Raw genomic sequence first — 115,343 nt, 5'->3', positions numbered from 1 at the left:
GGCCGCTATCTCCCTGAATATCTCAAGGTTCGCCAGCAGGCGGGCAGCTTCATGGATCTGTGCCGTAATCGGGACATGGCCTGTGACGTGACCCTGCAGCCGCTGGAGCGCTTTGATCTCGATGCGGCCATCCTGTTCTCCGACATCCTCACCATCCCCGATGCGATGGATCTGGGGCTTTACTTCGAACCGGGCGAAGGGCCGATGTTCAAGCGCCCGGTACGCGATGCGGCGGCCATCAATGCGCTCAAGGCCCCCGATGCCGATCGTGATCTCGACTATGTCATGAACGCGGTGTCCACGATTCGCCGCGAGCTCAACGGCCGCGTGCCGCTGATCGGCTTTTCGGGCAGCCCCTGGACGCTGGCCACCTACATGGTGGAAGGCGGTCCCAGCAAGGACTTCCGCCACGTCAAGGGCCTGCTTTATGGCGATCCCGCCGCGCTGCACCAGCTGCTGGATACGCTGGCCACGGCCGTGACCGACTATCTCAACGCCCAGATTCGCGCCGGCGCCCAGGCGGTTCAAATCTTTGACACCTGGGGCGGGGCGCTGTCGACACCGGCCTACAAGGCCTTCTCGCTGGCCTACATGGAGAAGATCGTGCGCGGGCTGATCCGGGAGCATGACGGTCGCCGCGTGCCGGTGATCGTTTTCACCAAAAATGGCGGTCAGTGGCTTGAAAGCATTGCCGACATCGGCGCCGATGGCGTGGGGCTGGACTGGACCACCGAGATGAGCGATGCCCGCGCCCGCGTGGGAGACAAGGTCGCACTGCAGGGCAATCTCGACCCGTCGGCGCTGTTCGGCTCGCCGCAGGTCATTCGCGACGAGGTCGCGCGCATCCTGGAAAGCTACGGCCCGGGCAACGGTCACGTGTTCAATCTGGGCCACGGCATCTCCCAGTTCACGCCGATCGAGAACGTCCAGACCTTCATCGAGGCACTCCATGAACTCAGCCCCCAGTACCACCACGGATAGCACCACCGCTAAAGGCCACGATACGCCCCCCGCTGACCCGAACTGGCCGGGTCAGCTGGTGGTCTTTGACGGCGACTGCCCGCTGTGTCGGCGGGCGGTGCACGCCATTCTGGCCCATGAGGCGCAGCCGATCACGGGGCTGGTGACCCTGCAGTCTTCGCTGGGTCATCAGCTGGGGGCGCACTTCGGTGAGGATGCCGATGATCTGGACAGCATGTGGCTGATTCGTGACGGCGCGCTTCACCGCGACAGCGACGGGCTCTGGCGTACGGCGCAGTCACTGAAGGCGCCCTGGTCGGCCGCAGCCGGCCTGCGCTGGCTGCCCGTGCCGCTGCGTGACGGCGCCTACCAGCTGGTCGGGCGCTACCGTAAACAGCTGGCCACCGACCCGGGCATGAAGGGTGATGTGCAATCACGACTGCTCACGTCACTGACCCGCGCGCAGTGTGAACGTCTTTCGCTGCCAGCCACGCTGGCCGACACCTGATATTGCCACCCGGCCTCATTATGGTGCACCGCTTTGGGCACCGGCGCCATATTGGGGCCATTCGGGCGGCTGTCAGGGCGCAGTCCGGGTATCAAGTGTCCCGAAGGCTTCTCCTTTCTCCTTGAAAAACAGCGCCGTGGCGCTGTTTTTTTACATTCTGGAACACTCCTTGCAATACCGTCATGGACGTCGCAGGCCTACGCCATCGCGGCGCATCATTCAACAACCCGGAGTGTTGCAATGAACATGACAACAAAAAAGCCATGGATTTGGTCGAGTGCAGCAGGGTTGGCGCTGCTGGCCACACTGGGGCCGTCGACCTCTTTTGCGGCCACGCTTGATGATGTGAAAAGCCGCGGTCAGCTGCGCTGCGGGGTCAGCGATGGTCTGGCCGGATTCTCCTCTCCCAATGCTCAGGGGCAGTGGCAGGGCATCGATGTAGACTTCTGTCGCGCCGTGGCCGCGGCCGTGTTCGGCGACCCCGACAAGGTGAGCTTTGCCGCGCTGACAGCCAAGGAGCGCTTTACCGCGCTGCAGTCCGGTGAAGTCGATCTGCTGTCGCGCAACACCACCTGGACGGCCTCGCGCGACAATTCAATGGGCCTGACCTTTGCCGGCGTCACCTTCTATGACGGTCAGGGCATGATGGTGCGCAAGGATCTGGGCGTCTCGAGTGCGAAGGAGCTCGATGGTGCTTCGGTCTGTGTCATCTCGGGGACCACTACCGAGCTCAATCTGGCGGACTATTTCCGCGCCAATGACATGACCTATAACGCGGTCAGCTTTGATGAAACCGATCAGTCGGCAGCCGGCTTTGACAGCGGGCGCTGCGATGTCCTGACCTCGGACTCTTCCCAGCTGGCCGCCCTGCGGCTACAGCTGTCTGATCCGGAAAGCGCCGTGATTCTCCCCGAGCGCATTTCCAAGGAGCCGCTGGGGCCTGCGGTGCGCCAGGGCGACGAGCAGTGGATGAAGGTAGTGCGCTGGACGCTCTACGCCATGCTCAATGCCGAAGAATCCGGCATCAACAGCGACAACATCGACGAAATGCGCGACAGCCCCAAAACGCCGGATGATGCGCGCCTGCTGGGCAAGGACGGCAACTTTGGCGAGCAGATGGGACTGTCCAATGACTGGGCCTATAACATCATCAAGGGCGTGGGCAACTACGGCGAAATCTTTGAGCGCAATGTCGGCATGGATTCGCCGCTGACCCTTGAGCGGGGCGAAAACGCGCTGTGGAACGACGGCGGACTGCAATACGGGATGCCGGTGCGATAAGGCACCAGTGACGCGCGCCATTCGGCGCGCGCTGTCCCTGATGCGGGGTCGGTCGCAGGGGCCGGCCATCATGCCACTGGAGAATTCTGCTCATGTTGCGTCCCTCCGTTTCCATTCCGCGCCGCGGTCGCGGGCCGCTTTGGCGTGACCCGGCGGTGCGGGCCCTTTTCTTTCAGGTGCTATTGCTGGCGATGGTGCTGGGCGCCATTGGTTTTCTAATCCATAACACCATGGCGAACCTGGACGCCCGTGGCATTCGCACCGGGTTTGAGTTTCTTGATCGTCGGGCCGGTTTTCCTGTTTCCCAGACCCTGATCGACTATTCCAGCAACACCAGTACCTATGGGCGCACCTTTCTGGTCGGACTGGCCAATACGCTGCTGGTCTCCGCACTTGGGATTGTCGCCGCCACGATCATCGGATTTCTGGTCGGCCTGGCAAGGCTCTCGCCCAACTGGCTGCTGGCGCGGCTGGCCGGGGCCTACGTCGAGATCTTTCGCAATATTCCGCTGCTGTTACAGATCCTGTTCTGGTACTTCGCGGTGCTGCGCACCCTGCCCTCGCCGCGTCAAAGCCTCTCGCTGCTGGACAGTTTTTATCTCAACGTGCGCGGACTGATCATGCCGGCCCCCGAGGCGCAGGCCGGCTTCATGGCAACACCGCTGGCTCTGGCCGCAGCGGTGGTGGGTGTGATCGCGCTGGTGATCATCGCGCGTCGGCGCCAGGCAGCGACCGGACAGCAGTGGCCGGTACTGCCCCTGAGTCTTTTGCTGTTGATCGGTCTGCCGCTGGCAACGTTCTGGATGACCGGTGCGCCGCTTGAGTGGTCGACCCCTGAGCTTTCCGGCTTCAATTTTCGCGGCGGCATGCAGGTGTTGCCGGAGCTGGTGGCGCTGTGGCTGGCGCTTTCCATCTATACCGCAGCCTTTATTGCCGAGACCGTGCGCTCGGGCATTCAGTCGGTGCCGCACGGTCAGACCGAGGCGGCGCGCTCGCTGTCGCTGCCCGGCAGACTGACCATGCGCCGGATCGTCATTCCCCAGGCCATGCGGGTGATGGTGCCGCAGGTGACCAATCAGTATCTCAATTTGATCAAGAACTCATCATTGGCCACGGCCATTGGCTATCCCGATCTGGTGGCGGTCTTTGCCGGCACCACGCTCAACCAGACCGGGCAGGCCATCGAGGTCATGACCATGACGATGCTGGTTTATCTGAGCATCTCGCTGATCGTGTCAGCGCTCATGAATCTCTACAACGCGCGCATGTCGCTCAAGGAGCGTTGAGATGTCTGCCATTGCTCGTGATACCGACGAGTCGCTCATCGCGTCACGCCCGCCGCCCACGCCGCAGGGCGGGGTAATGTACTGGCTGCGCACGCGGCTCTTTTCAGGGCCGGTCAACAGCGTGGTGTCGATCGTGACGCTTTTGCTGATTGTGCGGCTGGTCTGGCCGGTGATCGACTGGGCGCTGATTCAGGCCGACTGGGTGGGCAGTTCGCGCGCAGACTGCACCAGTGAGGGCGCCTGCTGGGTGTTTATCTCCACGCGCTGGAGCCAGATCGTCTATGGCTTCTACCCGCTGGCCGAGCGCTGGCGAGTGGATATTGTGCTGGGGCTTTTCTTCGCATTGATCGCCTGGCTTGTAATACCGCGCCTGCCGGGCAAGAAATCGGTGGCGCTGATGGGGCTGGTGGGTCTGCCAATCATCGCCTGGGTGCTGCTGCTGGGTGGCATGTTCGGCCTGCCTCATGTGCCGACCCGCGCCTGGGGCGGTTTGATGCTGACGCTGACCATTGCCGCGGTCGGTATCGTGGGTTCGCTGCCGCTGGGCGTCGTGCTGGCGCTGGGGCGACGCTCGAAGATGCCGCTGGTACGTGCGGTCTGCGTGATCTTTATCGAGTTCTGGCGCGGGGTGCCGCTGATTACGGTGCTGTTCATGTCCTCGGTGATGCTGCCGCTGTTTGTGCCGGCCAACGTGGAGTTCGACAAGCTGTTGCGGGCGCTGATCGGCATCATGCTGTTCTGGAGCGCCTACATGGCGGAAGTGGTGCGCAGCGGGCTGCAGGCCATCGACAAGGGGCAGGGCGAGGCGGGTGCGGCACTGGGACTGGGCTACTGGCTGCGAATGCGCCTGATCATTCTGCCCCAGGCGCTCAAGCTGGTAATCCCGGGCATCGTCAATACGTTCATTGCGCTGTTCAAGGACACCTCACTGGTGCTGATCATCGGCCTTTTTGACGTGCTGTCGATCATTCAGGCGGGGCTGACCGACAGTGACTGGCTGGGTTTTGCCATCGAGGGCTATGTCTTCGCCGCACTGGTGTTCTGGGTATTCTGCTTTGGCATGTCGCGCTATAGCCAGAGCCTCGAGCGGCGTCTCCATACCGGCCATTAACGCTAACAACAATCACCATCAGCACGACATGGGCGTGTCGTGTCTCAGGAGTGTCTGTCATGAACGATACCCAGCAAGGGGCGGCCACCGCGAGGGAAGCTACCCCCATGGTGTCGATATCGCGTCTGAACAAGTGGTATGGCGATTTTCACGTCCTGCGTGATATCGACCTGACCGTGGCCCGCGGCGAGCGCATCGTCATCTGTGGGCCGTCGGGGTCAGGCAAGTCGACCCTGATTCGCTGCATCAACCATCTGGAGGCGCACCAGCAGGGCGAGATCGTGGTCAACGGCATTCCCATGACCAACGACGTCAAACGCATCGAACAGATCCGGCGCAATGTCGGCATGGTCTTTCAGCACTTCAATCTCTTCCCACATCTGACGGTACTGGAAAACTGTTGTCTCTCACCCATCTGGGTGCAGAAAAAGCCGCGCCGCGAGGCCGAAAAAAGCGCGATGGAGTATCTGGAGCGGGTGCGCATTGCCAACCAGGCCCACAAGTACCCGGGCCAGCTCTCCGGCGGTCAGCAGCAGCGCGTCGCGATTGCGCGGGCGCTGTGTATGCATCCGGAAGTGATGCTCTTTGATGAGCCCACCTCGGCGCTGGACCCGGAGATGATCAAGGAGGTGCTCGATGTCATGATCGAGCTGGCCCATGAAGGCATGACCATGCTGTGCGTGACCCACGAGATGGGCTTCGCCCGCACCGTGGCCGACCGGGTGATCTTCATGGATGAGGGACAGATCGTGGAATCGGCTGCGCCCGAGACCTTTTTCAACGAGCCGCGCTCATCGCGCACGCAGGAATTTCTGGGTCAGATTCTGGGGCACTAGACCGGTTTTCTACGCAGGCTCTGGCGCGTTCTCTGTCGGTCCAGACGCCTGCCTGACCGGTTTTTTAAATTCGTTTACTCCTTGAGGCTCCAATCTTCTCAAGCCCGGGTCCTTGCGCGTCGTTAATCAGGAATCCTTCCGATTCATGACGTCATCAAGAGGCCTTGTGCATGCGACGCTCCATCGGTACTCGTATTCAGTTGATCTGTATTGCTCTGGTTATCACGGCACTGGCCGGCACCGGTGCCACCATCTATTTCGCCAGCCGTACCGCACAGCTACAGGAATTGCGTCACAACATGGCAGTGCTGGGCAATAGCGGCGCCGATGCCATCGGACAATGGTTTGAAATCCGGCGCGGGATCGTGGAATCCATCGCCCATCATCTGGATGAAGGCGATGTGATGGCCGGTCTGGTCAAGGGCAACGAAGCCGGTGGGCTCCTGGCCACCTATGTGGCCTGGCAGGATGGCCGCACGCTCTTTTCCGATCAGTGGGAGGCGCCCTCCGACTATGTCGCCAGCGAGCGCGAGTGGTATCAAAAGGCCGTGGCCGCCGGTCATACCATCATGACCGAGCCCTACATTGATGCCACCTCCGGTGGGCTGGTGCTCTCCTTTGCCACGCCTGTCATGGACGGGGGCCGCACCACCGGGGTGGTGGCCGCCGACGCTGTCATCACCCAGGTCAGCGCCCAGACGCTGAAAATTCACCCGACGCCTTCAAGCTTTGTCTTTATCACCGATGGTAATGGCCGGATCGTCGTGCATGCAGACGCCAAACGCATTCTCAAACCCGCCACCGAGCTGTCGCCGGCACTGAGTGCTGCGGCATTGATCGACATGGGGCGTCGCGACGTGCTGACCGATGTCAGCATCAATGATCACGACTACCTGATCTCGGCCACGCCCATTCCGGGGGTGGACTGGCAGCTCAATATCGCCACTGACCGCAGCGAGGCGCTGGCAGGACTTGTCTCGATTCGTAATACCACGCTGGCGGCGCTGGTGATCAGTACGCTGGTAGCAGCACTTGTGCTGTGGATGGCGCTCAAGCCGGTGCTGGCCCGCCTGCGTCGGGCGCGCGAGGCGATGGAGAATGTGGCCAGCGGTGAAGGGGATCTGACCCGGCGTCTGCCGGTCGAGGGCAGCGACGAGATCTCCGCCATCGCAACCGCCTTTAACGCCTTTGCCGATCGCATGAATGACACCCTGGTCGAGATTCGCGATGCCTCAAGCCAGGTTCAGAGCGCGGCCGGTGAAATCTCCTCGGGCGGGCACGACCTTTCAAGGCGTACCGAAACCACCGCAGCCAGTCTGGAAGAGTCGGCCGCTGCCATGGAGGAGCTGACCAGCACCGTCGAGCATTCGGCGACCTCAACGAAGGAAGCCAACGGTCTGGCCCACGAAACCGCCAGCATGGCCCGCAGTGGCGGTGAGCAGATGAGCAGCGTGGTGGCGACCATGTCGCGCATTCGCGAGACGTCGGGAAAGATCGAATCGATTGTCGATGTCATCGATGGCATCGCCTTTCAGACCAATTTGCTGGCACTCAACGCCTCGGTCGAGGCGGCGCGGGCCGGCGAGCAGGGTCGCGGGTTTGCGGTCGTGGCCCAGGAGGTGCGCAACCTGGCCAACCGCAGCGCACAGGCGGCCACGGACATCAAGACGTTGATCACTACCTCAAGCCGTGAAACCACCAGCGGTGCCGAGCTGGTCGATGCCGCCAGTCAGGCGATGGGAGAAATTGTTGAGCGGGTCGGGCGGGTCAGTACGTTCATTGATGAGCTCAGCCGCGCCACCAGTGAGCAGTCCACCGGCATCGGCCAGGTCAATCAGGCGATCACCCAGCTTGATGACATGACCCAGCAAAACGCCGCGCTGGTCGAACAGTCCGCGGCGGCGGCCGAGTCGCTCAGCCAGCAGGCCCAGCGACTGGCGACCACGGTGGGCGCGTTCAAACTGCGCGAGCGCGGTATTCGCTGAGCGCGATGGCAGTTTCTTCGCAGCCCCGTCACGGTGAACCCGTGCCGGGGCGTTTCCGTGTTGGTCTGTCATGTCGGGCGCTATCGCCTTAATAACTGAAGAGGGAGCCACCAGGGGTCAAGTCGGGCGTCGCTGGCGCCGTTATGACGGGATAGCCGGCCTGTGCCGCTTTTCTGTCAACAAGAGAGACAACCCAGTGCTGACATCCATTCGTACCCGCATTCTGGTGTTCTGTCTGGCGATCGTGCTGCTGGCACTGACGCTGACCGGCATCGCGACCTACCAGGTCACCAGCCGTTATAACACCGAGGCCATCAGCCGTTCCCAGGCCGAAGTGGCTGAAGGCTATACCATGGCGATCAGCGACTGGAGCAACGCCAAAAAGGCCGTGGTGGAAGCCACCGGACGCCAGGCGCTGACCGAGGATGCCCTGTCGCGCTTTATTCTGGCCGCTGATGCCGGCGACATGATCACGGTCTATGCCGGCTTCAATGATAATCGCTATATCACCAGCGATGTGGACTGGGATATTCCGCCGACCTATCAGCCGACCCAGCGACCCTGGTATCAGCAGGCCCTGGCGGCCGGACACACCATTGCCACGCTGCCCTACATGGATGCCTCTTCCGGCAAGCTGGTGGTGTCGTTTGCCTCGCCCATCGTGCGTGATGGCCAAACGCTTGGCGTGATCAGCTCCGATGTGGCCATGGACAGGGTCATCGAGACCGTTAACGCCATTGATCCCACGCCCCACAGCCACGCCTTCATGGTCAATAGCGACGGCATCATGATTGCCCACGCTGACAAGTCATTGATCCTCAAGCCGGCCACCGAACTGGATGCCAGCCTGACCCCTGCGGCACTGGCGCAGATGAGCGGCACTGAAGCGCTGCGTGATGTCACTCTGCGCGGACAGGACATGCTGGTGTCGGCGGTGCCGATCGAAGACACCAACTGGACGCTGGTCATGGCGCTGGATCGCAAGGAAGCCATGGCCGGGATGGTGAGCCTGGTCAAGACCACCGTCATTGCGCTGGTGGTGGTGGGCATCATCGCGGCCCTGCTGATATGGGCACTGCTGACGCCGATCTTCCGGCGCATGCACGAGGTGCGTGATGCGATGCGCGATGTCAGCGAAGGGGAGGGTGATCTGACCCAGCGACTGCCGCTGTCGACACGCGATGATGAGGTCAACCAGATTGCCCGCTCGTTCAACCGTTTCGTGGAACGCATCGATCACGTCATGCGCGACGTGCGCGACAGCAGCGAGAACGTGCGCATGGCGTCTTCCGAGATTTCGACCGGCAGCATGGATCTGTCACGCCGCACCGAGACCACGGCAGCAAGCCTTGAGCAGTCGGCCGCGGCCATGGAGCAGTTGACCAGCACGGTGGCCAACTCGACCGAATCCTCGCGGCATGCCGCACAGCTTACCGCGCAGGCCACGCAGTCGGCCGAGGAGGGTGGGCAGGTGATGACCGAGGTGGTGGGCACCATGCGCGACATCAGTACCTCGTCGAGTGAAATGGCCAATATTATCGGGGTCATCGACTCGATCGCCTTCCAGACCAATCTGCTGGCGCTTAATGCCTCCGTGGAGGCCGCCCGTGCCGGCGAGCAGGGCCGTGGCTTTGCGGTCGTGGCTGCCGAGGTACGAACGCTGGCCAACCGCAGCACCCAGGCCGCTCAGGATATCAAAAAGCTCATCGATGACTCGGTGGCAAAAACTGCCAACGGTCAGACGCTGGTGCAAAGGGCCGGCGAACGCATGGAGGACATCGTGAGCCAGATCAAACGGGTCAACGGCCTGATCAGCGAGGTCACGACGGCGGCCAATGAGCAGAGCACCGGCATCTCTCAGGTCAACCAGGCGGTCACGCAGCTTGATCAGATGACCCAGGAAAACGCCGCACTGGTGGAGGAATCGGCCGCTGCCTCGGATTCGCTCTCTCAGGAGGCGCAGCGCCTGACGCAGATCATTGGTGTCTTCCGACTCAGTGAACGTGCGCCCTCGTAAAGACACTGCCCGACAGGTGAATAACGGTCCTTCGGGGCCGTTATTGCCCTTAATCTCATGCGTGGCGTCGGCCCGCTCTTGCAATCCATGGTGATGCATCATGATGCAGTTCAAGTCCATTCGTACCTTTGTCACCATCACGGCAGGCGCCTGTCTGCTGGCGGTGGTCATCGTGCTGGTGCTGTATTCACTGGTCGCCATGACCCGCGCCCAGCAGCAAACGGCCAGCCGTACTCAGGCGCAGCTCGAGCAGTCCATTGAGGCGCGCCTGCAGGCGCTGGGGAAGGCACAGGCCGGCGAGATCAGCGTGCAGCTTGACCGGGCAATGCAGCTGGCCGAGGAACTGGCCCAGACCAACGCCATGATGGCCCGTGGCAGTGATGGTGCCGCTACGCTCTCCATCGATCGCCGCGATATGTCGCGCATCGTGCGCCAGCGGGTGATCGACAATCCCGAGCTGCTGGATGCCTTTGTTGGCTGGGAGCCCAACGCCTTTGACAATGACGCCGACTACCAGGGCCAGACGATGCTGGGCTACGGTGACAACGGGCGCTTCATGCCCTGGTGGTATCGCACCGAAAGCGGCGGTGTCGACGTGCTGGCGCTGGGCGACACCATGGAGAGCACGGCGGCCCAGCCCAACGGCATCCGGGAAGGCGAGTACTATCTGTGCCCGCGCGAAACAGGGCGCTCCTGCGTGATCGACCCGGCGCCCTATGACTACAACGGGCAAAGCATTCTGGTGACCTCGTTCAATGCCCCCATCATGGTCAATGGCCGGTTCATGGGCAGCGCGGGTGTGGATCTGTCGCTGGCCTTCATTCAGGGCATGCTCGTGGATGCCAACCAGGCCCTCTATGACGGGGCGGGCAGCATCGCGCTGGTGTCGGCCAACGGCACTATCGTGGGCTATTCCGGTAACGCACAGAGCCCGGGCCGGCCGGCCGGAGCGCTGTTCGATGACGCCACGGCCCGGCAGCTGACCGGCGGGTTGGACCACGCCGTCATGACGTCAAACGGCGATGATCTGAGCCTGCAGCTGCCGGTGACGATCGGTGACCAGGCCCGCTGGCAGCTGCTGCTGCGCGTGCCCAAAAGCGCCGTCTACGCCGAATTCAACGCGCTGCAAAACGAGCTGGCGGATCAGCAGCGCAGTGCTTTGATCACCATGGCGCTGGTGGGCATTTTGATCAGCGCACTGGGGCTGGGTGCCATCTGGCTGGTTGGGCGTCGCATTGCCCGGCCGCTGAAAACCCTGGCCGAGCGCATGCGCCAGATTGCCAACGGCGACGGTGACCTGACCCAGCGCCTGCCGGTGATGGGCCGCGATGAGCCGGCGCAGCTGGCCGAAGCCTTCAACAGCTTTGTCGAGCGCATGGAGACCGTTTTGATCGATATTCGCGACTCGAGCCATTCGGTGCAGCTGGCGGCCGCCGAAATCTCTTCAGGCAGTCATGATCTGTCCCGCCGTACCGAGCATACGGCGGCCAATCTGGAAGAGTCCGCCGCTGCCATGGAGGAGCTGACCAGCACCGTCGAGCATTCGGCGCACTCCTCGAAAGAGGCCAACGGTCTGGCCCATGAGGCGGCCGATGTGGCCCGCCACGGCGGTGATCAGATGCAAAGCGTGGTCGCGACGATGTCGCGCATTCGCGAGACCTCGGGGAAAATCGAATCGATCGTCGATGTCATCGATGGCATCGCCTTCCAGACCAATCTGCTGGCGCTCAATGCGTCGGTCGAGGCCGCCCGTGCCGGCGAGCACGGCCGTGGCTTTGCGGTCGTGGCCGAAGAGGTCCGGGGCCTTGCCAACCGCAGCGCCCAGGCCGCGCGGGACATCAAGGCCTTGATCACGACCTCAAGTACCGAGACGGTCAACGGCGCCGAGCTGGTGGATGCTGCCAGCCAGGCGATGAATGATATCGTCGAGCGGGTCGGGCGGGTCAGCACGGTGATTGACGAACTCAGTCGCGCCACCGGGGAGCAGTCCACCGGCATCGGCCAGGTCAACCAGGCGATTACCCAGCTCGATGACATGACCCAGCAAAACGCCGCGCTGGTCGAACAGTCGGCAGCGGCGGCCGAATCGCTGAGTCAGCAGGCGCAGCGGCTGGCCACCACGGTCGGTGCCTTCCGGCTGTGCGAACGCGCTCCGTCCTGATGGATGAGTGCATTGTTTTGAAGCCCCCCGACGGGTCGACCGTTCGGGGGGCTTTTCATAGGCTGGCTGTCACGGCGCTGAAAACGGCTGCGACCTTGGTCGATTTTGATCAAGGTTAATCTTTCCGGGCCGTTATCAAGTTTACAGGCACGAATGGTGGCGCTGATCTTCACCTGCCGGGCCGGTATACCCAGAAGGTCTTTATCAGCCTTTGACAGCCATGGTGAGCCATCATGTTGCAGTTCAGATCCATTCGTCATTTTGTCACCGTCACCGCTGGCGCCTGCCTGCTGGCGGTGGTGGTCGTGCTGGTGCTGTATTCGTTGATGACCATGACACGCACCCAGCAGCAAGCGGCCAGTCGTACCGAAACGCAGCTCAGCGAGTCCATTCAGGCCCGCCTGCAGGCGCTGGGCGAGGCTCAGGCCAGCGATATCAGCGCGCGTCTTGACCGTGCCCTGCAAACCGCCACCGAGCTTGCCAATACCAATGCCATGATGGCGCAGCCGGCCACGGGGCAGGCGCTGCTGCCGATCGACCGGCAGGTGATGTCCAATATCGTGCGTCAGCGGGTCATCGATAATCCTGACTTTCTCGATGCGTTTATCGGCTGGGAGCCCAACGCCTTCGATAATGACGCCGACTATCAGGGTCAGAACATACCGGGATATGGCGAGGATGGTCGCTTCATGCCCTGGTGGTATCGCACCGAAAACGGCAGCATCGAGGTGCTGGCGCTGGGCGAGGGGATGGAAAGCGAAACCGTGATGGATAGCGGCATCCGCGAAGGCGAGTATTATCTGTGCACCCGCGAGACCGGGCGCCCCTGTGTGACTGACCCGCACCCCTATGACTACAACGGCCAGACCCTGCTGGTCACCTCGTTTAACGTGCCGATCATGGTGAACGGCGTGTTCCGCGGCAGTGCCGGCGTGGACCTGTCGCTGGATTTCATCCAGAGCGTGCTCAATGATGCCAACCAGGGGCTTTATCAGGGCGTGGGCAGCATCGCGCTGGTATCGGACGCCGGCACCATCGTGGGGTACACGGGGGATGCGGCCAGTCCGAGCCGGCCGGCCAGTCAGTTCTTTGATGCCGACACTGCCCGGCAGCTGGTCAGTGGCGGCGATCGCTCGATCATGACCACGACCGGTGAGAACCTGACACTGCAGCTGCCGGTGGCTATCGGCGATGCCACCCGCTGGCAGCTGATGCTGCGGGTGCCCAAAAGCGCGGTCTATGCCGACTTCAACGCGTTGCAAAACGAGCTGGCGGACCAGCAGCGTCAGGCGCTTGTTACCATGGCACTGGTCGGGCTTCTGGTCAGCGCCCTGGGATTGGCGGCCATCTGGATGGTCGGCCGTCGGATCGCCCGACCGCTTAAACTGCTGGCCGAGCGCATGCGCCAGATTGCCAACGGCGACGGTGACCTGACCCAGCGCCTGCCGGTGATGGGCCGGGACGAGCCGGCACAGCTGGCCGAGGCTTTCAACAGCTTTGTCGATCGCATGGAAACGGTACTGATCGACATACGGGATTCGAGCCATTCGGTACAGCTGGCGGCGGCCGAGATTTCGGCCGGCGGTCATGATCTCTCCCGGCGCACCGAAAATACCGCGGCCAACCTGGAAGAGTCCGCCGCGGCCATGGAGGAGCTGACCAGCACCGTCGAGCATTCGGCGACCTCCACGAAGGAGGCCAATGGTCTGGCCCATGAGGCGGCCGACGTGGCCCGTCGCGGTGGGGAGCAGATGCACGATGTGGTCGCGACCATGGCGCGCATTCGCGAGACCTCAGGGAAAATCGGCTCGATCGTGGATGTCATCGACGGCATCGCTTTTCAGACCAATCTGCTGGCGCTCAATGCCTCGGTCGAGGCCGCCCGCGCGGGCGAGCACGGTCGCGGCTTTGCGGTGGTGGCCGAAGAAGTGCGGGGGCTTGCCAATCGCAGCGCCCAGGCCGCGCGGGATATCAAGGCGCTGATCACGACCTCCAGTCATGAGACGGTCAATGGCGCGGAGCTGGTGAATGCCACCAGCCAGGCGATGGGGGAGATTGTCGAGCGGGTCGGGCGGGTCAGCACGGTGATCGAGGAGTTAAGCCGCGCCACCAACGAGCAGTCCACCGGGATCGGTCAGGTCAACCAGGCGATCACTCAGCTTGATGACATGACGCAGCAGAACGCCGCACTGGTCGAGGAGTCGGCCGCGGCGGCCGAATCCCTCAACCAGCAGGCCCAGCACCTGGCGACCACGGTGGGGGCGTTCCGGCTGAGCCATTAAGCACTGCACGTTACGGATCAAGGGGCCACACGTCGGTGTGGCCCCTTTTTATTGGCCTCGATTCATCAGGCGCAATGAAGGCGCGTCCGTGCCGTGACGCCTGCGGGCGCAGTGTCTAGAATAGGCCCCCTTACCCACTGCAAATGCGACCCATTGTCAGGGAGTTCTCCAACGTGTCCAGCAAGTTTGCTACCACCGAAGTCCTGAGCGTTCATCACTGGAACGATTCGCTGTTCAGCTTTCGCACCACCCGCGAGGACAGCCTGCGCTTTAAAAACGGCCAGTTCGTGATGATCGGGCTTGAGGTCGACGGCAAGCCGCTGACGCGTGCCTACTCGATCGCCAGCCCCAACTGGGAAGAGCATCTGGAGTTTTTCTCGATCAAGGTGCAGGACGGTCCGCTGACCTCAAGGCTTCAGCACCTTCAGGTCGGCGACTCGCTGCTGGTCAGCCGCAAGCCGACCGGCACGCTGGTGCTCGATGACCTCAAGGAAGGGCGCCATCTCTACATGCTCTCCACCGGCACGGGTCTGGCGCCGTTTTTGAGTCTGATTCAGGACCCGGAAGCCTACGAGCGCTTTGACAAGGTGATCCTGATCCACGGCGTGCGCACTGTCAGCGAGCTGGCCTATCAGGAGTTCATCACGCGGGATCTGCCCGAGCACGAGCTGCTCGGTGAGGAGATCAGCGAGAAACTGATCTACTATCCGACCGTGACGCGCGAGGACTTCCATACCATGGGGCGTCTGACCGACCACATCCGCTCCGGCAAGCTGGCCGCCGATATCGGCCTGCCGCAGCTCGACCCCGAGCACGACCGCGCCATGATCTGCGGCAGCCCGGCGATGCTCGAGGAGAGCAGCCAGGTGCTTAACGAGCTCGGCTTTACCATCTCGCCGCGCATGGGCGAGCCGGGCGACTACGTGATCGAGCGCGCCTTTGTCGAAAAATAGTACCGGGGTCGAGAAGTAATACCGGGATCACGAAGCAGCCCGGAAACGTCATGCCAAAGGCGCCGGCATCGTGTCCGGCGCCTTTTTGTGGTCTGAAGAAGAAGCATTGCCGGCAGCATTCGGTAAAAACGAATGAGAAAAGGTAATTATTGCGCTTCACAATCGATTTGATGGGCCTGTAGAGTCACGCCATTCGCTGCTTCAGCGTCATTTTCTCAGGACCACGTCATGTCAAAAGCACTGATTCTCAAATCCAGCATTCTTGGTGAACACTCCCAGTCCAGCCAGCTGGCGGACTATCTGGGGGATCGGTTTGAAAGCCGCCACGGCGCCGGCAGCGTTACCGTTCGCGACCTGGCCGCCACGCCGGTTGAGGTACTGGACGCCGAGCTGATGGCGGCCCTGCGCGGCAGCGTGGCCGAGCCGACCCCGGCCCAGCAGGACGCGCTGGCGCTGTCGGACACGCTGGTCGAGGAGCTCAAGGACCACGACACCATCGTGATCACCGCGCCGATGTATAACTTCAACATCCCGACCCAGCTCAAGACCTGGTGTGATTTCGTGGCCCGTGCCGGTGTCACCTTTCGCTACACCGCGCAGGGTCCGGAAGGCTTTATCACCGGCAAGCGGGTGATCGTGCTGACCACGCGTGGCGGGCTGCACCGTGATACGGATCACGATCTGGTTACTCCGTACCTGCGCACCTTCCTGGGCTTTCTGGGCATGACCGACATCGACTTTGTCTATGCCGAGGGCCTGGGGATGGGTGAAGAGGCCATCAGCACTGCACAGACCTCTGCCCGCGCCGAGATCGACGCGCTGTCGCTGTAAAAGGCGCTGTCAGTCAAAAGAAAAAACCCGCCGATCGGCGGGTTTTTTCATGTCCGTACCCCGGGGGTTAGACAGCGTCCTGACCGGTTTCGCCGGTACGGATACGGATGACCTGCTCAAGCGGGGCCACGAAGATCTTGCCGTCACCGATCTTGCCGGTGTTGGCCACCGAGGTGATGGCCTCGATGATCTGATCGACCATGGCATCGTCTACCGCCACCTCGATCTTGACCTTGGGGAGGAAGTCGACCACGTACTCGGCGCCGCGGTACAGCTCGGTATGGCCTTTCTGACGACCGAATCCCTTGACCTCGGTCACGGTGATCCCCTGAACGCCAACCTCGGAGAGTGACTCGCGTACGTCGTCGAGCTTGAAGGGTTTGATGATGGCAGATACCAGTTTCATCTTTCGTGTCCTCACCTGATCGTCATGGAATGGGTAGGGTCGCTGCCCTGTGGTTAAAGCATACAGTGCCGCCTACCGGTTGAAAAAACATGATTGCCACCCGGCTTAAGGTGTCGCGGCATGTCGGCATGAATGCTTGAGTCATATGTCCTGTCCGGTGCATGAAAAGGGCACCCTCGCGGGGTGCCCGAAACGGTGCGAATCGGACGGGCGAGCGCCTAGCGCTTGCCGCCGGTGAATTCAGGATAGGCTTCCAGTCCGCATTCAGCGACATCCACGCCTTCATACTCTTCTTCTTCGCTGACGCGCACGCCCATGACGGCCTTGATGGCCAGCCATACGACAAGGCTTGCTCCGAAAGTCCAGATGAAGATGGTCGCCATGCCCAGAAGCTGGGCACCAAAGCCGGCATCGCCGTCGGTCAGCGGCACGGCCAGAAGGCCCCAAATGCCGACGACACCGTGCACTGAAATGGCGCCTACCGGGTCATCGATGCGCAGCTTGTCCAGCGCCACGATGGCAAACACCACCAGTACACCGCCCACGGCGCCGACCAGGGTGGCGGCCAGAATGCTCGGGGCAGAGGGGCCGGCGGTAATGGCCACAAGACCTGCCAGCGCGCCGTTGAGGCCCATGGTGAGGTCGGCCTTGCGAAACCACAGGCGGGCCAGAATCAGTGCCGCGATCACACCGCCGCTGGCGGCAGCATTGGTGTTGGCAAAGACCTGAGCCACGGCGTTGGCACTGCTGATGTCAGAGAGCTTGAGCTCCGAGCCGCCGTTAAAACCCAGCCAGCCCAGCCACAGGATAAACGTGCCCAGCGTGGCCAGCGGCATGTTGGCACCGGGGATGGCGTTAATGGCACCGTTTTTGCCGTATTTGCCCTTGCGGGGGCCCAGCACCAGCACGCCGGCAAATGCGGCGGCAGCGCCACACAGGTGCACGATGCCGGAGCCGGCGTAATCGCTGAAGCCGGCCTCATCCAGAAAGCCGCCGCCCCAGGACCAGTAGGCCTGAACCGGATAAATCAGCCCGGTCATGAACACTGCAAACAGCAGAAAGGACCAGAGCTTCATGCGCTCGGCCACGGCCCCGGAGACGATCGACATGGCGGTGGCCACGAACACGACCTGAAAGAAGAAGTCCGAGCGCGCGGCGTAATAGGTGTCGCCACCGCTTGCCAGCACGCCATCGGCGCTGTTTTCGGCACCGATCAGAAAGCCGAAATCGGGCAGGATGCTGCCGCCATCGCCGAGATAGACAATGTGATAGCCGATGAGCATGTACATGGTGCAGGCAATGGCAAACAGCGCCATGTTCTTGGTCAGAATCTCGGTGGTGTTCTTGGCCCGGACCAGACCGGCCTCCAGCATCGAGAAGCCGGCGGCCATCCACAGCACCAGCGCACCGCAGATCAAAAAATAAAAGGTATCCAGTGCATACTGCACTTCTACAAGTTCGTTCATGTGTTTATATCCTTGCAGCCGGGGTCTGGAGGGCGTCAGTGCCACACGCGCCGGTATGAATACGAATGACATCAGGTGATGTCATGGAAGGATTCCCCTCACCGATCCGGTAGCGGTTCCCCTGAACGCCGTGATCGGTCAGGGCGTCGCGCACGTCATCAGGCTGATTGACGCTTGTCATTACATGGCAGGCAATGTGCCATCGTCATTGGAATGCTTTAAAAACAGATAGTTATTATGGATTTCCTGCTTGGGTAAGTTCCTGTAAGCACCACAATTGCGCAGAAAAGGGGCCGGTATGCACTAAAATGGCATGGCTGTCGTTCAGATATGCCCGCTTTTGGTGCGCTGCTGTTTTTAGGCGTTTCGGCGCCATGTTGCGTATCCTGTAGGCAGGTATTGTCGGCATGCATACTCGGGTGCGGTGCGGCCGACCCTCTCATTTCGGGAACGCAGACAATTAGAGGAAGGGCAGACATGGCAAAGCACGATATTTTTGGACGACTGGCGCAACAGGTTGGCGAGCGGCTGCAGGACGTCTCCCGCGGCCCTGAAGAGATCCAGCGCACGGTACAAAGTGCCATGCGCAGCGCCTTTGACCGCATGGAGCTGGTCTCGCGCGAGGACTTCGATGTCATGATGGAGGTGCTGCAGCGCACCCGTTCACGTGTCGAAGATCTCGAAAAGCAGGTCACCCGACTCGAAGCCGCGCTCGATGAACGTGATGGCAAATCAAACGCTGCGGTCACACCTTCAGAGATGAGCGCCGCGGCCGCCCCCGGTGGCGCAGACACGGCCGCCGAAGCCGAGCGTCTGGCCGGTGAGCATGACGCGCCGGCAGCGGCGGTCGATTCAACCGCTGAGGCCACCGACACGCCGGCGACCGGCACTGGCAAGGCCACCTCCGGCGCGGCGGCCTCAAAGCCTGCCGGCAAGTCCACCCGGGGCAGCGGCAAGCGCGCCTCCGGTGCCGATGACCAGAGCGGTCAGGGCACGGCGGACTGATTTCTCCCGGCCAGCACGATTTTCCAGCACCGCCATCCGGCGGTGCTGTTGTATCCGGGTGACGCTGTCTCGATCAGGGCAAAAGGTAGCCTGCGCTGGCGTCGCATGACCGCCAGGGGCTCGACGCGCCGCCCGCAAATGAAGTAAAACCCTCCCCACGACACATCTTAAGGTCCGTGACAGCTTCGCGGGCATTGTCATGGTGCGTGCCAGTAGTCGTGAAGGTGATCCGTAGGGGCGCCCAGCGGCGGGGCGCGTACGCATCAGGAGTGGTTTTTATGTCTCACCCTCACGGGCAGGCCCTGCCCGAACTGACCCTGCGCGGCATCGTGCTGGGCGCACTGATTACCGTTGTCTTCACCGCCTCCAATGTTTATCTCGGGCTCAAGGTTGGGCTGACCTTTGCCTCCTCGATTCCGGCGGCCGTCATCTCCATGGCGGTGCTGCGCTACTGCCGCAACGCCAATATTCTCGAAAACAACATGGTGCAGACCCAGGCCTCGGCAGCCGGCACGCTCTCGGCGATTATCTTCGTGCTGCCAGGGCTTTTAATGATCGGCTTCTGGGCCGGCTTCCCGTTCTGGCAGGCGTTTTCGATCTGCGCCATCGGCGGCATTCTGGGCGTGCTCTACACCATTCCGCTGCGCCGGGTCATGGTGGTGCAAAGCACGCTGCCCTATCCGGAAGGCGTGGCGGCGGCCGAGATCCTGAAAGTCGGCGAGGGCCCTTCTGAAGCGGGCCGGGGGACCGGCGCCGGGGACATCGCTCTGGGCGGCGTGGTCGCCGCACTCTTTACGCTGCTGGCCAGCGGTTTTCGCCTGCTCGCCGACAGCATCAGTCTGTGGTTCAGCGCCGGGCGCGCCGCCTTTCAGCTCTCGACCGGCTTTTCGCTGGCGCTGGTCGGGGCGGGCTATCTGGTCGGGATCGTCGGTGGCATGGCGCTTTTGACCGGGCTGGTGATCGCCTGGGGCGTGGCGGTGCCGTGGCTGACCCTGACCACCGCCCAGGCGCCGGGGCAGTCACTGAGCGAGCTGGGCATGGCGCTGTGGTCCAGTGAGGTGCGCTTCATGGGGGCCGGCACCATCGCCATTGCCGCGCTCTGGACGCTGGCGACGCTGTCGAAGTCGCTGGTTCAGGGGCTCAAGCACGCGCTGGCCTCGTCTGCCCGGCCGGATAAAAGCGACATCGATCGTACCGACCGGGACCTGCCGGGCGTGTGGATTCTGAGCCTGGCCGGGGTATTACTGGTCGCGCTGGTGGCCGTCTTTGCCGTGTTCATTCAGGACAACGCGCCGGGGCTCTCCTCAATGGCCTTCTGGTCGCTGATTATCGGCTGCGTGCTCTTTGCCTTTGTCTTCGGCTTTTTGATCGCGGCGGCGTGTGGCTACATGGCCGGTCTGGTGGGCTCTTCCAGCAGCCCCATTTCAGGCATCGGCATTATCGCGGTGATTCTGGTCTCGCTTCTGATCCTGGCGCTTTCCGGCATCAGCACCGACATTGCCGGCGCCGCCGGCGGTCAGCTCGCCGTGGGCTTGGCGCTGTTTACCACCTCGGTGATTCTGGCCATCGCCGCCATCTCCAATGACAACCTGCAGGATCTGAAAACCGGTTACCTGGTCGGCGCCACGCCCTGGCGTCAGCAGCTGGTGCTGATCATCGGCTGTGTGGTGGGCGCGCTGATCATTCCGCCGGTGCTGACGCTTTTATACAACGCCTACGGCTTTACCGGCGCCCTGCCGCGCGAAGGCATGGACCCCGCCCAGGCGCTCGCCGCGCCGCAGGCCACGCTGATGTCGCAGATCGCCAGCGGCATCTTCAATCGTGACCTTAATACCCACATGCTGCTGATCGGCGTGGCGCTGGGGGCGGTACTGATCTTGGTGGACGAGCTGCTGCGCCGCCGCGGCGGCGTGGCCCGTCTGCCGGTGCTGGCGGTGGGGCTCGGTATCTATCTGCCGCCGAGCGTGAACATGCCGCTGGTGGTCGGCGCGGTGCTGTCATGGGTCGTGGCCCGTCGCCTGAGCCGGACAGATGCCTCAACGCGCGAGCGCGTGCAGCAGCGCGGCGTGCTGCTCTCCTCGGGATTGATCGTGGGGGAAAGCCTGATGGGCGTGTTGATGGCCGGCGTGATCGGCTTTACCGGCAGCGAGGCGCCGCTGGCGCTGGTCGGCAGCGACTTTGCATCCACCGCGCAGTGGCTGGGGCTGGGCGTCTTTACCGCGGTCTGTGTGGCCTTTTATCGGCGCATCATGGCGGCGCGGTCGTAATCGCCGACGGCGGTCATGGCAGCGCTGCGTCGTGTAACGCGCGGCGCTGTCATGTGACCGGGCCCCTGCTGGCGGTTTGCTTATCGCAGCCTTATTGCGTCAGGACAGTGTCATGAGACTTCTGGATCATGCGCCGTTCGCTCGTCCGCTATCCTGTGTGGGCCGTGTCCGATCACAAGAGTTCTGAAACATGTTTCATCTGATGGCTGCCCTGCCCTGGTGCGTTGTTGTTCTTCGCTATCTTTTGCCGCTGACGGCGCCGCTGTGGATCAAGCTGGCGCTGGCACTGGTGCTGCTGGTCGTGGCCGAGCAGCACCTGATCAGCCGCTGGGTCACGGGCTCGATCTTCTCGCCCGAGATTCCCAGGCCCCTGTCGATGGTGGCCAACGCCCTGTTCGGGGCGCTGATTCTGCTGGCCGTTTTTCAGCTGCTGATGGATCTGGTGATGCTCATGACCATGCTGATCAAACAGCAGCGCCTGGCCGCGCCGGACACGGTGCGCTACGTCATCGCGGTGGTGGCCCTGGGGCTTGGCATTGTGGGCGTGCAGCAGGCCGCGCGCGTACCGCCGGTCAAGGACATCGAGATCGCAATTCCCGGGCTGGCCCCGCAGTTCGAGGGCTACCGGATCGTCCATCTCACCGATCTGCACATCAGCGGGCTGTTCCCCGAGGCCTGGACACGCGCCGTGGTCGAGCGCACCAATACGCTGGATGCCGACGCCATTTTGATCACGGGTGATCTGATGGACGGCACGCTGGACAACCGCCGTGACGATGTCGCCCCGCTGGCCAATCTCCGCGCGCGCGATGGGGTGTTCGTCAGCCCCGGCAACCACGAATACTATTTCGGCTATGAGCAGTGGATGCAGCACTACGTGAGCCTGGGCATGACCCGGCTGTCCAATGCTCATGCCCTGATCGAGCGTGACGGTGCGCGTCTGGCCGTGGCCGGCGTCAACGACCCGGCCGGCACCAGCCGTGGCCTGCCCGGCCCCGACGTGGCGGCCGCCATCGAAGGCATCCCTTCCGACGTGCCGATCATCCTGCTGGATCACCAGCCCAAAAATGCCCGGGAGGCGGCGAGCGAAGGCGTGGCGCTGCAGCTCTCCGGCCACACCCATGGCGGCATGATTATCGGCATGGACCGGATCGTGGCACGCGCCAACAACGGTTTCGTCTCCGGGCGCTACGACGTCGATGGCATGACGCTCTATGTCAGCAACGGCACGGCGCTGTGGATGGGCTTTGCCCTGCGCCTGGGCAAGCCCTCGGAGCTGACCCGCATTACCCTGCACGCGCAATAAACCCGCATCGGCCCGCCACGCCTCGATCCGGTGGCGGGGCATGTGATTGGCATAACGCCGCTCAGCGCTGGCAATGGGGCGGTATCGATTTCACAATGATCGTCTGATGTAGCGCCGACACCCGCATGACAGGCCCGCCCGCCCGGTTGGCCGATATTCCCGCCGCTTTTCAAGGCATCGATGCCCGGCTCATGGCGTGCGGTTGCCGACCTGCCGGAAACACGTTGATGATTCAGCCCCGCGGGGCGGCCGGTGGCCGCCTCGACGGGGCGATGTTGCGGAGAGTGATTGTCATGACGACCTGGTACCAGACCCTTGAAATGCAGCCCGCCGACAGCCCCGAGCGAGAAGGCTTTATCGCCCGTCTTGAAGGCATCGTGGGCCGGGAATTTGTGCTCAGTGACGAAGTCGGCACCCGACGCTATCGCACCGGCTTTCGCTTTGGTACCGGCCGGGCACTGGCCGTGGTGCGCCCGGGCACGCTGCAGGAGCAGTGGCAGGTGTTTAAGGCGTGCATGGCCACCGATCGCATCGTGATCACCCAGGCGGCCAATACCGGCCTGACCGGCGGTTCGACCCCGGACGGCGATGACTACGACCGCGAGATCGTGATCGTCAGCACGCTGCGCATGAACATCATTCAGCCCATCGACGAAGGACGTCAGGTCATCTGCTTACCCGGCGCCACGCTGGATCAGCTGGAAAAGACGCTGGCCCCCATGGGGCGCGAACCGCACTCGGTGATCGGCTCGTCCTGCATCGGCGCCTCGGTGTTTGGCGGCGTGTGTAACAACTCAGGCGGCTCGCTGATCAAGCGCGGGCCGGCCTACACCGAAATGGCGCTTTATGCGCGCATGAACGAGGCCGGTGAGCTCGAGCTGGTCAATCATCTGGGCGTGCGACTCGGCGATGACCCAGACACCGTGCTTGAGCGCCTGCAGCGCGGCGACTACCGCGAATCCGATATCGACAAGAGCGACGCGGTGGCGTCTGATCCGGACTACAAGCAGCACGTGCGCGATATCGACGCCGACACCCCGGCGCGCTTCAATGCCGACCCGCGTCGGCTGCATGAGGCCGCGGGCTCGGCCGGCCGGCTGATGGTGTTCGCCCTGCGGCTGGATACCTTCGAGCAGGAGAAAAACCCGAAGGTGTTCTATATCGGCACCAACGCGCCTGCCGAGCTGACCGACCTGCGCCGGCAGATTCTCGCCGACTTTGAGACGCTGCCGATTGCCGGCGAGTACATGCATCGCGACGCCTACGACATTGCCAAACACTACGGCAAGGACACCTTTCTCACCATCCAGTACTTTGGCACCCACCGCCTGCCGGCGCTGTGGGATCGCAAGAACCGCATCGACGATTTTTGTAATCGGCTGCGCTTTCTACCCGACTACGTCACTGACCGCGTGCTGCAAAAAATCGGCCGCCTCTTCCCTGATCACCTGCCAAAGCGCATGAACGACTACCGCGACCGCTTCGAGCACCATCTGCTGCTCAAGGTCGGCGAGGAGAACGTCGCGCGTACTCGGGCGCTGCTGGATGAGCACTTCGCCACGCGCGAAGGCGAGTATTTCGAATGCAGCGATGAAGAAGGCAAAAAGGCCTTTCTGCACCGCTTTGCCGCGGCCGGCGCCGCCGGGCGCTATCGCATCATTCACGATGACGAGGTCGAGGACATCGTCGCCCTCGATGTGGCGTTAAAGCGCAACGAGCGCGACTGGCTGGAAGTCCTGCCGGATGACGTGGATGCGTCGATGATCCACAAGCTCTATTACGGCCACTTCTTCTGTCACGTGATGCATCAGGACTACATCGTTAGAAAGGGCACCGACTGCCTGGCACTCGAACACCGCATGTGGGCACTGCTGGACGCTCGCGGCGCCGAATACCCGGCCGAACACAACGTGGGCCACCTGTATAAAGCCAAGCCGGCCCTGCGGAAGTTTTATCAAACGCTCGACCCTTGCAACTGCTTCAACCCCGGCATCGGCCAGACCAGCAAGCAGCGCCACTGGGGCGAGCACGAGGCGAAAGCGCCCGCATCCTCCTGATTAAAGATCATCGCCGGCATGGCCGATACTCAAGGAATGTCTAATGCATGCCGCGAGAGGCGGTGTGCTGATTCCCTGCCCGGAGCCCTGCATGCTTGCGATCATCCCCACCCGTGCCAGCGTCGGGCTGTCGGCCCCGGAAGTGGTGGTCGAGGTTCATCTCTCCAACGGCCTGCCGGGCCTGGCCATCGTGGGGCTGCCGGAAGCCGCAGTGAAGGAAAGCCGCGAGCGGGTGCGCAGCGCGCTGATCAACGCCGGCTTCGAGTTTCCCGCCAAGCGCATCACGCTCAATCTGGCCCCGGCGGATCTGCCCAAGGAGGGCGGGCGCTTTGATCTGCCGATCGCGCTGGGCATCCTGGTGGCTTCCGGGCAGATTCCGCAGGAGGCGGTCGGCAAGCTGGAGTGCGTGGGCGAGCTGGCGCTTGACGGTCAGCTGCGCGCCGTCACCGGCGTTCTGCCGGCGGCGCTGGCGGTGGCCGAGGCCGGGCGTCAGCTGCTGCTGCCGGCGGCCAATGCCGATGAGGCGGCGCTGGCAGGGGATCTGGAAGTACTGCCGGTGTCGAACATTCTGGAGGTGGTGGCGCATCTGACCGGCGAGCGCCGCATCACGCCGCATCAGCTGGAGGCGCCGCCGGCCGCGACGCTGGCCGCGGCGGATCTGTGTGACGTGCGCGGCCAGCATCAGGCGCGCCGGGCGCTGGAAGTCGCCGCGGCCGGTGGCCACAACCTCTTGTTCGCCGGCCCGCCCGGCACCGGCAAGACCATGCTCGCCAGTCGGCTGGCGGGTATTCTGCCGCCGCTGACCGAAAGCGAATGCCTGGAGGTTGCGGCGATTCGCTCGGTCTGCGGGCTCGATATCCTCGAGCGCTGGGGCCAGCGCCCGTTTCGCGCTCCGCATCACGGCGCCAGCCCCGCCGCACTGGTCGGCGGTGGCTCAAGACCTCGCCCCGGCGAAATCTCGCTGGCCCACCAGGGCGTGCTGTTTCTCGACGAGCTGCCGGAGTTCGACCGCAAGGTGCTGGAGGCCATGCGCGAACCGCTCGAATCCGGGCGCGTGCACATCGCCCGCGCCAGCCACCAGCGTGAATACCCGGCCCGCTTTCAACTCGTGGCCGCCATGAATCCGTGCCCCTGCGGCCATCTGGGTGATCCGCGCCAGCAGTGCAGCTGCACCCCCAATCAGATTCAGCGCTATCAGGCTCGCCTGTCCGGTCCATTGCTCGATCGCATTGATTTACAGATCGAAGTGCCGGCACTGCCTGCCGAGCAGCTCACCGCCAACACCCAGGGCGAAAACTCTGCGACCGTGCGCGAGCGGGTGATGGCGGCGCGAAGGATTCAATACGCCCGCGGTGGCCTCAACGCCCATCTCTCCACCAGCGAGCTGGAAACCGCCTGCGCACTGGGCGATGACGAGCGCGCGTGGCTCTCCGGCGTGCTGGCGCGGCTCAATCTCTCGGCGCGGGCGTATCACCGCGTGCTCAAGGTCGCGCGGACCATTGCGGATTTAAACGGTGAAGAGAAGGTCGAGAAGGGCGCGCTGATGGAAGCGATCGGCTATCGCCAGCTGGATCGGATGATGGGGCGGGGCGTGTAGTGTAGAGGCGATACGGCCTGATACCCGAGGGTATCAGGCGTTGATGGCGCGTTCCATGCGGTCAAACACCAGCGCGCACTGGCCGTGCCAGTAGCTGTCGAAATCAAAGCGACCCTGCTCACTCTCATACCAGCGATAGGCATCTGCCTTCAGGTTCTCCGCCTGGCGGCTCTTCATGTTGGCGCCCTGCTGGCTGAAGGCCGATCGCAGGATGTCGAACGCTTCGGGTTCAAATCCCTTTTCGGCGCCGGTCACCGCGCAGGTATAGATCGCGACCGCCTGGCTGCCGGGGGTGTTGAACTCATCGCTGATATAGCCCTGTGCCATGACGTTAAGCGATGTCGTGAGCAGAAGGGCGCCGGCCCATAGGGTTTTCATGGTCAGTCTCATGGTGTCTGGTCTGTGTGGTAAAGCGCGGTGATCTCTGACGCAAGCTCTGCCATGGCTGGGGCGTCTGTGCGTTCATCGACCACGTCATGCGTGCGACCCCGCCGATAGCGCTGGCGTCCCTGTCCTTATCGGCGGCATTGATACATAGCTTTACGTAGATTTACATTGGTTCGACAGTAGCCGGGTCTTTTAGTAGGTATGAGCGTCTTTTGTGCTGCCCGGGGGAGGCCCGAACACTTCGCCCAATGGCGAGTCGCGCTTTGATAGGCGTGCGCTAATATGAAAGCCGGCGCTGCAACGGCGGTGTTAAACAAAAAGGCGACAGGGACGGGAGAGTCATCATGCAGGGAATGGCATCAAGGGGCGCGATGGGTCGCCTGCTGACAGGACTGGCGCTGGCCTGGGCACTGGCAGGCTGTGCCAGTAGTGGCGCCATGAGCAGCGATCCAAAGACCGCTGCACAGTCGCCGGAGCGCGCCTGGGGGTCGGTCATGGTGGCCATCGCCGAGGCCGAGCTGTATGAGGACGAAAAATCGGTGGTGGATCTGATCCCGCGTCGTGATCCGGCCGCCATCGTGTCGGACTATCAGGCGCGCACGAGTGACGGACCGCTCTCCCGAGAAGTGCTTGAAACCTTTGTGCGTAAGAACTTCGACGAGCCGCCCGAGAATGAATCGCGCCTGTCCGAGGCGGCCGGCACGCCGATCGATCAGCACATCATCAATCTCTGGCCCTACCTGACCCGCGACCCGGCGGCCACCGATGAAGGCCAGTGGAGCAGTCTGGTGGTGCTGCCGCATCGCTACGTGGTGCCGGGCGGGCGCTTTAACGAAATGTTCTACTGGGACAGCTACTTCACCATGCTGGGGCTGGCCCACAGCGACCGCTACGATCTGGTCCGTGACATGGTCGACAACTTCGCCTGGCTGATCGATCAGTACGGCTTTATTCCCAATGGTACCCGCACCTATTTCCTGACCCGCAGCCAGCCGCCGTTTTTTGCTTCGATGGTGGAGCTGCTGGCCGAACATGACGGCGATGAGGTCTATCAGCGCTATCTGCCCCAGCTTTCGCGCGAATATGACTACTGGATGCGCGGAGGTGAGTCTCTGGCACCGGGACAGGCCAGCGAGCATGTGGTCAGACTCGAGGACGGCACGCTGCTCAACCGCTATCACGGCAGCGAAAACACGCCGCGGCCGGAGTCTTATGCCGGCGAGATTGCGCTGTCGCAGAAGGCGCCCGAGCGGCCCGCGTCAGAAGTCTACGGGGACCTGCGCGCCGCGGCCGAGAGCGGCTGGGACTTCAGTTCGCGCTGGATGGCGGATGGCAGTCAGCAGACCACCATTGCCACCCGCGATTTCGTTCCGGTAGATCTCAATGCGCTGCTGTTTCATCTGGAGGAGACGCTGGCATATGCCTGGCAGCTTGAGGGGAATCGCGATCGCGCCGAGCAGTTCGAGCAGCGCGCCGAAACCCGTCGTGAAGCAATTAATCGGGTCTTCTGGGATGCCGACCGGGGCCTTTATACCGATTACGACTGGCGTGAAAAGCGCCTGAGTCAGGTGGTCTCCGCGGCCATGGTCTATCCGCTTGCCTTTGACGTGGCCGACCGGCCGCGTGCCGAGGCGACTGCGGCGGCCGTCGAGCGCGAGCTGTTGAGGCCGGGCGGCATGGTGACCACCAACCGCCACACCGGCGAGCAGTGGGATGCCCCCAACGGCTGGGCGCCGCTGCAGTGGCTGGCGGTGGATGGCCTGACCCGTTACGGCCAGACGCAGCTGGCCGAGACCATTGCCCGGCGCTGGATCAATACCAATCAACGGGTGTATGACGAGACCGGCAAGCTGGTCGAGAAGTACAACGTGGAAAGCCCCGGTGTGGGCGGCGGCGGCGAGTATGAGGTGGTCGACGGCTTCGGCTGGACCAACGGCGTGCTGCTGGATCTGATGGCACGCTACCCCGGGACTGCGCGCACGCCCTGAGTCTGACGCACTGCGTTATCCACACCCTCTCACCCATCGGCGCCTGTGGACAGACAGGTGCCGATGGGTTCGGGACAGCACCGCGCGCGCAGGTGGGCTATCCTGAGCGGTCCGTTGATATGGTGCAAAGGCGTTTCGATGCAGCTGATTCCTCTTCAGGGCGCGCAGATCCGTCAGTGGCTTGATGCGCTGGCGGCGCTGCGCATCCGGGTCTTTCGTGAATTCCCCTACCTCTACGACGGCTCGCGCGACTACGAGCGCGACTATCTGGAGACCTACGCGCAAAGCGACGACAGCCTCTGTGTGCTGGTACTCGATGACGATCAGGTCGTGGGCATGAGCACGGCATTGCCGCTGGCCCATGAGGATGAGGCGTTCAAGCGCCCTTTCGTTGAGCAGGGGATCGAGGTCGATAGCGTCTGCTATTTCGGCGAGTCGATCTTGTTACCCGAGTATCGCGGTCAGGGGCTGGGCGTGCGCTTTTTCGAGGCGCGCGAGGCCCATGCCCGCACGCTTGCCGGCGTGCAGCATACGGCGTTTTGCGCCGTGGAACGCTCCGCGGACCATCCACTGCGCCCGGCCGGCTACCAGCCGCTGGATAATTTCTGGCGCAAGCGCGGCTATACCTGCCGCCCCGAGCTTTACGCCCGCTACGAGTGGCAGGATATCGACGCCTCAACACCGGATCACAAGACCCTGCGCTTCTGGCTCAAGACGCTCGACTGACGCAATGCCCGGCGCTTCGGCGCCGGTTTCTGACTTTCCCTTTCATTAGGAGTGCCCATGCATCTGGCCCTGTGTCAGTACGCCATCGAGCTGTTTGAACACCCACGCGATTATCAGGCGCATCTGGAGTCGCTCATCGAGCAGGCCGCCCGCCGCGGCGCCGAGCTGCTGGTGATGCCGGAGTATTCAAGTCTGGTCATGACCGGGCAGATGCCCCCTGAGGTGCGCGGTGACCTGCATGAATCCATCGCCGCGCTGCAGGAGATGCTGCCGGACTGGCTGGCGCAGTGCGAAGCACTGGCGAAGCGTTTCGGCATCTATCTGGTACCGGGCAGCGCGTCGGTGCGCGATGACGACGGCGTCTATCGCAATCGTGCCTGGCTTTATGGCCCCAACGGGCTGATCGGCACCCAGGACAAGCTGATCATGACGCGCTTTGAGCGCGAGCACTGGGGCATCGAGGGTGGCAGCGGCCTGCGGGTATTTGAGACCACGCTGGGCAAAATCGGCATTCTGATCTGCTACGACAACGAGTTCCCCATGGCCGCGCGACTGCTGGCCGAGCAGGGCGTGGATCTGATCGTCTCACCAAGCTGTACCGATACCGAATCCGGCTACTACCGGGTGCGTACCGGGGCCCGGGCCCGCGCGCTGGAAAACCAGATTGCCGTGGCGGTCTCGCCCACGGTGGGCGAGGCGGCCTGGTCGCAGGCGCTGGACTACAACTACGGCCGCGCCGGGCTCTATGTGCCGGCCGATATCGGCATGCCGGCCAGCGGTGTGGTAGCGCAGAGCGAGAACATCACCATCGACCGCAGTTCATGGCTGCACGTCGAGCTGGATCTCTCCGCCATTGCCGCGCTGCGCGATGACGGTCAGGTACTCTTGCGCCGCGACTGGCCGGAGCAGTTTGACGCCGAGCGCATGTATGTCATTGATGATGAAAGCCAGAAAAGCTGACGCGCGTCTGTCTTTGCAAGACCGGCGTGAACGGGTTGGTCAGGGCGAAAAAGAGCCACTAGCCTTGGGGTTTTGACGATACGGTCGTCCTCGGTCCGGGAGTCTTGTGTGTTCGCCTTTTTCGAATCGCTGTCGTTGACGGCAGCGCTGGGAGTGTTTGCACTCTGTGCGCTGATTATCGGCACCATCGGTACCTGGCTGACCGGCATTGTCGATCAGCTGGCAGATCGCACCGGGCTGGGCGAGGCGATCGCCGGCTCGGTCATGCTGGGGGCCGCGACGTCCCTTTCGGGCATTATGGTCTCGGTGGCGGCGGCGGCGCGCGGCCAGCCGGAGCTGGCGATGAGCAACGCTCTGGGCGGCATCGCCGTACAGACGGCCTTTCTGGCGTTGGCCGATATCACCTACCGCCGTGCCAATCTGGAGCATGCGGCGCCTTCGATCGGCAACCTGATGCAGTCGACGCTTTTGATCTGTCTGCTGTCGCTGCTGCTGCTCGGTGGCTGGACACCACCCTTCACGATTCTTGGCATCCACCCGGTGACCGTGCTGATGTTTGCCGGCTACGGTTACGGGCTCTTGAAAGTGCGCGATGCCCAGAACAATCCCATGTGGCGGCCCCGGCGTACCCGCGAGACATTTGAGGACTCGCCCGAGGAGAGCAGTGATAAGCGCACGCTGATGATGCTGTGGGTTCAGTTTCTGGCCCTGGCCGCCCTGCTGGGGCTGACCGGTCTGGTGCTGGAGCGTGTGGCTTCGGTCATTACACAGGCGACCGGGCTTTCCGCGACCTCGGTCGGGGCGCTGCTGACGGCAGTCGCCACATCGCTGCCGGAGCTGGTGACCTCGATTGCTGCCGTACGCCGGGGGGCGCTGACCCTGGCAGTGGGAGGCATCATCGGTGGCAACGCCTTTGATACGCTGTTTGCCGCGGCCTCCGATGTGGCCTACCGCGACGGCTCGATCTATCACGTCATGTCGGATGAGGTGATGCTGTGGGTGGCCATTACGCTGCTGATGACCGGGGTGATGCTGATGGGGCTGATTCGCCGTGAACGTCAGAACTGGGGTGGCATCGGCTTTGAAAGCGTGTCGATACTGGTACTTTACGGTCTTGGTGCGGTGCTGACCCTGGTGGGGTGAGCAGGGCAGGAACGACCTTATGACAGGAGAACGCATGACGTCGAAATCTTCAGATACCAATACTCCCAAGGAACTCGGGTTGTGCGATGCCCGTACGCTGCGTGCACTTTATGCGTCGGGACAGGTCTCGCCGGTCGAGGCAACCCGGGCCGCACTTGAGCGCATCGAGCGCTTCAATGGTGATGTGAACGCCTTTTGTCATGTGGATCATGACGGGGCACTGGCGGCAGCCCGCGACAGTGAGGCGCGCTGGCAGCGCGGCGAGCCATTGGGGCCGATCGACGGCATCCCCGCATCGATGAAGGATCTTTCCGAGGTGGCGGGTATGCCGGTACGCGATGGCTCGCTGACCACCGGTGACGACATCTGTGATCACGATGGCCCGCCGGCACAGTTTCTGCGCGAGGCCGGCGCCGTGCTGCTGGGCAAGACCACCACACCCGAATTCGGCTGGAAGGCCACCACCGACAGCCGCGTGACCGGCATTACCCGCAACCCCTGGAACACCGACCTGACGCCCGGTGGCTCCTCCGGCGGGGCGGCCGTGGCCGCGGCGCTCAACATGGGCGTGCTGCACCAGGGCGGCGACAGCGGCGGCTCGATTCGCATCCCGGCCGCCTTTACCGGCGTGTTCGGCTTCAAGTCGACCTATGGCTGGGTCCCGCAGTGGCCGCCGAGCACCATGGCCTCGCTGTCCCACATCGGCCCGATCACCCGCACGGTGGATGACGCCATTGCCATGCTCAACGTCATCGGGCGTTTTCACGGCCATGACTACTTCGCAGTGCCCGGCCAGCCCGCGTGGGGTGAGCAGTGCGACGACGAGGGGCGGCTGGATGGCCTGAAGGTGGCCTTCTGCCCGGCGCTGGGCACCGCCGTCCGCGATGACGAGATCTCCCACTGCGTGGGCCACGCCGCCCATCGTCTGGAGGAGCTCGGCGCGCAGGTCGATCGCATCGAACCGGAAGTGGAAAGCTCGCTGGAGACCTATCGTATTCTCTGGGCCGCGGCCTCGGCCACCCAGGTGGCCGACATGACGCCGCAGCAAAAGGCGCTACTCGACCCGGGGCTTGCCGAGATCGCCGAATGGGGTCGCGCCTTTTCGGCCGTGGACCTGCTGCGTGCCCAGACCATGCGCACCCGGCTCAACCGCCATATGGATCATTTCTTTGGCAGTTACGACCTGATTCTCACGCCCAGCGTGCCCATCGCAGCGTTTGAAGCCGGCCATGAGGTGCCGCCGGGCAGCGGCATGCGTGACTGGATGGAGTGGACCCCCTTCACCTACCCGTTCAATCTGACCCAGCAGCCCGCAGCCTCCGTGCCCTGCGGCTTTACGGCCGCCGGACTGCCGGTCGGTCTGCAGATCGTCGGCGCCCGCTTCGATGATACCCGGGTGCTGCGCGCCTGCCGGGCCTATATGAATGCTTTTCCGCCGCGTTTTCCCGAAGGGATCAATGAAAGCCGAGCGTCTCGACCTTCATGATTTCCGCTCTCAGCCAGTCGATGAAGCGCCTGACCTTTGGTATTCTCAGGTTCTGGTAGGGGCAGACAATCCAGTGTGTGTGGCGTCGGATCAGGGGCGGCTGGTCAACCGGGCATACCAGCCGGCCCTGATCGATATGCTTTTGTGCAACGCGCCGGCCTTCCAGAGCGATGCCACCGCCGCCTGCGGCAAAGTCGAGCGCCATATGGCCCCGGTCAAACAGAATACGCCGCCAGCGCCCGGGCGGTTGAATCTCCGCCAGACTGAACCAGTGATCCCAGTGGATCATGTTCTTGATCGAATGCGTTAAACGAAACTCGAACAGATCATCGGGCGTCAGGCTGGCGGACGCCGCCACGTGGGGCGCGCACAGCGGCATTATGTCGTCTTCCAGCAGTGGCTCGATGTAAAGCCCGCTCCAGATCCCCGACCCATAGCGAATATCGATATCGACCCGCTCGTCCAGGAAGTGGGGCGGTTCGCTGTTGCCGTCGATATGCACCTCGATATCGTCGTTTGCCTTTAAAAAGGTATCGATGCGTCCATTGAGCCAGCAGGCAGCAAAGGTCGGCGCCGCACGAATGCTCAGGGTCTTGATGTCCCGGTAGCCCTTGAGTTTTATCGTGCTGTTCTCGATGTGCATGATCTCCGCTGAAATATCAGCGTAATACTGCTCTCCCACCTCGGTCAGGGTGATTTTCCTGCCGCTGCGATTAAAAAGCTTGACCCCCAGATGACTCTCCAGATGGTGCACCTGTTGATGCACGGCGGACGGCGTGATGCTCAGCTCCACGCCGGCCGCCGTCAGGCTGCCGTTGCGTGCGACGGCATGAAAAACAGCAATGGCCCGGTAGGGAATGGTCATTTTTAGTTTTCCTTAAAAACCGACCTGAAAAAGTCGATTGTCCTTCAAAGTGCCGACGCTGAGTATGGAGAGAAGCAAAAAGACAGCTAAAACATCAGCTTATAGACGTAGGTGCAATAGACCAAAGCACAATACGTTCGAACATGCAGGTGATCAAACCAACGGAGGTAGCGTCATGCTGAGTCAAAAACTGGCCGTCGGCACGCTGGTAATCCTGTTCGCGCAATCTGCGGCAATAGAGGCCAGAACACTGCGCCTAGGCCACGGTGCCACTGAATCCAACCCCCGCCATCAGGCCGCGCTTCTTTTCTCCAAGCGCGTGAACGAGCTTTCAAACGGTGATCTGCAAGTCAACGTCAGCAGCAACGCACAGCTGGGGGATGATCATCAGATGCTGTCGCAGATCCGGCTGGGCTCGCTGGCGCTGTCGATTGGCAGTCAGGGGGCGCTGGGCACCATCGTGCCCGAGGCCAACATGATCGGCCTGCCGTTTCTCTTTGGTGATGTTGAAACGGCTTGGCGCGTCGTGGATGGTGAGGCGGGGCAGATGCTATCGGACAAGGCGCTGAAAAACGGCATCGTGATGCTGGGCTACTGGGACAACGGGCTGCGCCAGATCACCAACAACGTGCGTGCCATCGAGCATCCGCAGGACATGAAGGGACTGAAAATTCGTGTGCCGCCGGATGAGATGGGTAACGACATCGTGGCGGCACTGGCGGCAACGCCCACCCCCATCGATTTCTCCGAAACCTATCTCGCACTACAGCAGAGCGTCGTCGACGGTCAGGAAAACCCCATTGCCAACATCTATTCGCAAAAGTTTTATGAAGTGCAGGACTACCTGTCACTGACCAACCACAAATACGAAGTTTTGCCCTTCATGGCCAGTGCTGCTGTCTGGAACACGCTTTCCGACCAGGAGCAGGCGTGGATGCGACAGGCAGCCGAAGAAGCGCTTACGGCACAGCGCGACATGATGCAGGCACAGCAGGCCGATCAGTTGGCCGACATTCGCGACAGCGGCACAAGGGTGACCGAGGTCAATGCCGACGAGTTTCGTGAAGCTACCCGCAGCGTTTATGGCAAATGGGAGAAAGCCTATCCCGAATTCAGCCAGCTGATCGAATCCGCCGCCGGCAGGGAGCAGGAGTAATGGCGGCCGGGACGCCGGGCGCGGTGGCCGGCCGCTCGCCCGTGCGGGTGGTCGAGACCCTGCGGCTCGCGCTGTATGGCGTTGCGGTCACTGTCGGGGCGATCGCCTTTCTTGCCCTGTTCGTGGTCATCATGGGGGCCGTATTGGCGCGCTACTTCGATTTCGCCTCGGGCAGCGTAATGCAGGCGCTACCACGAATGCTTTTTCCGTGGCTGGTATGTGCCGGATTTGGTGTTGCTGGCCTGAGCGGCCAGCACATCGCCATGGAGGCATTGACGCAGAGAGTCCCGGTACCACTGCAGCGTTGGCTGGCCGTCATTTCCAGCGCGCTGCTGCTGACGCTTTACCTCTTTTTGCTCTGGCAGGTCTTGCGGGTACTGCAGGTTGTAGGCGGCATGAACTATCCGCTGCTGGGCATCTCGCAGGGGTGGGGGTACGGCGCGCTGCTGATGGGGCTGGGACTGATGTTGCTGGGCGCCACCCTTGAGGGGATCAGGGTTTTTTGCACTCCGCCGACTTCTGCTGAAAAGGGCAGCGTTGTTCCCTTCGTTCATCAAGAGGAGAGCACGTCATGACCGCTCTGATGACGGTTCTTTTTGTGGTAGTCATGCTGCTCGGAGTGCCTATCGGGGCCGCGCTGCTGCTGGGCGCCACGGGCGCCATCGTGGCTCTGGGCGACATGCCGGCCAACATTGCCATCATGAATCTGTTTCGACCGATGCAGAATTTCACCTTGGTGGCGATTCCCTTTTTCATCATGTCCGGCGCGCTGATGATGAGCGGCGTCATGGGACAGAAGATCATCGGTCTGGCATCGCTTCTGGTGGGCCGCTTTCGCGGTGGCCTAGGCCAGGTCAACGTGCTGGGCTCGGCACTTTTTGGCGGCGTGTCCGGTTCGGCGGTGGCCGATGCCTCGGCCATGGGGGCGGTGATGATTCCGTGGATGAGTAGAGAAGGATATCCTCCAGCTCTGTCAGGGGCGATTACAGCCTCGTCGTCGATCATCTCGGTACTGATTCCGCCCTCCATTCCACTGCTGATTTTCGCCACCATCTCCAACAGCTCGGTCGCTGATCTGTTCATGGCCGGCGTCATTCCCGGACTGATGCTGACCGTCATGATGATGGGGATCTGCTATCTGCTGGGGTATTTTCGTCACTTTCCGATCTCACGCTTTCTGGGCACACCGCGCGAAATGGGACTGATGGTGCTCTCGGCGCTACCGGCCATTGCGCTGCCGATCATGATTCTGGCCCTGCTGCGACTGGGTATTGCCACGCCAACCGAGGTGAGTGTCACCGCCGTCGCCTATGCGCTGCTGGTGCGTGTATTGATCTATCGCGATCTTGATCTTTCTTCGCTGCTGGCCAGCACTATCGGAACCGTTGCCACAACAGGGGTGGTGATGCTGGTAATTGCCGCCTCCAGCGTCGTCAGCTATGTGCTGGCGGCAGAAAATATCCCTGCGATGATTTCCGACTGGGCGCTTACCACGCTGGGTGAGCCTTGGAAAATCATCGCCATGATGATTGTCATCATGCTCGTGGTGGGCATGTTCATCGATCTGTCGGCCGCCATTTTGCTACTGGGCCCGCTGTTTGTGGTGCTGGCCGACGCCATCGATCTAAGCCTGGTCCAGCTGGGCGTGATGATGACGCTCAATCTGGCCATCGGGCTGTTTACACCCCCCGTGGGCACAACGCTTTTTATCGCCGCAGCGCTGGCGAAAAAAAGCGTCGGCAGCGTGGCTCGTGAGCTGTGGCCCTTCTATCTGGCGGCGGCCCTGGTATTGCTGCTGGTCTCCTATGTCCCTCTTTTCACCCTACAATAAGGATCAACCACGATGAATCTCTATACCCGTCTTGTCGAGCGTGAAGACAACCAGAATCCCATTCGTGTCGGGCTGATCGGCGCCGGCAAGTTTGGCTCCATGTTCCTGACCCAGGTGCGCCATATCCGCGGCATGCAATTGCTGGGGATTGCCGACCTGTCGCTGGATCGCGCCAGAAAGGCGCTGGACGACACAGGCTGGGACAGCGATCGGGTCATTACCGACGATTTTTCCAGGGCGCTTGACCAGGGATTGACCTGTTTGACCGAGGATGCCGAAACGCTGATATCGGCTTCTGGACTGGATGTGGTCATCGATGCCACCGGCCACCCGGCAGCAGGCATTCGACACGCGCTATTGGCAGCAGAGCATGGCCGCCATATGGTCATGGTTAATGTGGAAGCTGATGTGCTGGCCGGGCGCTATCTGGCGAATGTTTTTCAACAAGCAGGGCTGGTATACACCATGGCATATGGTGACCAGCCGGCGCTTGTATGTGAGATGGTTGACTGGGCACGAGCCTGTGGTTTTTCAGTGGTGGCAGCAGGCAAGGGAACCAAGTTTCTGCCTCATTATCGACAGTCGACACCGGATACCATCTGGGACTATTACGGCCTGACTCCCGAGCAGGCCAGCGCCGGTGGCATGAATCCCCAGATGTTCAACTCCTTTCTCGATGGCACCAAGTCTGCCATTGAGATGGCGGCTATCTCTAACGCGACAGGACTGAAGGCGCCCGCTGAAGGGCTACTGTTTCCGCCTTGTGGCTGCCACGATCTTCCGCGAATTCTCAAGCCTTCAGAACATGGAGGAATGCTGGAACAGGCCGGCATGGTCGAGGTCATTTCCAGCGAAGAGCGCGACGGGCGCCATGTTTTCAACGATCTTCGCTGGGGGGTGTATATCACCTTTGAAGCGATGGATAGTGATCGGCGCGGAGACTATGCGCGGCGCTGCTTCCGTGAATATCATGTCAATACTGATGACAGCGGCCGCTATGCGTCACTGTTTCGCCCATCTCACCTGATTGGTCAGGAGCTTGGCATCAGCGTTGCAAGCGCCGTGATTCGAGGCGAAGCAACGGGGGCATCAAACGCCTTCCATTCCGATGTAGTGGCAGTGGCCAAAAAACGGCTTGTGGCCGGAGAACAACTGGACGGCGAAGGAGGATTCACGGTCTGGGGTCGGCTGATGCGTGCCAATGATTCCCTGTCCATGGGCGCGCTCCCGATCGGACTGGCAAGCCGTGTGGCGCTAAAGCGTGATGTACCGGTAGGAGACGTTGTGCGCTGGGAGGATGTCGACATACCCGAAAGCCAAGCAGTAAGCATACGTCGTGCCATGGAAGCGATGTAAGCTTTTAGGAAAAGCAGATGCCGAACGGGATTGTCCGGCATCTGCTTTTTTTCGGGCAACGAAGCCGCCGATCATTGAGGCGCTTTGACTACTCGGCGGCTTCGATATTCACTCGCGTCACGGCGTTATAACAACAGCCGTGATCGTTCCACACCATGCGCTCAGGCTGTTCGTGGCCGCGGTCATCGCGTGCGCGGACATACAGAACATGCCGCCCGGGGTCGAGCTGACAGGTCAGCGACCAGCAGACCCAGGCGCCGGCGATGTTGGGCGTGTGAAGGATGGCCGCCTGCCAGTCGCCGTCGTCAAGGCGGCACTCGACATCGGTGATCTGCCCCTCGCCCGACAGCGCCCGCCCGCGCAGCATCGTCTTCCCAGCAGGCAGTCGGGCGTCGTCGTCCAGATCCACCAGACTCATGACCGGCATGGTGGTGATAGGGATGCCATCTGCCTCGCCTTCGGCCGGATAGTCGGGGCCGGCCAGGGTGTAGTCCTTCGTGTTCCAGTAGGTGTTGCGCGCCTCGCGCGAGACCTCGATGCGCCCCAGCCACTTGACGCTGGCCGCGCCCAGCCACCCGGACACCACCAGGCGTGCGGGGAACCCGTGGTCGATCGGCAGCGGTTCGCCGTTCATGGCAAGCGCAATGGTGGTGTCATCGGCCAGTGCCTTGTCAATCGGCAGCGGCCGGGCGAAGCGGCCGCTGTCGAGCCCTTCGGGCAGGACATGAAAGGCGTCTTCTGCCACGCCTGCCAGTGCCAGCACATCGCGCAGGCGCACGCCGCTCCATTCGGCCACGCCCACGGCGCCCAGCCTCCACTGGGCGCCTTCGGCCGCCTTGCCGAAGTCACGGGCAAAGAAGGCGCGTGCGTTGCCGGCACACTCGATGGCGCGAATGACGCTGATGCGCGGCAGTTGTTCGAGATCGGCAAGGCTCAGTGACTGTTCGCGCGACAGGGCGTCCCCGGTGAGCGTCAGCTGCCAGTCGGCAGCGGCCAGTTCGGGAATATCAAAATGGCTGCGCACAAAAAACTGACGGTTGGGGGTGAGATAGCCCGGCAGTCGCGACAGGCGTGTCTCGACGTTGGTGGCGCCCCCCTCTTCAGGGTGGCGGAAGTATTTGGCAGGCAGGGGTTTGAAAATGCCGGGGTGATAGCTCATGACGAAACGCTCCAGACAGACCGTGAAAGACGACTCTCTTGAGCGTAGCGGCTTTTATCGACAGGTCATGCCGGGCAGGCTTTGTCAGCGGTTGGAGTAGACCGTGTCTTCCTCGGCGAGGGCCGGATGGTCGTGGTTCCAGACAATGGCGGGCACGTCCGCATTCTTGTGAGAGGCGCGTACGCTCTGCTCCAGAGAGGGCCCGTCAATATTGACGAAAGAGGCAGTGACCAGCTTGCGGCGAGACAGGTTCTTGCTCAGGCGATAGCGCAGCGACAGGGCCAGCAGGGTGTCGGTGGCCTCATTGACGCCTTCCTTATCAGCGATGCGATGCTGCATGGCGCGCGCCTGGGCGTAGCGTGTGGCGAAGTCCGCTTCATCGCGACCATAAAGCTCACGCAGCATCTTGCCGATCTGCAGGGCGGTGGATACCGCCGGCTGGGTCACGCCAGTCGTCATCCGGGCGCAGTCGATCGCGCGCAGCGGCGCCTGTGGGTCCTGCGTGGAGACCATCAGATTGCCGGTATTGATATCCAGATGGCAGATGCGGGCGTGATGAAAGGCGCGCAGCAGATCTTCAAGGCCCTGTAGCAGCACTCGGCGCTGATGGCTGTCGGCGGCGGAGAAGGCTTCCCCCAGATTGATCCAGCCCTCGAGCCAGGGCTGAATCAAAAGCTGGTGGTCGGGTATGCCGCCGCGCAGGAGTTCGCCCAGACACAGGACGTCAAGGCCCTGACCGGTGCGCTCGTTGAGCGTCAGGGTGTTGTCGACTTCGGCGCTGCCGTGGTCATGGCCGAAGAGCCGGTTTTGCACCCCCAGCAGGGCACCGAAACGCTTTCGCAGTGACGGCAGGGCAATCTCCTTGGCAAAGAAATCGCCCGGGGTTGCCTGAATGCGAAAGATGCTGCGCCCCTTGCGCTCGCGCAGGGTCGTGACGCTGTCGTCTTCGCTGCCGCAAAGGTGCTGATCCATGCGTCGTGCCGCCTCATACGCACGGTCATTATCGGCCAGCCACCACTGCCAGGGAGAACCGGGAAAGTGGACGGGACCATGAAAATGACGCTGCAGGACGTCGGGACGTCCACGGCGGCGCTGGCGATCGGAGATGTTCATGATTGGAAGTACCGGTACAGATCCTGGGCGGGCGATGGGATCAAGCACTGTGTTGCGGTTTGCCACCAGGACTTCGTTAACAGGCTAAAGCTTTCCTGCAATATAAGAACACTGTTCGCTTATGTCCAGAGTCTTTTAACACGATCTTAACAATTTGATGGTACAGAGCGGGTCGGACGCATCAGGACCTGCCGTCAGGAAAGCGTCATACCGGAACAATGGCGGAGGCTCTGCCCTCGAAAAAGGGCAGAGTGTGGCGAAGGGAGTGGCTGTTTCAGCCCTGCAGGACGTTTTTGAGCGCGGCCAGGCGATCGGGGGTCAGGGCGTTTTCGACGGCTGAAATGCGCAGTACATGGCCCAGGGCCGGATGGGGGGGGCGGTGCACGATGATGTCCTCTGCCAGCAGGGTCTGCTGTACCTCGAAGGCCCGGTCGGCATCCGGCAGGCGCACGGCCAGGAAGTTGGTGGCCGAGGGTAAAACGTCGCTACCCCATTCAAGCAGCTGCGCTGTCAGCTGCTCGCGTCTGTCGATCACGTCCTGAACGTGCTGCTCGACCTCGTCATAATGGGCCAGCACGACCCCGGCGGCGGCCAGTGACACCGAGGAAACGGCATTGTGGATTCGAACCTTGTACATGACCTCGAGCAGCTCGGGGGCGGCAATGGCGTAGCCGATACGCAGGCCGGCCAGACCGTGCGCCTTGGAGAAGGTGCGAAGGCGTACCACGCCTTGCATGGGCGTGCTGTCGCCCTGATCCGAACGAAATTCGTGATAGGCCTCATCCAGCAGAAGATGGCACGTCGGCGGCAGGTTATCGACGAGATACGCGATGTCGGCCTCCGTCAGGCAGTGGCCGCTGGGGTTGTCCGGATTGACCAGATACAAAAGCCTGGCGTTGTGCAGCCAGGCCGCCTGCAGCAGGGCCTCAACATCGGGCGCCAGAACGCCGGGCGCTTCCTGATAGGCCACTTCGACCAGACGGCAGCCGTGTCCTTCGGCGAAGTAGCGAAAGGTCGGGTAGGTGCCGGCACTGGTGACCACGGTGGCGCCGGTATCGCACAGGGTGCGCAGGGTCAGCGCAATCAGGCTGTCGGCGCCGGCATCCACCAGCAGGGCCTCAAAGGGCGTGTTCAGCCGCTCGGCCAGCTGCTGGCGCAGGTCAAAGGCCTGCGTATCGCCATAGGTGCGCGCCAGCTCGGCCACCGGGGCGCCCAGCGCCTCGGACAGTGCCCGATGCGGCATGTCCAGACTTTCATTGGAGCCCAGCTGATGGGGTAGTGCCCGGCCCAGGCGGCGTTCCAGGGCCTTGTGCCCCGGGAAGGGGTTGTCCGGTCCTTCGCGATCAAGATGCGATGCACGCATGGAATGTACTCCGGTTCATGAATAAAGGGTGATCAGGCGGAGGCACGGTGATCACGGCGCCGGGGTCGTGGCTGCCCTTGACAGGGGGAGTCCCAGCTCATCGAAGGCGCCGTCGATCTCCTTTTGCCACCAGATGTCGTCACTGTCGCCGCGTCTGAGCGTCAATGTCAGCGTATAGGGATAGAGCTTTCGATCCGACAGCGTGATGGCGCCCAATGGCGCTTCCAGCATGGATGACAGGCGCCACTGGTTGGCGGGCGTGCCGGCCTGCGCGGGGGCCTCTGTCACGGAGAGCACCTGCGGCCCGTGGCGGGCGCTGAGCAACCGCCGGGTCAGGGCATCGTTGAAGCGGGCATCGGCCTGCTCGCCGAAGTCGGTATCGGTCTGCACGGGGGTGACAAGAATGACGCGGTTGCTCGGGTCATCCGGCCAGGCGGGCTCTTTGAGCACGTCGGTGGCGGCGGTCTGCCCCAGATTTTCCAGCGGTGTGCGATGGCGCGAGAGGTCGTTTTCCACTCCGGCGCAGCCCGCCATGACAAGCGTCAGCAGCACAGGCAATGCCCATCGCATCATGAGGGGGCCTCGGGCGTGTCGGCAGTGGTGATGCATGAATTCTGGGTCTGTGTGATCAGAAAGCGATGCAGATCCCTGAAAAGGGTCTGGCGGATATCCGGTGATTCGTTGACCAGATGGTGTCGGGCGTCCTGATGATAGACGATTTGAGCCGCGGGCAGCAGCCGGCGCAGCACCTCGAGGTTCCACCGCCAGTCCACGGTGGCGTCCTGCCGCCCCTGCAGGATCAATGCCGGCAGCGCGCTGGGCGGCAGCCTTCGAACATGGGCCATCCAGTCACGCATGGCACCGACCCAGACCAGCGGCAGAGTCTCGGCCTGCAGCGGATCTTCATGGCGCAGAAAGGCGGTAAAGGCCAGATGGGTCGTGTTGGGACGGTAGTGGCGCGGGATGCTGCGAATAAAGGGTGTGGCCAGCCGGTGCATCAGATGAGAGCGGTGCCACTTGCAGGGGCGCACCAGCGGGGCCAGCAAAGCCAGTGACTGCCAGGGGTGTTGATCGGCGCGCTCCAGCACATCGGTGGCGAGGATGGCCGCGCCGGTGCTCTGTCCGATGCCGATCAGCGGTGCCTGCACGAGGCCTTTTGCGTTGAGGTGTGCGAGCAGGGCCCGCAGACACTGGGTATAGGTGGCAAAGTCATCGATGGCGGCGCGCTCGCCGCTGGACAGCCCGTGCCCCGGCAGGTCCCAGAGCACCACGCGAAAGCCGTCATTCAGCAGCAGGCGCAGCAGATGGCCATAAAGGCCCAGATGATCGAAATAGCCGTGTACGACCACGATCGTGCCACGAAGTGTGGTTTGCGGCGGTGTCCAGACCTGGGTCCAGAGGCGAAACTCACCGACCTGTACATGGCCCGACTCGATCTCGCGGGCCTGAGGGATCAGATCCTCCAGGGCGTAATGGCGAAAATACTGCGCCATGACGCCTGTCGGTGGCAGGACCAGAGGCGCCAGCGGGCCGGCATTCAGCAGATCGGAAAAATCGGGTAAGGGCATTGTCATGAACGCTCATGCTCGCGCCACGCCGGTCGCGCAGTCAGAAATGATTATGAAGACTCGGGGCGTCGGCGCAAGGCAGTCACGCCCAGCATCACCCAGCCGGCCATCATCACAAGGCCGCCCAGGGGGGTGATCGGCCCCAGTAGCGGTGGCCCGCCCAGCGCCAGCAGATACAGCGAGCCGGAAAAGAGCAGCATGCCAACGCCCCAGAGTGCCAGCACCAGGCGCTGGCCCTTGAGGGGCACGCTTTCTCGCCAGATGAGAATCATCATGAAGGCCAGCGTATGCCAGGCCTGATAGCGTACGCCGGTATGCCAGGCGTTGAGGGCGCCGGCGTCCAGCCGGTCGGCCAGGCCGTGGGCACCCCAGGCACCCAGAACAACCACACCCAGTCCGGAGAGGGCAGCAACGAGCCAGAGAAGGCGCGATGGCATGGGGACATACTCCTATTGAATCGGGCATTTGGCCTTGAATCCGTGTATGGTCGCACGCACGCGCCCGAGCCACCAGGTAGCGCGTTCGGATCGGTGGCTCTGATCAATAACACACCATAAGAGTAATGCCTCCGTGACAGTGAGGCATGGCGGGGATTTCCCATGGAATTTATCACTACCGTTGAAAATGCCATCTATGCCGTGATGAATCCGATCAGCGGTTTTATCTGGTCGTTCATCCTGGTCTATCTGCTGCTGGGGGCGGGTATCATCTTTACCATTGCGACCCGGTTCATGCAGTTTCGTCTGCTGGGTCACATGGCCCGCGTGACCTTTACCAGCCGGGGCAGCGGTGAAGGCGTGAGTGCCTTTCAGGCCTTTGCCACCTCACTGGCCGCGCGCGTGGGCACCGGCAACCTGGCCGGCGTCGCGCTGGCACTGTGGGTCGGCGGCCCCGGTGCCATCTTCTGGATGTGGATGACCGCCATCATCGGTCTGGCCACGGCCTTTATCGAGTCCACCCTGGGGCAGGTCTACAAGATCGAGCACAAGGACGGTGTCTTTCGCGGCGGCCCGGCCTATTACATCGAGCGCGGGCTGGGTCAGCGCTGGATGGGCTGTCTGTTCGCGATCTTTTTGATTATCGCCTTTGGTCTGGCCTTTTGCGGTGCGCAGTCCAACACCATCGCCCAGGCCGTTGACGGCGCCTTTGCCGTGCCGACCTGGATCACCGGGGTTGTGCTGGTCGCCCTGACCGCACTGGTGATCTATGGCGGCATCCGTTCGGTGGCGCGCGCTGCCGAAAAGATCGTGCCGATCATGGCGATCGCCTATCTGCTGGTGGCGCTCTACGTGCTGTTTGCCAACATCACTGCCGTGCCCGAGATGCTGGCGCTGATCGTCAAGAGTGCCTTCGGCTTCGGTCCGGCCATCGGTGGCGCCGCCGGCTACTCCATCAAGATTGCGATGGAAAACGGCATCAAGCGCGGGCTGTTCTCCAACGAGGCCGGCATGGGCTCGGCGCCCAACGCGGCGGCCACGGCCACGGTCAAGCATCCTGCCGCGCAGGGGCTGGTGCAGTCCTTTGGCGTGGTCATCGACACCCTGATCATCTGCACCTGTACGGCCGTGGTGATTCTGCTCTCCGGGGTCTATGACACGCTGATGACCACCTCGCCGGGTCAGTCGATCGAGGGCATCACCCTGACCCAGGAGGCGATGGTCGATCACCTGGGCAGCTTCGGTGAGATCTTCATTGCCATTGCGATCTTCTTTTTCGCCTTCACCTCGATTCTGGCCAACTTTGCCTACAGCGCGGTCAACGTCGAGTATCTCTTCCCGCGTCACAGCGACCGGGCGGTGTCGGTCATTCGCATCATGATTCTGGCGATGGTGATGATCGGCGCGGTGGCCAATCTGACGTTTGTGTGGAACTTCGCCGATCTTGCGATGGGGCTGATGGCGACCACCAACCTGATTGCCATGCTGCTTTTGGCGCCGGTGGCCATCCGCGTGTTGAAGGATTACGAGCGCCAGCGCAACAGCGGCGTCAAGGAGCCGGTCTTTGATCCGAGCGTGCTCAAAAAGCCCGAGCAGCTGGCGAAGGGGGTCTGGACATCCCCTGAAGGCGCCGCGAAACGGTAGGAGCGCCCCGGGAGGCGACGTTATAATGCCTCTCCCCGATGCCAATGCAGGATGTGACATGCAGCTATACATCAATGGGGAGGCGCGCCGGGTCGATCAGATCGAAAGTGTGGCTGACCTGATCGAAACACTTTCGCTGACCGGGCGGCGCATTGCCGTGGAGGTCAACGAGGCCATCGTGCCGCGCACCCGTCATGCGACCACGACGCTCAACGAGGGCGATCGTGTCGAGATTGTTCATGCCATCGGCGGCGGCTGATACGGCCGCACCGAGGGCAATCGCATCAGAACCCCCGAACGGGTTCGAGGAGAACATCATGAGCACTGATTCCCAGTGGGACAGCCCCCTGACCATTGCCGGGCGAACCTTTACCTCGCGCCTGCTGGTCGGGACCGGCAAGTATCGTGACCTTGAAGAAACCGGCGCGGCGGTTGCGGCCAGTGGCGCCGAGATCGTCACGGTTGCCGTGCGTCGCTCCAACATCGGGCAGAATCCGGACGAGCCCAATCTGCTCGATGTCATTAATCCCGAGCGCTATACCATCCTGCCCAATACGGCCGGCTGCTATAACGCGCGAGATGCGGTACGCACCTGCCAGCTCGCCCGCGAGCTGCTGGATGGCCACAACCTGGTCAAGCTGGAAGTGCTGGGCAACGACCATACGCTCTATCCCAACGTGATGGAGACCCTCAGCGCGGCACGCACGCTGATCGAGGACGGCTTTGATGTCATGGTGTATACCAGTGACGACCCGATTGTGGCGGCCGAGCTTGAGTCGATGGGCTGCTGTGCGGTCATGCCGCTGGGCTCGCTGATCGGCTCCGGCCACGGCCTGCTCAATCCGCATGCGCTGTCGCTGATCGTCGACAATGCCCGTGTGCCGATTCTGGTCGATGCCGGTATCGGCACGCCTTCTGACGCGGCCATGGCCATGGAGCTGGGCTGTGATGGTGTGCTGATCAATTCGGCCATCGCCCACGCGCGTCAGCCGGTGCTGATGGCCAGCGCCATGAAAAAGGCCGTCGAAGCCGGGCGTGAAGCCCGCCTGGCCGAGCGCATGGGCAGAAAGACCTATGCCGCCAGCCCCTCATCGCCCAGTGAAGGCCTGATTACCGGCTGACCCCGGGTCATGACCCGTTCCACCGTTTTTGACGATACTTGTGATGACAGAAGAAGCAACGCCGGGCCCTGAAGCCGGTGAAGAGACGCCGCACCGCGGCATCAAGAGTTATGTGGTACGCAGCGGACGCATGACCCTGGCCCAGCGCCGCGGCCTGGAAGAGGTCTTTCCCCGGCTGGGCCTGACGCTCGAGCAGGGCCATCTGGACCTGGAAGCACTGTTCGGGCGCCGGGCGCCATGCGTGGTCGAGATCGGCTTTGGCATGGGCGGCTCGCTGTTCGAGCAGGCCATGGCCAATCCGGAGGCCGACTTCATCGGTATCGAGGTACATCCGCCGGGCGTGGGCAAGCTGCTTGATGACGTCGACAAGGCGGGCCTGTCCAACGTTCGCGTCTATCGCGAGGACGCGCTGAAGGTGCTCGATGACTGTCTGCCCGCCGAATCGATCGATACGCTGCAGCTCTTCTTTCCCGATCCCTGGCCCAAAAAGCGTCATCACAAGCGCCGGATCGTGCAGCCGGCCTTTATCGATCGTGTGCATCGCGTTCTCAAGCCGAACGGTCGTTTCCACATGGCCACCGACTGGCAGCCGTATGCCGAATACATGGTCGAGACCATGAACGAGGTGGCCGGGTTTAAAACGCTGGCACAGGACGGTGATTACGTCCCGCGTCCGGACTTTCGGCCGCTCACCAAGTTTGAAACCCGCGGTGAGCGGCTGGGGCATGGCGTGTGGGATCTGATCTATCAGCGCACTGACCGGGCCTGAACCGGCGGATATCAATGTCGGGGTCATGTGACCGACGTAAAAAAGCCGCCCAATCGGGCGGCTCAAGGACCGTGACTAGCTTGATGAGGAGATGAACCACTCGATACCTGACATATCGGGTTGTTCATGTGGTGACTGGCGATCACCACATCTCAAAGATAACCATTCTCATTTGGCCAGTCAAGACAAATGAGAATATTTTTTAAATGAATGTCTGCTGTTATTGACCACGCCTGTCTATCCTCTGCGCAATGCCTGCCTGATCACCGGACGCTTTTTCATGTCGAGACCCGTGTCGTCTTCTCAAATCCCCTCGCTGCGCTGGCTCAACACGCTGGTCATCGTCACGCTGATTACGGTCACCGTGGCCATCGCCTATCTGGGTTATTACTACGTCGGTGCCGGCAATCGATCGCAGGCCACCTGGTTTGCCCCCGAGCTTGAGTGCCGACCGCTGAGTGAGCGCTGCTTTACGGCGCTGGGCCGCTTCGGCGAGATGCAGGCGCAGTGGCATTACCGGGAAGGACAGCTGAGCGTGGATATGGTGCTGGATGGTCTGGAGGCCGAGCAGGTTAAAGCGCAGCTTGAGGAAACCGGCAGTCACCCGCGTCATACAACCATAACACTGGCGTCCGCGGCGCCCGGTCACTATTACGGCACGTTTGATTTTCCCGCGTGCGGTAGCGAGACGCAGCGTGTGCGCGGCAGTCTTGTGGTGGCAACTTCCCGGGGGCTTCTGGGCAGCTGGTACGATCTGTCGCTGCCGTGTCGCTGATGCACAATGTCACGGCGGCTGAAACATGAATTTTCCTATTAATTATCCACACGGCGTTGGGAATTTTTGCTTGACAGAAAGTAAAGCGCCTCAATGCGGGATTTTGGCCGTCATCTGACCGTGTTTCTCTAAATAATGAGAGTAAACAGAGCGTTATGGTTTTTACAGCTTTTTTCTTTGCCGCATTTGCCATCAGCGCAGCAGGGGTGTGCGACATTTATACACAGGTCGTAAGCCGGTCATAAAACAGTACCTCACAACCTTATCCACAGGGTATTTTGGCCGGGTTTATCCACCGCCCATTACACGGCGTCAGGCATCAAACCGCCGGGGCCGGGCATAAAAAAGCCACCGGGCGATCAGGCCCGGTGGCTGGTACCTCACACTGCATTTCAGCTTTAATTGGCTGACTGCGTCTCGGCGGCGCCGGGCTGAGCGGTACCGGCGTCGTCGCCTGCAGCGCTGGTGGCGTCATCGCCCACGTCAAGCAGTTCCACCTTGAAGATCAGGGTCTGGTTCGGCTCGATCGGGCCGGTGCCTGCTTCGCCGTAGGCCAGATCGGAAGGCACATAGATTTCCCACTGATCGCCCGGGTGCATCATCTTCAGCGCTTCCTGCCAGCCGGGAATGACCTGGTTGGTCTGGAAGGTGACCGGCTCGCCACGCTCATAGGAGCTGTCAAACACCTCACCGTCGATGGTGCGGCCTTCATAATTGACGCGAACCTGGTCTTCATCGCCGGGCTGTGCACCGCTGTCGTCACCGGATTCCATGACGCGGTACTGAAGGCCCGAGTCAGTGGTTTCCACGCCGTCCTTGCCGGCATTCTCTTCAAGGAACTGCTGGCCGGCCTGGGCGTTTTCCTCGGCCTGCTGCTGCATCTGCTGCTGCTGTTCGGCAATCATCTGCTGCTGATACTGCTGCAGGGCATCGCCGATCTGCTGATCGCTCAGGCGAATGTCGTCGCCGTCGTAGACATCCTTGATGCCACTGGTGAAGTTATCAACATCCAGATCCTCCATGTCTTCATGAAGGTTGCGGGCCAACGTCACACCCACGGCATAGGCCAGACGTGCCTGATCGGACTCGAAGTCGTCCTGCTGCTGGGCGCTTGCGTCATTGCCGTTTTGCTGGGTCTGCTCCTGCTGTGTGGCCTGATCATCAGCGTTGTTGTCCTGACTGTCGTCAGCATCGGAACACCCGGTCAGTACGATCAGCGTGCTCAAAGTGACCGCGCTCAACAGTTTATTCATGAAAGCTCCTTGTACACATGGTCATCAAGGGATGTTGGACAACACCCCGTGAAAAAAATCACGCCAATCCCTGAAGGAATTTCGAATGCCTTTCAACAGACTATCAGCACGATGGGGGCGCCATATTGTCACTTTCAAGCCGTAGATGGGAAATCAGCCGTTGATGATGTGTCTCGAGCTCGCCGGTCAGGGGCCGCAACAGTGCTTCAGAAGAGAGGTGTGCAGGGCGGGGCATGGCGGCAATGCTCAGCGCTTCGAGCCGGCGCAGGGTTTCACGCTCGCCCTGCAGTTCGGCCTGTTTGATATGCGTGCGCATCGCTTCGAGTCCGGACTGATCCATGGCCTGTGGCTTTAGATCACGTCTTAATTGACGCAGCGGCTGCGTGTAGTGCTGTTGCCACTGACGTACCGGGGCAAGCTGTTGATCGATATTAGCGCCTGGTGCCCGGCCGTGAGCGAGCAGCCAGAGCCCCCAGAGCAGCTCGCAGACATCGAGGCCGGCCTCGTCCTGCAGCGCAAGCAGTGCCTCGCTGACGCCCGGACGGGCATAAAGGGCCAGTGCCCAGGGCCAAAGCGGAGCAGGATTTCGGTTAGAATGGGAACCCATTGACTTGTTCATTCGACCACTTATCGGCAACCGGCCGGACAGGATACTGCATGATCGCATTTCGCCAGCTCGAGCTCCAACGTGGCGGGGTACCGCTGATCGAGTCCGCAGACTTCATGCTCTCGATGGGCCACCACGCCGGCATTGTGGGCGCCAACGGCACCGGTAAATCGAGCCTTTTCCAGCTGATTCTGGGGCAGCTGACGCCCGAGCGCGGCGAGGTGGCGCTCAACGGCGGGGTGCGGATTGCCCACATGAGCCAGGAGATCGTGACGCTTTCGCGCAGCCTGACCGATTTCGTGCTCGACGGTGATCACGCCCTGCGCGAGACACAAAAGGCGCTGGAGGCGGCGCATGCTGCCGGTGAGCACCATCGCGAGGCCGAGCTGCACGGTGCCATCGAGTCGCTGGATGGCTACACGGCAAGAGCCCGGGCCGAGCAGCTGCTGGTCGGGCTCGGCTTTGCCCAGCGAGACCTTGACCGACCGCTGTCGGATTTCTCGGGCGGCTGGCGCATGCGCGCCAATCTGGCGCAGACGCTGTTCAAGCCCTCGGATCTGATGCTGCTCGATGAGCCGACCAACCACCTGGACCTGGACGCGCTGCTGTGGCTCGAGCAGTGGCTGGTGCGCTATCCCGGCACGCTGCTTCTGATCTCGCACGATCGGGACTTTCTCGATGCGGTGTGTGATCACATCGTGCACTTTGATCAGCGCCACGTGCAGCTCTATCGCGGCAATTTCACCACCTTTGAACGCACCCGCGCCGAACGGCTGGCCCAGCGCGAGGCCGAGCGCGAGAAGCAACAGGCGCGCCGGGCCGAGATCGAGGATTTCGTGCGCCGCTTTCGCGCCAAGGCGACCAAGGCCAAACAGGCCCAGAGCCGGCTCAAGATGCTCGAGCGCATGGAGGATATCGCCCCGCTGCGCGCCGAATCGCCGTTTCGCTTCCGGCTGCCCTGTTCCGACAAGGTCTCTCACCCGCTGCTGTCGATCGACCATGCCGGCATCGGCTACGGCGACACACCGATCGTGGACAACGTGCGCCTGTCGCTGGCACCGGGCAGCCGTATCGGATTGCTGGGCCCCAATGGCGCGGGCAAGTCGACCCTGATCAAGGCGCTGACCGGCGAGCTGGCCCTGCTCAAGGGCGAGCGCACCGAGGGCGAGCATCTGGCGGTCGGCTACTTCGCCCAGCATCAGCTCGACGCGCTGGATTTAAGTGCCAGTGCCTTCATGCACGTGCAGCGCATGTCACCGCAGGCCTCCGAGCAGGTGATCCGCGACTTTCTGGGCGGTTTCGGTTTTCGCGGTGACGACGCCTTTGAGGTGATCACCCGCTTCTCCGGCGGTGAAAAGGCCCGCCTGGCGCTGGCGCTGATCGCCTGGCAAAAGCCCAACCTGCTGCTGCTCGATGAGCCGACCAACCACCTGGATCTGGACATGCGCGACGCGCTGACGGAGGCGCTGGCCGCCTTCGACGGCGCCGTGCTGATCGTGTCGCACGACCGCCATCTGCTGCGCGCCAGCGTCGATGAGTTCTGGTGCGTGGCCGATGGCCGGGTGTTTGCCTTTGACGGCACGCTGGACGACTACCGGCTATGGCTGAAAAACCGTCTCACCGAGGCCGCCCGCAGCCCCGCCGAGCAGGCCGATGAGAGTGCCGCGCCGAAGGAGGATCGCCGGGCCACGCGTCGTGCCGCCGCCGAGCTTCGCGAGCAGTTGAAGCCCTTGAAAAAGCAGCGCGATGCCGCCGAGAAGTCGATGGAAAAGGCGCAAAAGGCGCTCGAGGCCGTGGAAGAAAAGCTGTCGGACCCGACGATCTACGAGGCCGATCAGAAGGCGCGACTCACCGACCTTTTGCGCGAGCAGGGCGAATGGAAGGCCCGGCTGGAAAGCGACGAGCAGGCCTGGATGGAGGCCGAAGAGGCGCTTGAGGAGATGCAGGCACAGCTCACCGCTTCCTGAGGCTGTCATTGGCAGCGATGCTCAACGGTCTACACTGGGAAGGTGTTTATCGATACCGGCTGACTTCAGGGAGGCGTAATGCCCTACGACAATCGTGATGATATCCCCGACAGTGCGCGCAAGGTGCTGCCTCCGCATGCCCGTACCATCTACAAGGAAGCCTTCAACAGCGCTTGGGACGAGTATGAAAAGCCCTCCGATCGCCGCGGGGATGCCTCGCGAGAGGAAACGGCCCACGCGGTGGCCTGGAAGGCTGTCGAGTCGAAGTATCACAAGGGTGACGATGGCAAGTGGCACCCGAAACACTGATCCGGGCCCCATCAATATTGCTGTTCTGCCGATTTCGGAAAAGGGCCGCCACACCGTTGTGGCGGCCCTTTTTGTGTCCGACGACCGGTGGCCGGCTACTCGGCGTAGATCATCTTTCGTGTCATGCCGCCATCGACGGGGAAGTGCTGACCGGTAATGAAGCCGGCCTCTGGCCCGGCCAGAAAGGCGACCAGCGCCGCGATATCATCGGGATGGCCCACGCGGCCGACCGGATGCTGCTGGCGATCGATGTCACTGTGCGACGGCGCTTCGCGGTTGGCGGCCTTTTGATGCTCGCCGGTGTCGATCCAGCCGGGGCAGATGGCGTTGACGCGAATGTCCGGGCCAAGGCTGGTGGCCATCGCATGGGTCAGCGCCAGAAGTCCACCCTTGCTGGCCGCATAGCCTTCGCTTTCGGGTTCGGACTGCAGCGCGCGGGTCGAGGCCATGTGGATGATCGAGCCCTGTGTCCGGCGCAGCAGCGGGATCGCTGCGCGTGAGCAGAGAAAGGCGCCGGTGAGATGATTGTCCAGCCAGTGATGCCAGCGCTCGAGCGACAGCGACTCCAGCGGCCCGCAGTATGGGTCGGCGGGGCCTGCATTGTTGACCAGCAGATCCAGCCGGCCCTGCCAGTGTTCCAGCTGTTTGAAGGCATCACCGACCGCTGCTTCATCGCTGACGCTGGCAGTGATGGCCAGAAGCCTTGCCGGATCATGGCGTTCGCGCATCTCCTCGATGGCGTCAGCGTCGATATCGAGAATCGCCACGCGCCAGTCGCGGGAGATTAGGTAGTCGGTCACACCGCGGCCGATACCCTGCGCGCCGCCGGTGATCAACGCCACACGAGTCCCGGGAGAAAAAGAGGTGTTCATGAGGCCTGCCTTTGCGAGAGTTCGAAGGGGTCAGCTTTCCAGCATTCAGCTTTCAAGGAGGAACGTGACGGGGCCGTCGTTGACCAGTGAGACCTGCATGTCGGCACCAAAGCGCCCGGTCTCGACGCTTGTATGCGCCCTGCGGGCCGAGGCGACCAGATGATTGAACAGCCGCTTGCCATCTTCCGGTGTGGCGCCGCTGGAAAAGCCGGGGCGCAGTCCCTTGCGGGTATCGGCCACCAGCGTGAACTGAGAAACCAGCAAAAGCCCGCCACCGGTCGTTGACAGCCCCAGGTTCATGCGGCCCTCGTCGTCGCTGAAAATGCGGTAGTTGAGCATCTTGTGCAGCAGTTTGTCGGCACGTTCTGGCGTGTCGTCGCGCTCAACGCCGATCAGGGCGAGCAGCCCCCCATCGATGGCGCCGATGCGTTCGCCTTCAACATGAACGCTTGCCTGGCTTACCCGCTGAATCAGCGCCCGCATGGTCTCTCCGTGGTCAACAGGGTTATAGAAAGGACCCGCCGCACCCGGCTACCAGGTACGACAGAGCATCAGATCGCCGCGGGTTTCGGTCAGCAGTCGCTCCAGCAGGCTGTCGGTGGCGCGACCGATGCCGACGCGAATGTGGCTGCCCAGCGCCAGCAGATCGGGCGGCTGCTGGCGCAGCCGGTCGAGCAGCACCTGCGACGGGTCGCCCTGCTGCAGGACCAGTTCCAGGTCGGGTCTGGCATGCAGGTCACTCATTAACCGCTCGGTTTCGAGCTCGAGCTGCTGGCGCAGGCGCTGGCGTTCCAGGTCACGCCAGTGCTGATAGTTGGTGCCTTCACACAGCTCCATCGCTACCGGCATGTCCCAGGCGTGTAACAGCGTCAGGCGCACGTTGGGAAAGCGCGTCAGCACCTCCTTGAGGGTGTGGCGCGAGGCCAGCGAAAAATCCACCGGCACCAGAATGTCCTGCCAGTCCGGCTCGCCGTCGTGCGGGATGCTGACCACCGGGCAGGGCGCCCGGCGCATGACGCGCGACAGGGTCGTGCCGCCGATCAGATCCGGCTGGCCCTGCTTGCGGTGGGTGCCCATGACGATCATCGAGGCGCTGCGCTCATAGGCCTCGCGAATGATCTCGGCATAGGGCACGCCACTGACAATATGAATTTCGGTGGCCGGACGTGTCAGTTCATGATGCGCACACAGTGCGTTGAGATTGCGATCGATCTCTTCCTCGATGGCATGGACCAGTGCCGGAAGGGTGTGTTCGGGCAGATAGGGGTCCACGACATGCAGAATGTCCAGGCGCGACTGACTGCGCTGCGACAGATGCAGCGCCCGTACCAGGGCTGCCTGACATTCATGGGAGAGATCAGTGGCCAGTAGCAGCGTCGTATTCATGGCTGAATCCTTGCCCGGTGATAAGGAGGGCGCTTGCAGAGATCGGTAATGTCAGGAGCACCGCTGAAAGGATAGTGGTTGCCTGTCGCTGCAGCTACCACCAGGCGTGAAAGTGATGGGCCGGCCCCTGGCCCTTGCCGATGTCCAGTCGCTCGGCAGCCTCCAGAGCCCGGCTCATGTAGGTCTTGGCCTCCCTGATGGCCTCGATCGGCGTGTCATGCCGGGGCAGCAGCGCTGCAATGGCGGAGGCCAGCGTGCACCCCGAGCCATGTAGTGACCGTGTCTGGATGCGCGGCGCCTCCAGCCAGTGTGTCCCTTCAGGTGTCAGCACCAGGTCGTTGCTGACATCGCCTTTCAGATAGCCTCCCTTGAGCACCACGATATCGCAGCCCAGCGTGCCGAGTTTCGGCAGCATCGCCTCCATGGCCTCATGGCTTGCAGGGATGTCGGTGTCCAGCAGCACGGCGGCTTCCGGCAGGTTGGGCGTGATGACATCGGCAATCGGAATCAGCACGTCGCGCACAGCGTGAAAGCCGTCACGGTCCACCAGCATGTCACCACTCTTGGCCACCATGACCGGATCCAGCACTACATGCGCCGGCCGGTAGCGTTCGATGAATTCCCGAATCAGATTGGCCGTCGCGAGATCACTGACCATGCCGATCTTGACACAGGTGATGGCGATGTCCTCGAACACGGCCTCAAGCTGGGCGCGAATCAGCGCCTGAGGCAGGGCCATGACCTCGCGGACGCCGCAGGTGTTCTGAGCCAGCACGGCCGTGAGCACGCTGGAGGCGTACGCGCCCAGCGCGCTGGCCGTCTTGAGATCGGCGGACTGTCCGGCCCCACCGCTGGGGTCGGTGCCGGCAATGGAGAGAAAATGAGTCGAGCGCATGGGCTATCCAGGAGTTGAAAACGTCGTACTGTATGACATGCGGCGGCTCCGGCGTCTGCTACGCCGGAAAGGGTAAAACCAAAGTCTAATATGGTCTGGCAATATTTTGGTTGGATACAGGAAGGCTACAGGGAGAACATTCTGAAATCGACATCAAAAAAGCCGATGACGGCATTGGCGAAATCCCACATCGGCTTCTAATGTAACGATGGTGATCTCGCGGCTGACCTGACCTTCCGCAGTCGAGAATTTCCTGTCATTCGGGCAGCTGTCATTCGAACAGTGCTTCCCGGATGGTTGAATAACGAAAGCTCTGGCCGATGCAACGTCGCCCGGGCAGACCAAGATGAGTGAGCGTCCATGGATCTGGCAGCGCAACTGGCCCAAAACTGGTCGGTCGGTGTTTTCATTGTCGCCGTACTGGCCCTGTGTACTTTCATGGTGACCGCCTCCGCCCTGCTTGGCGGGCGGGCATGGGGGCACAACAAGGAAACGCCCTACGAGTCCGGTATCGTGCCGGCCGGTAGCGCCCATCAGCGTTTCTCGGTCAAGTTCTACATGGTCGCCATGCTCTTCGTCATCTTTGACGTGGAAGCCCTCTATCTTTTCGGCTGGGCCATCTCCATCCGCGAAACCGGCTGGACCGGGCTGATCGGCGCCACCATTTTCATCTTCATTCTGCTGGCCGGTCTGATCTATGACAGTCGCGTCGGCGCGCTGGACTGGGTGCCGAAGCGCCGCGTGCAGCCGGATCGAGTTCACCAGCCTGCCCAGCGTGATCAAGCCGATAACTGAGCACTGGCAGGCATGTCAGCCGCCTGAAAAGGCATCAGTACCGATCAATGACGTTTTCCGGGAGGACTCTAAATGTCCTACAAGCTTACGCGCATCGACCCTGATGCTCCCCAGGACAGTCAGTACCCGGTCGGGGAGCGACGCGTCGTCGACGACCCCATGGATGATCAGGTGCACCGCAATGTTTTCATGGGCAAGCTTGAAAACATCATGCACAACGTCGTCAACTGGGGACGCAAGAACTCTCTCTGGCCCTACAACTTCGGGCTGTCCTGCTGCTATGTCGAAATGACCACGGCCTTTACCGCGCCGCATGACGTCGCACGCTTTGGTTCCGAGGTGCTGCGCGCCTCGCCCCGCCAGGCTGACGTGATGGTTGTGTCGGGCACCTGCTTCGTGAAGATGGCGCCCATCATCCAGCAGCTCTACGACCAGATGCTCGAGCCCAAGTGGGTGATCTCGATGGGGTCGTGTGCCAACTCCGGCGGCATGTATGACATCTATTCGGTCGTGCAGGGCGTCGACAAGTTTCTACCCGTTGATGTGTATATCCCGGGCTGTCCGCCCCGCCCTGAAGCCTTCCTTCAGGGGCTGCAGCTGTTGCAGGACTCCATTCAGCAGGAGCGTCGTCCGCTGACCTGGGTCGTGGGCGATCAGGGCGTCTACAAGGCGGAGATGCCCTCCCAGCGCGACAAGAAGCGTGATGAGCGTATTGCGGTCACCGAGCTGCGTTCACCCGATGAAGTGTAATGACCGGCACAGGTGCCTCCACGGGGCAGGCAGGTCCGGTTCACTGGCGATGGAAAACAACGGATGACGAGCGAGACTTCACAGGCAGGCAATACAGGCTTCGCCATTGTTGATGAGCTGAAGGCCCGCTTTGGCGAGGCGAACCTGGTAGTGCAGCCCACGCTGACCGGCATGCCGGTGGTATGGGTCGCGCGTGAGCAGCTCATCGAGGTCATGCACTTTGTGCAGCAGGTCAGAAAGCCGTTTGTCATGCTCTATGACCTGCATGGCGTGGACGAGCGTCTGCGCATGCATCGAAGCGGCCTGCCGCCGGCAGACTTCACGGTCTTTTATCAGCTGATGTCGCTTGAGCGTAACAGCGAGCTGATGATCAAGGTGGCGCTGCACGAGGATGATCTGCGCGTCCCGACCCTGTGCAACGTCTATCTCAATGCCAACTGGTACGAGCGTGAAGTCTTTGACATGTTCGGCATCGAGTTCACGGGCCACCCGCACCTGACCCGCATGCTGATGCCGCCGACCTGGCATGGCCATCCGCTGCGCAAGGACTACCCGGCGCGTGCGACCGAGTTCGATCCCTACACGCTGACGATGGAAGGCCAGGACCGCGAGCAGGAAGCGCTGCGCTTCAACCCCGAAGAGTGGGGCATGAAGCGACAGAGCGGCGATACCGATTACATGTTCCTGAACCTGGGCCCCAACCACCCCTCGGTGCACGGCGTGTTTCGTATCGCGCTGCAGCTTGACGGGGAGGAAGTGGTCGATTGCGTACCGGACATCGGCTATCACCATCGTGGCGCCGAGAAAATGGCCGAGCGCCAGTCCTGGCACAGCTATATCCCCTATACCGACCGGATCGATTACACCGGCGGGGTGATGAACAACCTGCCCTATATTCTGGCCACCGAGAAGCTCGCCGGGATTACCGTCACGCCGCGAGCCGAAACCATCCGCGTGATGATGTCAGAGATGTTTCGCATCAACTCCCACCTGCTGTTTCTGGGCACCTTTCTGCAGGATCTGGGCGCGATGTCGCCGGTCTTTTACACCTTCAGCGATCGCCAGCGCGCCTATTACGTGATCGAGGCGATCACCGGGTTTCGCATGCACCCGGCATGGTTTCGCATTGGTGGTGTGGCGCATGATCTGCCGCGCGGCTGGGACCGCCTGGTCCGCGAGTTTCTCGACTGGATGCCGCCGCGGCTGGATGAGTACGAGCGTGCCATGATGGACAACTCCATCGTGCGCGAACGTACGGTCAATATTGCCACCCATACCACGGCCGAGGCGCTGACCTGGGGCGTGACGGGGCCCAATCTGCGTGCCACCGGCCTCAAGTACGATCTGAGAAAGGCCAAGCCCTACTCGGGCTATGAGAACTTCGACTTTGATATTCCGGTCGGTACCAACGGCGACGTCTTTGATCGCGGCATGCTGCGCATCGAGGAGATGCGCCAGAGCCTTCGAATCATCGAGCAGTGTCTGAAAAACATGCCCGAGGGTGACTACAAGGCCGATCATCCGCTGACCACGCCGCCCCCGCGCGACAAGATGCTTCAGCACATCGAGACCCTGATCACGCACTTTTTGCAGGTCTCCTGGGGGCCGGTGCTCAAGCCCAACGAATCGTTTCAGATGATCGAGGCGACCAAGGGGCTCAACAGCTACTACCTGACCAGCGATGGCAACACCATGAGCTATCGCACCCGGATTCGTACGCCCAGCTTTGCCCATCTTCAGCATATTCCGGCCGTCATCAACGGCGGTTTCGTGCCGGATCTGATCGCGCACCTGGGCAGCATCGACTTTGTAATGGCCGACGTGGATCGATAACCATGACCATGGATACTCCCGCAACCGGCAATACCCGCGTCAGCAAGGCCAGTCAGGGTAACCTGATTGCCAGCGCTGGACGCCCGGACGATTTCGAGCTCACCGAGGAAGAGCGCTTTGAAATCGAGCACGAGATGGGGCATTACGAAAACCCGCGGGCGGCCTCCATCGGCGCGCTCAAGACCGTGCAGAAGCGGCGCGGCTGGGTCTCGGACGGCGCCATTATCGCCATCAGCGACGTACTGGGCATTCCCTCCAGTGATGTCGAGGGGGTGGCGACCTTCTATAGCCTGATCTTTCGCCAGCCTGTCGGGCGCCACGTCATCCTGATCTGTGACAGCAGCTCCTGCTTTCTGACCGGTTATGATGAGCTGCGTGATGCCCTCTCGGACGAGCTCGGCATCGGGCTGGGTCAGACCACCGGCGATGATCGTTTCACGCTACTGCCGGTGTGCTGTCTGGGCGCCTGTGATCGTGCCCCGGCGCTCATGATCAACGAGGATCTGCACGGGCCGCTTGAACCCGGGGAAGTGTCGGCCCTTCTGGAGCGCTACACATGACCAGTCATCTCTTTTCCACCAGTACCAACGGCGAAACCCATCCGCTGACCTATCGTCTGCGCGAGGATCGCGGCTATGTGGGGCTGGAAGAATTTCAGCAAAAGGACGGCTACGAAGCTCTGCGCAACACACTGCGCGACCTGTCGCCGGATGATCTGATCGAAAACATGAAAACCGCCAACCTGCGCGGCCGCGGCGGCGGCGGTTTCTCGGCCGGCACCAAGTGGAGTCTGACGGCGCGCGGTGATGAGCATCCGCGGGGCTACATCGTCTGCAACGCCGACGAAATGGAGCCCGGTACCTTCAAGGACCGCATGCTGATGCAGGAGATCCCCCATCTGTTGATCGAGGGGATGATTCTGGCCGGCTACGCCAACAACGCGCGCATGGGCTACATCTTCCTGCGTGGCGAGTATGTACTGGCGGCCGAGCGTATCGAGCAGGCGCTGGCCGAGGCCCGCGAGGCCGGCATTCTGGGCCCGAAGGTGTGCGGCAGCGATTTTGATTTCGACATCTTTTTGCACACCGGGGCCGGGCGCTATATCTGCGGTGAAGAGACCGCACTGATCAACTCGCTGGAAGGCCGGCGCGCCAATCCGCGCTCCAAGCCGCCCTTTCCGGGGCAGAGCGGGGCCTGGGGCAAGCCCACCGTGGTCAATAACGTCGAGACCCTGTGCAACGTGCCGGCCATCGCCCTGCGTGGCGGCGAGTGGTATCAGGGGCTTTCCGGCGGTCGCAGCGAGGATGGCGGCACCAAGCTATTTGGCGTCTCCGGCCGGGTAAAAAGGCCCGGGCTTGTCGAGCAGCCGATGGGGATTACCGGTGCCGAGCTGCTGGAGATGGCCGGCGGCATGCGCGACGGCCTTGAGCTCAAGACCTGGCTGCCGGGCGGTGGCAGTACCGGCTTTCTGCTGCCGGAGCATCTGGAGGTACCGCTGGAATTTGATGCCATCGGCAAGGCCGGCAGCCGTCTGGGCACCGGGTTGATGACCGTGGTGGCACACAATCAGAGCGTGGTATCGCTGACCCGCAATCTCGAGGAGTTCTTTGCTCGCGAGTCGTGCGGCTGGTGTACGCCGTGTCGTGACGGGCTCCCCTGGAGCGTGAAAATCCTGCGCGCCATCGAGCGCGGCGAGGGAGAGGAAGGCGATATCGACATGCTGGTGGCGCTGGCCAACGATATCGGCCCCGGCAAGACATTCTGTGCCCACGCCCCGGGCGCGGCGATGCCGCTGGAGACTGCCATCAAGCATTTCAGGCAGGAATTCGAGGCCGGCATTCGTCACCAGAAGCGTGAAGCCCACGCCGAGCCGATACCGGTGGGCTCGGTATAGTGGCCGGATGTGACACGAAGAGTGAGATAACGATCAAGGTGCCCGGTGTTCGCCGGGCCGTGACAGGCAAAAGGCAAGCTTCATGGCAACCATTCATGTAGACGGAAAGGACTACGAGGTCGACGGCAGTGACAACCTGCTGCACGCCTGCCTGTCGCTGGGCCTCGATATCCCCTATTTTTGCTGGCATCCGGCGCTGGGCAGCGTGGGCGCCTGCCGCCAGTGCGCGGTCAAGCAGTACAAGGATGCCGATGACGATCGCGGCATGCTGGTCATGTCCTGCATGGCGCCGATCAAGGATGACTCCTACATCTCGATCGATGACGAGGAAGCGAAGGCCTTTCGTGCCAGCGTCATCGAGTGGCTGATGACCAACCACCCGCACGACTGCCCGGTCTGTGAAGAGGGCGGTCACTGCCACCTGCAGGACATGACGGTCATGACCGGCCACGACCGTCGCCGCTATCGGTTCAAGAAGCGCACCCACAAGAATCAGGATCTTGGCCCCTTTATCGGCCATGAAATGAACCGCTGCATTACCTGCTATCGCTGCGTGCGCTTTTACAAGGACTACGCCGGTGGTGAGGATCTCGGTGCCTTCGGGGCGCACGAGAACATCTATTTTGGCCGCACCGTCGACGGCACGCTGGAAAACGAGTTTTCCGGCAACCTGACCGAGGTCTGCCCGACCGGCGTCTTCACCGACCGCACCCACTCCGAGCAATACACGCGCAAGTGGGACATGCAGTTTGCGCCCAGCATCTGCCATCAGTGCTCCAGCGGCTGCAACACGAGCCCGGGCGAGCGCTATGGGGACGTACGCCGGATCGAGAATCGCTACAACGGCGATGTGAACCACTATTTCCTGTGTGACCGCGGACGTTTTGGCTACGGCTACGTCAATCGCACGGATCGTCCGCAGCAGCCGAGTCTGCGGGTGGATGATCGTGAGCCCGAGATCCTGACCGTCGACAGCGCGCTGGATCGTACGGCCGAGCGCCTGAAGGGCAGTCGGCGCGTCATCGGTATCGGATCGCCCCGGGCCAGTCTTGAAAGCAACCATCTGCTGCGTGAAATGGTGGGGGCCGAGAACTTCTCGACCGGCATTGCCGAACGCGAGCTCGAGTGCCTTGAGCTGATCCAGACGCTTCAGCGCGAAGGGCACTGGCATATCCCGTCGATGCGCGAGATCGAAGAGCACGATGCGGTCATCGTGCTGGGCGAGGATCTGATCCAGAGTGCGGCGCGCGTGGCGCTGGCCGTACGTCAGGCCGCCAATGCCCGCGGCGAGGACATGGCCGAGGCCAACGGTATTCCGGCCTGGAACGCCAACGCCGTGAATACGCTGCGCCAGGGGCGCACTCGACCGGTCTTTATTGCCTCGCTGACCGAAACGCGTCTGGACGATATAGCTCGGGACACCTGGCACGGCTCGCCTGAAGAGATCAGCCGGCTGGGTCTGGCGCTGGCCCATGCACTGGATTCGTCCGCGCCGGCCATTGACGGGCTGGATGATGCGACCCTGGCACTGGTGGACACCATGGCCGAGGCGCTCAAGGGGGCCGAGCGGCCGCTGATCATCTCCGGCACCAGTCTCTGCAGCACCGGTGTCCTGCAGGCCGCTGCCAATCTGGCCTGGGCGCTGAATACCGCTGGAAAGACGCCTTCGGTGGCACTGATCAGTGGCGAGGCCAACAGTACCGGTCTGACCATGCTGGGCGGGCATTCGCTGGAATGGGCGCTTGAAGCCATGCAGGGCGGTGACGCTCGCGCCGATGCCGCGGTCGTGCTGGAAAACGATCTGTATCAGCGTCTGGCCAGCGCCACCATTGATCAGGCGCTGACGTCGCTCGAGACGCTGGTGGTGATCGACCATCAGCGCACGCCCACGCTGGAGCGTGCTCATCTGGCGCTGCCGGCGGCCACCTTTGCCGAAGGTGACGGCACACTGGTCAGCCATGAAGGTCGCGCCCAGCGCTTCTTCCAGGTCTATGACCCGAGCTACTACCGTCCCAATGATCTGACCCATGAGAGCTGGCGCTGGCTGCACGCCCTGCATACCACCATGGAAGGACGCGGTGTCGACTGGACCCAGATCGATGACGTCACGGCGGATTGTGCCCGGGTGCATCCGGAGCTTTCCGGCATTCGTAACGCCGCGCCCAGTGCCTCGTTTCGTATCCGCGGGCAGAAGCTGGCGCGCTCGCCGCACCGTTCGAGCGGACGTACGGCCATGCGCGCCAATCTCAACGTGCACGAGCCCCGCGCGCCGCAGGATGCCGATTCTGCCTTCGCCTTTTCGATGGAAGGCTACAGCGGCTACGGCGAGCCCCGCTCGCAGGTGGCCTTCGCCTGGGCGCCGGGCTGGAACTCGCCGCAGGCCTGGAACAAGTTCCAGGATGAGGTTGGCGGGCATCTGAGTGCCGGCGACCCGGGGATTCGACTCTTCGATCAGCAGCGCAGTGAAGAAGCTCACCGCGCCTGGTTTACCGACATTCCCCGGCCCTTTGAACCGCGGGATGACTGCTGGTATGTCGTGAGCCTGCCGCAGCTCTTTGGTGGCGAAGAGATGTCGGCACGCGCCGAGCCGATCCAGGAGCGCATGAGCGACACCTTTGTGGTGTTGGGTCAGGAGGACGCCGACCGCCTTGGCGTCACGCCGGGCGAGGCCATCTATCTGCAGACTTCCGGCCATCAGCTCCATCTGCCGGTCAGGATCAGCCGCGAGATGCGCGCCGGCCTGATCGGTCTGCCGCATCTGCCGGGCATCCCCCGCGGGCTTGCCGGTGAGTGTGCCACCGTCACCGTGGAGGTAAGCGCATGAGCTGGATGAGTACCGATGTACTGCTTGCCATCACGGTAGGCGTTCTAAAGGCGATCGTGATTCTGCTGGCGGCCGTGCTCAGCGGCGCCTTCCTGACCGTGATCGAGCGTCGACTGCTGGGCCTCTGGCAGGACCGTTATGGTCCCAACCGGGTCGGTATCTTCGGCTCGGGGCAGTTGATTGCGGACATGATCAAGATCTTCTTCAAGGAAGACTGGATTCCGCCCTTTGCCGATCGCAAGCTCTTCGTGCTGGCGCCGGCAATCGCCTTTGCCTCGCTTTTGCTGTCGTTTCTGGTGATCCCCATTACTCCTGGCTGGGGCGTGGCGGATCTCAATATCGGCATTTTGTTCTTCTTCGCCATGGCCGGCATCAACGTCTATGCGGTGCTCTTTGGCGGCTACGCCAGCGCCAACAAGTACGCATTGATCGGTGCCATGCGTGCCTCGGCCCAGACGCTGTCCTATGAGGTGTTCATCGGGCTCTCGCTGATGGGCGTTGTGGCCATGACGGGGTCGTTCAACATGCGCGATATCGTCAACGGTCAGGAAGGGCTCTGGTATATCGTGCCGCAGTTCTTTGGCTTTCTGACCTTTCTGATTGCCGGCGTTGCGGTGACCCACCGCGCGCCCTTTGACCAGCCCGAAGCGGAGCAGGAGATTGCCGACGGCTACCACGTCGAGTACTCGAGCATGAAGTTCGGCATGTTCTTCATCGGCGAGTATGTGGGGATCGTGCTGGTGTCGGCGCTTCTGACCACCCTGTTCATGGGGGGCTGGCACGGGCCGCTGCTGCCGCCGATCGTCTGGTTCCTGCTCAAGACGTCCTTTTTCGTCATGCTCTTCGTTCTGGCGCGTGCGGCACTGCCGCGTCCGCGCTATGACCGGGTGATGCAGTTCGGGTGGAAGTTCTGTCTGCCACTGACGCTGATCAATCTTCTGGTGACCGGGGTGGTCGTCCTCTTGACGGCCTGATTCCCTTCGCTGAACAACGAACGAGGCAGAAAACATGCTGCATTCGATCATCAAGGTAGTGTCCGGCACCGGTACGCAGCTGCGTACCGGCTGGATGGTATTCAAGCATGCCTTCCACAAGCGCGAGACGGTCAACTATCCCGAAGAACTACCCTATCTGCCGCCGCGCTACCGCGGGCGCATCGTACTGACCCGCGACCCCGATGGCGAAGAGCGCTGCGTGGCCTGCAACCTGTGTGCGGTCGCCTGCCCGGTGGCCTGCATTTCGCTGCAGAAGGGTGAAAAGGACGATGGCCGCTGGTATCCGGAGTTCTTTCGCATCAATTTTTCCCGCTGCATCTTCTGCGGCATGTGCGAAGAAGCCTGTCCGACCTCGGCCATTCAGCTGACGCCCGATTTCGAGATGGGCGAGTACAACCGTCAGGAGCTGGTCTTTGAAAAGCGTGACCTGTTGATTTCGGGACCGGGCAAGGACCACAACTACAATTTCTATCGTGTCGCGGGACTGTCGGTGGCCGGCAAGCCCAAGGGCGCGGCGCAAAACGAGGCCGAGCCGGTCGACGTCAAAACGCTTCTGCCCTAGGGCGCAGCAGCATCGGGGAGTTTGCCGTGGAAATTGCTTTTTATCTGGCCGCACTGGTCGCCATCGTTGCCACCTTTCGCGTCATCACGCATACCAATGCCGTGCATGCGCTGCTGTATCTGATCATCTCGCTGATGGCGGTTGCAGTGGTGTTTTACAGTCTCGGTGCGCCCTTTGCCGCTGCCCTGGAAGTGATCGTCTACGCCGGGGCCATCATGGTGCTGTTCGTCTTTGTGGTCATGATGCTCAATCTGGGCAGTCAGACAGCCCATCAGGAGCGCAGCTGGCTGGCGCCGCGCATCTGGGTCGGCCCATCGATCATGGCGGCACTGCTGCTGGTAGTTCTGGTGTTCTCCTTCTGGCACGGCGGCGGTATCGGCACGATCTCCGGAGAAGAGCTCAGCGCCAAGGAGGTCGGCACTCAGATGTTCGGCCCCTACCTGCTGGCGGTAGAGCTGGCGGCCATGCTGCTGCTGGCGGCGCTGATCGCGGCGTCGCACATCGGGCGCAACGACGAGCCTCAACTCGAGCGTGACATGAACGAAAGCGTGCAGCGCGCACCGGCAGGCAATGATGAAGGGGGGCAGGCATGAGCGGCATACCACTGGAGCATGGCATGGCGCTGGCCGCCATCCTGTTTGTACTGGGGCTTGCGGGGCTGCTGGTACGACGCAACCTGCTGTTCATTCTGATGAGCCTTGAAATCATGATGAACGCGGCAGGGCTTGCCTTTATCGTGGCCGGCATGCACTGGGGCCAGCCCGACGGGCAGGTCATGTTCATTGCGATCATTACGCTGGCGGCGGCCGAGGCCAGTATCGGGCTGGGCTTTCTGATCCAGCTTCAGCGCCGTTTCAAAACGCTTGATATCGATGCAGCCAGCGAGATGAAAGGATGAATATACTGTTCCTGACTCCCCTTTTTCCGCTGCTGGGCGCGCTTGTCCTGGCATTCAATCCGCGCCTGCCCGACCGCATTGCCGGGCTGGTGGGCGTGGGCTCGATCGGTCTGGCGGCGCTGGTCATGGTCTGGCTCAACGTGACCTTTTATGGCGGTGCCAATGAGGGCGTGACCCAGACGCTGTGGCAGTGGGTGGCGGTGGAAGACTTCCGGATGGGCTTTTCGCTCTATCTCGATGGTCTGTCACTGACCATGGTCAGCATTATCACCGGCGTCGGCTTTCTGATTCATCTGTTCGCGGCCTGGTACATGCGCGAGGACCTTGAAGGCGGCCCCGGGTTTGCACGCTTTTTCGCCTACATGAACCTGTTCGTGTTCAGCATGCTGCTGCTGGTACTGGGCGATAACCTCTTTCTGCTCTATCTGGGCTGGGAAGGCGTGGGTCTTTGCAGCTATCTGCTGATCGGCTACTACTACGAGAACGAGAACAACGCTTGGTGCGCCTTCAAGGCCTTCATCGTGACCCGCATCGGTGACGTGTTCCTGGCCATCGGCATGTTCCTGCTCTTTGCCCAGTTCGGCACGCTCAACATTCAGGAGCTGTTGCGCCTGGCGCCCGAGGCCTGGGGCCGGGGCGATCTGATGGCAGAACTGGCAGCGCTGATGCTGCTCGGCGGCGCGGTGGGCAAATCGGCCCAGCTGCCGCTGCAGACCTGGCTTGCCGATGCGATGGCCGGCCCCACGCCGGTGTCGGCCCTGATTCACGCCGCCACCATGGTGACCGCCGGGGTCTATCTGATCGCCCGCACCCATGTGATCTTCGAGCTGGCGCCCATGACGCTCGGGCTGGTGGGCCTGATCGGCATGCTGACGCTGCTGGTCGCCGGGTTTGCCGCACTGGCGCAGACCGATATCAAGCGGGTACTGGCCTACTCCACCATGAGCCAGATCGGCTACATGTTTCTGGCACTGGGCGTGCAGGCCTGGGATGTGGCGATCTTCCACCTGATGACGCACGCCTTTTTCAAGGCGCTGCTGTTCCTGACCTCGGGCTCGGTCATCATCGCCTGCCACCACGAGCAGAACATCTTCAAGATGGGGGGCCTGCGTAAAACGCTCAAGCTGCCCTATGCCTGCTTCTTGATCGGGGGCGCGGCGCTGTCGGCGCTGCCGCTGATCTCGGCCGGTTTCTACTCCAAGGACGAGATCCTGTGGCTCGCCTTTGATCACGGCCATACCTGGCTGTGGCTCGGTGCGCTGTTCGGGGCGTTCCTGACGTCGGTGTATACCTTCCGCATGATCTTCATCGTGTTCCACGGGCGCGAGCAGATTCATCCGCATGCCGGGCAGGGTCTGGCCCACCATGTGCCGCTGATCGTGCTGGCGGTGCTGTCCACCTTTGTCGGGGCGATGATTCATCCGCCGCTGGAGAATGTGCTCCCGGCAGGCCCGGAAGGGCAGTTCGGCCACAGCGTGCAGCTGATGCTCGAGATCCTGGCCGCGGTCGTGGCCATCGTGGGCGTTGGCATTGCCGCCGGATTGTTCCTTGGCCGTCGCCGACTGGTGAGGTCGCTGGTACAGACCAAGGAAGGTGATCGGCTGTGGCGCTTTTTCAACAGTGCCTTTGCCTTCGACTGGCTCTATCACCGGGTGGTGGTCAGGCCGTTCCTGTTCATTGGCCGTCTGCATCGGCTTGACTGGGTCAATAGCCTGATGAACCTCTGGCCGGGACTGGCGCTCATGCTCAATGGGCTGTTGTCCGACACCCAGAGCGGGCGGCTGCGCTGGTATGCCGCGGTCATGACCGGTGGCGCCATTGCCACGCTATTGCTTCTGCTACTGCTATGAAGGGAGGTGACATGACCAGATCTTTTCAATGCAGGGCCGTTGCCTTGACGCGACAGGTTGCCGGTAATGGGGCTGCCCAGCTGCTCGTGCCCACTGTGCCCACAATAACGATCAAGGATGCGATCACGCCATGATGTTGCCCTGGCTACTACTCATACCCTTTATCGGGGGGCTGCTGTGCTGGCAGTTCGAGCTGATCAGGCCCAATACGGCCATGCCGCGCTGGATTGCGCTGCTCTCCATGGTACTGCTGCTGGTGATGGCGCTCTTTTTGTGGGTGAGCGGCGATTACAGCCTGTCGCAGGTCGTGGGCAATACGCCTGACTGGCAGAGTCAGTTCCAGCTGCCCTGGATCGATGCCTTTGGCATTACGTTCCATCTGGCGCTGGATGGCCTGTCGCTGATCATGATTACCCTGACCGGGCTTTTGGGGATCATGGCGGTGGTCTGCTCCTGGAAGGAGATCGATCGGCGCGTCGGCTTTTTCCACCTCAACCTGATGTGGGTCATCGGTGGCGTGGTCGGCGTGTTCCTGGCCATCGATCTCTTTCTGTTCTTCTTTTTCTGGGAAATGATGCTGGTGCCGATGTACTTCCTGATCGCCCTGTGGGGGCATGAATCGGAAGGCAAGTCACCGGTGTCGGCGGCCATCAAGTTCTTTATCTATACCCAGGCCTCGGGGCTTTTGATGCTGGTCTCCATTCTGGGGCTGGTGTTCATGCACTACACCCAGACCGGCGTGTTCTCCTTTGATTACGGCATTCTGCGCGAAACGCCGATCACCGGGGTCATGTCATGGGTATTAATGCTGGGCTTTTTCATTGCCTTTGCCGTCAAGCTGCCGGTGGTACCGCTGCATGGCTGGCTGCCGGATGCCCACGCCCAGGCACCGACCGCTGGCAGTGTGGATCTGGCCGGTATCCTGCTCAAGACGGCGGCCTATGGCCTATTGCGCTTTGCGCTGCCGCTGTTTCCGGAAACCTCGCAGGCCTTTGCGCCCATTGCCATGACGCTGGGGCTGGTCGGTATCTTTTACGGGGGCGTGCTGGCCTTTGCCCAGACCGACATCAAGCGTCTGATCGCCTGTTCCAGTATTTCTCACATGGGCTTTGTGCTGATCGGTATCTACTCCGGTACGCTGCTGGCGCTGCAGGGCGTCATTTTGCAGATGGTCGCGCATGCCTTCTCGGCGGCCGGCCTGTTCATGATCAGCGGCCAGCTCTACGAGCGCCTGCATACCCGTGACATGCGTCAGATGGGCGGGCTGTTCGGTCGGCTGGGGGCGCTGCCGGGCTTTGCCCTGGCCTTTGTCATGGCCTCACTGGGCATGCCGGGCACCGGTAACTTCATCGGCGAGTTTTTGATCCTGTTCGGTGCCTTTGATGTCGTGCCCTGGGTGGTCGTGATTGCCAGTGCCGGACTGGTGCTGTCAGCCATCTACTCGCTGATTTTAATGCACCGGGTCTATTGGGGGCCGCCGCGCGAGAAGACCACCATCGCGCGTCTTGATGGTCGGGAGTACGCCATGCTGCTGAGCACGCTGGTGCTGACCATCGCGCTGGGGCTTTATCCTCAGGTGGTGCTCGATATTTCGCAGGGCGCGATGCATGAAGTGCGTCACTGGTTTGCTGTTTCACCTTCGTTTGCGGGCTGAGCCGACATGAATCTGACCCTGTCACATCTGATCGCCCTGTTACCGCTTCTGATCGTCTGCGTCACGGTCATCGTTGTCATGCTGGGCATCGCCTGGCGTCGCCATCACGTGGTGACTGCCTCGCTGACCACGATCGGCCTCAACGCAGCCCTTGTCTCGCTTCTGGCAGTGCTGACCGTCACGCCGATTCGCGTGTCGCCGCTGCTTCTGGTCGATAACTATGCCGTGCTTTATATGGCATTGATCCTGATTGCGGGACTGGCCTCGACGACACTGGCGCATGCCTATCTGGAAGGCTTTGACGACCAGAAGGAAGAGTTCTATATGCTGCTGGGCTGCTCGGTTCTGGGCGGCCTGACCATGGTGGCCAGCGACCACATGCTGTCGCTGTTTTTTGGGCTCGAGCTTCTGAGCGTGCCGCTCTACGGCATGGCGGCCTACGCCTATCGTACCCGGCTGTCGCTGGAGTCGGGTATCAAGTACATGGTGCTGTCTGCGGCAGCCTCGGCCTTTCTGCTCTTTGGCATGGCGCTTTTGTATGCCGAATCGGGGTCGCTTGCCTTTGCCGATCTGGGGGCGCGTCTGACCGAAGGCGGCGGCCATGCCAGCTGGCTGTTGATGGGTATCGGCATGATGGTGATCGCGATGGCCTTCAAGCTGTCGCTGGTACCGTTTCATCTCTGGACCGCCGATGTTTATGAAGGCGCGCCGGCCCCGGTCACGGCCTTTCTGGCCACGGTCAGCAAGATTGCAGTCTTTGCGCTTTTGATGCGTCTGTTCATGAGTGCACCGGTGACCGACATCGCCAGCCTGCACACGATTGTGGCCATCATTGCCTTCCTGTCGATGATGGTCGGCAACCTGATGGCGCTGCGTCAGGACAACATCAAGCGGTTGATGGGCTACTCCTCCATCGGCCATCTGGGCTATCTGCTGACCGTGGTAGTGGCCAGCGATGATCTGGCGCTTCTGACCACCGGCATCTATCTGATCACCTATGTGGCGACCACGCTCGCCACCTTTGGCGTCATTGCGCTGGTGTCGAGCCCCTGGCAGGGCAGCGATGTGGCCTCCTTGAAGTTCTATCGAGGGCTGTTCTGGCGTCGCCCCTATCTGGCGGCGGTCATGACGGTGATGATGCTCTCGCTGGCCGGCATCCCGATGACGGCAGGCTTTATCGGCAAATTCTACGTGCTGGCGACCGGCGTGGAAGCACAGCTCTGGTGGCTGGTAGCCGGCGTCATCATCGGCAGTGCTCTCAGCCTCTACTACTATCTGCGCGTTATGGTCATGCTCTATCTGCACCCGACCGAGGAGGAGCAGTATGATGCCTCCAGCGACTGGGGGCAGCGTGCCGGCGGTATCATGGTCATTTTGCTGGCGCTGGCCGTGCTGGTACTGGGGATCTATCCGCAGCCGATGATCATGCTGGTCAGTAGTGCCATCCTGGGCTGAGATCTGTATGCCCGGTCATGTAAAAGCGCCTCATCCTTGCGGATGGGGCGCTTTTTCGTGTGGCGGCCCTACAGAAAACGCTGCCGGGAGCTAGCGCACGCTGTGCGGCGTGGTGCCGCCAAGCCTTGCAATGGAGATACTGCGCGCGCAGGGCAGCGGCAGGGTGACCTCCACGGCCAACGGCAGATGATCGGAATAAAGCGGCGGCAGCGCGCGCAGATGGTTCATTTTGAGCGCAGATGACACCACAATGTGATCCAGCGCACGGGTAGGCTGCCAGGCAGGGTAGCTGGGGATGCCACGGCCCTGTTCAAGAGACAGTGCGCGGGCAAAGCGCGGGTGCGATTTGAGCTTGTCGTGGGTACAGTTCAGATCACCCATGATGATGACGTTTTTAAGCGGGGCGACCAGCTCGCTGATGTAGTCGAGCTGAAGATTCTGGGTGCGTGTGCCCAGCGCCAGATGCAGCACGAACAGGTGCAGTGCTTCGGGGCCTTCGCCGAAACGGATGTGCATGGCGCCGCGCCCCTTGGGGCCGGGCAGGCGATGGTTGTCAGTATGACTGATGGCCAGACGGCTGAGCAGGCCATTGCTGTGCTTGGCAAAGCGTCCGAAATCGCGGTTGAGCTGCTGCGAAGCGTAGGGAAAGTCGGCCTGAGCGGCCAGATACTCCACGTGATTGACGTTGCTGGAGCGAAAGCTGCCGCCATCCACTTCCTGTAGTCCGACGAGGTCGAATTCCCGAAAGGTGTCGCACATCACATCGAGGCGACTGGATCGGCCGCGATGGGGCAGAAAATGCTGCCAGCTGCGCGTCACATAGTGGTGGTAGGCGTGGGTATGAATGCCGACCTGCATGTTGAAGGTGAGCAGTTTAAGAGACGTGATGCGTTCGCTTTGGCTATCGTCCTGCATTCAATCTTCCGGTTGGCAAGGCAGGAAGGCCCGATACGGTCGGTATCGGGCCACCGGCACATGAATCAGCGGGTGCCCTGTTCCTGTTCCTGGCGCGTTTTCTCGATCAGAGCTTCGGCGATGTCCGGCATGTTGTCCAGGCCGTTGGCCGAGCGCGGGGTAATGACGTACTGCCCGTTGACGATCAGTGCCGGGACACCCATGAGCTTGTAGGCCTTCATGCGGGCATTGGCCTGATTGAGCTGGCTTTTGACACCAAAGGAGCTGAGCGCCTTGAGGGCGTCATCCTTGCTGACGTCATAGTTGGTGAAGAACTCGGCAATCTCGTCGTCATCGGTCATGCGATGGCCGTCCTTCTGGATGGCGTCAAAGAAGTCGCGATGAAACTGTGTGTTGAAGATGCCCAGTTCCTGCGCCGCGTAGTAGGCGGTGGCGTGGCGCATCCAGACCTTGCCCATGGTGGCCGGCAGGCGCTCGAAGGTCACGTCATCGGGCAGAGTGTCGACCCACGCTTCCAGCGGCTCCTCGAGTTCGTAGCAGTGCGGGCAGCCATACCAGAACACTTCGGTGACACCGATCTGGCCTTCCGGCACATCGCTTGAGACCGGTTTGTCGAGAACCTCGTAGTCCTGACCGGCGACCGGTTCGGCCGCCATGGCCACGCCTGAAATACCGCAAACGGCAACGGCGGCCATCAGCCAGCGCGCGCCTGGAAAATGCTTCAACATCACAGTGTTACTCCCTGAACAGCAAATATGGTGTCAATGGTGCCTGAGCGCTGTTGTTATCAGCCTGTTATTCATCGTTACTTTGAACGCCCGACAGGCGAACGGTTCCCTGCTATCCTGGCAGACACGACCATGACTGACGAGCGAGGCGTCAGCCGGGGGTGTTACACTCGCCGCATTATCTCATCGTCGCCCATTGTCTCATCGTTGGAAATACCCCCATGTCGGATGTCATGCGTCATCACTTTCCGTCGGCCACGTTTTTGACCAGCGCCCCGCGGCTTGCCGACTGTCCGGCAGATACCGGGCTTGAAGTCGCCTTTGCCGGGCGCTCCAATGCCGGCAAGTCCAGCGCCATCAACACGCTGACCCACCAGAAGTCGCTGGCGCGTACGTCGAGAACGCCCGGGCGTACGCAGCTGATCAACTTTTTCACCGTGAATGATCCACAGTACCGGCTGGTTGACCTGCCAGGCTATGGCTATGCCAAGGTGCCGGAAGCCGTGCGTCGCGAGTGGCAGGAGCATCTGGCGCACTATCTGCGCGAGCGCCGCTCCCTGCAGGGCACGGTGCTGGTCATGGATATTCGCCATCCGCTGACCGAATTCGATCAGATGATGATGGGCTGGGCCGATGACAACGATATGCCGCTCCACATCCTGCTCACCAAGGCTGACAAGCTCAAGCGTGGCGCGGCCATGGGCGTTTTGTCGAAGGTGCGCCATCAGCTCAAGGAGTGGGAGGACCTGATCAGCGTGCAGCTTTTCTCGTCTCAGGACCGGGTGGGCGTGGAAGAGCTCAACGAGCGCCTTTGCCAGTGGCTCACGCCCGAAAAGCCATCGCAGGATCCGACCTGAGGCTGCAACGGGCCGGGCCGTCTAAAAGCTGTAGATCTGGCGGCCGGCAGGGTAGCGCATGCTCATCGAGGGTGCGGGCGTTTCTGGTTGGAGAGCGATGCCGGGCACCGGCCTGGTCTGCATCGGCAGGGCGTCACGCCCTGTCCGGTCCGGATCAAACAGCATGGGCTGTGACTGCCCCTGATCGCCGTCGAACTGCAAAAGGGCAGAGGCCTGCCGCTGCTGGCCCGGATACTGAAGGAGCGGGCCATGAGTGAGGCCCGTGTCACTCGACAGCGACGCCTGGTTGTCCGACATGGGCAGGGCAATCACCAGTGCCATGGCACAGAGCACCAGCGTAATGCTGAGGATATCGAGAGGACGCATGATCCGAAGAGCCTATCAGGGTCGATGAAAAAGGGATGAACACCCACGTCAGGCAGTCATTATGGTCGACAGGGACATATCATCATGCCCCGTCAACCACTGTAAAAAGCGTGCTTATTATTTCATGTCCTAATAATAGGCGAGTGTTTTAAAAGGTAACTGAATTTTTCCAACTTTTTGTTGTCATCGGTGCTCATGGTGTGATGACTCAAGTTCCGCCAGCAGCGCTTCAAGCTCACGAATGTGGCCCAAGCGATGAATGCCGGCCGGCGCGTGATCGGGCAGCCCCGTGTTTTTGGCATCAATCCAGGCCGCATGCATGCCCAGGCGCTGTGCCGGCAGCGCATCCTCGGTCCATGAGTCGCCCACGTGTACCGTTTCGCTCGGGGATGCCATGCCAAGCCGGGCCATGGCCGACAGAAAACAGCGGGCATCGGGCTTGGGCGCCAGCGCCACCCCGGCCTTGATGATCACGTCGAAGTGCTCGGCGATGACCAGCCGTTCCAGATCCACGTTGCCGTTGGTGATCGCCCCCAGGCGCACCCCGCGAGCGCGAAGCCCCTCCAGCATGGCCGGTACCTCTTCAAAGAGGGTGACATCGTGGCGCAGCGTCAGCATGTGCTCGATGGTGTCATCGGCCCAGCGGCGCGCCTCCTCCTCGGCCAGACCGAATTCGGTCAGCATGTCGGTCAGGGTCCTGCGGCGCAGCCAGGTGAAATCTCCCCGATACAGCGGATTTTCCTGTGCCAGCGCCATGCGCCGACGCTGATACTCCTCCAGCGGGAAATGCGCGGCATGGCCGATCTGCTCATCGAGCCATTGATAGTGGCCGGGTTCGACCGCGGCCATCACCGGGCCGTTGTCCCAGAAGGTGTCGTCGAGATCGAAAGTGATGGCCTTGATCATGAGGGCGTGTCCTGATTGTCCGAGGTCCTGGAAGAAGATAAATCGTCGGAAGAAGATACGTTGCTGGCAGAGGAGGCAGTGCGAGCGGCACCGGGCTTTCGATGCGCCCGCGGATGGGCGCGATCAAAGGTCTCGGCCAGATGCTGCCAGTCCAGTCGCGTGTAGACCTGGGTGGTGGAGAGATGGGCATGGCCGAGAAGCTCCTGGACGGCACGCAGGTCCTGGCTGGATTCCAGCAGATGGCTGGCAAAGCTGTGGCGCAGCCGGTGAGGGTGCAGGTGCTCGGGCAGCCCACGCGCTCGCCCCAGATGGGCCATGCGCAGTTGAATGGCGCGGTGCCCCAGCCGCTGGCCGCGGGTGCCGACAAACAGTGCCGGCTCATGGGGGCCTGCCAGCATGCCCCGCACGTCCAGCCAGGCGGCCAGCGCCGTGGCCGCGCGGCGCCCGATGGGGACCTGGCGCGGTTTGTCCCCCTTGCCGCGTACCCGTGCGCGGTGGGCGTCGATATCCCCCAGGTCGATGCCGGCCAGCTCTGCCAGGCGCAGGCCGCTGGAGTAACACAGCTCCAGCATGGCCTGATCGCGCCGCGCCAGCGGCGAATCGTCGTGAGGGGTGTCGAGAAACTGTCCCAGCACATCGACATCGACCGGTCGCGGCAGATGACGCGGCATTTTGGGCGTATCCAGCAGCCGGGCGGGATTGTGGCCCATAAGATGGTGTTCGATCAGCAGATCACAGAAGCGGCGGATGGCCGCCTGACGCCGTGCCAGGCTGCGCGCCGCCAGACCGCGGGTGCGCTCGCGGCCCAGAAAGCGGCGCAGATGATGAATGTCGAGCGCGTCCCACGACGTAATCTCCTCGCGGTCCATGAACGCCATCAGCGCCGTCAGGTCACGGCGATAGGCATCCACCGTGGCGGGGCTGTGCCGATGGCGCAGGCGTTCGATGAAGGTATCGACCAGCGGCTGGAGTGTACTCATGACGGGGTCCTCAGCAGAAGACGGGCCATGACCTCGCCCAGCCAGGTCATGTTCTCTGCCGCCATGATCCACGGCGGTGAAGTCTCGCCCGGATGAGCCAGCACCAGATAGCCATGGCGTTCGCCCAGTGCCAGCCGGGTGACGGCGCAGCGACCACCGCTCAGGTACGTGCCGGGCAGCACCCGAGGGGCGCTGGCAGCGTCCAGGGTCAGGCAGTCACTAGCACCGGAGAGGTGTGACGTAAACCACTGGTCGGTGGACTCATTGAGGGCGTAGGTCGGCGGTTGCGGCCACTCGCCGGGGGAGAGCTGTCGCCACAGGGCCATGTGGTGCACGTCAAAGCGCTCGCCCAGCTCGGCAGTCAGGGTCTGCGTCAGCGCGTCACGGCTCTCGGCCTGCAGCAGCGACAGGGTCAGGGCACGCATGGCTCCGGCCTGCTGGTCATACTGGCGCGCCGCGTTCAACAGCGCCTGGTGCTGCCCCTCGGCCTTGTCGGTGCGCGCTCTGAGGGTCGCAATCAGGCGTTCGACCAGCGACACGGCACCGCCGGTCTGGGGATGAGAAAACTGCAGCGACGCCAGAAGCGCTTCGCGGCCTTCAAAGAAATCGGGGTGGCGTGAAAGCCAGTCGCTGACCTGATCGGCGTCAAGTGTTTCGGCGCGCTGGCGGTCAGGCGCGCTACGGTCATCCGTCATGTCATCTCCCGAGGGGCTGGGCTATACAACGCCGGGCTAAACAACCACGCGGCCGTCGAAGACGCGTTCGGCGGGGCCGGTCATGATGACCGACTGCCCCGAGCCCGCCCATTCGATACTCAGGGCGCCCCCGGGCAGGGCCACATCCACGTGCTGATCCAGCAGGCCGCGACGGATGCCGCTGACCACCGCAGCGCAGGCGCCGGTGCCGCAGGCCAGGGTCTCGCCCACGCCGCGTTCGAAGACGCGCAGGCGTACGCTCTGGCGCGATATGACCTCCATGAAGCCCACGTTGACGCGTTTCGGAAAGCGTGGATGCGCCTCGATCAGCGGCCCGAGCGTGGCGACGGGGGCGTCATCGATACTTGCGACATCGATGACGGCATGGGGGTTGCCCATCGACAGAGCGTCCAGATGGATCGTCTGTCCGTCGACGTCCAGGGCGTAGTCATGGCTCTGGGCGTCGGCGGTCAGCGGGATCTCGTCCGGAGCAAAGCGGGGCGCGCCCATGTCGACCCGGACCCGGCCGTCGTCGGCCACCTTCAGCAGCAGATTGCCGCCGGCGGTCTGTACGGCGATCTCGCGCCGGGCGGTGAGCTTTTGATCCAGCACAAAGCGGGCAAAGCAGCGCGCGCCGTTGCCGCAGTTTTCCACCTCGCTGCCGTCGGCATTGAAGATGCGGTAGCGAAAGTCCATGTCCGGGCGCGACGGGGGCTCGACCAGCAACAGCTGGTCAAAGCCGATGCCGAAGCGACGATCGGCCAGGGCGCGAATGCGCTCGCTGTCCAGCCGCGCGCGCTGGGTGACCAGATCGATCACCATGAAGTCGTTGCCCAGCCCGTGCATCTTGGTGAAATGCAGCATCATGAGGCGTGATTTCCCTGCGGCGCGATGGCCGTCTCGGGCAGCAGCGCCTCGCCGGCCCAGAGCGCGGCCAGCGGCTCGCGTTCACGCACCAGGTGCATCTGATCGCCGACCACCATCACCTCCGGCGGTCGCGCCCGGGTGTTGTAGTTCGAGGCCATCACGAAGCCGTAGGCGCCGGCGGAGTGCACCGCCAGCAGATCGTTCGGGGCGATGGCCAGCTCGCGGTCCTTGCCCAGGTAGTCGCCGGACTCACAGACCGGGCCGACGATATCCCAGCGCTTCGTCTCACGCGCTTCGCGCCGGTCCACGCCGGTGATGTTCTGCCAGGCCTGATAGAGCGTGGGCCGGATCAGATCGTTCATGGCCGCATCGACGATGGCGAAGTTTTTCGCCTCGCCGGGTTTTAAATACTCGACCCGGGTCAGCAAAACGCCGGCGTTGGCGGCGATCGAGCGGCCGGGTTCGAAAATGAGCTCGACCTCACGGCTGCCGATGCGCTGGCGCAGCGCGGCGATATAGTCCGCCACCGGCGGCGGTGTCTCGCCGGCATAATCCACGCCCAGGCCGCCACCCAGATCCAGATGATCGATGTGGATGCCCTGCTCACCCAGCCGGTCATAAAGCGCCAGCAGGCGATCCAGCGCATCCAGGAAGGGCGAGAGCTCGGTGAGCTGGGAGCCGATATGGCAGTCGATGCCCACCGGATGGACGTGGGCCAGCTCGGCGGCGCGCTGATAGACGCGCTCGGCATCGGCAATGGCGATACCGAACTTGTTGTCCTTGAGCCCGGTGGAGATGTAGGGATGGGTGCGGGCATCGACATCCGGATTGACCCGAATGGAGATCGCCGCCACCTGACCGCAACGTTCGGCCACCTGGTTCAGGCGCTCAAGCTCGGCCTCGGATTCCACGTTGAAGCACTTGATGCCCACTTCCAGCGCGCGTGCCATCTCATCAATGCGCTTGCCGACACCGGAAAAGACCACTCGGCCCGGGTCGCCCCCGGCGGCCAGTACCCGTTCGAGCTCGCCGATCGAGACGATGTCAAAGCCGGCCCCCAGCCGCGCCAGCAGGTTGAGCACGGCCAGATTCGAGTTGGTCTTGAGGGCGTAGCAGATCAGGTGTGGCGTCCCTTCAAGCGGGCGAGCGTAGTCGAGAAAGTGCTGACGAAAGGCCGCTGCGGAGTAGATATAACAGGGCGTGCCAAAGCGTTCGGCAATGCTTGAAAGCGGCAGTTGCTCGACGTGGAGCTGCTCATCGTGCCAGACAAAGTGCGTGCTCATGTGCCCCCCTGAGCCGGTGCTGCCGGTGCCTCGGTCGAGGCCGCGCCGCCAATCGTGCCGCCCGTGGTGGTCTCGGGGCGGCTGTTGCCCTCGGGAACGCTTACCGCGCCGCCCTGGCTCTCGCTGCCGGCGCCGCCGGTGCTGATGCCGTCGCTGGTCGACTGCGACGTGCGATCGGCATCATCGTTTTGCCGGACGTCGCCCTGTTGAACGTCACCCTGCTGGACGCCACCTTGTTGAGCGTCGTCCTGTTGAACGTCGTCCTGTTGAACGTCGTCCTGTTGATAGGCGCCCTGCGGATCGTAGCGCTCGCTGGACTGCTCGTCACCGGGCATGTAGAGCGGGCCGGTCTGGCCGCAGCCGGCCAGCACCAGAGTGGCCAGCATGGCGGGTATCAGGCGGTTCATTGCGCATGATCCTCATGGTTGTGGGCGTGTCGCGGCAGTGCGGCCAGCGCCTCGCGGGCACGTTGTGCGGCGGCGCGCACCTGATCGGGGGCGGTGCCGCCGATGTGGTTGCGGGCAGCCACCGAGCCTTCCAGGGTCAGCACCTCGAAGATGTCGTCACCGATGTGATCCGAGAAACGCTGAAGTTCGTCGAGCGTCATTTCGGAAAGATCGCGACCCTCTTCAATGCCGAAGGCGACCGCCTTGCCGACAATTTCGTGGGCATCGCGGAAGGCCACGCCCTGACGCACCAGATAATCGGCGAGATCCGTGGCGGTGGCGAAGCCGCGCCTTGCCGCCTCATGCATGTTGTCGCTTTTGGCGCGAATTGCCGGAATCATGTCGCCAAAGGCGCGCAGGGAACCAAGCACGGTGTCGAGCGTGTCAAACAGCGGCTCCTTGTCTTCCTGGTTGTCCTTGTTATAGGCCAGCGGCTGGGACTTCATCAGGGTCAGAAGGCTCATCATGTGGCCATAGACGCGCCCGGTCTTGCCACGCACCAGCTCGGGTACGTCGGGGTTTTTCTTCTGCGGCATGATCGAGGAGCCGGTGCAGAAACGATCCGGCAGGTCGATGAAATCAAACTGGGCGCTGGTCCAGAGCACCAGCTCTTCGCTCATGCGCGACAGGTGCATCATCAACAGGCTGGCAAAGGCGGTGAACTCGATGGCGAAGTCGCGATCGCTGACCGCATCCAGCGAGTTCTCGGCCGGACGGTCAAAGCCCAGCAGCTCGGCCGTGACGTGACGGTCGATCGGATAGGTCGTGCCGGCCAGCGCTGCGGCGCCCAGCGGCATGATGTTGACCCGCTTGCGCGCATCCAGCAGGCGCTCCTGATCGCGGGCGATCATCTCCTGCCAGGCCAGCAGATGGTGGCCGAAGGTGACGGGCTGGGCGCTCTGCAGGTGGGTAAAGCCCGGCATGATGGTGTCGGCCTCGGCGTCAGCCAGCTCGATCAGGCCCTGTCGCAGGCGTGAGAGCTCGCTTGAGACGGCGTCGATGCCATCGCGCAGGTACAGGCGAATATCGGTGGCGATCTGGTCATTGCGTGAACGTCCGGTGTGCAGTTTCTTGCCGACAATGCCGATGCGGTCGGTCAGGCGCGCCTCGATGTTCATGTGGATGTCTTCAAGCGCCACGGACCATTCGATCTCGCCGCGCTCGATCTCGGCCTCGATCTGCTGCAGGCCGTCAACGATGGCGTCACGCTCATCAATGGTCAGAACCCCCACCCGCGCCAGCATGGTGGCGTGGGCGATGGAGCCCCGGATGTCGTGATGATAAAGGCGCTGGTCGAAGCCGATGGAGGCGGTAAAGGCCGCCACAAAGGCGTCGGTCGGCTCGCTGAAGCGACCGCCCCAGGATTGATTGGTGGTTTGCGTCATCTGCTGGCGATCCTGCATCGAAAGGGTCGGGACCGGGAGGCCGGCATGTTACCGCCTCCATGGGCGGGTCAGTGTAACAAGAAGTCGATGGTCTGTCGGCACGCCACGCGCGCCCTGACGCCGGCAATGACTGTTTTTTGCCGGGCGCGACTGCTTTATCATGTCAGTCCTCGTTTTGACCTCTACAGGAGCGCTCGTGTCCGACAGAGCCACGATCAGAATCGCCACCCGCAAGAGTCAGCTCGCCCTGTGGCAGGCGGAACACGTCAAGTCTCGCCTGGAAACCCTGCATCCGGGGGTCAAGGTCGAGCTTGTGGGCATGTCCACGCGCGGTGATCGCATTCTGGATACGCCGCTGGCCAAGATTGGCGGCAAGGGGTTATTCGTCAAGGAGCTCGAAGAGGCCATGCTGGCAGGGCTTGCCGACATCGCCGTGCACTCCATGAAGGACGTGCCGATGAGCTTCCCTGAAGGGCTCGGCCTGCACGCGATTCTGGACCGCGGCGCGCCCACGGACGCCTTTGTCTCCAATGATTATCCTAACTTCGAGTCTCTGCCGCAGGGCGCGCGAGTCGGCACTTCAAGCCTTCGACGTGCGCTGCAGATTCGCGCCGCCCGCCCGGATCTGGAAGTGCTCAGCCTGCGCGGCAACGTACAGACCCGGCTGGGCAAGCTCGATGCCGGCGAGTTCGACGCGATCGTGCTGGCCACTTCCGGGCTCGAGCGGCTCAATCTGGACATGCGCATCGCCGAGCGGCTGGCGCCGGAAGTGATGCTGCCGGCCTGTGGCCAGGGCGCGCTGGGCATCGAGTGTCGCAGCGATGATGAGACCCTGCGCGCCCTGATCGCACCGCTGATCGACCCGACTTCCAGTCTGCGGGTGCTGGCCGAGCGCGCCATGAACACCCGTCTTGAAGGCGGCTGTCAGGTACCCATCGGCGGCTACGCGGTGCTGGAAGACAATAACCAGACGCTGTGGCTGCGGGCGCTGGTCGGGGCGCCCGATGGCTCGCAGGTCATTCACGCCGAGGCCCGCGGCCCCGCCGATGACCCGGAGGCGCTGGGGATTCAGGTCGCCGAAGACCTGCTGTCGCGCGGTGCCGGCGCCATTCTTGATGCCGTCTACGCCGACGAACGCCCGCCGCGCTAAAGGCCTGACATGTCCCTTTCGCGTCCGACCCATGGCCCCACGGCACTGATTGCTCGCCCCGGCGCCCGTGCACAGGCGCTGGAGCAGGCGCTCGAGCAGGTCGGGCTGGCGCCTCGATCATTGAACATCATGACTTTGGTCGCACGCGTGCTGACCCCACGCGAGCGCACGCTCCTGTATGATCTGGATAACTTTCGCCACATTATTTGCACCAGTCCGTTTGCCGCGGCCTGTCTGATCGAGGCCATCGAAGCACGCTGGCCCCAGTTGCCCGAGGGCATCAGCTTTCATGCCACCGGTATCAGCACGGCAAGTGTTCTGGAGGCGGGCCTGGGCGTTGATGTCAGCGCTCCGGCGTCGGGCAGCGGCAGCGCCAGCGAGGCGCTGTTGGCGCTGCCCGGGCTGCAGGCCGTCAATGGGGCTCGCATCGCGCTGGTGTCCGGGGAGGGGGGGCGAGAGCTGATTGAGCAGACGCTTTTTGAGCGTGGCGCCGAGGTGTCACGGCTGTCACTCTATGAGCGGCAGCTGCAGCCGCCCGAGGCAGAGGCCGCTGCACTGCTTGAGCGCGGCGACTTTGCCCTGCTGATCGTGACCAGTCAGGAGCAGCTTGAATACCTCAATCAGTGGTGCACGCCAGCCAGTCGGAGGCGTCCACTGGTCGTTTCCAGCCAGCGATTGGCTACAATGGCAGGCAGGGATCACTTCGAATGTGTTTTCATTGCCGGCGATGCCACGCCGCAGACATTGGCAGAGACCTCGGCAGTGGCCTGGCAGCAGGCGCCGGGCATACCCGATTAAAAAAAGGGCAGCGATAAATGAGCAAGCAGGAAAACGATAACGACGATCGCAGCAACGCTTCTCCCGGCAGCACGCCCTCTGGCGCCACGCCGGCAGATACCGGCACGGACGGGGCTGTCGAGAATGCTGAGATTACCGACGAGAGCACCCGTACCGGCAACATGACCGGCACCACCTCGCCGGATGCCGGCGTCAGCAACAGCGGTCGGCCGTTCGAGCCAGGCGATACGCGTCCTGAACACCGGCCGCGCCAGAAAAACGGGCGTCGTTCGGTCCTGCTGCCCATCCTGCTTGTTCTGCTGTTGCTCTCGCTTGCCGCCATCGGCTTTGGCGCCTGGTTGTTCGAGCAGCAGCGCAACGACATGGCCCAGCTGCGCCAGGACGTCAACCAGGTTCAGCAGAGCAGCAGCCAGTCCTCCCGCGAAGTCTCGAGCGCGCTTGAGTCGCGCGATCAGCGCATCAGTACGCTCCAATCGCAGCTTGAGGAAAACGATCAGGCGCTATCGCGCGTGATGGAAGAACTCACGCGCAGCCAGCAGACCGATGAGCGTCAGTGGCAAAACGCCGAGATTGAGTACCTGCTGCGCATGGCCAACCAGCGTCTGCAGCTTGAGCGCGACATCAGCGGTGCGCAGTCGCTGCTCGAAACCGCCGATCAGCGCCTGCAGCAGATCGATAACCCGGCCCAGCTGCCGGTGCGCCGCGCCATTGCCAGCGAGCTGTCACGCCTTGAGAGCCTGCCGAACGTGGACCAGAACGGCCTGTTTTTGACCCTGTCGGCCATGGCGAATCAGGTTGAGGAACTGCCGCTGTCGCAGGAGAGCGAGGCCCTGGCTGCTCAGCAGGATGACGGGTCGCTGTTTACCGGCGGCTGGCGCGAACAGCTTTCGCGCATGGGCACCCAGCTCAAGGATCTGGTCACGGTACGCCGTCACGACGAACCGCTGGAGGCGTTGATCACGCCGGCCCAGGAAGGCTATCTGCGCCAGAACGTGCGGCTGTTGCTGGAACAGGCCCAGCTGGGCGTGATGCGCAGCAACGAAGAGATCTATCGTGAAAGCCTTGAGCGCGCCAACACCCTGATTACGACTTATTTCCGCACCGAGGACAGCAACGTCCAGCGCGTGCGTGATCAGCTCGAGCAGCTCGGCCAGCGCAATATCAGCCCCGAGCTGCCCGATATCAGCGGCTCGGTCGAGGCCCTCAACAAGCTGCAAAACGCCCGTCGTAGTGGCCAGAATAGCGGTCAGGGGGCGTCGTCATGAGAAAGCTGATCCTGTTCATTGTCATCGGGCTGGCTGCCGGGGCGCTGATCGGCCAGCTGATGATGTCCACGCCGGGCTACATCCTGATCCGGGTGGGCGACATCTCGCTGCAGACCTCCTTCTGGTTCGGCATGCTGCTGCTGTTTGCGCTCTTTTTAGTGCTGCATTTCGTCCTGCGCCTGCTCTGGCGCCTGCGTCGTCCGGTCAGCCGCATGAAGCTCTGGAATGCCCGTACCCGCAATCGCCAGGCCATGCATCGCACCGTCAAGGGGCTGGTGGCGCTGGCCGAAGGGCGCTGGAAGCGTGCCGAGCAGTCGCTGACCCGCTCGGCGCAGGACTCCTCCACGCCGCTGGTCAACTATCTCTCCGCGGCGCTGGCGGCCCACTATCAGGGCCGTCATGAGCAGGCCGATGAGCTTCTGAAAAAGGCGCACCACAGCACCGAGGGCGCCGACAGCGCCGTGGGGCTGATGCAGGCGCAGCTGATGCTGGACCGTCAGCAGTCCGAGCAGGCGCTTGCTACCCTGACGCGTCTGCAGACCCAGATGCCGGAGCATCCGCAGGTCCTCAAGCTGCTCAAGCAGGCCTATCTCAACGTGGAAGACTGGGAAGGCATGCGCCGGCTGCTGCCGAAGCTCGAACGTCACGATCTGATCAGCGAAGAAGAGCGTCGGGTGCTCGAACGGCGCACCTATCTGGCCCTTCTGACTCAGGCCGGTCAGCAGCAGGATACCGAGCGGGCCCGCACGCTCTGGGCGGAGATGCCCGAAGCGCTCAGAGGCGATGTGGATCTGGTCCTGCTGCAGGCCAGCATTCTTGAGCGCGGCAATGATGCCGCTGAAGCCGAGAGCATGATTCGCCAGTCGCTGCGCAATCGCTGGGACAGCCGGCTGGTGGCACATTACGGCCTGCTGTCGGTCGAGCCCGAGCGCCAGCTGGTCACCGCCGAGAAGTGGCTGCAGGAGCGGCCCAATGACCCGGAACTTCTGATGGCGCTGGGTCGGCTGTCGCTGCGCAACGCCTACTGGGGCAAGGCGCAGGAGTACTTCGAGGCCAGTCACCGTCAGCGCCCCAGCGGCGTGGCCTGTGCCGAGCTTGCCAGGCTCTATGCCAGTCTCGGCCAGCACAGCAAGAGTCAGCACTACTATCGCAAGAGCGTGGAGCTGCTGGACCGTTCGCTGCCGGCGCTGCCGCAGCCCAGCGAACATACCAGCTAGCATCAACGACCGGTTCATGGAGCGCCTGCGGGCGCTCTTTTTCGTGGCGCTTTCGCGCCTTGTACCGTCTTTGAATCAACGAGTGCGGCCCCCGCGGGCCGCCCGCAGCGGATCAACGTGTCAGGGATCAATGGACATGCAGTTAACAGGCATCACGGGTAACGCCGGCCTTTTGTGGCGCGCTCGACTGTCACGCACCGGGCGCGGTCTGGCCGGGCTGTGTCTGGTCATGGCGAGCATGGGTGTGGCCCAGGCGCAGGACCAGCGCGATGACGTACTGCGCACTACGCTCGACAACGGCCTTGAGGTTGTCATCGTGCACAGCGACCTGGCGCCGGTGGTGACCACTCAGGTCAACTACCACGTCGGCTCCAGTGAAGGCTCCAGCGAGTTCCCCGGCACGGCGCACGCCGTCGAGCACATGATGTTTCGCGGTGGCCCGGGGCTTTCAAAGGATCAGTTGTCGGTCATTTCGGCCAACATGGGCGGCAACATGAACGCCTTTACCGAAAACGACCGCACCCAGTACCACTTCACCGTCCCCACCGACGATCTGGACGTGGCGCTGCATATCGAGGCCTCACGCATGAAGGCCATCGACATGAGTGCCGAAGACTGGGCACAGGAGCGCGGCGCCATCGAGCAGGAGGTGTCGGGCAATCTCTCCAATCCGGCCTTTCGCTTTTATACCCAGCTGGTCGAGGAGCTCTATCGCGGCACGCCCTATGCCTGGACACCGCTGGGCACGCGCGACTCCTTTGACAACACCACCGCGGCCGATCTGAAGGCCTTTCACGATCAGTGGTATGTGCCCAATAACGCCACGCTGGTGATCGCCGGCGATGTCGACCCGCAACAGGCGCTTTCCCGCGTTCAGACGCTGTTTGGCGATATCCCCGAACGCGATCTGCCCAAGCGGCCCGAATTCGACTTCGAGCCGGTGGAGGCGCGCACCATCGAGCTGCCGACCAACAGTCCCTATGGCTCGATCTACATGGGCTGGCGCACGCCCGGCCTGCAGGATGACGACTTCGCCACCACCCAGGTCCTGCTGGACGTGCTGGGCTCCGAGCGCGGCGAGCTGGCCGGCATGGGATATGACGGCACGGCGCTGGCCGGCGGCATGGGTGGCCAGCTGCAGCCCCATGCGGGCCTGGCGATGGCCGTCGGCGTCTTCCCGCAGGGCGGTGATCCGGCGCCGATTCAGGCGCGCATGCAGACCATCATCGAGGACGTGACCGACAACGGCGTGGACCCCTCATTGGTTGAGGCCGCCAAACGCCGGATCATTGCCGAGGTGGACGCCTCCCGTGAGTCGGTCTCGGGGCTGGCCAGCGCCTGGTCGGATGCCCTGATCAAGCGCGGTCTCGACTCTCCGCAGGCCATGAAGGCGCAGTATGAGGCGGTCACCGTCGATGACGTCAACGCGCTGGCCGCAAGGCTCCTGAAACCCGAGCACGCCATTACCGCGGTGCTGACGCCGGAGACCTCCGGCGAGCCGACCAGCGGTGAGGGCTATGGCGAGCCGGAGGATCTGACCACGACGCCCAGTGGACCGGTCGAACTGCCGCAGTGGGCCGAGCACGCCTTCGATAATCTCGACATTCCGGTCTCGACGCTCGACCCGAAGGACTACCGTCTCGACAACGGCCTGCGCCTGATCGTGCAGCCTGAAACCGCCAGCGATCGCGTCATGTTAAGCGGTGCCATCAGGACCAATGAGGACCTGCAGGCGCCGCCGGGCAAGGAGGGCGTCAGCGAGATACTGGAAGGCATGTACGGCTACGGCAGCCAGTCGCGTGACCGTCAAACGCTGCGCGCGGCCGTGGATGAGCTGGGGGCCGAGGAGCGGGCCGGCACCCGCTTCGGTCTGGTGGTGCCAAAGGCGCGCTTCGACGACGGGCTGGCGCTGCTGGCCGAGCATCAGCTCAACCCGAGTTTCTCCGAGGAGGCCTTCAATACCCTCAAGCAGCAGAGCGCCCAGGCGCTGCCCGGCCGGTTGCAAAGCCCCGGCTTTTTGAATACCAACGCCATGCTCGGGGCGCTGTTGCCCGACGATGACCCCCAGCGGCGCCACATGACGCCCGAGTCGCTGGATAGCATCACGCTCGAGGACATGAAGCAGTACTTTGAACGCATTTCCCGCCCGGACATGACCACCATGGTGGTCGTGGGTGACGTTGACCCCGAGCAGGTGCGTGATCAGGTCGCGCGCTACTTCGGCGACTGGCAGGCGCAGGGGGCAAAACCCGAGGTGGACTATCCGGCCGTGGCACTCAATCAGGCCGGCGCGTTTAATACGCCCGACAGCGCCGCCAGCCAGTCGCAGGTCACCCTGTCGCAGATGATCGATGTGGATCGCGACAGTGATGATCGCTTTGCGCTGTTTCTGGGCAATCAGGTCCTCAGCGGTGATTTCGCCTCGCGGCTGCACCAGGCGCTGCGCGAACAGCGCGGACTGGTCTACGGCGTCAGCTCGAATCTGGCGCTGCAGGCCCATCGTGGGCGCTTCAACGTCAGCTTCGGAAGCGACCCTGACAAGGTCCATCAGGCGCGCGAGCTGATCATCCACAACCTCCAGCGCCTGCAGAATGAACCGGTCAGCGACAGCGATCTACACCGGGCCAAGAGCATTCTGCTGCGGGCCATGCCGATGCAGGCGGCCAGCTACGGCGCGATCAGCGGCTCGCTGCTGGATCTGGCGCTCTCCGACAAGCCGCTGGATGCCACCACCCGGGCGGCGGAGCAGTTCGTGAAACTCACCCCCGAAGAGGTGCAGGAAGCCTTCAGGGCACACATTCGCCCGGATGGGTTTGTCACCGGTATTCGGGGGCCGGCGGCGCAGTAGTCAACGGTCGTAACGTGTTGGTCATCAAAAGCGCCGGGGCCATGGCTCCGGCGCTTTTTTTACGTCTGGCGCAGTAGCTCGCGCGCGGCCAGAAACAGCTGCGCGTGGCGCTCGGCCAGTGCTGCGAGATTGCGGTCATAGCCGCCGCCGATCACCGCCGCCACCGGAATACTGCGCGCTCGGCACTGATGCAGTACAAAGAGGTCGCGCCGGTAGATGCCGTCAAGGCTCAGCTCGAAATGCCCCAGTCGGTCACCGGCATGGACGTCGGCGCCGGCATCGAAAAACACCAGCTCGGGCTGCAGGCGGTCCAGCAGTGCCGGGATTTCACGTTCCAGCACGGCCTGGTAGGCGGCGTCATCGGTCCCGCGGGGCAGGGCGATGTCCCGATCGCTCTGACGTTTGGTAAACGGAAAGTTGTCCGCGCCGTGGATCGAGCAGGTAAACACGCGCGGGTCATTTTGAAAGGCAAACGCGGTGCCATCGCCCTGGTGGACGTCGCAGTCGATGATCAGGATGTTGGTCACGCCGTAAACGGCCATCGCCTCATGGGCGGCCACCGCCAGGTCGTTGAGCAGGCAGTAGCCGCTGGCGGCGTCCGGGTAGGCGTGATGGGTGCCGCCGGCGGTGTTGCAGGCAAGGCCCGTCTCGAGTGCGGCGCGAAGCGTTGACAGCGTGCCGCCCACTTCCAGCAGGGTGCGCTCGGCCAGCTGCGGTGACCAGTCAAAGCCGCTGCGCTTTCGGGCCTTCGGGTCGCTGTCGCCCAGATAAAAGGTCTGCAGCCAGGCTTCCGTGTGGGCCCGCAGCAGCGCGGTACTGGCAGGCGGCGTCGGCGTGACCCAGTCGATCAGCGGATCATCATCGAAACCCAGCGCCGAGAGCTGCTGGCGCAGGGCGCGGAACTTGGCCATCGGGAAGGGATGGCGCTCGGGCCACTCGAACGTATAGCCCGGATGGTGAATCAGCGGCAGGCGCATCTCAGCCTTGCGTGTTCAGATGCTGTTCGGCCCACTGGCGTACCTGCGGATAGGTGTAGCCCTCCAGCGCCCCAAACGTCTTGAGCCCGCGCACCTTGAGCGGCGTGAACACCGGCATGGCCAGCGCGCAGAGAAAATGCGCGACTCGCTCGGGGGTGGGCGCTCGCTGGAACTGTTCCTGATGACGGGCGATCAGCGGTCCGGCAAGTGCCTCAAACGAGTGTGACTCCAGCGGGGTAGATGTGGGCGGCGCCGGCAGCCGAGCCACATGGCCGTCGCACACCGAGCAGTGCCCACAGCGCTCGGGCGCGTTCGTATCGCCAAAGTGCAGGGCCAGCCGCCGGGTGAGGCAGGTGTCGGATTCAAAAAGCGACAGCATCTGCGACAGCCGTTCGATATCGGCGCGCTCGCGGGTGCAAAAGCCCTCGTGCAGCTCGCGCGCCATGCTCACCGGGTCGATATCGGGTGTACATACCTCGAAGACATCCGTCATGCGCTTGCCCTCCAGCACCACCCAGCCCTTGTCCTGAAAGTACTCCAGCGCCGTGATGACACGGGTGCGCGTGGCATCAATGCCGGCGTGTTGACCGGCCTGATGCACGCGCTCGAAATCCACCGTGCCCCAGGTGCGGGCGATGGGGATGTTGTCGATCACCAGGCGGATGAAATCGGCGCGCTCGCCTTCGAATTTCGCGGCCAGTTCCGCCGGTGGCAGCTGGTAGCGCAGGCGATATTCGGCCAGGTAGGTAAAGCGCGGCGCGATAACGCCCATCATCTCAAGGCGCACCAGCAGCGTTTTCAGCGGCAGCGCCCGGATGTTGCTGTCCCGCGAGAGGGTATTCATCACCACCGGCCACTGGCGCTCCGGCGTTTGCCCCGCGGCCTGAATCTCTTCGAGCACCCGCTGGATGCCCTCGCGCTCGGGGGTATCGCCATGGGTGAAGTTCTCCAGTACCCCCAGACCGTCCCGCCCGGCCAGCATCAGACAGGTCGAGAACGCCCCGTCACGCCCGGCCCGGCCGATCTCCTGGCTGTAGTTCTCGATCGATTTGGGCAGGTCAAAATGCACGACGTTGCGGATATTGCGCTTGTCGATGCCCATGCCAAAGGCGATGGTGGCGACGATCACCGGCACCTCGCCGCGCATGAACTGCTGCTGGATCTCGTCGCGAATCTCGGCGCCAAGCCCCGCATGATAGGCGCGCGTCTGAATGCCGTGCGCCGACAGTGCCCTTGCCACCGTCTCGGCACCCTGCTGCAGGGTGACATAGATGATGGTGGGCGCTTCCTGCCCCGAAACCTGCTGCGGCGCCAGCCACTCGATCAGTGCATCAACACGCTGCTGTTGGGCGACCGGTCGCACCTGCAGGTTCAGATTGGGGCGATAAAAGCCGGTGGTGATCACGTCACCCTCGTCGATGGCAAAGCTTCGCTGCATGTCCTGGATGACCTGCGGCGTGGCCGTGGCGGTCAGCAGCAGCACCTGCGGTATATTGAACTCGCGCTGATACTCGGGCAGGCGCAGATAGTCCGGGCGAAAGTTGTGGCCCCACTCGGAGATACAGTGGGCCTCGTCAATCACCATCGATGAGATGGCCACCTGTTGAAGAAAGTGACGAAAGCGCTCGTTGCGCAGCCGCTCGACCGACACCATCAGGATCTTGAGCTCCCCCTGACGGGCGCGCGTCATCACCTCGCGCACGGCGTCGCGGTCCATGGTCGAGTCGATGCTGGCTGCAGCAATGCCGCGGGATTTCAGAAAGGCGAGCTGATCCTGCATCAGCGCCAGCAGCGGTGAAATGACCAGCGTCAGATGGGGCAGGTGCAGCGCCGGCAGCTGATAGCACAGCGACTTGCCGGCGCCGGTGGCAAAGATGGCCGCCGTGGAGCGCCCGGCCAGCACCCGCTCGATGACCGGCTGCTGGCCGGTACGAAAGTCGTCAAGGCCGAAGACCGTCTCAAGGGTCTGGTGCGCGGTATCGGTCGCGTCAGTGGGCATGCGAAAGCTCCGGTCATCACGGGAAGGAGCGATAGCCTAACGGCTCGCGCCCGGGCTGTCAGGGTCGCCATGATGATCCTCCTCCCCCCAGGGGGCGTGGTCATCGAGGGCTTGTGTCTGCACCGGCCTGAGGGCGGCGCCTTCGCCGTCATAGCGGGCGGTGCGATAGCTGACGCCGTGACGCATGCGCGGTGGCTCGGGCCCGACATGCATGGCGGCGACCCGCTCGATGATGGCGCGGTCGGCCATGGTCTGACGATCCTGCATGCGCAGATGCTGCAGCCAGTTGGGGACCAGAAAGACCTCCTGCCACAGATCGCGCGCTTCGACATCGCGATACAGCGACCAGCGTTTGGCCCCGTTGCGCAGCCGCAGCCGGCGCAGGGGGCGAATGGCGCGGGCGAAATCGCGAACCTGATCGGCATTGATGCGATATTCGATGGTCACCATCACCGAGCCGCGACCGGGGTTGAACTCGAAGTCCGGCGCCTCGGTGCGGGTCTCCGGCGCGCCCATCAGGCTGTCGCTGTCCAGCTCCGGCAGGCGCGAGGGCAAAAGCACCAGCGCCGAGACCAGCAGCAGGCCGCCGGCCATCATCAGCGCCGTCTGCGTGCCCAGTCCCTCGGCCATATGGCCCCAGAGAAACGAGCCCATGGTGAGCCCGGCGTAGAGCGCGGTCTGATAGAGCGCCAGCGCCCGCGCCTTGACCCAGTCCGGCACCAGTACCTGCACGGCGGAGTTGTAGGAGGCCACCGCGGCAATCCAGCAGCTGCCGCCGATGATCAGCGCCGGAAACAGCGCCCAGAGCGTATTGAACCCGCCCAGCACCAGCATCACGCCCCCCAGCATCATGGCCGCTACGCTGATCAGTCGACTGCTGCCAAGACGGCGGCGAGCCCGATTGACCAGCGTGCTGGCGGCAATCGCCCCCACGCCCAGCCCACCCAGCATGTAGCCGTAGAGCGAGGCGTTGCCGCCGGGATGATCATGCGCCAGCAACGGCAGCAGCGCCCAGATGGCACTGGCCGAAATACCAAAGATGAACGAACGCAGCATGATCAAACGCGTGACGCTGGAATACTGGGTGAAGTGAATGGCGGCCTTGACCCCCTCCCACAGCCGCTCGGGCGGCAGGCTTTTTTTGGGCACGGCGCGTCGCCAGCGCCACAGTGCCCAGATCAGGGTGCAAAAACAAAAGACGTTGAGCAGAAAGATCCACGCCGGCCCGAGCGCGGCCAGCAGCATGCCGCCGATGGCCGGGCCGATGGCGCGGGCGGCGTTGTAGTTGACACTATTGAGCAGCACCGCGCTGCTGACCAGGTTGCGCGGCACCTGTTCGTTGACCGCCGCCTGCCAGGCCGGCGTGGTAATGGCACCGCCAACCGACACGCACAAAATCGATGCGATCAGAAGGGTTGGCGTGAGCAGCCCCATAAAGGCGATGACGGTGATGAAGACCCCGCCCAGTACCTCGATGAAAAGCCCGAAGAGCATCACCTTGCGTCGGTCGTAGTTGTCGGCAATCACGCCGGTCACGATCGACATCAACACCAGCGGGGCGGCGGCGGCGACCTGAATCATGGCCACCATGACGGGGCTGCCATGCGCCGAGGTCACGACCCAGGCCGCCGCCACCGACTGCGCCCACACACCCAGGTTGGCGAACAGATTGGCGATCCAGATGATGCGAAAGGCGGGAATCGACAGGGGGGCCCAGGTGCTGACGTTGTCCGGGCGCGGCGGAATCGCGGTTTTTTCGAGCGTCAGGTCACTCTGGCGGGATACGGGTTGCAGCATGAGGCACTCTTCAGGTCGATAGCATCTGATCAATCGATCGCGTCCAAAACCGGGCCGGGCAGGGCACCATGTTACGCCGTTTCAGCGCCTCGAAAAGGCCGTGACGCGGCTTTTTTCGCCAATTTGTCCTGCATCAAAAGCGCCAGCGCACCCCCCTGCTAAAGTCGTAGGCAGTAGAGAATCAACAGCCGCCTGTCAGAGCAGCCATCCTGCGGAGTCCCTCATGAAAGTCACGCTGTATAGTGCCCAGCCCTACGATGAACGTTTCTTTGAAGAGGCCCGGCTCGAGGGCTTTGCCGAGGAACCGTTTGAGCTGATTTACCAGAAGGTAACGCTGACCCATCAGACCACGGCACTGGCGGAAGGCAGTGACGCCGTGTGCGTGTTCGTCAACGACGTGCTGGATGAGCGCGTGCTCGAGGCACTGGCCGGCATGGGCGTGAAGGCGATCGTGCTGCGCTGTGCGGGGTTCAACAACATCGATCTGGCCGCCGCCGAGCGGCTCGGGTTTTTCGTCGCCCGGGTGCCGGCCTACTCGCCTGAAGCAGTGGCCGAGCATGCGCTGGCGCTGGCCATGACGCTCAATCGCCATACCCATCGCGCCTTCAACCGGGTGCGTGAAGGCAACTTCGCCCTTGATGGCCTGCTGGGCGTAACGCTGCAGGGCAAGACCGTCGGCATCGTGGGCACCGGCCGAATCGGTCTGGCCACGGCGCGTATCTTCAAGGGGCTGGGGTGTCGGGTGCTGGGCAGCGACCCGTTTCCGGCCGAGGATTTCAAGGCCATCGGCGAGATCGTGGAGGTCGACACGCTGCTGGCGCAGTCCGACATCGTGTCGCTGCACTGTCCGCTGACCCAGGCGACCCATCACCTGATCAATGAAGCCTCGCTTGAGCGCATGAAACCCGGGGCGATGCTGATCAACACCTCTCGTGGGGCGCTGATCGATACCTGTGCGGTGATCGAGGCGCTCAAGTCCCGCCAGCTCGGCGCGCTGGCCATTGATGTCTACGAGCAGGAGAGCGGGCTGTTCTTCAAGGACCGCTCCTCCGAGATCATCGATGACGATGTGTTCTCACGCCTCATGACCTTTCCCAACGTGCTGGTGACCGGCCATCAGGGCTTTTTCACGGTCGAGGCCCTGCGCGAGATTGCCCAGGTCACCTTCAACAACCTGCTCTGCCTGGCGCGTGGCGCCCACTGCGATAACGCCCTGATGCGGGGCGATGGCGCCTCGCGCTGAAGATCTGATCCCCGGGAGGATCTGCTCATGTGGCAACAGCTCTACGATCCACTCAATCAGTCGCTGCTGTCGGCGCTGGTGGCGGCCGCGCCGATGGTGTTCTTTTTGCTGGCGCTGACCGTGTTTCGGCTCAAGGCGCTGACGGCGGCGGGCATTACGCTGGTGCTGTCGCTGGTCATGGCGCTGTGGCTTTTCGGCATGCCGCTGCAAAAGGCGGTGATGGCCGCTCTCTATGGCGCGGCCAACGGGCTCTGGCCGATCGGCTATATCGTGCTGATGGCGGTGTGGCTGTATCGGATCGCGGTCAAAAGCGGCAAGTTCGAGATTATCCGCGCCAGCATCGCGACCATCTCGGAGGATCAGCGCATACAGGTGTTGCTGATCGCGTTTTGCTTCGGTGCCTTTCTCGAGGGTGCGGCGGGCTTTGGCGTGCCGATCGCCATCTGTGCCGCGCTGCTGGTGGAGCTGGGCTTCAAGCCGATTCGCGCCGCCATGCTGTGTCTGGTGGCCAACGCCGCGGCCGGCGCCTACGGGGCGATCGGCATTCCCATCATTGTCGGCGCGCAGCAGGGTGGGGTCACCACGAGCGCGCTGGCGCCGATGCTGATCGCCATTTTGCAGCTCTCCACGCTGTTCATTCCGGCTCTGCTGGTGATGATTCTGGACGGCTGGCGCGGGCTGAAGCAGACCTGGCCGGTGGTCCTGATGGTGGGCGTGCTGTTCTCGGGCAGCCAGGCGCTGGTGCTGTATCTGCTGGGCCCGGAGCTGGTGGATGTGGTGCCGCCGCTGCTATCCATGGGCGCGCTGGCACTGTTCATGCGGGTGTGGCGGCCGAAGCACCTCTATCGCGAGCCCGGCGCGCCGCCGGTGAATACGACCCGTTGGCCCCTGAAGGCCGTGCTGCTGGCCTGGTCACCGTTTTATATCCTGACCGCCATCATCATGGTGTGGAGTCTGCCGGCCTTTCGTGCCCTGTTTGCTCCGGATGGGGTGCTTGCGGCCACCGTCCTGCTGCTGCCGATCCCGGGGCTTCATCTGCAGGTGCAGGAGCTGCCGCCCATTGCCACGGCGCCCCATGCGCTGGCAGCACTTTGGAAGATAGAGCTGGTAGGCGCGGCGGGCACGGCCATTTTGCTGTCCGTGATCGTGACCACGCTGACCTCGAAAACCCTGTCGCTGCGCCAGAGCCTTGATCAGCTTTTGAGCGTCGTGCGCGAGCTCTGGCGTCCGCTGGCGACAATATGTCTGGTGATGGCGGTGGCCTATGTGGCCAACTTCTCGGGCACCTCCTCAACGCTGGGCCTGGCGCTGGCCGAGACCGGCCGGGTCTTCCCGCTGATCTCCCCCGTGATTGGCTGGCTGGGCGTGTTCATTACCGGCTCGGTGGTCAACAACAACGTGCTGTTTGCGCATCTTCAGGCCGTCACGGCCGGTCAGATCGGCACCAGTCAGGCCCTGCTGGTGGCAGCCAATACCGCCGGGGGCGTCATGGCCAAGGTCGTTTCGCCCCAGTCGATCGCCATTGCGGCCGGCGCCGTCGGGCTGGTGGGGCATGAGTCCGACATCATGCGCGCCACGCTGCGCTACAGCCTGGCGCTGCTGGCCTATGCCTGCCTCTGGACCTTCGTGCTGTCGCTGCTGGTGTAGGGTCTGAATCACCCCTCGCGGCGCTGACGCCGGATCAAAAGCCCCATGGCGGTCAGCGCCAGCGCCGCGACAATGATGGAAAAGGCGATGCCGGCGGCCGCCAGGCTGGTCAGCGCCGCCGTGACGCCCAGCCCTACCACGGGTAGCGAGATCGCTACATAAATCACCACGAAGTAGGTCGAGGTGACCTCGCTCTTGCGGTCCTTCGGCGAGGCGCCCACTACCTCGCCCAGTCCCGCGCGCAGGGTCAGCCCCTGACCGGCGCCCGAAATGGCCGCCCCGGCAAGCATCAGACCCAGCGAAGCAAGGCCGATGGCACTGCCCACCACCAGCACGCCGGCGGCCAGAATCAGACAGCCAACGATCAGGCGCTGGCGCTCGGGGATAAAGCGCATGCAGGCCTGACCCAGCGCCGAGGCAATAAAGAGCGTGATCACCACCACGCCGATCATGGCGAGGTTGTCGATCGACAGGATCTTCTGAACGAACGACGGCGCGGCGGCGGTGAAAAGCCCCAGCACGGCGGTGCCGGCAAAACCGGCAATGCCGGCCGGTACAAAGACGCCGCGTACCTCATCGGGCATCCCCAGGCGCTGGATGCGAAGCTTGATGCGCTCGGGGCGCTCGACCGTCTCCGGTGCCCACCAGACGCCTGCCATGGCCAGCAGGCACAGCACGATATGCAGGGCGTAGGGCAGGTGCAGCGGCCAGGCCACGTACTGCGCCAGCACGCCCGCGACCAGCGGTCCCAGACCCAGCCCCATGACGTTGGTGGCGGTGGCAGTCAGCGTGGCGCCTTTCTGCCATTCGGGCGGCGCCTGCTCGATGACGGCCACCGTTGCCGTGCCGGTAAAGATGCCCGCCGACAGGCCCGACAGCAGTCGGCCGATCAACAGCGGCACCAGCTCGGGGCTGGAGAGGAACACCACGTTGCTGACGATCGCCAGCGCCAGCCCGCCCAGCAGTAACCGCCTTCTGCCCAGCTGATCCGACCAACTGCCAAAACCGATCAGGGCGGTAATCACGCCCACGGCGTAGGCTGCAAAGATCACCGTGATGATGATCTGGGAATAGTCCATCCGCGTCTGATAGATCGGGTAGAGCGGCGTGGGCAGGGTGGTGCCCAGCATGGCCATCAAAAAGGCGAAGGTGACCAGAAGAAACGAAGCGCGCCCCGGAGAGCGCTGTGTCGATGTTGCTGAACCGGACATGAAGAGACTCCCTGTTGTGTCGCAAGCCTGGTACAGATTGCGTCTTGAGTCGCCTTCAGCCTGGAATAAAAACGGCACCCGAAGGCGCCGTGGTCTCAGCAGTTGCCCTTTTTGGCCTGCCCGGGCGGGCAGAAGTTACCGTTACCGTGGCCATTGCCGTGACCGGGGTGACCGTCATCAATGATCACGGCCGGCTCTGGATGGATACGGGCGGGCTGATAGCTGCAGCCGGCCAGCGTCACGGCCAGCAAAAGGGCCATCAGAAGTGTGCGGGTCATGACAGACATGCTAACGATTTCCTGGCGGATAAGGCCTGTCATGATAGCGAGGCCCTGGTCGGGCAATGGGACGAACAATCAGGCCATTAGCCGTTATTTCAGGGAGTGGCGGCCGAACCTCGGCGCCGTGCGCCTGTCCAACCGCACAGGAGTGATCATTTTCGGGCGCGTCGGTCTCCGGCGCGTCCATTGCAGGGAGAGCAGCGTTGAAAAAGACAATCGCGGTACTGGCAAGTGTGGGCATGGCAAGCCTGTCGACCTCGGCGCTGGCGTTTAATCTAAATGATGTCAATCGGGCCATGGAGGCGATGAACAGCCAGAGCCCGCAGGGTCAGCAGGCCCAACAGGCGCAGGCGCCGGTGCAGCAGAACCAGCAGGATCAGCAGGGCCTTTCGTCACAGCTGGGACAGTTTCTGAATCTGGAGCGCGCCCCGCGTCAGCAGCAGGCGGCGGCGGTCGGCACGACCGGTCACAATCTGGGGCAGGCGTCCCAGCTGATCAGCCAGCTGACCGATCAACTGGGGGTGAGCCAGACCCAGGCCATCGGTGGCTCGGCGGCGCTGCTGGCGGCGGCGAAAAATCAGCTGGGCAGTGACCAGTTCAACCAGCTCTCCAATCAGGCGCCGGGCGTGGATGGCCTGCTCTCCAGCGCTCAGGCGCTGTCCGGCAGCCAGTCGATGCTGTCGAAACTCTCCGGCATGGGGGGCAACAGCCAGGGCGGTAATACGTCGTCGCTGACCTCGAGTGCCTTCAGCATGCTGGGCATGGATGCCGGCATGGTCAGCCAGTTCGCCCCGGTCATGCTCAACTATCTGGGCCAGGAAGGGGTCTCCAGCAGCCTTCTGGGCTCGCTGGGTGGCATCTGGGGGAATGCCGGTCGCTAGGCTCGCATCGACAGGGCCGACGGTACGCGTCGGCCCTGTCCCTTTACGTTGAGGGTCTGGCGACAGCATCCGTCTACAGACGTTTCGAGACCTCTTCCCACAGGTTGCGATAGGCCACGGCGGCCGCCGTGCGCGGCGCGAACTGTGCCAGCGGCGCCTGATGGGTGCCCATCTGCTCGACCGTACTGGCATAGGGGATATTGGCCGATAGATGGGTCGACCACGCTGCCCGAAAGCTGGTCATGCTCTCCTGATGCAGCTTGCGCCTGCGGTCCACCAGGGTGAGGAAGGGCCACAGCGGCGTGGCGATGTTTTCCTCGTCCAGATACTGCTGCAGCTGCGTCAGGGTTCTCATCGACAGCGTCGTCGGCACCACCGGTACCAGCAGGGCATCCACGCTGGAAAAGATCTGCTCCGACAGCGCGGTCAGACCGGGCGGGCAGTCCAGAACGATCAGGTCATAGTCATCGCTGACCGGCTTGAGCACCTTGCGCAGGCGACTGCCCTTGCGTCCTTCCAGCAGGATATCCATCTCGCGGGATTCGAGACTGGCCGGCAGCAGATCCAGGTTCGCCATGTCGGTTTCCCGAATGGTTTTCTCAAGCGTGGCCTTGCCCTTCACCAGCTTCTCGACGCCGCCACCCCGTATTTTGGGCTTGTTGCGCAGATAGAAGGTGGTGGCTGCCTGCGGATCCAGATCCCAGATCAGTACCCGCTGTCCGGCAAGACTGGCCTGGGCGGCGAGGTTGATGGCCGATGCCGTCTTGCCCACGCCTCCCTTGATACTGTAAAGCGCCAGCATCTGCATATCAGCATTCCTGTCGATGGCTTACGGATTGGGTCACGGATCATGGCGCCCCAGTTTGTGTCGGTGTGATGACACTTTGATGACAGCATCATGGTTGACGTGTCGGCATCGGCGTCGATGATCCTGTGTCATGATGGGTCATCAGTGGCGCAAGGCGTTCCGGCAAGAGAGGCAATGACATGGACAATGACGTAACAGAAGAGACGCTTCACTGGGCGTGGGGCGGCATGCCCATCGAGGTCGGCGTGACCCGCCGCGGGCAGGGGCCGGAAGTGCTGCTGCTGCCGGCGCTGTCGAGCATCTCGACGCGTCACGAAATGGACGCGCTGCAGGTGGGGCTGGCCGAGCGCTTTACCACGGTCTCGGTGGACTGGCCCGGCTTTGGTGACCGGCCGCGCCCCTTCATGGAGGCCGAGCCGCGCATGCTGACGGCCTTTATCGATTATCTGCTCGATGAAGTGGTCTTTCTGCCCGAGATGATCGTCGCCGCCGGCCACGGGGCGGGCATGGTCATTCGACATCTGGAGGAACACCCCGACGCTGCCGACCGGCTGGTGCTGATCGCGCCGACCTGGCGCGGGCCGCTGCCGACCATGGCCGGTGAGCACAAGCCCTGGTTCGGGCACCTGCGCGCCTGGTTTGATCGCCCGGTCATCGGCGCGGGGATCTATCGGCTCAACGTCAGCAACTGGTTCTTGCGCCGCATGGCCGGGGAGCATGTCTACGAAACCCCCGACTGGCTGTCGGGGGAGCGTCTGGCCGCCAAGCGTCGGATCGCCCGCACGCCCGGCGCCCGCCACGGCTCGATTCGCTTCGTGACCGGTGGGGTGGATCCCTTCAACAGTCGCGAGGCCTGTGTGGCGGCGCTCAAGGGGGCCAGCGCTCGCACGCTTTTGCTCATGAGCGAGAACATGCCGCCGCGCTCGCGCGCCGAGATGCGCGCCATGGGGGCGCTGCCCCGGGTCGATACGGTGTCACTGTCTCGTGGTCGGCTGTCGGTGCATGAGGAGTACCCCGATGATGTGGGCGAAGCCATCCTGGCATGGTACGACACCCCACAGCCGCATGAGTGAATTCCTGCGACGGCCCGGGCCGGCTGTCACCCGCCTGGCGGCCCGGTATGGTAAACCTGATCGATGCCGACTGTGCCGGGCCGTCCTTCCTGCGTGAAACGACCTGGCGCCCGGTGTATTCTTGACGGGCTGAAACCTCAAAAGAAGAAGGGCTTCCAGCTCTGGGAACATGATGTCAGGGGGTAATATGCTTATTGGCGATATCCGCCTCAAGCGGGTCTATCAGCACTCGACCCAGCATGATGGGGCGCGCTGGCTGGTGGATCAGGTATGGCCGCGTGGCAAGCGTGAGGAGGAGCTCTCGGTCGAGCAGTGGTATCGTGCCGTGGCGCCATCACGTCGCCTGCGTGACGCCTGGGAAAGCGGGCGAATCGATCGTGTGACCTTTGAGCGACGCTATCGTCTGGAGCTTAACCCGGGCGATCTCGAGCCGCTGCTGGCCCAGGCGCGACAGCGTCGGCTGACCCTGGTCAGTGCCGTGCGTGACTTGGAAAGCTCGCATCTGCCGATTCTGCGAGAGGTGATTTTAGAGATGCTGCGTGAAGAAGGTGTGGTCAGTGACTCTGCGCCGGTGGCCGAGGCGCATTAACGATCGCCACAGGAATACCAAAACGCCCCGACATGGTCGGGGCGTTTTTTTTGGCCGGTCGTGTGGCGCCACCGGCCATCAGGCGAGATGGCGTTCGCTGCCACAGTTCGCGACGATGCCGGCGCGCTCGCTCAGTGCGGCCATGTCCAGGATTTCGACGTGACGGCCCTGAATGTTGAGCATCCCCTGCTGCTGAAACCGGCCCAGCACGCGGCTGATGGTTTCAATCGCCAGTCCCAGATAGGTGCCGATGTCGCTGCGGGACATCGGCAGGCGAAAGCGCTCGGCGCTGTGGCCGCAGCGGTCAAAGCGCACCGAGAGGTTACGAAAGAAGCTCGCCAGCCGCTCATCGGCGGTCTTGCTGGACAGCAGCCGCATCAGGCGGCGGTCATCGACGATTTCACGGCTCATGCAGCGATAGAGCTGATGACGAAGCTCGGGGAGATGCTCCGAGAGGCTTTCCAGTCGCTTGAAGGGAATTTCACACACCGTGGTGCGCTCAAGCGCGGTCAGAAACCCTGGATGGGTGGCACTGTCGATGCTGTCGAGCCCCACCAGCTCGCCGGGCAGATAGAAGCTGGTAATCTGCTCCTCGCCGTCGGCCTCGATGACGGTCTGCTTGAGACTGCCGCTGCGCACGGCATAGACGTTTTCAAACGTCTCGCCCTGTATGTAGAGGCTTTCACCACGGGTCAGCGGCGAGCGCCGTCGCACAATCGTGTCAAACTGCTCAACATCATCAAGAGACAGGGAAAGTGGCAGACACAGTGAGCTCAACGAGCAGGTCTGGCAGCGTGTCTGGTGAAGATGAGAGGTGTTCATTGGCCTGGCATGCTCCTGTGCATGTGAGTGGTGTGCCGGGCGCTTCCAGAACGGGAGCCCGCTGCCTGTTGCCGATTTCGGCGCCGGGCATCAGCCTTGCGATAATCCCCGTCCCTAGAGAATGCGTGAAAACTGCTGGCGGCTTTCGGCCGGCAGATGGGTATCAAAGGTCATGGCCAGCTGGCGTATCAACAAGCGTCCCATGGGGGTCACCATCAGCGAGTGCTTATCATATTCGATGAGGCCGTCTCGTCGAAAGGTGGCAAGCCTTTCAAACACGTTTGCAAAATAGTGTGACACGTTAATGTGAAAGGTGGCTTCAAGTGCGTCGAAATCGAGACGCATGTCACACATCAGACGATGAATCACGTAACGGCGCAGGCGGTCATCGGCGCTCAGGCGCACCCCGCGGCAGGTGGCCAGCCGGCCATGATCAATGGCGTCCTGCCAGGTTTCCAGCTGGGCCGAATTCTGGGCGTAGACATCATCGATCTGGCTGATGGCAGAGACGCCCAGACCGACCAGGTCACACTGTGCATGGGTGGTATAGCCCTGGAAGTTGCGCTGCAGTTCGCCTTCGCGCTGCGCCACGGCCAGGCTGTCGTCAGGCCTTGCGAAGTGATCCATGCCGATATGGATGTAGCCGGCCCGGGTCAGCTTTTCCACCGTCATGCACTGGATGGCAAAGCGGGTGGCCGTGTCCGGCAGGTCAGCACTGTTGATGCGTCGCTGGGGCAGAAAGCGCTCGGGCAGATGGGCGTAGTTGAACACCGACAGCCGGGCCGGTGCCATGTCGATTACCTGATCCAGGGTGTCGGCAAAGCTTGTCACGCTCTGATGCGGCAGGCCGTAGATCAGATCCAGATTCAGTGAACGAAAGCCCAGCCGGTGCGCCTCGTCGATCAGGTTTTCACTCAGCTCACGCGGCTGAATCCGGTTGATGGCCTTTTGCACGCGCACATCCAGATCCTGCACGCCCAGACTCAACCGGTTGAACCCCAGCGACTGCAGATGACGCAGGGTATAGACGTCGGCCTCGCGGGGATCGATCTCGATGGCAAAATCGCGGTCACGATGGCCGGAGAGGGTAAAATGCGCCCCCAGCTGATCCATCAGCCGGCTCATCTGATCAAGATCGAGAAAGGTCGGGGTGCCGCCGCCCCAGTGGAGCTGCTCGACCATGCGGTCACCGTCCAGCTGGTGGCGCATCAGGCCCATCTCGCGGGTCAGCCGGTCCAGATAGGGCTCGGCCATGGCGGTCTGACGGGTCGCAATGCGGTTGCAGCCGCAGTAAAAGCAGATGCGTCGGCAAAAGGGAATATGCACATACAGCGACAGCGCACGGCCGGTGGCATTGCTGCGTGAGAGCGCCTGCGTCAGCTGCTCGGAACCAAAATGGTTGGTAAAGGCCGTGGCGGGCGGATAGGAGGTGTAGCGGGGTCCCGCACCATCGTGACGCTTGAGCAGGGCAGCGTCCGGAGAAAACGTGGCATCAGGACGATCGGATCGGGGAGCAGGTGACAACATGGGCGATGCTCGCGGCAGGCAGTGATCGTGCCATGCTACGAGCATCGTCATGTCCGGGGTCTGATCCAGGTCAAATCATGCCGGCGGATTGCACCGGCGTCCGGACGCTCAGCCGAAGCGGACGTCGCTGTCCATGTGACGGGCCACGCGCGACATGGTGCTGGTCAGCTCGATGGCCAGGGTCAGGTCGGCGAGTTCACGCGGCGAGAAGGTATTGATGGCCATCATGCGGGTGCTGGCATCCACCGGACGAAAATGCGTGAAGGATTCACACCAGGCAAGTGCAGCACGCTCGCGAGCAGTAAATCGGTCGGAGTCGGCCCAGCGTGCCAGCTCGCGAAGTTTCTCGGCATCGATGCCCAGCGCTTCAGCTTCACTGACGCGCAGATTTTCGCAGTTGTCGCAGCCGCCGTTGATCTGCGAGGTACGAAGCTCTGCCAGACAGCGAATGGAAGGGTCGAGACTACAATGTCGTACCGCACGGGTGGTGTGGTAGATATCGGTCGCATCGATTCGCTTGGGACGTTCACCGGTCATGACGGCACCTCAAAATGGTATGAATCTGGTCCTATTTAACGCCCTTGGCAGAATTTAATCCACAGCCTGCCTTTATAAAGTTGAGCGCGGTTTAAACTTTTATAAATTCGACAACTCTTTGCAGGGCTTAATCTTTTGCGCCGCCCGGGCAATATCGGGCGGCGCAAAAGGTCAGGCATTGGTTGCGGCCATGCGTGACTCAGTGTGATCCGTTCGGCGCCGGCGCTGCAAGTAGATGATCAGCCCCAGTACCAGAAGGGCCGGGATCCAGAGCCACTCCTTGGCAAAACGCTCGCGGGGCAGGGCCACCGAGGTGATCGTCTGGTCCATGTCAAAGCCCAGCTCGCTGGCCTGACTGCCCCAGGTGGTCATGTCCACAAGCGTGGTGTCTCCGTCCTGACGAAGCGCAAGTCCCAGGTTGTCGAGTCGCTCCTGACCGGTCTCGCCTTCAACGGCCGGGACTTCGATCACAAGGCTCATGGGCGCGCCGTAATCGTTGAGCCCCTCGATGCCGACGCGCAGCGACTGCTCCGGGCCCAGCTCGCCGTAGGCCTGCGCAAACTGCGCCGGCGGCATTTCTTCATGGGGCGGCACGATCATATCCTGCCAGAAGCCGGGCCGGAACAGGGTAAAGGCGATCAGCAGCAGCAGGATGGTGTCGTACCAGCGGTTGCGCACCACAAACCAGCCCTGGGTGGCTGCGGCAAAGACCAGCATGGCAACGGTGGCCACCACAAAGACCACGATGCCGTGCCAGAGATCGACATCGATGAGCAACAGATCGGTATTGAAGATGAACAGAAACGGTAGCGCGGCGGTACGCAGGCTGTACCAGAAGGCCTGAAAGCCGGTGCGGATCGGGTCGGCGCCCGAAATGGCGGCAGCGGCGAACGAGGCCAGTCCCACCGGCGGGGTGACGTCGGCCATGATGCCGAAATAGAACACGAACAGATGCACCGCGATCAGCGGCACGATCAGTCCCTGCTGCTGACCCAGCTGCACGATGACCGGCGCCAGCAGCGCCGACACCACGATGTAGTTGGCAGTGGTCGGCAGCCCCATGCCCAGAATCAGGCTCAGAACCGCGGTGAGCAGCAGCATCAAAAAGAGACTGCCCATCGAGAGATGCTCGACCAGGTCGGCCAGCACCAGGCCGACGCCGGTCTGCGATACTGCCCCGACGATGATGCCGGCCGTGGCGGTGGCAATGCCGATACCGACCATGTTGCGAGCGCCGTCGACCAGCCCGCTCCAGAGATCCAGCACGCCTTGGCGCAGGTTCTCGCCCAGGGCAAGTCGGCCGCGGAAGAAAGCACTCAGCGGACGCTGCGTCACCATGATGACCATCATCAGGACGGTCGCCCAGAAAGCCGACAGCCCCGGCGAGAGCCGCTCGACCATCAGACACCAGACCAGCACCACCACCGGCAGCAGATAGTGCAGCCCGACCATGACGGTCGGTCTGGTCTGCGGCAGCGTCGTGATGCTGCTATCAGGCGTGTCGGTCTCAAGCTCGGGATAGCGCGCCCCCAGCTTTAAAAGGGCCACATAGATGACCACCAGCGCGACCGACACCACCCAGGGGGTGGCCTCCCCCAGCACTGGCTTGAGCCAGCCCAGCCCGTAATAGACCACGGCACTCAGCGCCATCAGACCGACCAGGCCAGTGGCAAAGCCCAAAAGCCTGAACAGCCAGGGTTTTGGCGGATTCGAACTCGTAAGTCCCTGCATGCCGGCCTTCATGGCCTCGAGATGGACGATATAAAACAGCGCAATGTAGGAGATCATCGCCGGTAAAAAGGCGTGCTTGATGACCTCGACGTAGGGGATGCCGACGTATTCGACCATCAAGAAAGCGGCGGCCCCCATGACCGGCGGCATGATCTGGCCGTTGACCGAGGAGGCCACCTCGACGGCGCCGGCCTTGGTCGGAGAGAACCCCACCCGTTTCATCATCGGGATGGTAAATGTCCCGGTGGTGACCGTATTGGCAATCGAGGAGCCCGAGATCAGACCGGTCAGCCCGGAGGCCACCACGGCCGCCTTGGCCGGCCCGCCGCGGTAGTGGCCCAGCATCGAAAAGGCCACCTTGATGAAATAATTGCCGGCGCCGGCCTTGTCGAGCAGCGCGCCAAAGAGCACGAACAAAAAGACAAAGCTGGTGGACACCCCCAGCGCAATGCCGAACACGCCCTGAGTGGTCAGCCACTGATGGTTGATCAGGGCATCAAAGCTCACGCCGCGGTGGGCCAGCATGCCCGGCATGTACGGCCCTGCCAGCGAATAGCCCAGAAAGACCAGCGCCACGATCATCAGCGGCGGCCCGAGCGCTCGACGGGCGCCTTCCAGCAGCAGCACCAGCCCGGTTACACCGACAATGACATCCTGCAGAATCGGGTTGCCGGGACGACCGGAGAGCTGGGCGTAGAACAGATAGATATACAGCGCGCAGAAGGCGGCCACCACCGCCAGCACCCAGTCCGTGACCGGGATGCGATCCTTCGGCGAGCGCTTGAGCGCCGGCCAGGAGAGAAAGGCCAGAAAAAGCGCAAAGCCCAGGTGAATCGAGCGCGCCTCGGTGGCACTGAACACGCCAAACCCCATCAGATAGGGCAGCGGTGAGGTAATCCAGAGTTGAAACAGGGACCAGGCAACGGCTACGGCCAGCAGCAGGCGTCCGGTAAGGCCCTGGAGCTGGCGTCCGCCGGTATCGGAGGCGGCTGCCAGCTCTTTGGCATCCACGCTCTGGTGTCCGGTTGAAGAGGGAGTCGTGTTCATGTCCGCATCCTCTGGCGGCAGGACCGTTCCGGAACAGCGGCCCGGATCGGAAATGACGCAACGCCCCCGAGTGGGAGCGTTGCGCCGTCAACAATGATCAACGGGCCGTGATCATCACGGCCCGGGTCAGACCGGCTTACTCGTTGAGCCAGCCCTTCTCCTGATAATAGCGCTTCGCACCTTCGTGCAGCGGCGCCGACAGGCCCTGATTGACCATGGTTTCCGGGTCAAGGTTGGCGAAGGCAGGATGCAGTTTCTTGAATCGCTCGAAGTTGTCGAACACGGCACTGACCGCGGCATAGACCAGGTCGTCGTCGACCTTCTCGGCGCTGACCACGGTCGCGCCGACACCAAAGGTCTTCACGTCATCCGGATTGCCCTTGTACATGCCGCCGGGAATGTCATAGAAGCTGTAGTAGGGGTTCTCTTCCACCAGCGTCTGGATCACGTCGCCGTCGAGCGGAATGATGCGGGCATCCACCGTGGTGGTCGCTTCCTGAATCGAGCCGTTGGGGTGACCGGCGACAAACACCATGGCATCGATGTTGTTGTCGGCCAGGGCCGAGGCCTGCTCGGCGCTGTCGAGCTCGGAGGCGAGCGCAAAGTCGCTGGTGCTCCAGCCCTTGGCGGCCATCACGACTTCCATGGTAGCGCGGTTGCCCGAGCCCGGGTTGCCGATGTTGACGCGCTTGCCCTTGAGGTCATCCAGCGTTTCGATGCCGGAGTCGGCGCGTGCCACCAGAGTGAGCGGCTCACCATGCATGGCAAAGACCGAGCGCAGGTCCTCGTGAGCGCTGCCCTCGAACTGGCCTTCACCGTTATAGGCGTTGTACTGCACGTCGGACTGGGCCACGCCCAGATCCAGGTCACCGTTTTCAATGCCGTTGACGTTGGCCACCGAGGCCCCGGTCGACGGCGCATTACAGCGATAGCCGCTGTCGCCCTGGTTGACGAAGCGACAGATCGACTGACCCACCACGTAATAGACACCGGTCTGACCGCCGGTGCCGATGGTCATGAACTGCTGCTGACCGGCCTGAGCGCTGGTGCTGGAGAGCGCAAGCGCTCCCAGCGTCATGACGGTCGCCGACAGCATCGCAGTAAGGGTCTGGCGTTTGATCATGGGAAGGTTCCTTTTTATGGCTTGTTATCCCTTGTGACAGGCCGGGCCTGTCAGGTGACGCTACGTTACTGCCGCAGTGACAGGACTGCAAAACGACCATCTTACTAACTTAAGTTTCATGACAGCTTGGTGGGGGCGGTTACTGATGTCTTGGCACGCTGTGTGATGATAAAAATCAATCATCGAGGGGTCGCGTTGCAACCATGATTTCCTATAGCATCTATATGAAACGATCGTAACAAGGTGGCCTGTCATGTCCTTTGAGTCCTTCAATCCCCCTACACGCCTTCTGATGGGCCCCGGGCCGATCAACGCCGACCCGCGCGTGCTGCGCGCCATGTCCGCGCCGCTGATCGGCCAATACGACCCCGCCATGACCGCCTGCATGAACGAGACCCAGGCGCTGTATCGCGATGTCTTTCGCACCCAAAATGACGCGACGCTATTGATCGACGGCACTTCGCGCGCCGGCATCGAGGCGGTGCTGGTGTCGCTGATCGAGCCGGGCGATCGGGTGCTGGTGCCGGTCTTCGGCCGCTTCGGACATTTGCTGCGCGAGATCGCCGAGCGTGCCGGTGCCGACGTTCACATCATCGAGGTCGAATGGGGCGAGGTCTTCACGCCCGAGCAGGTCGAGACGGCCATTCGTGACGTGCGCCCGAAGGTGCTCGCCATGGTGCAGGGCGACACCTCCACTACCATGTGCCAGCCGCTTGAAGCGATCGGACAGATCTGCCGCGCGCATGACGTGCTGTTTTACACCGACGCCACCGCATCGCTGGCCGGCAACGCGCTGGACACCGATGCCTGGCAGCTCGACGCCGTCACTGCCGGGCTGCAGAAGTGCCTGGCCGGGCCCTCCGGCAGTGCGCCGACCACGCTGTCGCCGCGCGCCGTCGAATGCATCCGCGCGCGCTCGCATGTCGAAGCCGGGCTGGTCGGCGACGGCCATGATGCCGGGCGCGGCGTGCGCATTCGCTCGAACTATTTCGATCTGTCGATGATCCTCGATTACTGGGGCGAGGCGCGTCTCAATCACCACACCGAAGCCACCAGCATGCTGTATGGCGCGCGTGAATGCGCAAGGCTGCTGGTCAACGAAGGCATGGATCAGGCCGTGGCCCGTCACGCCCTGCACGGCGGCGCGCTGACCAGCGGACTGTCGGCGATGGGGCTCAAACTCTTTGGCGATCAGGGCCATCGCATGAACAACGTGGTCGGCATCTACATTCCCGACGGCGTGGAAGGCGAGGTGCTGCGCCGTACGCTTTTGGAAGACTACGCCATCGAGATCGGCACCTCCTTCGGCCCGCTGCACGGGCGTATCTGGCGCATCGGCACCATGGGCTACAACGCTCGTCGCGACACCGTCATGACCACGCTCGCCGCACTTGAAGAGGTGCTGCGTCAGGCCGGGGTCAGCATCACTGCCGGCAGCGGCGCCGGCGCTGCGCGTGATTACTATCAGCAAAACCCACAGCAGAGCTCACAACAGAAGCCGGGGAGCGCTCATGCATAACGGTGACGCCATCGTTGCGGCCTGTGATCAGCTGGCCGCCATCTCGGCCGATGCCGGTCAGCTCACGCGCTGCTACCTGACGCCGGAACACGCCCGCGCCAATGCGCAGCTGGCGCAGTGGATGCAGGACGCCGGCATGCAGACCTGGCAGGACGCCGCCGGCAACCAGTGGGGGCGTCTGGAAGGGCGTGATCCGTCCCTGCCGGCGCTGGTGCTGGGCTCGCACTCGGACAGCGTGATCAACGCCGGGCGCTTTGACGGCCCGCTGGGCGTGCTGCTGGCGATCGGTGTGGCGGCGCGTTTAAACGCCGCCGGCCAGCGTCCGACCCGCTCGGTGGAGGTCGTCGCCTTTGCCGATGAAGAGGGCACCCGCTTTGGCACCGCGCTGCTGGGCAGCCGCGCCGTGGCCGGCAGCTGGGACGACGCCTGGTGGGAGATCACCGGTCGTGACGGCGTGACGCTTCGCCAGGCGTTCATCGACTTCGGCCTCGACCCCGAGCGCGTCGGTGATGCCGCCCGCGCCCCCGAGACCGTGGCCGGCTATCTGGAGGCGCACATCGAGCAGGGCCCGGTGCTGGAAGCCGAGCGCCGCTCGCTGGGCGTGGTCACGGCCATTGCCGGTGCGCGCCGGTTCAGCATTACCATCGGCGGTGAGGCGGGTCATGCCGGTACCACGCCGCTGGCGCTGCGGCGTGATGCGCTGTCCGGGGCGGCCGAGGCGATCGTGGCCATCGAAACGCTGGCGCGCGCCGCCGGCATCGTCGCCACGGTTGGCTCGCTCGAGACCTTTCCCGGCGCGGTCAACGTCATCCCCGGCGAGGTGCGCATGACGCTCGACATTCGCGCCGAGCGCGACGAGGACCGCGACCGGACACTGGCGGCCATTCGTGAAACCTGTGACCGCATTGGCGAGACCCGCGGGCTGGTCTGGCACTGGCAGGAGACCCACTCGGCACCGGCGGTGGCCTGCTCGCCGCGGCTGGTCGAGGCGTTGTCCGGCGCGATCGGCACCGTGATCGGCACCGATACGGGCCCGGTTCTGCGGCTGGCCAGCGGCGCCGGGCACGACGGCATGGCGATGGCCGGCATCTGCGACATCGGCATGCTGTTTGTGCGCTGCGCCCGCGGCATCAGCCATCATCCGGACGAGTCGGTACAGGCCCGCGATGTGGATGACGCCCTCAACGCCATGAGCGGTGCCGTCACCGCGCTTGTGCGCTGATACCGCCTGCCAGGCATACGCCGGGCAGTGCGCTGCCCGGTTTTTGAGGCGAGATCACCATGGAACAGCATCTGGGCCAGCGACTGCGCCAGCAGTTTGATCAGCTCACGCCCAACGAGCAGAAGGTGGCGGGGTTTATCCTCGATCACTTCGACGATGTCGCCGTCTACAGCGCCGCGGATCTGGCCCGGCTGACCGGGGTCTCCAAGGCCACGGTCAGCCGGCTCTTTCGGCGGCTGGGGTTTGCCAGCTTCAGCGAGGTGCGCCAGCACGCCCGTGAGCTTCGCTATCATGGCGTGCCGCTGGTCACCGACTCGAGTGCGCTGGGCAGTGGGCTGGAGCGCTTCCAGCGCCACTTCGAGCGCGAGCGCGACAACCTGCACCAGATGCTGGCGGCCATCGATGCCGGGACCTTTGATGCGTTGGTCGAGGCCCTGGATTGTGCCCCCGAGGTGCTGGTGATTGGCTATCGCAACGGCTATCCGCCCGCCCTGCACCTGCGCCAGCAGTTGATGCAGGTGCGTCCCGGCGTGCGCCTGGCGCCGCTGCCGGGTCAGTCGCTGGGCGAGGAACTGGTCGGCGTGCCAAAGGGCACGCTGGCGATCGTCATGGGCTTTCGGCGCCGGGCGCACGGGTTCTCGAGTCTGCTCGAGCAGCTCAAGGACGGCGGTGTGGACACGCTTTTGATCGGCGACCCCACCCTGGCCGCTGCCGGGGCGTCTCCCACCTGGCAGCTGGAGTGTCCGCTGGACAGCGTCTCTGCCTTTGACAGCTACACCTCGGTGATGAGCCTGATCAATCTGCTGTCCAACGCGCTGCTGCACAAGCGCCTCGGCGAGGGGCGCGCACGCATTGATGCCATTAGTGAGGCCTATTCAGGTCTGGAGGAACTCTCCTGAGTTGACGCCCGGCTTTGATCAGAGGCGGCCCGCGGGCCGCCTTTTTTGTGTCCATTGCAGGGCAGGGCGTGCACTTATTGCACCGAGAATGTGCAGTTTGCCGGCCGCCGGCGCCTGACGCCCCGGTCATTCGAAGGCCTGAAGTGCGCTGTAAAAGGGCGCTGCACCAGACTGGCACGAAGGTTGCAGTAGTGCTGTGTCATACCTCAAACAGCGCCGGTCAGGCCAGGGAGTGCACATGAGTGACGTCATCGAGCGTGTGGACCGCAGCGTCTGGGTCAAGGGAGCCCCCGAGCGCCGTGCTGCGATCACGGAGCGCGGCCCGCTGGCCGGGCAGCGTCTGGCGGTCAAGGATCTTTTTGATATCAAAGGCGAGATCACCGGGGCGGGCAATCCCGACTGGGCGACCGCCCAGCGCCCGGCCCAGCGTACTGCGCCCGCCGTGCAGGCGCTGCTGGAGGCCGGCGCAGCGCTTGCCGGCAAGACCCAGACCGACGAGTTCGCCTACAGCCTCAACGGCGCCAACGTGCACTACGGCACCCCGGTCAATCCGAAGGCGCCCGAGCGTTTGCCGGGCGGCTCCAGCTCCGGCTCGGCCATCGCCGTAGCGCGCGGCGAAGCCGACATCGGCCTGGGCACCGACACCGGCGGCTCGATTCGCATTCCGGCCAGCTACAACGGGCTATGGGGGCTGCGCCCCACGCACGGCGCGATCGGCTGCGACGGACTCGTGCCGCTGGCGCCGTGTTTTGATACGGTCGGCTGGCTGTGCCGGGATCATGACGCGCTTGCCAGTGTAGCAGAGGTGTTGCTGCCCGAGGGCCGCAGTGCCGCGCCCGACAGTGTCATGACCCTGCTGGTGCCCGAGGCGCTCGCCAGCGAGGCCTCACGCTTTCATCGAACGCTCGGCGCTCGGCAGGACCTGCTGGTCCAGCCGCTCTCGGATCAGTGGCTGGCCCATCTGGGGCGCACCTTTCGCGTGCTGCAGGGGCGTGATATCTGGCGGGTCCACGGTGCGTGGATGACCCGCGAAAAGCCGCGGCTGGCGCCGGATATCGAGGCGCGTTTCCAGTGGTGCGCCACCCTGACCGAGTCGGACGAGCAGGTCGCGCTCAAGGCGCGCGCGGAGATCATCGACGCGTTGCGTACTTTCAGTGATGACGGCGCCCAGCTGCTGGCCCTGCCCACCGCACCGGGCGCCTCGCCGCTTCTGAGCCTGACCGGCCAGCGTCTGGAGGCCTACCGCGAATGCCTGATGGGCATGACGGCGCTGGCCGGTCTCTGGGGTGCCCCGCAGCTCTCCATGCCCTGCATGCTGGATGATCGTGAAGGGGGCGGCCACGCGCCCTGGGGACTGTCGCTGCTGGGGGCGCCCGGCCAGGACCGACATCTGGTGGCACGGGCGCGAGGCTATCGTGCATAGGCATAAAACGGCCCGGCCGTTATGATGCCCTCCTGTCCGGGCGCATCGATCCACTGGCGCCATGGGAACATGACCCACAGGAGCATCCATGGCCGCCATACTCGCGATACTGCCCATCTTCACGCTGATCGTGGTCGGCTATGTGCTGGGTTGGCGGCAGTGGCTGACGCCGTCCAGCGCCGGCGGGCTCTCCTGGGTCACCTTTCGCCTTTTCCTGCCCTGTCTGCTGTTGACCGGCATCGCGCGCGCCCCGCTTGCCGATGCGCTGTCGCCGCTGCTGCTGCTGGTCTATTTCATTCCGGCGCTGCTGCTGTTTGCCGGCTTCAATCTCTATATTCGCCGGCGTACCGGCGAGGCCTCCGCCATCGGTCTGGCCGCGAGCTACTCCAATAACGTCCTGATCGGTATTCCGCTGGTCACGGCGCTGTTTGGTCACGACGGGCTGGTCTATCTCTTTGCCCTGCTGGCGGTGCACAGCCTGATCCTCTTTTCGACCCAGTCACTCTATGCCGCGCTCGGCCAGGGCAGCGAGCAGCGCCCGAGCGTGCTGAGCCTTTTGAAAACGCTGGCCAACCCGCTGGTGGTAGGGCTTTTGATGGGCGTGGTGATTAATATCGCGGGGATCGAGTTGCCAAAGCCGCTGTGGCAGGTGCTGGACTGGCTGGCGCGCGCGGCGCTGCCGTGTGCGCTGATCGTGGTCGGGGTGGGGCTGACCCGCTATCAGCTGCGTACCTCGCCGACCATCTGGGCGGTGTGTGCCGGCAAGCTGGCGCTCATGCCGCTGCTGGTGCTGGCGCTGGGCAGTCTTGTGCCGGGGCTGGCGCCGATGGCGCTGCACGTGCTGGTGCTGGCGGCCGCTGGGCCGATCGGGGTCAATGTGCTGGCCTTTGCCCGGGCGGGCGAGGAGCAGCACACCGTCGGCGCGAGCATTTTCCTCTCGACCCTGCTGGCCGCGGGCACGCTGCCGCTGTGGATGCTGGCGATGGGCTAGCCCATCACCGGGTCGATGGCGTGCCACCGCCGGGAAAGCGGGCGGTGGCGTGCATCGGTGGAGAAACGAGCCCTACACCAGATCCCGCGGAATGTGCTCATCCCAGCTCTGCGAGTAGACCCGTGTCTCGCCCTCCCAGGCATCCAGCGTGGCCTGAATGCGAAACGCTTCGGCCGTGGCGGTCAGGCGCGTATGGGTACGCGTGCGCACCTGCCAGTCGCCGCGGCGAAACGCTCGCTCCCACAGCGTGGTGCCCTCGACGCTGTCGTAGTCGCCGTAGGTATAGTGGTAGCGCTCGGTAACCCGGCCGGCGATTTCAAGGTCGATATCGTCGAGGCGGTAGCGCCCCTCGTCATTGATCACCTCCAGGGTGTTACGGTCGGTGGCAAGGTCGCGAATCGTTCGCCAGGCCTCGCTGCCGGGCTCAAGCATGGTGGTGGCCAGCGGCGGAGCGGCCTGCGGCGGCCCAAAGTCGGGCAGGGCCGCCTCCTCTTCCGGGCGCGGCGCGCGCACCGGCAGGTGCAGGCGGCACTCGGCCGGATGGAGCGTCAGCCGTACCGGGCGTGGCGCCGGCCAGGCCAGCGGCCAGTAGCTGGTGGAGACCGAGACCCGAACCGAGTGGCCGGCGGGAAACTGCTGGGCGATGTGCTTGAGGGCCACCTGCACCCGGTAGGGGCGCCCCGGCTCCAGCGGCTCGGGGTGTTCGTGGCTGTCGTGGTGGGTGAGGTTCAAAAGCCCCCAGGAAACCCGGGTGGCCTTGTCGTCCGGATGAATATCGATCAGCCGCACCGCCACCATCGCTACCGGCTGGTCGGCAGAGAGTGACAGCGTCAGCACCGGCTGTCCGCAGATCTCAAGCGCCGCCTCCAGTGGCGCGGTCTGAAAGACCAGGGCGCCGCCATCCTCCTCGCGCTGGTCGTGGGGCAGGTCGGGCGGGGCGTTGTAGGAGCACCATTTGCCCGAATGCAGCCCCACCGACAGCGGGGAGCGCACGCTCAGCGCTCGATCATCAAGGGGCGCCACGCCCTTCTCCTCGCTGATCAGGCCATGGCCGGCAGTGAGCTGAAAGCGCTGCGTGACAATGTTGGGAGAGGGCCAGACGGGCTCCGATACCCAGCGCCCCGGACGATGGTCGTAGCTGGTCGAGGGGGGCGCCGAGTCCTGCATCCAGACCCGCAGCGCCGGCTCCGCCATGATGCCGGTGTCGATCCCCTTGAGCCACTGATCCCACCAGCGCAGCGACTCCTGCAGAAATCCGATCGCCGGCCCCGGCACACCCAGGTGCGGATACTTGTGCGCCCACGGGCCGATCAGCCCCTTGACCGGCCCCTCGAGCCCCGCCAGCAGACGGAAGACGGCATTGCAGTAGCCGTCGGCCCAGCCGCTGATGGCGTAGACCGGGCAACGAATGGCGCTGAAGTTCTCGCACACCGAGCCGTGCTTCCAGTAGTCGTCGCGGCGCTGGTGGCGCAGCCACTTCTCCAGCCACAACCCGCTGCCCGCGAGGCGCTCGCGCCACATGTCGCGCCAGCGTTCACCGACCAGCGCCGGGTCGGGCGGACAGGCGTTGCCGTCGAACATGGTCGAGGCCCAGGAGAGGTTATCGACCAGCAGGCAGCCGCCCATGTGGTGTACGTCGTCGGCATAGCGATCATCGGTGGAACAGATCGTGATGATCGCCTTGAGCGCCGGGGGCTGCAGGGCGGCGATCTGCAGGCCGTTGAAGCCGCCCCAGGAGATACCCACCATGCCGACGCTGCCGTTGCACCAGCTCTGGCGTGCCAGCCACTCGATGATGGCGACGCCGTCATCGAGCTCGCTCTGAAAATATTCATCCAGCAGGACGCCGTCGGACTCGCCGGTACCGCGGATATCGACGCGTACCCCGGCGTAGCCGTGGCCGGCCCAGTAGTGATGCATGCCGGCGTCGCGCTGGGCCGTGAGGTCGCGCTTGCGATAGGGCAGGTATTCGAGGATGGCGGGCACCGGCGGTCCATCTGCCGGGCGCCGGATGCGTGCCGCCAGTCGCAGGCCGTCGGGCATGTCGATCCAGGTCTCCTCTTCGAGCACCCGGTGGGGAAAATCGTTGATGATCTGCATGGCGGTTCCCTGAAAAGCGACGCCTCAGCCGGCCACGTCGGTAAACTCGAAGTTCAGCCGCTCGGCGAGCCGGCGGTAGTTCTCCTCCAGCGCGTCACTGCTGTCGGCTCCCATCCAGATATAGGCCAGCGCATAGCTGTAGCTGTCCTGCTCGGGCAGTTCGGAAAGGCGCTGGCCGGGGACGGTCTGCAGCTCGATCATCGTGCCGGGGAAGTCGTCACACAGTGCC

The 115,343-nt window shown here is 63.0% G+C and carries 101 protein-coding genes (2 of these 101 only partly in view); 62 read left to right on the top strand and 39 right to left on the bottom strand.

From position 1 onward, the window contains the following. From hemE to C8D72_RS15080, 12 genes are all read left to right on the top strand, one after another. Nucleotides 1-981 carry the 3' portion of a uroporphyrinogen decarboxylase gene (hemE, locus tag C8D72_RS15135; RefSeq protein WP_115855287.1) on the top strand. It extends 84 nt beyond the left edge of the window, so the window shows 981 of its 1,065 coding nt (coding positions 85-1,065); its start codon lies beyond the left edge, outside the window; its stop codon occupies nt 979-981. Next, on the top strand, nt 950-1,468 hold the full coding sequence (locus C8D72_RS15130) for a thiol-disulfide oxidoreductase DCC family protein (protein ID WP_115855286.1): 519 nt from the start codon (nt 950-952) through the stop codon (nt 1,466-1,468). Before hemE ends, C8D72_RS15130 begins: the two co-directional genes overlap by 32 nt. A gap of 246 nt (nt 1,469-1,714) precedes the next feature. Beyond that, nucleotides 1,715-2,749 (top strand): amino acid ABC transporter substrate-binding protein, encoded by a 1,035-nt coding sequence (locus tag C8D72_RS15125; protein ID WP_115855426.1) that lies wholly within the window; start codon nt 1,715-1,717, stop codon nt 2,747-2,749. 92 nt (nt 2,750-2,841) lie between these two features. Then, nucleotides 2,842-4,035 carry an amino acid ABC transporter permease gene (locus tag C8D72_RS15120; protein WP_115855285.1) on the top strand — a complete coding sequence of 398 codons (1,194 nt, stop codon included), beginning with the start codon at nt 2,842-2,844 and terminating at the stop codon, nt 4,033-4,035. A 1-nt stretch (nt 4,036) separates the two neighbouring features. Further along, the gene (locus C8D72_RS15115) at nt 4,037-5,146 is read left to right on the top strand and encodes an amino acid ABC transporter permease (RefSeq protein ID WP_115855284.1); all 1,110 of its coding nucleotides are present in this window, start codon (nt 4,037-4,039) and stop codon (nt 5,144-5,146) included. 107 nt (nt 5,147-5,253) lie between these two features. Further along, nucleotides 5,254-5,982, top strand: a complete 729-nt coding sequence (locus C8D72_RS15110) for an amino acid ABC transporter ATP-binding protein (protein ID WP_115855425.1) — start codon at nt 5,254-5,256, stop codon at nt 5,980-5,982. A gap of 170 nt (nt 5,983-6,152) precedes the next feature. Further along, the gene (locus tag C8D72_RS15105; RefSeq protein ID WP_115855283.1) at nt 6,153-7,967 is read left to right on the top strand and encodes a methyl-accepting chemotaxis protein; all 1,815 of its coding nucleotides are present in this window, start codon (nt 6,153-6,155) and stop codon (nt 7,965-7,967) included. A 196-nt stretch (nt 7,968-8,163) separates the two neighbouring features. Continuing rightward, the gene (locus tag C8D72_RS15100) at nt 8,164-9,984 is read left to right on the top strand and encodes a methyl-accepting chemotaxis protein (RefSeq protein WP_115855282.1); all 1,821 of its coding nucleotides are present in this window, start codon (nt 8,164-8,166) and stop codon (nt 9,982-9,984) included. 100 nt (nt 9,985-10,084) lie between these two features. Next, the gene (locus C8D72_RS15095; protein ID WP_342768077.1) at nt 10,085-12,145 is read left to right on the top strand and encodes a methyl-accepting chemotaxis protein; all 2,061 of its coding nucleotides are present in this window, start codon (nt 10,085-10,087) and stop codon (nt 12,143-12,145) included. 233 nt (nt 12,146-12,378) lie between these two features. Further along, a complete protein-coding gene (locus tag C8D72_RS15090; protein ID WP_115855281.1) occupies nt 12,379-14,427 on the top strand; it encodes a methyl-accepting chemotaxis protein in 2,049 nt (682 codons plus the stop codon). A gap of 173 nt (nt 14,428-14,600) precedes the next feature. Continuing rightward, nucleotides 14,601-15,380, top strand: a complete 780-nt coding sequence (locus C8D72_RS15085; RefSeq protein WP_245955289.1) for a ferredoxin--NADP reductase — start codon at nt 14,601-14,603, stop codon at nt 15,378-15,380. 228 nt (nt 15,381-15,608) lie between these two features. Then, on the top strand, nt 15,609-16,211 hold the full coding sequence (locus tag C8D72_RS15080) for an FMN-dependent NADH-azoreductase (protein WP_115855279.1): 603 nt from the start codon (nt 15,609-15,611) through the stop codon (nt 16,209-16,211). A gap of 67 nt (nt 16,212-16,278) precedes the next feature. Here the strand turns inward: C8D72_RS15080 and glnK are convergent, their stop codons facing one another. Both glnK and C8D72_RS15070 read right to left on the bottom strand, forming a co-directional pair. Then, a complete protein-coding gene (gene glnK, locus C8D72_RS15075; RefSeq protein ID WP_086621444.1) occupies nt 16,279-16,617 on the bottom strand; it encodes a P-II family nitrogen regulator in 339 nt (112 codons plus the stop codon). 218 nt (nt 16,618-16,835) lie between these two features. Beyond that, entirely contained in the window at nt 16,836-18,083 is a 1,248-nt protein-coding gene (locus tag C8D72_RS15070; RefSeq protein ID WP_115855278.1) for an ammonium transporter, read from the bottom strand. 477 nt (nt 18,084-18,560) lie between these two features. Here C8D72_RS15070 and C8D72_RS17800 point away from each other — a divergent pair, with 477 nt between their 5' ends. The 5 genes from C8D72_RS17800 to C8D72_RS15045 all read left to right on the top strand — a co-directional run bounded on the left by C8D72_RS17800 (nt 18,561) and on the right by C8D72_RS15045 (nt 26,315). Then, nucleotides 18,561-19,088, top strand: coding sequence for an accessory factor UbiK family protein (locus C8D72_RS17800; protein WP_115855277.1), 528 nt, complete (start codon nt 18,561-18,563; stop codon nt 19,086-19,088). 278 nt (nt 19,089-19,366) lie between these two features. Continuing rightward, nucleotides 19,367-21,355 (top strand): OPT family oligopeptide transporter, encoded by a 1,989-nt coding sequence (locus C8D72_RS15060; protein ID WP_115855276.1) that lies wholly within the window; start codon nt 19,367-19,369, stop codon nt 21,353-21,355. Between the two features lie 190 nt (nt 21,356-21,545). Further along, a complete protein-coding gene (locus C8D72_RS15055) occupies nt 21,546-22,661 on the top strand; it encodes a metallophosphoesterase (RefSeq protein WP_115855275.1) in 1,116 nt (371 codons plus the stop codon). 293 nt (nt 22,662-22,954) lie between these two features. Further along, entirely contained in the window at nt 22,955-24,718 is a 1,764-nt protein-coding gene (gene dld, locus C8D72_RS15050; RefSeq protein WP_115855423.1) for a D-lactate dehydrogenase, read from the top strand. 91 nt (nt 24,719-24,809) lie between these two features. Beyond that, the gene (locus tag C8D72_RS15045; RefSeq protein ID WP_115855422.1) at nt 24,810-26,315 is read left to right on the top strand and encodes a YifB family Mg chelatase-like AAA ATPase; all 1,506 of its coding nucleotides are present in this window, start codon (nt 24,810-24,812) and stop codon (nt 26,313-26,315) included. A 33-nt stretch (nt 26,316-26,348) separates the two neighbouring features. On the opposite strand, the gene C8D72_RS15040 is transcribed toward C8D72_RS15045, so the two are convergent. Beyond that, a complete protein-coding gene (locus tag C8D72_RS15040) occupies nt 26,349-26,693 on the bottom strand; it encodes a hypothetical protein (protein ID WP_115855274.1) in 345 nt (114 codons plus the stop codon). Nucleotides 26,694-27,046: 353 nt separating this feature from the next. On the opposite strand from C8D72_RS15040, the gene treA reads away from it, so the two are divergent. The 5 genes from treA to C8D72_RS15015 all read left to right on the top strand — a co-directional run bounded on the left by treA (nt 27,047) and on the right by C8D72_RS15015 (nt 33,005). Next, nucleotides 27,047-28,690 (top strand): alpha,alpha-trehalase TreA, encoded by a 1,644-nt coding sequence (gene treA / locus C8D72_RS15035; protein WP_245955288.1) that lies wholly within the window; start codon nt 27,047-27,049, stop codon nt 28,688-28,690. A gap of 138 nt (nt 28,691-28,828) precedes the next feature. Continuing rightward, nucleotides 28,829-29,416 carry a GNAT family N-acetyltransferase gene (locus tag C8D72_RS15030; RefSeq protein ID WP_115855272.1) on the top strand — a complete coding sequence of 196 codons (588 nt, stop codon included), beginning with the start codon at nt 28,829-28,831 and terminating at the stop codon, nt 29,414-29,416. Between the two features lie 57 nt (nt 29,417-29,473). After that, nucleotides 29,474-30,376 (top strand): carbon-nitrogen hydrolase family protein, encoded by a 903-nt coding sequence (locus tag C8D72_RS15025; protein WP_115855271.1) that lies wholly within the window; start codon nt 29,474-29,476, stop codon nt 30,374-30,376. A gap of 108 nt (nt 30,377-30,484) precedes the next feature. Beyond that, complete coding sequence (locus tag C8D72_RS15020) at nt 30,485-31,519, top strand: sodium:calcium antiporter (protein ID WP_115855270.1); 1,035 nt, start codon at nt 30,485-30,487, stop codon at nt 31,517-31,519. A gap of 34 nt (nt 31,520-31,553) precedes the next feature. Next, entirely contained in the window at nt 31,554-33,005 is a 1,452-nt protein-coding gene (locus C8D72_RS15015) for an amidase (RefSeq protein ID WP_115855269.1), read from the top strand. Here the strand turns inward: C8D72_RS15015 and C8D72_RS15010 are convergent. Then, on the bottom strand, nt 32,974-33,870 hold the full coding sequence (locus C8D72_RS15010) for a LysR substrate-binding domain-containing protein (RefSeq protein ID WP_115855268.1): 897 nt from the start codon (nt 33,868-33,870) through the stop codon (nt 32,974-32,976). The two genes, C8D72_RS15015 and C8D72_RS15010, sit on opposite strands and share 32 nt — an antisense overlap. A gap of 175 nt (nt 33,871-34,045) precedes the next feature. Between C8D72_RS15010 and C8D72_RS15005 the strand changes: the two genes are divergently transcribed. From C8D72_RS15005 to C8D72_RS14990, 4 genes are read left to right on the top strand one after another with little or no spacing between them, the layout of a single operon-like run. Next, complete coding sequence (locus C8D72_RS15005; RefSeq protein ID WP_115855267.1) at nt 34,046-35,026, top strand: TRAP transporter substrate-binding protein; 981 nt, start codon at nt 34,046-34,048, stop codon at nt 35,024-35,026. Beyond that, nucleotides 35,026-35,601, top strand: coding sequence for a TRAP transporter small permease (locus C8D72_RS15000; protein WP_170140620.1), 576 nt, complete (start codon nt 35,026-35,028; stop codon nt 35,599-35,601). Before C8D72_RS15005 ends, C8D72_RS15000 begins: the two co-directional genes overlap by 1 nt. After that, nucleotides 35,598-36,857: a TRAP transporter large permease gene (locus C8D72_RS14995; protein WP_115855265.1), complete on the top strand. Its 1,260-nt coding sequence runs from the start codon at nt 35,598-35,600 to the stop codon at nt 36,855-36,857. The genes C8D72_RS15000 and C8D72_RS14995 overlap by 4 nt, the downstream gene beginning before the upstream one ends. 12 nt (nt 36,858-36,869) lie before the next feature. Next, on the top strand, nt 36,870-38,213 hold the full coding sequence (locus C8D72_RS14990) for an NAD(P)H-dependent oxidoreductase (RefSeq protein ID WP_115855264.1): 1,344 nt from the start codon (nt 36,870-36,872) through the stop codon (nt 38,211-38,213). An 88-nt stretch (nt 38,214-38,301) separates the two neighbouring features. Here the strand turns inward: C8D72_RS14990 and C8D72_RS14985 are convergent, their stop codons facing one another. The 6 genes from C8D72_RS14985 to C8D72_RS14960 all read right to left on the bottom strand — a co-directional run bounded on the left by C8D72_RS14985 (nt 38,302) and on the right by C8D72_RS14960 (nt 43,853). After that, entirely contained in the window at nt 38,302-39,372 is a 1,071-nt protein-coding gene (locus C8D72_RS14985) for a sulfite oxidase (RefSeq protein ID WP_115855263.1), read from the bottom strand. 84 nt (nt 39,373-39,456) lie between these two features. Further along, the gene (locus C8D72_RS14980; protein WP_115855262.1) at nt 39,457-40,485 is read right to left on the bottom strand and encodes a protein kinase family protein; all 1,029 of its coding nucleotides are present in this window, start codon (nt 40,483-40,485) and stop codon (nt 39,457-39,459) included. Nucleotides 40,486-40,759: 274 nt separating this feature from the next. Continuing rightward, the gene (locus C8D72_RS14975) at nt 40,760-41,848 is read right to left on the bottom strand and encodes a pyridoxal phosphate-dependent aminotransferase (protein WP_115855261.1); all 1,089 of its coding nucleotides are present in this window, start codon (nt 41,846-41,848) and stop codon (nt 40,760-40,762) included. A gap of 51 nt (nt 41,849-41,899) precedes the next feature. Then, nucleotides 41,900-42,421, bottom strand: a complete 522-nt coding sequence (locus C8D72_RS14970) for a hypothetical protein (RefSeq protein ID WP_147301550.1) — start codon at nt 42,419-42,421, stop codon at nt 41,900-41,902. After that, nucleotides 42,418-43,422: an alpha/beta hydrolase gene (locus tag C8D72_RS14965; protein ID WP_115855259.1), complete on the bottom strand. Its 1,005-nt coding sequence runs from the start codon at nt 43,420-43,422 to the stop codon at nt 42,418-42,420. The genes C8D72_RS14970 and C8D72_RS14965 overlap by 4 nt, the downstream gene beginning before the upstream one ends. 44 nt (nt 43,423-43,466) lie before the next feature. Next, nucleotides 43,467-43,853, bottom strand: coding sequence for a DUF423 domain-containing protein (locus C8D72_RS14960; protein ID WP_115855258.1), 387 nt, complete (start codon nt 43,851-43,853; stop codon nt 43,467-43,469). 162 nt (nt 43,854-44,015) lie between these two features. Here C8D72_RS14960 and C8D72_RS14955 point away from each other — a divergent pair, with 162 nt between their 5' ends. The 5 genes from C8D72_RS14955 to C8D72_RS14935 all read left to right on the top strand — a co-directional run bounded on the left by C8D72_RS14955 (nt 44,016) and on the right by C8D72_RS14935 (nt 48,162). Further along, the gene (locus tag C8D72_RS14955) at nt 44,016-45,497 is read left to right on the top strand and encodes an alanine/glycine:cation symporter family protein (RefSeq protein ID WP_115855257.1); all 1,482 of its coding nucleotides are present in this window, start codon (nt 44,016-44,018) and stop codon (nt 45,495-45,497) included. 58 nt (nt 45,498-45,555) lie between these two features. Then, complete coding sequence (thiS, locus tag C8D72_RS14950) at nt 45,556-45,756, top strand: sulfur carrier protein ThiS (RefSeq protein WP_115855256.1); 201 nt, start codon at nt 45,556-45,558, stop codon at nt 45,754-45,756. Between the two features lie 58 nt (nt 45,757-45,814). Further along, a complete protein-coding gene (locus C8D72_RS14945) occupies nt 45,815-46,618 on the top strand; it encodes a thiazole synthase (protein WP_115855255.1) in 804 nt (267 codons plus the stop codon). Between the two features lie 43 nt (nt 46,619-46,661). After that, nucleotides 46,662-47,387, top strand: coding sequence for a tRNA (guanosine(46)-N7)-methyltransferase TrmB (gene trmB, locus C8D72_RS14940; protein ID WP_115855254.1), 726 nt, complete (start codon nt 46,662-46,664; stop codon nt 47,385-47,387). Between the two features lie 280 nt (nt 47,388-47,667). Next, entirely contained in the window at nt 47,668-48,162 is a 495-nt protein-coding gene (locus tag C8D72_RS14935; RefSeq protein ID WP_147301549.1) for a hypothetical protein, read from the top strand. Between the two features lie 398 nt (nt 48,163-48,560). On the opposite strand, the gene bamJ is transcribed toward C8D72_RS14935, so the two are convergent. Then, on the bottom strand, nt 48,561-49,415 hold the full coding sequence (bamJ, locus tag C8D72_RS14930) for a BamJ family beta-barrel-assembly machinery protein (RefSeq protein ID WP_115855252.1): 855 nt from the start codon (nt 49,413-49,415) through the stop codon (nt 48,561-48,563). 103 nt (nt 49,416-49,518) lie between these two features. Beyond that, nucleotides 49,519-50,022, bottom strand: coding sequence for a TIGR02444 family protein (locus C8D72_RS14925; RefSeq protein ID WP_170140619.1), 504 nt, complete (start codon nt 50,020-50,022; stop codon nt 49,519-49,521). 50 nt (nt 50,023-50,072) lie between these two features. Between C8D72_RS14925 and C8D72_RS14920 the strand changes: the two genes are divergently transcribed. Both C8D72_RS14920 and chaB read left to right on the top strand, forming a co-directional pair. After that, the gene (locus C8D72_RS14920) at nt 50,073-51,989 is read left to right on the top strand and encodes an ABC-F family ATP-binding cassette domain-containing protein (RefSeq protein ID WP_115855250.1); all 1,917 of its coding nucleotides are present in this window, start codon (nt 50,073-50,075) and stop codon (nt 51,987-51,989) included. Nucleotides 51,990-52,067: 78 nt separating this feature from the next. Then, the gene (gene chaB / locus C8D72_RS14915; protein WP_115855249.1) at nt 52,068-52,298 is read left to right on the top strand and encodes a putative cation transport regulator ChaB; all 231 of its coding nucleotides are present in this window, start codon (nt 52,068-52,070) and stop codon (nt 52,296-52,298) included. Between the two features lie 95 nt (nt 52,299-52,393). Here chaB and C8D72_RS14910 read toward each other — a convergent pair whose 3' ends face one another. The 4 genes from C8D72_RS14910 to thiD form a co-directional block, all read right to left on the bottom strand. Next, nucleotides 52,394-53,170, bottom strand: a complete 777-nt coding sequence (locus tag C8D72_RS14910) for an SDR family oxidoreductase (protein WP_115855248.1) — start codon at nt 53,168-53,170, stop codon at nt 52,394-52,396. 45 nt (nt 53,171-53,215) lie between these two features. After that, nucleotides 53,216-53,653, bottom strand: a complete 438-nt coding sequence (gene dtd / locus C8D72_RS14905) for a D-aminoacyl-tRNA deacylase (protein WP_115855247.1) — start codon at nt 53,651-53,653, stop codon at nt 53,216-53,218. 48 nt (nt 53,654-53,701) lie between these two features. Then, a complete protein-coding gene (locus C8D72_RS14900; RefSeq protein WP_115855246.1) occupies nt 53,702-54,556 on the bottom strand; it encodes a universal stress protein in 855 nt (284 codons plus the stop codon). Between the two features lie 94 nt (nt 54,557-54,650). Continuing rightward, nucleotides 54,651-55,451 carry a bifunctional hydroxymethylpyrimidine kinase/phosphomethylpyrimidine kinase gene (gene thiD, locus C8D72_RS14895; RefSeq protein ID WP_115855245.1) on the bottom strand — a complete coding sequence of 267 codons (801 nt, stop codon included), beginning with the start codon at nt 55,449-55,451 and terminating at the stop codon, nt 54,651-54,653. 360 nt (nt 55,452-55,811) lie between these two features. Between thiD and C8D72_RS14890 the strand changes: the two genes are divergently transcribed. From C8D72_RS14890 to nuoN, 13 genes are all read left to right on the top strand, one after another. Beyond that, nucleotides 55,812-56,246, top strand: coding sequence for an NADH-quinone oxidoreductase subunit A (locus tag C8D72_RS14890; RefSeq protein ID WP_115855244.1), 435 nt, complete (start codon nt 55,812-55,814; stop codon nt 56,244-56,246). 72 nt (nt 56,247-56,318) lie between these two features. Next, complete coding sequence (locus C8D72_RS14885; RefSeq protein WP_115855243.1) at nt 56,319-56,996, top strand: NuoB/complex I 20 kDa subunit family protein; 678 nt, start codon at nt 56,319-56,321, stop codon at nt 56,994-56,996. 63 nt (nt 56,997-57,059) lie between these two features. Further along, nucleotides 57,060-58,829 carry an NADH-quinone oxidoreductase subunit C/D gene (nuoC, locus tag C8D72_RS14880; RefSeq protein WP_115855242.1) on the top strand — a complete coding sequence of 590 codons (1,770 nt, stop codon included), beginning with the start codon at nt 57,060-57,062 and terminating at the stop codon, nt 58,827-58,829. Between the two features lie 2 nt (nt 58,830-58,831). Next, a complete protein-coding gene (gene nuoE / locus C8D72_RS14875) occupies nt 58,832-59,389 on the top strand; it encodes an NADH-quinone oxidoreductase subunit NuoE (RefSeq protein ID WP_115855241.1) in 558 nt (185 codons plus the stop codon). Next, the gene (nuoF, locus tag C8D72_RS14870) at nt 59,386-60,723 is read left to right on the top strand and encodes an NADH-quinone oxidoreductase subunit NuoF (protein ID WP_115855240.1); all 1,338 of its coding nucleotides are present in this window, start codon (nt 59,386-59,388) and stop codon (nt 60,721-60,723) included. Before nuoE ends, nuoF begins: the two co-directional genes overlap by 4 nt. 82 nt (nt 60,724-60,805) lie before the next feature. After that, nucleotides 60,806-63,547, top strand: a complete 2,742-nt coding sequence (nuoG, locus tag C8D72_RS14865; RefSeq protein WP_115855239.1) for an NADH-quinone oxidoreductase subunit NuoG — start codon at nt 60,806-60,808, stop codon at nt 63,545-63,547. Next, nucleotides 63,544-64,521 carry an NADH-quinone oxidoreductase subunit NuoH gene (nuoH, locus tag C8D72_RS14860; RefSeq protein ID WP_115855238.1) on the top strand — a complete coding sequence of 326 codons (978 nt, stop codon included), beginning with the start codon at nt 63,544-63,546 and terminating at the stop codon, nt 64,519-64,521. The genes nuoG and nuoH overlap by 4 nt, the downstream gene beginning before the upstream one ends. Nucleotides 64,522-64,555: 34 nt before the next feature. Next, nucleotides 64,556-65,104 carry an NADH-quinone oxidoreductase subunit NuoI gene (nuoI, locus tag C8D72_RS14855; RefSeq protein WP_115855237.1) on the top strand — a complete coding sequence of 183 codons (549 nt, stop codon included), beginning with the start codon at nt 64,556-64,558 and terminating at the stop codon, nt 65,102-65,104. 26 nt (nt 65,105-65,130) lie between these two features. Further along, entirely contained in the window at nt 65,131-65,697 is a 567-nt protein-coding gene (nuoJ, locus tag C8D72_RS14850) for an NADH-quinone oxidoreductase subunit J (protein WP_115855236.1), read from the top strand. Further along, the gene (nuoK, locus tag C8D72_RS14845; protein ID WP_115855235.1) at nt 65,694-66,002 is read left to right on the top strand and encodes an NADH-quinone oxidoreductase subunit NuoK; all 309 of its coding nucleotides are present in this window, start codon (nt 65,694-65,696) and stop codon (nt 66,000-66,002) included. The genes nuoJ and nuoK overlap by 4 nt, the downstream gene beginning before the upstream one ends. Continuing rightward, nucleotides 65,999-67,852, top strand: a complete 1,854-nt coding sequence (nuoL, locus tag C8D72_RS14840; protein WP_115855234.1) for an NADH-quinone oxidoreductase subunit L — start codon at nt 65,999-66,001, stop codon at nt 67,850-67,852. Before nuoK ends, nuoL begins: the two co-directional genes overlap by 4 nt. Before the next feature lie 130 nt (nt 67,853-67,982). Further along, nucleotides 67,983-69,506 carry an NADH-quinone oxidoreductase subunit M gene (gene nuoM, locus C8D72_RS14835; protein ID WP_115855233.1) on the top strand — a complete coding sequence of 508 codons (1,524 nt, stop codon included), beginning with the start codon at nt 67,983-67,985 and terminating at the stop codon, nt 69,504-69,506. Between the two features lie 6 nt (nt 69,507-69,512). Continuing rightward, nucleotides 69,513-70,961, top strand: coding sequence for an NADH-quinone oxidoreductase subunit NuoN (gene nuoN, locus C8D72_RS14830; protein WP_115855232.1), 1,449 nt, complete (start codon nt 69,513-69,515; stop codon nt 70,959-70,961). Nucleotides 70,962-71,051: 90 nt separating this feature from the next. Here nuoN and C8D72_RS14825 read toward each other — a convergent pair whose 3' ends face one another. Continuing rightward, nucleotides 71,052-71,876, bottom strand: a complete 825-nt coding sequence (locus C8D72_RS14825; protein ID WP_115855231.1) for an endonuclease/exonuclease/phosphatase family protein — start codon at nt 71,874-71,876, stop codon at nt 71,052-71,054. A gap of 65 nt (nt 71,877-71,941) precedes the next feature. After that, on the bottom strand, nt 71,942-72,604 hold the full coding sequence (locus C8D72_RS14820; protein ID WP_115855230.1) for a thiol:disulfide interchange protein DsbA/DsbL: 663 nt from the start codon (nt 72,602-72,604) through the stop codon (nt 71,942-71,944). Between the two features lie 221 nt (nt 72,605-72,825). Here C8D72_RS14820 and yihA point away from each other — a divergent pair, with 221 nt between their 5' ends. Further along, nucleotides 72,826-73,461, top strand: a complete 636-nt coding sequence (gene yihA / locus C8D72_RS14815) for a ribosome biogenesis GTP-binding protein YihA/YsxC (protein ID WP_115855229.1) — start codon at nt 72,826-72,828, stop codon at nt 73,459-73,461. Nucleotides 73,462-73,482: 21 nt separating this feature from the next. Here yihA and C8D72_RS14810 read toward each other — a convergent pair whose 3' ends face one another. From C8D72_RS14810 to argH, 8 genes are all read right to left on the bottom strand, one after another. Next, nucleotides 73,483-73,827 (bottom strand): hypothetical protein, encoded by a 345-nt coding sequence (locus tag C8D72_RS14810; RefSeq protein ID WP_115855228.1) that lies wholly within the window; start codon nt 73,825-73,827, stop codon nt 73,483-73,485. 183 nt (nt 73,828-74,010) lie between these two features. Beyond that, entirely contained in the window at nt 74,011-74,733 is a 723-nt protein-coding gene (locus C8D72_RS14805) for an HAD family hydrolase (RefSeq protein ID WP_115855227.1), read from the bottom strand. Continuing rightward, nucleotides 74,730-75,713: a tyrosine recombinase XerC gene (locus C8D72_RS14800; protein ID WP_115855226.1), complete on the bottom strand. Its 984-nt coding sequence runs from the start codon at nt 75,711-75,713 to the stop codon at nt 74,730-74,732. The genes C8D72_RS14805 and C8D72_RS14800 overlap by 4 nt, the downstream gene beginning before the upstream one ends. Beyond that, a complete protein-coding gene (locus C8D72_RS14795; protein ID WP_115855225.1) occupies nt 75,710-76,408 on the bottom strand; it encodes a DUF484 family protein in 699 nt (232 codons plus the stop codon). The genes C8D72_RS14800 and C8D72_RS14795 overlap by 4 nt, the downstream gene beginning before the upstream one ends. Nucleotides 76,409-76,444: 36 nt before the next feature. Further along, a complete protein-coding gene (dapF, locus tag C8D72_RS14790) occupies nt 76,445-77,275 on the bottom strand; it encodes a diaminopimelate epimerase (protein ID WP_115855224.1) in 831 nt (276 codons plus the stop codon). Further along, on the bottom strand, nt 77,272-78,558 hold the full coding sequence (lysA, locus tag C8D72_RS14785; RefSeq protein ID WP_115855223.1) for a diaminopimelate decarboxylase: 1,287 nt from the start codon (nt 78,556-78,558) through the stop codon (nt 77,272-77,274). Before lysA ends, dapF begins: the two co-directional genes overlap by 4 nt. Continuing rightward, nucleotides 78,555-78,965: an LPS translocon maturation chaperone LptM gene (lptM, locus tag C8D72_RS17860; RefSeq protein ID WP_115855222.1), complete on the bottom strand. Its 411-nt coding sequence runs from the start codon at nt 78,963-78,965 to the stop codon at nt 78,555-78,557. The genes lysA and lptM overlap by 4 nt, the downstream gene beginning before the upstream one ends. Then, nucleotides 78,962-80,389: an argininosuccinate lyase gene (gene argH, locus C8D72_RS14775; RefSeq protein WP_115855221.1), complete on the bottom strand. Its 1,428-nt coding sequence runs from the start codon at nt 80,387-80,389 to the stop codon at nt 78,962-78,964. Before argH ends, lptM begins: the two co-directional genes overlap by 4 nt. 196 nt (nt 80,390-80,585) lie before the next feature. Here argH and hemC point away from each other — a divergent pair, with 196 nt between their 5' ends. The 5 genes from hemC (at nt 80,586) to C8D72_RS14750 (ending at nt 87,667) form a co-directional block, all read left to right on the top strand. Continuing rightward, on the top strand, nt 80,586-81,539 hold the full coding sequence (gene hemC / locus C8D72_RS14770; RefSeq protein WP_245955287.1) for a hydroxymethylbilane synthase: 954 nt from the start codon (nt 80,586-80,588) through the stop codon (nt 81,537-81,539). Nucleotides 81,540-81,548: 9 nt separating this feature from the next. Next, the gene (locus tag C8D72_RS14765; RefSeq protein WP_115855219.1) at nt 81,549-82,337 is read left to right on the top strand and encodes a uroporphyrinogen-III synthase; all 789 of its coding nucleotides are present in this window, start codon (nt 81,549-81,551) and stop codon (nt 82,335-82,337) included. 17 nt (nt 82,338-82,354) lie between these two features. After that, nucleotides 82,355-83,602 carry a uroporphyrinogen-III C-methyltransferase gene (locus tag C8D72_RS14760; RefSeq protein ID WP_245955286.1) on the top strand — a complete coding sequence of 416 codons (1,248 nt, stop codon included), beginning with the start codon at nt 82,355-82,357 and terminating at the stop codon, nt 83,600-83,602. Further along, on the top strand, nt 83,599-84,819 hold the full coding sequence (locus C8D72_RS14755) for a heme biosynthesis protein HemY (protein ID WP_115855218.1): 1,221 nt from the start codon (nt 83,599-83,601) through the stop codon (nt 84,817-84,819). Before C8D72_RS14760 ends, C8D72_RS14755 begins: the two co-directional genes overlap by 4 nt. Before the next feature lie 136 nt (nt 84,820-84,955). Further along, a complete protein-coding gene (locus C8D72_RS14750) occupies nt 84,956-87,667 on the top strand; it encodes a M16 family metallopeptidase (protein ID WP_115855217.1) in 2,712 nt (903 codons plus the stop codon). A gap of 59 nt (nt 87,668-87,726) precedes the next feature. Here the strand turns inward: C8D72_RS14750 and C8D72_RS14745 are convergent, their stop codons facing one another. Genes C8D72_RS14745 through C8D72_RS14735 form a run of 3 tightly spaced genes read right to left on the bottom strand, consistent with a single transcriptional unit; the run spans nt 87,727 to nt 92,440 of the window. Further along, on the bottom strand, nt 87,727-88,644 hold the full coding sequence (locus tag C8D72_RS14745) for a histone deacetylase family protein (protein ID WP_115855216.1): 918 nt from the start codon (nt 88,642-88,644) through the stop codon (nt 87,727-87,729). Nucleotide 88,645: 1 nt separating this feature from the next. Beyond that, nucleotides 88,646-90,643: a RecQ family ATP-dependent DNA helicase gene (locus tag C8D72_RS14740; RefSeq protein WP_115855215.1), complete on the bottom strand. Its 1,998-nt coding sequence runs from the start codon at nt 90,641-90,643 to the stop codon at nt 88,646-88,648. 36 nt (nt 90,644-90,679) lie between these two features. Then, on the bottom strand, nt 90,680-92,440 hold the full coding sequence (locus tag C8D72_RS14735; RefSeq protein ID WP_115855214.1) for an MFS transporter: 1,761 nt from the start codon (nt 92,438-92,440) through the stop codon (nt 90,680-90,682). Between the two features lie 223 nt (nt 92,441-92,663). Here C8D72_RS14735 and C8D72_RS14730 point away from each other — a divergent pair, with 223 nt between their 5' ends. Further along, nucleotides 92,664-93,683, top strand: a complete 1,020-nt coding sequence (locus C8D72_RS14730) for a 2-hydroxyacid dehydrogenase (RefSeq protein ID WP_115855213.1) — start codon at nt 92,664-92,666, stop codon at nt 93,681-93,683. 27 nt (nt 93,684-93,710) lie between these two features. Beyond that, nucleotides 93,711-95,330, top strand: coding sequence for an L-lactate permease (locus C8D72_RS14725; RefSeq protein ID WP_115855212.1), 1,620 nt, complete (start codon nt 93,711-93,713; stop codon nt 95,328-95,330). Nucleotides 95,331-95,338: 8 nt separating this feature from the next. Here C8D72_RS14725 and C8D72_RS14720 read toward each other — a convergent pair whose 3' ends face one another. After that, nucleotides 95,339-96,541: an MFS transporter gene (locus C8D72_RS14720; RefSeq protein WP_115855211.1), complete on the bottom strand. Its 1,203-nt coding sequence runs from the start codon at nt 96,539-96,541 to the stop codon at nt 95,339-95,341. Between the two features lie 95 nt (nt 96,542-96,636). Next, nucleotides 96,637-96,828 carry a hypothetical protein gene (locus C8D72_RS14715; RefSeq protein ID WP_115855210.1) on the bottom strand — a complete coding sequence of 64 codons (192 nt, stop codon included), beginning with the start codon at nt 96,826-96,828 and terminating at the stop codon, nt 96,637-96,639. A 197-nt stretch (nt 96,829-97,025) separates the two neighbouring features. Between C8D72_RS14715 and C8D72_RS14710 the strand changes: the two genes are divergently transcribed. Then, on the top strand, nt 97,026-97,703 hold the full coding sequence (locus C8D72_RS14710) for a DUF2780 domain-containing protein (RefSeq protein WP_211308861.1): 678 nt from the start codon (nt 97,026-97,028) through the stop codon (nt 97,701-97,703). A 73-nt stretch (nt 97,704-97,776) separates the two neighbouring features. Here the strand turns inward: C8D72_RS14710 and C8D72_RS14705 are convergent, their stop codons facing one another. Continuing rightward, nucleotides 97,777-98,511, bottom strand: a complete 735-nt coding sequence (locus C8D72_RS14705; RefSeq protein ID WP_115855209.1) for a ParA family protein — start codon at nt 98,509-98,511, stop codon at nt 97,777-97,779. A gap of 179 nt (nt 98,512-98,690) precedes the next feature. On the opposite strand from C8D72_RS14705, the gene C8D72_RS14700 reads away from it, so the two are divergent. Together C8D72_RS14700 and C8D72_RS14695 are read left to right on the top strand one after the other, a co-directional pair. Then, entirely contained in the window at nt 98,691-99,584 is an 894-nt protein-coding gene (locus tag C8D72_RS14700; RefSeq protein WP_115855208.1) for an alpha/beta fold hydrolase, read from the top strand. Between the two features lie 187 nt (nt 99,585-99,771). Further along, nucleotides 99,772-100,173 carry a DUF488 domain-containing protein gene (locus C8D72_RS14695; protein ID WP_245955285.1) on the top strand — a complete coding sequence of 134 codons (402 nt, stop codon included), beginning with the start codon at nt 99,772-99,774 and terminating at the stop codon, nt 100,171-100,173. A 78-nt stretch (nt 100,174-100,251) separates the two neighbouring features. Here the strand turns inward: C8D72_RS14695 and fnr are convergent, their stop codons facing one another. From fnr to C8D72_RS14670, 5 genes are all read right to left on the bottom strand, one after another. Beyond that, the gene (gene fnr / locus C8D72_RS14690; protein WP_115855206.1) at nt 100,252-100,995 is read right to left on the bottom strand and encodes a fumarate/nitrate reduction transcriptional regulator Fnr; all 744 of its coding nucleotides are present in this window, start codon (nt 100,993-100,995) and stop codon (nt 100,252-100,254) included. A 114-nt stretch (nt 100,996-101,109) separates the two neighbouring features. After that, nucleotides 101,110-102,522 (bottom strand): oxygen-independent coproporphyrinogen III oxidase, encoded by a 1,413-nt coding sequence (hemN, locus tag C8D72_RS14685; RefSeq protein WP_115855419.1) that lies wholly within the window; start codon nt 102,520-102,522, stop codon nt 101,110-101,112. A 108-nt stretch (nt 102,523-102,630) separates the two neighbouring features. Further along, the gene (locus tag C8D72_RS14680) at nt 102,631-103,059 is read right to left on the bottom strand and encodes a carboxymuconolactone decarboxylase family protein (RefSeq protein ID WP_115855205.1); all 429 of its coding nucleotides are present in this window, start codon (nt 103,057-103,059) and stop codon (nt 102,631-102,633) included. A 171-nt stretch (nt 103,060-103,230) separates the two neighbouring features. Beyond that, nucleotides 103,231-105,837: a TRAP transporter permease gene (locus C8D72_RS14675; protein ID WP_115855204.1), complete on the bottom strand. Its 2,607-nt coding sequence runs from the start codon at nt 105,835-105,837 to the stop codon at nt 103,231-103,233. 136 nt (nt 105,838-105,973) lie between these two features. Continuing rightward, nucleotides 105,974-106,960: a TAXI family TRAP transporter solute-binding subunit gene (locus tag C8D72_RS14670; protein ID WP_211308860.1), complete on the bottom strand. Its 987-nt coding sequence runs from the start codon at nt 106,958-106,960 to the stop codon at nt 105,974-105,976. A gap of 253 nt (nt 106,961-107,213) precedes the next feature. Here C8D72_RS14670 and C8D72_RS14665 point away from each other — a divergent pair, with 253 nt between their 5' ends. The 5 genes from C8D72_RS14665 to C8D72_RS14645 all read left to right on the top strand — a co-directional run bounded on the left by C8D72_RS14665 (nt 107,214) and on the right by C8D72_RS14645 (nt 113,014). Next, nucleotides 107,214-108,479, top strand: coding sequence for a pyridoxal-phosphate-dependent aminotransferase family protein (locus tag C8D72_RS14665; protein ID WP_115855203.1), 1,266 nt, complete (start codon nt 107,214-107,216; stop codon nt 108,477-108,479). Further along, on the top strand, nt 108,472-109,701 hold the full coding sequence (locus C8D72_RS14660) for an allantoate amidohydrolase (RefSeq protein ID WP_115855202.1): 1,230 nt from the start codon (nt 108,472-108,474) through the stop codon (nt 109,699-109,701). Before C8D72_RS14665 ends, C8D72_RS14660 begins: the two co-directional genes overlap by 8 nt. A 59-nt stretch (nt 109,702-109,760) precedes the next feature. Further along, nucleotides 109,761-110,600, top strand: coding sequence for a MurR/RpiR family transcriptional regulator (locus C8D72_RS14655; RefSeq protein ID WP_115855201.1), 840 nt, complete (start codon nt 109,761-109,763; stop codon nt 110,598-110,600). A gap of 238 nt (nt 110,601-110,838) precedes the next feature. Further along, nucleotides 110,839-112,023 (top strand): amidase, encoded by a 1,185-nt coding sequence (locus tag C8D72_RS14650; protein WP_115855200.1) that lies wholly within the window; start codon nt 110,839-110,841, stop codon nt 112,021-112,023. 88 nt (nt 112,024-112,111) lie between these two features. After that, nucleotides 112,112-113,014, top strand: coding sequence for an AEC family transporter (locus C8D72_RS14645; RefSeq protein ID WP_115855199.1), 903 nt, complete (start codon nt 112,112-112,114; stop codon nt 113,012-113,014). 72 nt (nt 113,015-113,086) lie between these two features. Here C8D72_RS14645 and C8D72_RS14640 read toward each other — a convergent pair whose 3' ends face one another. Next, nucleotides 113,087-115,114: a CocE/NonD family hydrolase gene (locus C8D72_RS14640; RefSeq protein WP_115855198.1), complete on the bottom strand. Its 2,028-nt coding sequence runs from the start codon at nt 115,112-115,114 to the stop codon at nt 113,087-113,089. Nucleotides 115,115-115,138: 24 nt separating this feature from the next. Next, nucleotides 115,139-115,343 carry the 3' end of an ATP-grasp domain-containing protein gene (locus C8D72_RS14635; RefSeq protein WP_115855197.1) on the bottom strand. Its footprint extends 1,097 nt past the window's final position, so the window shows 205 of its 1,302 coding nt (coding positions 1,098-1,302); its start codon lies beyond the right edge, outside the window; the stop codon is at nt 115,139-115,141.

It is taken from the genome of Kushneria indalinina DSM 14324 (assembly GCF_003385845.1).
Lineage (GTDB): Bacteria > Pseudomonadota > Gammaproteobacteria > Pseudomonadales > Halomonadaceae > Kushneria > Kushneria indalinina.
Note: the sequence above shows the minus strand (reverse complement) of the source record. Positions and strands in the feature narration are given on the sequence as shown.

Coding starts and splice junctions, on each gene's coding strand:
- C8D72_RS15130 (WP_115855286.1), top strand. CDS start 950: ATGAACTCAGCCCCCAGTACCACCACGGATAGCACCACCGCTAAAGGC.
- C8D72_RS15125 (WP_115855426.1), top strand. CDS start 1,715: ATGACAACAAAAAAGCCATGGATTTGGTCGAGTGCAGCAGGGTTGGCG.
- C8D72_RS15120 (WP_115855285.1), top strand. CDS start 2,842: ATGTTGCGTCCCTCCGTTTCCATTCCGCGCCGCGGTCGCGGGCCGCTT.
- C8D72_RS15115 (WP_115855284.1), top strand. CDS start 4,037: ATGTCTGCCATTGCTCGTGATACCGACGAGTCGCTCATCGCGTCACGC.
- C8D72_RS15110 (WP_115855425.1), top strand. CDS start 5,254: ATGGTGTCGATATCGCGTCTGAACAAGTGGTATGGCGATTTTCACGTC.
- C8D72_RS15105 (WP_115855283.1), top strand. CDS start 6,153: ATGCGACGCTCCATCGGTACTCGTATTCAGTTGATCTGTATTGCTCTG.
- C8D72_RS15095 (WP_342768077.1), top strand. CDS start 10,085: ATGATGCAGTTCAAGTCCATTCGTACCTTTGTCACCATCACGGCAGGC.
- C8D72_RS15090 (WP_115855281.1), top strand. CDS start 12,379: ATGTTGCAGTTCAGATCCATTCGTCATTTTGTCACCGTCACCGCTGGC.
- C8D72_RS15080 (WP_115855279.1), top strand. CDS start 15,609: ATGTCAAAAGCACTGATTCTCAAATCCAGCATTCTTGGTGAACACTCC.
- glnK (WP_086621444.1), bottom strand. CDS start 16,617: ATGAAACTGGTATCTGCCATCATCAAACCCTTCAAGCTCGACGACGTA.
- C8D72_RS15070 (WP_115855278.1), bottom strand. CDS start 18,083: ATGAACGAACTTGTAGAAGTGCAGTATGCACTGGATACCTTTTATTTT.
- C8D72_RS17800 (WP_115855277.1), top strand. CDS start 18,561: ATGGCAAAGCACGATATTTTTGGACGACTGGCGCAACAGGTTGGCGAG.
- C8D72_RS15060 (WP_115855276.1), top strand. CDS start 19,367: ATGTCTCACCCTCACGGGCAGGCCCTGCCCGAACTGACCCTGCGCGGC.
- C8D72_RS15055 (WP_115855275.1), top strand. CDS start 21,546: ATGTTTCATCTGATGGCTGCCCTGCCCTGGTGCGTTGTTGTTCTTCGC.
- dld (WP_115855423.1), top strand. CDS start 22,955: ATGACGACCTGGTACCAGACCCTTGAAATGCAGCCCGCCGACAGCCCC.
- C8D72_RS15045 (WP_115855422.1), top strand. CDS start 24,810: ATGCTTGCGATCATCCCCACCCGTGCCAGCGTCGGGCTGTCGGCCCCG.
- C8D72_RS15040 (WP_115855274.1), bottom strand. CDS start 26,693: ATGAAAACCCTATGGGCCGGCGCCCTTCTGCTCACGACATCGCTTAAC.
- treA (WP_245955288.1), top strand. CDS start 27,047: ATGCAGGGAATGGCATCAAGGGGCGCGATGGGTCGCCTGCTGACAGGA.
- C8D72_RS15030 (WP_115855272.1), top strand. CDS start 28,829: ATGCAGCTGATTCCTCTTCAGGGCGCGCAGATCCGTCAGTGGCTTGAT.
- C8D72_RS15025 (WP_115855271.1), top strand. CDS start 29,474: ATGCATCTGGCCCTGTGTCAGTACGCCATCGAGCTGTTTGAACACCCA.
- C8D72_RS15015 (WP_115855269.1), top strand. CDS start 31,554: ATGACGTCGAAATCTTCAGATACCAATACTCCCAAGGAACTCGGGTTG.
- C8D72_RS15010 (WP_115855268.1), bottom strand. CDS start 33,870: ATGACCATTCCCTACCGGGCCATTGCTGTTTTTCATGCCGTCGCACGC.
- C8D72_RS15005 (WP_115855267.1), top strand. CDS start 34,046: ATGCTGAGTCAAAAACTGGCCGTCGGCACGCTGGTAATCCTGTTCGCG.
- C8D72_RS15000 (WP_170140620.1), top strand. CDS start 35,026: ATGGCGGCCGGGACGCCGGGCGCGGTGGCCGGCCGCTCGCCCGTGCGG.
- C8D72_RS14995 (WP_115855265.1), top strand. CDS start 35,598: ATGACCGCTCTGATGACGGTTCTTTTTGTGGTAGTCATGCTGCTCGGA.
- C8D72_RS14990 (WP_115855264.1), top strand. CDS start 36,870: ATGAATCTCTATACCCGTCTTGTCGAGCGTGAAGACAACCAGAATCCC.
- C8D72_RS14985 (WP_115855263.1), bottom strand. CDS start 39,372: ATGAGCTATCACCCCGGCATTTTCAAACCCCTGCCTGCCAAATACTTC.
- C8D72_RS14980 (WP_115855262.1), bottom strand. CDS start 40,485: ATGAACATCTCCGATCGCCAGCGCCGCCGTGGACGTCCCGACGTCCTG.
- C8D72_RS14975 (WP_115855261.1), bottom strand. CDS start 41,848: ATGCGTGCATCGCATCTTGATCGCGAAGGACCGGACAACCCCTTCCCG.
- C8D72_RS14970 (WP_147301550.1), bottom strand. CDS start 42,421: ATGATGCGATGGGCATTGCCTGTGCTGCTGACGCTTGTCATGGCGGGC.
- C8D72_RS14965 (WP_115855259.1), bottom strand. CDS start 43,422: ATGACAATGCCCTTACCCGATTTTTCCGATCTGCTGAATGCCGGCCCG.
- C8D72_RS14960 (WP_115855258.1), bottom strand. CDS start 43,853: ATGCCATCGCGCCTTCTCTGGCTCGTTGCTGCCCTCTCCGGACTGGGT.
- C8D72_RS14955 (WP_115855257.1), top strand. CDS start 44,016: ATGGAATTTATCACTACCGTTGAAAATGCCATCTATGCCGTGATGAAT.
- thiS (WP_115855256.1), top strand. CDS start 45,556: ATGCAGCTATACATCAATGGGGAGGCGCGCCGGGTCGATCAGATCGAA.
- C8D72_RS14945 (WP_115855255.1), top strand. CDS start 45,815: ATGAGCACTGATTCCCAGTGGGACAGCCCCCTGACCATTGCCGGGCGA.
- trmB (WP_115855254.1), top strand. CDS start 46,662: ATGACAGAAGAAGCAACGCCGGGCCCTGAAGCCGGTGAAGAGACGCCG.
- C8D72_RS14935 (WP_147301549.1), top strand. CDS start 47,668: ATGTCGAGACCCGTGTCGTCTTCTCAAATCCCCTCGCTGCGCTGGCTC.
- bamJ (WP_115855252.1), bottom strand. CDS start 49,415: ATGAATAAACTGTTGAGCGCGGTCACTTTGAGCACGCTGATCGTACTG.
- C8D72_RS14925 (WP_170140619.1), bottom strand. CDS start 50,022: ATGGGTTCCCATTCTAACCGAAATCCTGCTCCGCTTTGGCCCTGGGCA.
- C8D72_RS14920 (WP_115855250.1), top strand. CDS start 50,073: ATGATCGCATTTCGCCAGCTCGAGCTCCAACGTGGCGGGGTACCGCTG.
- chaB (WP_115855249.1), top strand. CDS start 52,068: ATGCCCTACGACAATCGTGATGATATCCCCGACAGTGCGCGCAAGGTG.
- C8D72_RS14910 (WP_115855248.1), bottom strand. CDS start 53,170: ATGAACACCTCTTTTTCTCCCGGGACTCGTGTGGCGTTGATCACCGGC.
- dtd (WP_115855247.1), bottom strand. CDS start 53,653: ATGCGGGCGCTGATTCAGCGGGTAAGCCAGGCAAGCGTTCATGTTGAA.
- C8D72_RS14900 (WP_115855246.1), bottom strand. CDS start 54,556: ATGAATACGACGCTGCTACTGGCCACTGATCTCTCCCATGAATGTCAG.
- thiD (WP_115855245.1), bottom strand. CDS start 55,451: ATGCGCTCGACTCATTTTCTCTCCATTGCCGGCACCGACCCCAGCGGT.
- C8D72_RS14890 (WP_115855244.1), top strand. CDS start 55,812: ATGGATCTGGCAGCGCAACTGGCCCAAAACTGGTCGGTCGGTGTTTTC.
- C8D72_RS14885 (WP_115855243.1), top strand. CDS start 56,319: ATGTCCTACAAGCTTACGCGCATCGACCCTGATGCTCCCCAGGACAGT.
- nuoC (WP_115855242.1), top strand. CDS start 57,060: ATGACGAGCGAGACTTCACAGGCAGGCAATACAGGCTTCGCCATTGTT.
- nuoE (WP_115855241.1), top strand. CDS start 58,832: ATGACCATGGATACTCCCGCAACCGGCAATACCCGCGTCAGCAAGGCC.
- nuoF (WP_115855240.1), top strand. CDS start 59,386: ATGACCAGTCATCTCTTTTCCACCAGTACCAACGGCGAAACCCATCCG.
- nuoG (WP_115855239.1), top strand. CDS start 60,806: ATGGCAACCATTCATGTAGACGGAAAGGACTACGAGGTCGACGGCAGT.
- nuoH (WP_115855238.1), top strand. CDS start 63,544: ATGAGCTGGATGAGTACCGATGTACTGCTTGCCATCACGGTAGGCGTT.
- nuoI (WP_115855237.1), top strand. CDS start 64,556: ATGCTGCATTCGATCATCAAGGTAGTGTCCGGCACCGGTACGCAGCTG.
- nuoK (WP_115855235.1), top strand. CDS start 65,694: ATGAGCGGCATACCACTGGAGCATGGCATGGCGCTGGCCGCCATCCTG.
- nuoL (WP_115855234.1), top strand. CDS start 65,999: ATGAATATACTGTTCCTGACTCCCCTTTTTCCGCTGCTGGGCGCGCTT.
- nuoM (WP_115855233.1), top strand. CDS start 67,983: ATGATGTTGCCCTGGCTACTACTCATACCCTTTATCGGGGGGCTGCTG.
- nuoN (WP_115855232.1), top strand. CDS start 69,513: ATGAATCTGACCCTGTCACATCTGATCGCCCTGTTACCGCTTCTGATC.
- C8D72_RS14825 (WP_115855231.1), bottom strand. CDS start 71,876: ATGCAGGACGATAGCCAAAGCGAACGCATCACGTCTCTTAAACTGCTC.
- C8D72_RS14820 (WP_115855230.1), bottom strand. CDS start 72,604: ATGTTGAAGCATTTTCCAGGCGCGCGCTGGCTGATGGCCGCCGTTGCC.
- yihA (WP_115855229.1), top strand. CDS start 72,826: ATGTCGGATGTCATGCGTCATCACTTTCCGTCGGCCACGTTTTTGACC.
- C8D72_RS14810 (WP_115855228.1), bottom strand. CDS start 73,827: ATGCGTCCTCTCGATATCCTCAGCATTACGCTGGTGCTCTGTGCCATG.
- C8D72_RS14805 (WP_115855227.1), bottom strand. CDS start 74,733: ATGATCAAGGCCATCACTTTCGATCTCGACGACACCTTCTGGGACAAC.
- C8D72_RS14800 (WP_115855226.1), bottom strand. CDS start 75,713: ATGAGTACACTCCAGCCGCTGGTCGATACCTTCATCGAACGCCTGCGC.
- C8D72_RS14795 (WP_115855225.1), bottom strand. CDS start 76,408: ATGACGGATGACCGTAGCGCGCCTGACCGCCAGCGCGCCGAAACACTT.
- dapF (WP_115855224.1), bottom strand. CDS start 77,275: ATGATGCTGCATTTCACCAAGATGCACGGGCTGGGCAACGACTTCATG.
- lysA (WP_115855223.1), bottom strand. CDS start 78,558: ATGAGCACGCACTTTGTCTGGCACGATGAGCAGCTCCACGTCGAGCAA.
- lptM (WP_115855222.1), bottom strand. CDS start 78,965: ATGAACCGCCTGATACCCGCCATGCTGGCCACTCTGGTGCTGGCCGGC.
- argH (WP_115855221.1), bottom strand. CDS start 80,389: ATGACGCAAACCACCAATCAATCCTGGGGCGGTCGCTTCAGCGAGCCG.
- C8D72_RS14765 (WP_115855219.1), top strand. CDS start 81,549: ATGTCCCTTTCGCGTCCGACCCATGGCCCCACGGCACTGATTGCTCGC.
- C8D72_RS14760 (WP_245955286.1), top strand. CDS start 82,355: ATGAGCAAGCAGGAAAACGATAACGACGATCGCAGCAACGCTTCTCCC.
- C8D72_RS14755 (WP_115855218.1), top strand. CDS start 83,599: ATGAGAAAGCTGATCCTGTTCATTGTCATCGGGCTGGCTGCCGGGGCG.
- C8D72_RS14750 (WP_115855217.1), top strand. CDS start 84,956: ATGCAGTTAACAGGCATCACGGGTAACGCCGGCCTTTTGTGGCGCGCT.
- C8D72_RS14745 (WP_115855216.1), bottom strand. CDS start 88,644: ATGCGCCTGCCGCTGATTCACCATCCGGGCTATACGTTCGAGTGGCCC.
- C8D72_RS14740 (WP_115855215.1), bottom strand. CDS start 90,643: ATGCCCACTGACGCGACCGATACCGCGCACCAGACCCTTGAGACGGTC.
- C8D72_RS14735 (WP_115855214.1), bottom strand. CDS start 92,440: ATGCTGCAACCCGTATCCCGCCAGAGTGACCTGACGCTCGAAAAAACC.
- C8D72_RS14730 (WP_115855213.1), top strand. CDS start 92,664: ATGAAAGTCACGCTGTATAGTGCCCAGCCCTACGATGAACGTTTCTTT.
- C8D72_RS14725 (WP_115855212.1), top strand. CDS start 93,711: ATGTGGCAACAGCTCTACGATCCACTCAATCAGTCGCTGCTGTCGGCG.
- C8D72_RS14720 (WP_115855211.1), bottom strand. CDS start 96,541: ATGTCCGGTTCAGCAACATCGACACAGCGCTCTCCGGGGCGCGCTTCG.
- C8D72_RS14715 (WP_115855210.1), bottom strand. CDS start 96,828: ATGTCTGTCATGACCCGCACACTTCTGATGGCCCTTTTGCTGGCCGTG.
- C8D72_RS14705 (WP_115855209.1), bottom strand. CDS start 98,511: ATGCAGATGCTGGCGCTTTACAGTATCAAGGGAGGCGTGGGCAAGACG.
- C8D72_RS14700 (WP_115855208.1), top strand. CDS start 98,691: ATGGACAATGACGTAACAGAAGAGACGCTTCACTGGGCGTGGGGCGGC.
- C8D72_RS14695 (WP_245955285.1), top strand. CDS start 99,772: ATGCTTATTGGCGATATCCGCCTCAAGCGGGTCTATCAGCACTCGACC.
- fnr (WP_115855206.1), bottom strand. CDS start 100,995: ATGAACACCTCTCATCTTCACCAGACACGCTGCCAGACCTGCTCGTTG.
- hemN (WP_115855419.1), bottom strand. CDS start 102,522: ATGTTGTCACCTGCTCCCCGATCCGATCGTCCTGATGCCACGTTTTCT.
- C8D72_RS14680 (WP_115855205.1), bottom strand. CDS start 103,059: ATGACCGGTGAACGTCCCAAGCGAATCGATGCGACCGATATCTACCAC.
- C8D72_RS14675 (WP_115855204.1), bottom strand. CDS start 105,837: ATGAACACGACTCCCTCTTCAACCGGACACCAGAGCGTGGATGCCAAA.
- C8D72_RS14670 (WP_211308860.1), bottom strand. CDS start 106,960: ATGATCAAACGCCAGACCCTTACTGCGATGCTGTCGGCGACCGTCATG.
- C8D72_RS14665 (WP_115855203.1), top strand. CDS start 107,214: ATGTCCTTTGAGTCCTTCAATCCCCCTACACGCCTTCTGATGGGCCCC.
- C8D72_RS14660 (WP_115855202.1), top strand. CDS start 108,472: ATGCATAACGGTGACGCCATCGTTGCGGCCTGTGATCAGCTGGCCGCC.
- C8D72_RS14655 (WP_115855201.1), top strand. CDS start 109,761: ATGGAACAGCATCTGGGCCAGCGACTGCGCCAGCAGTTTGATCAGCTC.
- C8D72_RS14650 (WP_115855200.1), top strand. CDS start 110,839: ATGAGTGACGTCATCGAGCGTGTGGACCGCAGCGTCTGGGTCAAGGGA.
- C8D72_RS14645 (WP_115855199.1), top strand. CDS start 112,112: ATGGCCGCCATACTCGCGATACTGCCCATCTTCACGCTGATCGTGGTC.
- C8D72_RS14640 (WP_115855198.1), bottom strand. CDS start 115,114: ATGCAGATCATCAACGATTTTCCCCACCGGGTGCTCGAAGAGGAGACC.